Origin of the sequence: Amycolatopsis sp. ATCC 39116, assembly GCF_000231075.2 — a bacterium.
Lineage (GTDB): Bacteria > Actinomycetota > Actinomycetes > Mycobacteriales > Pseudonocardiaceae > Amycolatopsis_E > Amycolatopsis_E tucumanensis.
Genome location: NZ_AFWY03000002.1, coordinates 340,059 through 426,242, shown reverse-complemented (window position 1 = coordinate 426,242; position 86,184 = coordinate 340,059). Strand labels below are relative to the sequence as shown.

The following is an 86,184-nucleotide window of genomic DNA, read 5'->3' as shown; positions in this document are numbered from 1 at the left end:
GTGGCGGCAGGCGGCACGCGGTAACGGCAGCACCGTTGGCGGCGCGGTGGGGCGGCAGCAGCGCCGGTGTGACCGGGCGGCTCCCCCGCGGTCAGTCGTCGTTCTGCAGGTGTGCGCTGATCGGCACCACCAGCGGCGTTCCGGAGACCGGGTCGGGCAGGACCTTCGCCGAGAGGCCGAAGATCTCGTCCAGCAGCGGCTCCGTCAGCACGGCCGACGGCGGCCCCTGCGCGATGATCCGCCCGTCGCGCATCGCGACCAGCGTGTCGGCGTAACGGGCGGCCAGGTTCAGATCGTGCAGGACCATCACGACCGTGGTGCCGCGGTCGCGGTGCAGGCGGTGCACCAGGTCCAGCACGTCGATCTGGTGGGCCAGGTCCAGGTAGGTGATCGGCTCGTCCAGCAGCAGCAATCCGGTCTCCTGCGCGAGCGTCATCGAGATCCACGCGCGCTGCCGCTGGCCGCCGGACAGTTCGTCGACCACGCGGTCCTCCAGCACGTCCATCCCGGTCAAGCGCAACGCCGTGGAGATCGCCTCGTCGTCCGACGTCGACCACTGCCGGTACCAGCGCTGGTGCGGGTGCCGCCCGCGCGCCACCAGGTCGCCGACCGTCAGGCCCTCGGGCGCGACCGGCGACTGCGGCAGCAGCCCGACCACCTTGGCGACCTCGCGCGTCGGCAGCTTGTCGATCCGCTCGCCGTCCAGCAGGACCGCGCCCTCCCGCGGCGCCAGCAACCGCGCCAGCGCCCGCAGCAGGGTCGACTTGCCGCACCCGTTCGGGCCGATGATCGCGGTGATCGTGCCGTCCAGGACGTCCAGGTCCAGGCCGTCGACCACCAGCCGCTCGCCGTACCCCAGCTTCAGGCCCTCGGCCCGCAGTCGTGACGTCATGCTCGTGCCTCCCGGCGGCTCCGGACGAACAGGAAGATCAGGTAGGGCGCGCCGAGGATCGCGGTCAGCACCCCGACCGGCAGGTCCGGCAGCAGCAACCGGGTCAGCAAGTCCGCCCCCACGGTCAGCAGCGCGCCCAGCACCATCGACCCGAACAGCGGCGGCTGCGCAGTCTTCGCCAGCCGCACCGCGATCTGCGGCGTCGCCAGCGCGACGAACGTGATCGGCCCGGCCGCGGCGGTCGCGATCGCGGCCAGCGCGGCCGCCAGCAACAGCAGCGCACCACGGGCGCCGTCGACCCGGATGCCCAGCCCGCGCGCGGTGTCGTCGCCGAACTGCAAGCCTCCGACGGTGCGCCCGCAGATCAGGGTGATCGGCACCAGCACGGCCAGCGCGATCGCGACCGGGCCGACCGAATCCCACCCGACGTCGGCGAGGTTGCCGACCAGCCACGTCGTCGCGCGCGCCGCGTCGTTCACGTCGCCGGCGGCCAGCAGCCAGTTCACGATGTTGTAGCTGATCGCCCACAACCCGATCCCGATCAGCACCATGCGGTAGCCGTCGATGCCGCGCCGCCACGACAACGCGTACAGCAGCACGCCCGCCAGCAGCCCGCCGATCAGCCCGGCGACCGGCACGCCGAGCGCGCTCACCATGCCGCTGACCTGGCCGCGGTACCCGCCCGCGACGATCGCGGTCACCGCGCCGACCCCGGCGCCCCACGTGATGCCCAGGATGTCCGGGCTGGCCAGCGGGTTCCGCGCGACCGACTGGAACAACGCGCCGGACAGCCCGAGCGCGGCGCCGACCAGCACACCGGCGAGCGTGCGCGGCAGGCGCAGGTCGAAGATGATCCCGCGCTCCCGCCGGGTCCCGCCGCCGAGCAGGGTCTCCAGCACGTTCCAGATCCCGATGTGGGAACTGCCCATCCCGATGTTGATCGCGGCGACGAGCACCAGCAGCACCGCCGCGATGACGACGACCGCGACCAGCCGCGGCTTGACCGTCCACGCCACCGGCCCGGCGGCCAGCACCTTGCGAGTCATACCTTGCTCAGCCCCCGCCGCCGCACCAGCACGATGAACACGGGCGCCCCGATGATCGCGAGCAGGATGCCCACCTCGAAGTTGTCGCCGGTCAGCACCCGCCCGAGGACGTCGGCCGTCAGCAGCAGCACCGCGCCGAGCAGCCCGGCCACCGGCACCAGCCAGCGGTAGTCCGGGCCGGTGATCGCGCGGGCCAGGTGCGGCACGACGAGCCCGAGGAACGCGATCGGCCCGCACGCGGCGACCGCCGAACCGGTCAGCAGCGTGATCGCGGCGACGCCGAGCACCCGGGTACGCAGCACGCGCTGGCCGAGCGCGGTCGCGACGTCCTCCCCCAGCGCCAGCGTGTTCAGGCCGGGCGTGTTCATCAGCGCGAGCAGCAGACCGGCCACCAGGAACGGCGCGATCTGACCGGTGATCGCGAAGTCTCGCCCGGCGATCGACCCGATCCGCCAGAAGCGGTAGATCTCCATGCCGCGCTCGTCACCGAGGATGATCGCCGACACCAGCCCGTGCAGCAGCGCGCTCACCGCGGCGCCGGCGAGCGCGAGCGTCACCGGGGTCGCGCCCTTGCCGCCGACCGCGCCGAGCAGGAACACCGCGACGCTGGCCAGCAGCGCGCCGGCGAACCCGAACCAGATGAACCCGTAGAGGCCGTCGATCCCGAGCACCACGACGGCGAACACCACAGCCAGCGCCGCGCCGTGCGTGACGCCGAGCAGACCGGGGTCGGCGAGCGGGTTGCGCGTGTGACCCTGCATGAGCGCGCCCGCGACACCGATCGCGAGCCCGACGAGCAGGCCGAGCACGGTCCGCGGCAACCGCAGCGACCGGACGATGATGTCCGATTCGGACCCGGACGGCTGGGTGAGCGCCGTCCACACCTCACCGAGCGGGATCGACTTCGTACCCAGCGCGACGCTCGCCGCGCAGATGAGGACCAGCAGGACGGCGAGCCCGCCGATACCGGCGAGACGACGCTGCCTCCGCGTCCGTGGCCGGGCTGTCGCCACCACCGTCACTGATGTCGCCTATCCAACTCGAGCTTCCAAACGGGACAAACCGCATCCTATGCTCCGCGTTAGGCAAGGCTAACCGAAAGAGAGATCACGATGACGAGACCGTGGCGAGCAGCACTGGCGCTGGCCGTGACCGCGAGCCTGACCCTCACCGCGTGCGGGGGCGGCGGCGACGAGGCCACGCAGGAGAGCGGGGCCGGCCAGGCCGGGTTCCCGCGCACCATCCAGCACGCGATGGGCTCGACCGTGCTCGAGACGCAGCCGAAGACGGTCGCCGCGCTCGACACCAGCTACGTGGACGCCGCGCTCGCGCTGGAAGCCCAGGTCGTGGCGTACACGAAGTACCGCAACTTCGACCAGCTGCCCGAGTACCTCGGCGAGGACCGCCGCTTCGGCGAGGGCGCCAAGGTGATCGGCCCGCTGGAGACCCCGGACGTCGAGCAGCTCTACGACATCAAGCCGGACGTGATCGTGTCGGCGAAGGTGCGGCACGAGAAGTACTACGAGCAGTTCACCGGGGTCGCCCCGACGGTCTTCTCCACGACCACCGGCGCGATCTGGAAGGACAACATCCGGCTGCTCGCGCAGGTCCTCGGCAAGGAGCCGCTGGCCGAGCAGAAGATCGGCGCGTACGAGCAGCGGGCGCAGCGGATCGGCCAGGAGATCGCCGCGAAGCTCGGCCGCGCGCCGACGGTGTCGATCGTGCGGTTCGTCGAGGGCGAGCCGACCGTGCGCCTCTACAGCAGCGCGTCCTACCCCGGCATCGTCATGGCCGACGCCAAGCTGTCCCGCCCCGCCGGGCAGCCGGACGCGAGCGACAAGATCTCGGTGAACCTCAGCCAGGAGGACATCGCGAAGCTGGACGCGGACGTCATCTTCGTGTCGTCGTACCAGGACGAGACGAAGACGGCGGAGGACCCGAAGGCGAAGTTCCAGGCCAACCCGCTGTGGGCCACGCTGAAGGGCAAGATCGTCGACGTCTCCGACACCACGTGGTTCAGCGCCGTGAGCCTGCAGGGCGCCTCGGCGATGCTGACGGACCTGGCGAACCAGTTCGGCGTCACGCCGTGACCCGCGCGGGGCCGCGTCCGATGTGGTCGCGGCCCCGCGGCTCTACGGTGTACCCATGATTTTCATCACCGCGAAGTTCCGGATCCTGCCCCAGCACGCCGACGACTGGCCCGACATCGCGCGGGACTTCACGCTCGCCACCCGCGCCGAGCCGGGGTGCCTGTGGTTCGACTGGTCGCGCAGCGTCGAGGACCCCAACGAGTACGTGCTGGTGGAAGCCTTCCGCGACGGCGACGCGGGTGCCGCGCACGTCCAGTCCGACCACTTCAAGGAAGCGCAGCGGACGCTGCCGCCGCACCTGGCGGAGACCCCGCGGATCGTCAACTTCGAGGTGCCGCAGGAGGACTGGTCCGAGCTTGGCGAGATGGCCGTGCAGCGCTGACCGCTCCGGCTGGCGGCGCCTTGGGTGCGTCTCCGAGGCGCAACCGGAGCGTCCAGCCTGCCACCGACCAGGACGACCCAGTTCTCCGCCGCGATCCGCGGCACGTCGCCCGGAACCGCAGTCCCGCCCGGGAACTCCGCCAGCGCGGGCTCGAAGCGCTCGACACCGGCCGCACGACCCCTGCCGTGGGGGCCCGCGCAGGTCAGGCCGCGGCCAGCGAGTTCATCGTCGCAGGGGGTACCGACAAAATCGGGCGCTCGCGCGCTAGGCGCGCAGGCCGTCGACGATGATCTTCGCCAGTGGGCGGCCCTGCGGGGCCTGGCGCTGGATCGCGAGGTAGCCCGCGAGCAGCGCGGTCAGGTCGCCGGGTTCGACGTCCGCCCGGACCGCGCCCGCGGCCTGGGCGCGGCGCAGCAGGTCGGCGAACGCGGCGCGGAACTCAGCGCGTTCGTCCGACGCGGCCTTGAACGGCAGCCCGGTGCTCGCCTCCAGCGCGTCGCACAGGGCCTTGTTCAGCAGCGCCTGCTCGGCCACCACGTCGAAGAACTCGAAGAACGCCGCGCCGGGGTCGGCCGCGTCGAGCCGTTCCCGCGCCTGCCCGGCCAGCCATGCGATCCGGTCCAGCACGACGGCCTCGAACAGCAGTTCCTTGCTGGGGAAGTGCCGGTACACCGTGCCGGCGCCGACCCCCGCCCGCCGGGCGATCTCGTCCAGCGGCACCGACGGGCCCTCGTCCGCGAACGCCTCGTGCGCCGCCGCCAGGACACGGGCGCGGTTGCGGCGCGCGTCGGCGCGCAGTCCGGTGCGGCTCGCGGGGGTCGTCATCGTGTCCGATTCTAGCCGCCTGCGGTCACGGTCGGTTCCGCGAACAGCCCGACCAGACCCGGCCACGCGCCGGGCACCAGCAACACCGCCAGCACCGTGAACACCGGCACGACCAGGAACTTCTCCACGCCCTTGCCGGTGCGGAACCGCAGGAACGACGGCGGCCGCAGCTCGTACCAGGTCTCCCCGGCGATCGGCACCGGGAACAGGAACGGGCAGCCGGACTCGGTGAGCGCGTCGCCGAGGCAGTGCACGAAACAGCCGACCGCCACCGCGATCCCCAGCCAGCCGGTGAGCTGCGACAACTCCGCGGCGGCGCTGGCCGTCAGCGCCCACCACACGACCCCGCCGCCGGCGACCAGCAGCAGCCAATCCCCCAGCGCGTCCGCGGCGAGGAGCAGCGCGAACAACACCACCCCGGCCACGACGTACCAGCCGCCGGCCCGGGTGCCGTACGTCGTCGCGGCGCCGAGGCCGATCGCGAACAGCAGCGTGTGCGACAGGTGCCGGTGGCTGCCCCGGCCCCGCTCGTCGCGCGGGCCCTTCGTGACCTTGTACAGCGCCGCCGAGGTGTGCCGGAGCAGCCAGCACACCAGGCCGGTGATCGGCCCGAGCAGCTTCGAGGCGCGGGCGTGGGGGTGGTCGAGGTCCGGCAGCAGCGCGAACCCCGCGGTCGTCGCGGCGAATGCCAGCGCCTGGTGCACGGAGCCGGCGCCGATGGCCGGGGCGAGCGCGAGACCGGCGCACCAGCCGGTGAGCGCGTGGGTGGAGCCCATCATGGAGAAGATCTTGGCAAGATGGACACCGACCGACGCGAAGGGACGCGCATGACCTGGACCACCGAGGCGCCCAGCGACGAGCTGCGGGCGTTCTGGGCCGAGCGGCACCTGTGCATGCTCACGACCCTGCGTCCGGACGGGAGGCCGCACGTCGTGCCGGTCGGGGTCACCGTGGACCAGGACTTCACCACGGCGCGGGTGATCTGCCGCGGCGGCAGCGTCAAGGCGCGCAACGTCCGGCTCGGGCAGCCCGCGCGTGTCGTGGTGAGCCAGGTGGACGGTCGCCGCTGGTCGAGTTTGGAGGGATCGGCGGTGGTCCGCGAGGATCCGGAGTCGGTGGCGGACGCGGAAAACCGTTATGCCGTGCGGTACCACCGGCACCCGAAGCCGAACCCGGAGCGGGTGGTGATCGAGATCAGCCTCGACCGCAGGCTCGGCATGAGGTAAAGCACACCGTTGGCGGGTTGCGGACAAACGGGAAGATGAGGCAGTAATTCAGAGTGCGGACCGCGAAGACCCTCAAGATCGACAGTCCGTTCGCGGGCGGCACGACGTGGGACGTCGTCGACCGGACCGTGATCGGCGCGCTGGCGCCGTCGATGATCAGCACCCTGCGCCGGGGGTCCGAGGACTTCCTGTGGTTCGCCGAGCGCCGCATCGCCGGCCACCAGCTTGGCCGCCCCGGCCGCTGGGACCACCCGGTGGAGCGGGAGCTGCTCGGGTGGCGCTCGCGGCTGGCGTTCGAGCTGGACCCGCCGGTCGTGATCCCCGAGATCGACCTCAAGCTGTCGCACTGGGTCCGCAACACGCACGAGGAGTTCCTGCGGCGGCTGCCGGAGACGGGCGGGATGGTGCAGCTGGAGAGCGTCCGGGACGTGGACGCGTGGCTGCACACCCTCATCGACCACTACAAGGCCGTGAAGGCCGCCGGTGAGGAGCAGCTGGACCCGGACGCGCGCGCGACGCTGATGGCGTGGTTCCGGAACACGTTCTTCAAGATCCGCCGCGCGGCGGACCGCGTCGGGCTGAGCAGGGTGCGGGTCTGATCTGGGGCGGCTGGGCGCGTCGCCGTGTCAGGCGGCGGGTCCAGGGATCAAGGGAGTCCTCGCCGGACGGGCAGGCTCCGGGATGACAGAAAAGCCCCTCGGCCCAGCTCGGGTTTGGTTCAAGCTGCTTGGCTCAGCCGATCGGCTGCCACCAGGGGTCGACCGGCTTCGGGGCGTCCACGTCGATCCGCTCGCCTGGGCGCGGCACCGCCAGCGCCACGTCGTGGGCCTTCGCTTCCCGCCAGACCCGCTCCGCCGGCTCGGCCCAGCCGTGCATCGCCAGGCGGAACGTGCCCCAGTGCACCGGGATCAGCAGCCCGCCGCGGACGTCGAGGTGCGCGGCGACCCCCTCCTCGGGCGTCATGTGGATGTCCGGCCACGCCGGGTGGTACGCGCCGATCTGCACGATCGCGGCGTCGAACGGCCCGTACTTCTCGCCGATCGTGCGGTAGCCGTCGAAGTAGCCGGAGTCCGCCGTGTAGAACACCTTCCGCCCGGAACGCGCCACGATCCACGACGCCCACAACGTGTTGTTCCGCGTGAAGGCCCGCCCGGAGAAGTGCTGGGCCGCCGACGCGGTCACGTCCACCCCGCCGACCGAGACCGTCTCGTCCCAGTCCAGCTCGATGATCCGCTCCGCGGGAATCCGCCACCGCCGCAGGTGCGCGCCCACTCCGAGCGGCACCACGAACGGCGCGCTCTGCGTCTTCGCCAGCCGCACCACCGTCGGCCGGTCCAGGTGGTCGTAGTGGTCGTGCGACACGATGATCACGTCCAGCTCCGGCAGCTCGGACAGCTGGTGCGGCGGCCGGTGCATGCGCTTCGGGCCGACGAACCGGGACGGCGACACCCGCTCGCCCCACACCGGGTCCACCAGAACCTTCCGGCCGTCGATCTCGATCAGCGACGACGCGTGGCCGTACCAGGTGATGTGCAGCCCCTCATCGGCGGGCGCGGCAGGCCGCACCAGCGGCACCGGGCCGGTCGGCTTGCGTTGCTGCTTGCCGAACACCATCTCGCCGACCAGGTCGCGTGCCCTGGCCGGCTGCACGAGCGGCGGCGCGAGGTTGCGGAACCGGCCGTCGTGGAACTGCGGGGAGCGCCGCATGCGCTCGGGGTCGGGCCGCCCGCCGAACGCGACCGGGATCTCCCACAGGGCCGCCACCGCCGTGCCGAGCAGCGCGGGCAGGGCCCACCGCAACGTCTTCGCCATGTCCGGACAACTACGGACGGTCCCCGGATGTTCCCAGCGGCGCGAGCGGCCCGGACGGGTCGGCGGGCGACAGGCAACTGCTCAGCGGCGCGGTCAGCGAGCACAGCGCCGGCCCCTGGACCAGGCGGTACGACGGCCCGACGCCTCCGCGCGCGATCACGTCCCGGTACGCCGCGACGCCGTCGGTCGGCCTGCGGGTCAGCGCCGGATCGCCGAGTGCGTCCACTTCGTACAGTCCGAAGCGCGGCCGGTAGCTGCCCCACTCGTAGTTGTCGGTGATGCTCCAGTGGTTGTAGCCGATGACGTCCATGCCGTCGGCCTTCGCGCGCTGCACCCAGAACAGCGTGTCCTGGATCGACGCGGCGCGGGTGTAGCCGTCCTCGCGCGGGTTCCCGTTGTCCGTGGGCAGGCCGTTCTCCACGATGTAGAGCGGCAGGTCGGGGTAGCGCTCGTGGTAGTAGCGCAGCGCGTAGTAGATGCCCTCCGGCTGCGGCTTCACCTTCCAGAACTGCTCGAACGCCGCGTAGATCGCCGTCAGGTTCGTCAGGCTGATGCCGTAGTAGTAGTCCAGCCCGACGAAGTCGACCTTGTCCTTGATCCGGTCCATCACGACCAGGTCGGTGAGCGGGTTGAAGCCGGCGTAGAAGGCCTGGTTGCTGGTCACCTGGGCGCCCGGATCGAGCCGGTGGATCTCGTCGTAGGCGCGGCGGTGCGCCTGCACCACGTTGGTCTGCCAGGCGGGCACCTGGAACGGGTTGACGGCGCCGATCCGCAGCTCCTGGGTGAGGAACGCGACCGGCTCGTTGAACGTCACCCACAGCACGTCGTCGTAGCGCTCCGCGATGCGCGTGGTGAAGGCGAGGAAGTCGTCGACGGTCTTGGCGCTGGTGAACCCGCCCTGGTCGGCCACCCACCCCGGATACACCCAGTGGCTCAGCGTGATCATCGGGGTCATGCCCGCGGCGCGGATGTGCCGGACCACGTCGTCGTAGTAGGCCAGCTCGGCCTCGTCCCACACGCCGGGCGCGGGCTGCACGCGAGCCCATTCGACGCTGAACCGGAAGGTGTTGACGCCGAGGTCCTGGGCCAGCCGGATGTCCTCGGCGTAGCGGTGCCGGAAGTCGGTGGCGTTGGCGTACGGGTCGACGCCGCCCTTGGCCACGTAGCGCGACCAGTTGCTGTCCGGAGCGCCGCCTTCGGACTGGAAGCCCGCGGTGGCGACTCCCCAGTAGAACCGGTTCTCGGCGGATGCCGGCGTCACGGGGACCATCGCAACACAGAACAGGACGACGAGCGCTATCCGGGCCAGACGCGACATGTGAAAGAAATTTACGTTTTCGGCGCGGGGCCGTCAACGATCAACCGGCCCTGGTCTCCTTGACCAGCCACTCGAGGTACTCCGCGCTGCCGCCCTCGATGGGCGTCGCGATGATCTCCGGCACCTCGTAGTTGTGCTGCTCCTTGATCAGCTCGACCAGCGGCGCCACCCGGTCCGCCGCGGTCTTGATCTCCACCCGCCACTCGGGATCGGCGTGCACCTCGCCGTCCCACCGGTAGACGCTCAGGATGGGTCCGACGATCTGGGCGCACGCGCCAAGCCGCGCCTCGACGGCCTGCGCCGCCAGCTCCCGGGCCGTGGCCTCGCTGTCGGTGGTGGACGACACGATCACGTGTTCGCGCATGTGCCCGATTAGAGCACTGCGCCGGGCTCAGACCCAGCCCGCCTGCTGGTCCTCACGCTGCTCGTCGGCGTCGGCGCTCGCCTTGTGGGTCAGCGCGGCGACGGCCTGCTCCATCTCCGTGCGCACCTGGTTGCCGTCGGTGCGCCGGGTGTGCACGGTCATCGCGATCTCGCACTGCGCCGGGCCGCGCTCGATCACCCGCAACTCACCGCAATCGTCGCCGTCGCTCTCCGTGCCCCACGCCAGTTGTCTGCTCGCCGCGTCCGCGCGCAACCAGCCTTCGGCCAGGTCCTGCGGCAGGAACCGGGGCAGGTTGGGTGCGTCGGAGATGAACGCGAACGCCTCGTCGGCGGGCAGGTCGGCGGTCGCGGTGTAGTTGAACGTCTCCATGAGATCGGAGATAGCCGTGTGGCGCAGGGCTAAACGGGGTACCTAGGCCCTTATGCGACTCGGCGTGCTGGACATCGGATCGAACTCCGCGCAGCTCCAGATCGTGGATGCCCACCCGGGCGCCCCGCCATTGCCGGCGCTGGCTGTGAAAGAGCCCACACGCCTCGCCGAGCAGATCGACGAGAGCGGGGCGATCGCGGAGGAGGGCGTCTGCCGGGCGGTGGACGCGGTCGAGTCCGCCCTCGCCGCGGCCCGCCTGCACCGCGTCGAGCAGTTGTTCCTGTTCGCGACCTCGGCGATCCGGGACGCGGCGAACCGGGACGAGATCATCAACCGGATCGAGGAGCGCACCGGCGTGCGGCCGCAGTTCCTCACCGGCGAGGACGAGGCCCGGCTGACCTACGCCGCCGCGCACCGCTGGTACGGCTGGTCCGCCGGCCGCCTGCTGCTGCTCGACATCGGCGGCGGCTCGCTGGAGATCGCCCTCGGCCGCGACGCCGAACCGCAGCTCACGCTGTCCCTGCCGCTCGGGGCGGGCAGGCTGACGCGGATGTTCCTGCCGGACGACCCGCCGTCGGTCAAACAGGTCAAGGCGATGCGGCGGCACGTGCGGGACATGCTGCGCGAGGTCGCCGACCGGCTGAGGTGGGAGGGCGTGCCGGCCCGCGCCGTCGCCACGTCGAAGACGTTCAAGCAGCTCGCCCGGCTGGCCGGGGCGCCGCCGCAGCGGCGCGGCCCGTTCGTGCGGCGCACCCTCACCGTCGACGCGCTCAACGCGTGGATCCCCCGGCTGGCCGAGATGAAGACGTCCGAACGGGCTCGCCTGCGCGGGGTGTCCGCGCCGCGCGCGCGGCAGATCCTGGCCGGCGCGATCGTCGCCAAGGCGACCATGGACACCCTCGACATCCGCAAGGTCGACGTGTGCCCGTGGGCGTTGCGCGAGGGGATCATGCTGCACCACCTGCAGACCCTGCAGGTCTACGACGGCCTGCCGCTGCAGGCGATCAGCACCGCCGTGCCCGAGGTGTCGGGCCGGGGCGGCCCGGGTAAGTCACTGGTGGGACTGAGCCGAGGAGCGTGAGGAGTCTTCCATGTCGGAAACGGTCGGTGACCACCTGTTGAAGCGTCTGCGGGAGTGGGGCGTCGAGCAGGTCTTCGCCTACCCTGGCGACGGGATCAACGGGATCGTCGCCGCGTTCGGCAAGGCGGACAACGAACCTCGCTTCGTCCAGGCCCGTCACGAGGAGATGGCCGCGTTCGAGGCGGTGGGGTACGCCAAGTTCAGCGGGCACGTCGGGGTGTGCATGGCGACCTCGGGGCCGGGAGCCATCCACCTCCTCAACGGGTTGTACGACGCCAAGCTCGACCACGTGCCGGTGGTCGCGATCGTCGGGCAGACCGCGCGCAGCGCGATGGGCGGCTCCTACCAGCAGGAAGTGGACCTGCAGCCGCTGTTCAAGGACGTGGCCAGCGAGTACCTGGTCGAGGTCAACGTCGCCGAGCAGCTGCCGAACGCTCTCGACCGCGCCATCCGGACCGCACTGGCCAAGCGCGCGCCGACGGCCGTGATCATCCCGAACGACCTGCAGGAAGAGCCGTACTCGCCGCCGAAGCACGCGTTCAAGCACGTGCCGTCCAGCCCGCCCGGCTTCCCGCACCCCGTGGTCATCCCGCCCGAGGACGAGCTGGGGCGCGCGGCGGACATCCTCAACGAAGGCGAGAAGGTCGCGATCCTGATCGGGCAGGGCGCGCGCAACGCCGCCGCCGAGGTCCGCGAGATCGCCGAGCTGACCGGCGCCGGGGTCGCGAAGGCGTTGCTGGGCAAGGACGTCCTGCCCGACGACCTGCCGTACGTGACCGGCTCGATCGGGCTGCTCGGCACGCGGCCGAGCTACGAGATGATGCGGGACTGCGACACGCTGCTGATCGTCGGATCGAACTTCCCGTACAGCCAGTTCCTGCCCGAGTACGGCAAGGCGCGCGCGATCCAGATCGACATCGACGGCAGCATGATCGGCATGCGTTACCCGACCGAGGTGAACCTGGTCGGCGAGGCGAAGGGCACGCTGCGGGCACTGCTGCCGATGGTGCGGCGCAAGGAGGACCGCGCCTGGCGGGACGAGATCGAGAAGAACGTCGCGTCCTGGTGGGAGACCGTCGAGCAGCAGGCGATGGTCGAGGCGGACCCGGTCAACCCGATGCGGGTCGTGCACGAGCTGTCGCAGCGGATCCCGGAGGACGCGATCGTCACCGCGGATTCGGGCTCGTCGACCAACTGGTACGCCCGGAACCTGCGGATGCGCGGCCGGATGCGCGGCACGCTGTCCGGCACGCTGGCGACGATGGGGCCGGGCGTGCCATACGCGATCGGCGCGAAGTTCGCCTGCCCGGACCGGCCGGTGATCGCGCTCGAAGGCGACGGCGCGATGCAAATGAACGGCATGGCCGAGCTGCTCACGATCCAGCGCTACCACCACCTGTGGGCCGACCCGCGGCTGGTGGTGTGCGTGTTCCACAACAACGACCTGAACCAGGTCACGTGGGAGCTGCGGGCGATGGGCGGCGCGCCGAAGTTCGAGGAGTCGCAGTCGCTGCCGGAGTTCTCCTACGCCGAGTTCGCCCGGTCGCTCGGCTTCGAGGCGGTCGCGGTGGATTCGCCGGACCAGCTTGGCCCGGCGTGGGACCGGGTGCTGTCCGCGGACCGGCCCGCGCTGCTGGACGTGCGCTGCGACCCGGAGGTGCCGCCGATCCCGCCGCACGCCACGTTCGAGCAGATCAAGAGCACGACGGAAGCGATGCTCAAGGGCGACCGCGACGCGTGGCACATCCTGGTCGAGGGCCTCAAGACCAAGGCCCAGGAGCTGCTGCCGAACCGCTAGTCGGTGTCCTTGAGCCAGCTGCGGATCTCGTCGCTGTGCTCGCCGAGCTTCGGCGGCGGCTGGCGGTAGGCCGGCGGCGTCTTCGTCAGCCCGATCGGGTTGCGCACCACGTCCAGACCGCCCAGCGGCACGCGCGGCGCGAGCCCGAGCCGGTCGGCGAGCTGGAACGCCTCGGCGAGGTCGTTGACCGGCCCGCACGGCACCCCGAGGGGCGTGAGCAGCTCGAACCACTCGTCCGCCGGTCGCGTGCGCAGCCGGGCGCCGAGGAGCTCGGCCAGCTCGGCCACGTGCGCGACCCGCTGGGCGTTGGTGATGAACCGCTCGTCGGTCGCCAGTTCCGGCACCCCGAGCGCTTCGGTGAGCGCCGCGAACTGGCGGTCGTTGCCGACGGCGATGACGATCGGCCGGTCGGCGGCCTGGAACACCTCGTACGGCGCGACCGACGGGTGCCGGTTGCCGAGAATGCCCGGCACGACATCGGCCATCACGTGGTTCGCGCTCTGGTTGACCATGCTCGACAGCAGCGAGCCGAGCAGGCTGACCTCGATCAGCTGCCCCTCGCCGGTCGCATCCCGGTGGCGCAGCGCGGACAGGATGCCGACGGCCGCGTGCAGCCCGGTCAGGACGTCCACCAGCGCGACGCCCACCTTGGTCGGCTCGCCCGGTGCGGGGCCGGTGACGCTCATCAGCCCGCCGACGGCCTGCAGCAGCAGGTCGTAGCCCGGCAGCGCCGCGCCCGCGCCGCTGCCGAAGCCGGAAATCGAGCAGTACACCAGGCCCGGGTTGTCCGCCGCGAGGTCCTCGTAGCCCAGGCCGTAACGGGCCATCGTGCCCGGGCGGAAGTTCTCGACCACCACGTCGGCGCGGTCCGCCAGCGCCTTCGCCGCGGCCAGGTCGCCCGGGTCGGCGAGGTCGAGGGTGATCGAGCGCTTGTTGCGGTTGACCGACCGGAAGTAGACGGCCTCCCCGTCGGCGTGCGGCGGGCCCCACGCGCGGGTGTCGTCGCCCGCGACGGGACGCTCGACCTTGATCACCTCGGCACCGAGGTCGGCGAGCAGCATGGTCGCGTACGGCGCGGCGAGCACCCGGCTGAAGTCGGCGATGACGACGCCGGACAGCGCCCCGGTTCGATCGGTCACACCGTCCCTTCTACCTCATCGCGGCCAGCTTCCGGACCACGTACCGCGCGTCGCGGCCGACGCCGCGCAGGCTCGCGGACACCAGCGTGCTCTGCCACTCCAGCCCGACGTACCCGAGGCCGGGCACCGACGTGGACACCCCGCGCCGGTGCTTCGGCATGCCGCGCTCGTCCAGCGCGCCGAGGCCGCCGAGGTAGGGCATGTCCGGCCGGTACCCGGTGGCGAGCAGGAGCGTGTCGACGGGTTCGCGGCGGCCGTCGGACCACACGACGTGGTTGCCGTCGAGCCGGGTGAACATCGGGCGGCGGTCCGGCCGCCCGGCGCGGATCAGCCCGCGGTAGTGGCCGGTGTCGATCACCGGCACGGTCGGCGGCTCGCCCTTGATGCGGCGCGGCAGGTACGCGACGCCGGTGACCGAGAACCAGAACTGCAGGTCCTTGCCCAGCGGTCGTTGCGGCGCGTACCGCACCGGCTTGCGGGTCGCGAGCGTCACCGACGACACCTCGGCCAGCTCCGCGGCGATCTGCACGCCCGAGTTGCCCGCGCCGACCACGACGATCCGCTGCCCGGCGAACGCGCTCGGCTCGCGGTAGTCCGCCGCGTGGATCACCTTGCCCGCGAAGGAATCCAGCCCGGGCAACGCCGGCGTGTGGGGCTTGCCGAACCACCCGCTGGCGGCCACGACGACCGGCGCCTCGAACTCCTCCCCGGCCCGCACGACGAAGTTCCCGTTGCGGCGCACGGATTCCACGCGGTGCCCGGTGCGGATGTCCACGTCCAGGCCGGCGGCGTAGTCGCGCAGGTAGGCGACCACCTCGTCGCGCACCGGGTAGTGCCGCGGATCGCCGGGAAAACGCTTGCCCGGCAAGGAACTGTAGCCCGCGGGCGAGAACAGCGTGAGGCTGTCGTAGTAGCGCGGCCAGGAGCCGACCGGCTCCGCAGCCGCCTCCAGCACCACCGGCTTCAGCCCGGCCTCCCGCAGCGCATTGGCCGCGGCGAGCCCGGACTGGCCGCCACCGATCACGATCGCGTCGGGCATCACGCCTCCCCAGGTCCGAAACCGCTACGGTAGTCGGCTCACGGGGAGGCGCGAAGTTGTTAGTTCCCTACGAGAACGCGCGCAGACGCAGCGAGTTGCTCACCACGAACACCGAGCTCAGCGCCATCGCGGCCCCGGCGATCATCGGGTTGAGCAGGCCGAGCGCGGCCAGCGGGAGCGCCGCCACGTTGTAGGCGAACGCCCAGAACAGGTTGCTCTTGATGGTGCCGAGCGTGCGGCGCGCGAGCCGGATCGCGTCGACCGCCGCGCCCAGATCCCCACGCACCAGGGTCAGGTCGCTCGCCTCGATCGCGACGTCGGTGCCGGTGCCCATCGCCAGGCCGAGGTCGGCCTGCGCGAGCGCGGCCGCGTCGTTGACGCCGTCGCCGACCATCGCGACCCGGTTCCCCTTGTCCTGCAGGCGTTTCACCGCGTCGACCTTGTCGGCGGGCAGCACCTCGGCGATCACCTCGGTGATGCCGACCTCGCGGGCCACCGCCTTCGCGACGGTCTCGTTGTCCCCGGTGAGCAGGACCGGCCGCAGCCCCAGCGCCGTGAGCCGGCGCACCGCTTCGGCGGACGTGGGCTTGACCGTGTCGGCCACCACCAGCAGGCCGCGCACCCGGTCGTCCCAGCCCGCCGCGACGACCGTGCGGCCCAGCTCCTCCGCCTCGGTCTTGGCCCGCGCGAGCGCGTCCGGCAGGTGCAGGCCCCAGTCGGCGAGCAGCGCGGCGCGCCCGACCACGACCGCGCGGCCGTCGACCACACCCTGCACGCCGAGGCCCTCGACGTTGCGGAACTCCTCGACGGGCGCGTGCTCGTCCACGGCCGCGGCGATGGCCTTGGCGACCGGGTGCTCGGACGCGTGCTCCAGCGAGCCGGCCATCCGCAGCAGCTCGTCGCGGTCCTCGCCGTCGGCGACCCGCACGTCGACCAGCGACATGCGGCCGGTGGTGACCGTGCCGGTCTTGTCCAGCACGACCGTGTCGATCCGGCGGGTCGACTCCAGCGCCTCCGGGCCCTTGATGAGGATCCCGAGCTGCGCGCCCCGGCCGGTGCCGACCAGCAGTGCGGTCGGCGTGGCGAGCCCGAGCGCGCACGGGCAGGCGATGATCAGCACCGCGACCGCCGCGGTGAAGGCCGAGGTGGTGGGCTCGCCGAGCGCGAGCCAGGTGACCAGGGTGCCCAGCGCGAGCACCAGCACGATCGGCACGAAGATCCCGGACACGCGGTCGGCCAGGCGCTGGACCTGCGCCTTCCCGGTCTGCGCCTCCTCGACGAGCTTCGCCATCTGCGCGAGCTGCGTGTCCGAGCCGACGCGGGTGGCGCGCACGACGAGCCGCCCGCCCGCGTTGACGGTGGCGCCGACGACCGCGTCGCCCCGACCGACCTCGACCGGCACCGACTCGCCGGTCAGCATGCTCACGTCGACCGCCGACGAGCCCTCCTCGACCTCGCCGTCGGTGGCGATCTTCTCGCCCGGCCGGACCACGAACCGGTCCCCCACGACCAGCTGCGACGCCGGGATCCGCACCTCGGCGCCGTCCCGCAGCACCGCGACGTCCTTGGCCCCCAGCTCGAGCAGCGCACGCAGGGCGGCGCCGGCGCGGCGCTTCGCACGGGCCTCGAAGTAGCGCCCGGCCAGGATGAACGTGGTCACCGCCGTGGCGACCTCGAGGTAGATGCGGCTTTCGCTGCTGCGCTCGATGGTGAGCTCAAACGGGTGCCGCAGCCCGATCTCGCCGGCGTCGGTGAACACCAGCGCGTACACCGACCACAGGTAGGCCGCGAGGGTGCCGACCGAGATCAGCGTGTCCATCGTCGCGGCGCGGTGCTTGAGGTTCGTCCACGCCGCCACGTGGAACGGCAGGCCGGCGCCGAACACCACCGGCGTCGCCAGCGCGAGGGAGATCCACTGCCAGTAGTCGACCTGCCAGGCCGGGACCATCGCCAGCACGACCACCGGCAGCGACAGGACCGCCGCCGCGAGCACGCGGTCCCGCAGGCCGGTGACGTGGTCTTCCTCGTCCTCGGCCGGTTGCGGCAGCGTGGCCGAGTACCCGGCGGCCACGACCGTGTCGACCAGCTTCTGCGGGTCCACGCCCGACGGGAAGCTGACCTTCGCCTTCTCGGTGGCGTAGTTGACCGTGGCGGTGACCCCGTCGAGCTTGTTCAGCTTGCGCTCGATCCGGTTCGCGCACGAGGCGCAGGTCATGCCGCCGATGGCCAGTTCGACCTCGGCGCGCTCGGGGGCGGCGGTCATCGCGTCACCGGGAGGCGAGCTCGTACCCGGCCTCGTCGATGGCAGCGCGGATCGCGTCATCGCTCAGCTCGGCGGCGCTCACGACGGTGACCGAACCGGTCGGCAGATCGACCTTGACGTCCTGGACGCCCTCGATCTTCGTGACCTCCTCGGTGACGGAGGCGACGCAGTGCTGGCAGGTCATCCCGGTGACGGTGTAGACGGTCTCAGTCATGTTCCGGACTATACCCCCTACCCGTACCGGGCGTAACCCAGCGTTCCTCGATGCGGCCGAAGCGCCACACCGACCAGGCGACTACCCAGGTCAGGACGAACAAACCCACGATCACGAACCCCGCGTGGTCGAGGTTTATTTCGGCGATCCAGGCCAGCAGGCCGCTCGTGATCCCCGCCTGGTCGACGAGCACGGAGATCAGCTCGATCACGCCGATGACCAGGGCGACCACGACGGAGAGGGCGGTCACGGTGATGTTGTAGAAGATCTTGCGCACCGGCCGCGCGAAGGCCCAGCCGTAGGCGTAGTTCATGAAGTAGCCGTCGGCGGCGTCGAACAGGGTCATGCCTGCCGCGAACAGGATCGGCAGCACGAGGACGGCGTACCAGGGCAGGGCGAACGCCGCCGCGCCGCCGGCCAGGACCAGCAGGCCGACCTCAGTGGCGGTGTCGAACCCGAGGCCGAACAGTACCCCTACCGGGTAGATGTGCCACGGTTTGCGCACGGCGGCGGTGGCCTTGCCGAGGATGCGGTTGAGCAGGCCGCGGCTGGCGAGCTTCGCTTCGAGTTCGGCCTCGTCGAACTGCCCGCGGCGCATGTCGCGGGCGACGCGGAGGATGCCGACCAGCACGACCAGGTTGATGACGCCGAGCAGGCACAGGAACGTGCCGGACACGGACAGGCCGATCACGCCGGTGACGTCGTGCAGCGTGGAGGAGTCGTCCTCGACCTCCCCGGCGAGCGCGCGCACGCCGAGTGACAAGAGCAGGCACAACCCGAACACGATCGTGGAATGCCCGAGGGAGAACCAGAAACCGACGGTGAGCGGCCGCTGCCCGTCGGCGATGAGCTTGCGGGTGGTGTTGTCGATCGCCGCGATGTGGTCGGCGTCGAACGCGTGCCGCATGCCGAGGGTGAAGGCCGTGACGCCGAGACCGACGCCGAACACCCCGGACGCGCCGATCTCGAAGTGCTGCGGCACGACCAGCAGGAGCAGGACCCCCCAACCGGCGAGGTTGAGCGCGAGGATGACGCCGACCATGCCCGCCACCGACATCCGTTCCCGCCTGCCGAGCGGAGTCCGATCACTCACGGGATAACCTCCATCACCTGTTCAGGTAAACAGATGAACAGACGGCCCCATCGGACGCAAGGGTGCGGATACGGGGAGCGGGTATGATGGCGGGAGTTTTTCGAGAGCGGAGGCGGACATGGCGAGCTACAGCGGAGACAAGGACGCCTACCTCAAGCGACTGCGCCGGATCGAGGGCCAGATCCGCGGGCTGCAGCGGATGGTCGAAGAGGACAAGTACTGCATCGACATCCTGACGCAGGTCTCCGCCGCGACGAAGGCGCTGCAGTCGTTCTCGCTCGAACTGCTCGACGAGCATCTGTCGAGCTGCGTGGTGGACGCGGCCCGCGCCGGCGGCCGGGAAGCGGAAGTCAAGGTCCGCGAAGCGAGCGACGCCATCGCACGCCTCGTGAAGTCCTGACCTGGCTTTTCGCCTCACGCCTCGAAGTCCGGGCAACCTCGCACTCACCAGCACCCACAGCGCCGCCGCACCGAGCTCATCCCACGAATTTGCGGCCACGGCCATCGCCACCCAGCCGCCCGATCCGCGCGCGTGACAGCACCGGCGCAAGCGGGCACCCACCCCGGCCGCCGCACCCCTGAGACCTTCAGCCACCGCGCCGGCCAGCGGCCGACCGCCCGTCAGTCCAGCAACGCCGCCGCAATCGCCTTCGCCCTCAGGGCCGGCTCCGCGCCGCGCCCGCAAAGCGCCACCACCATCGCCCGCACCGCGGAACTCGACTTCGCCCCACCCGAGCCGACCCCTGCAACCCTCAGCCCCCACGCCGGCCCGCGGCCCACCGCCCGTCACCCAACAACGCCGCCGCAATCGCCTTCACCTGCAGGGCCGGCTCCGCGCCGCGCCCGCAAAGCGCCACCACCACCGCCCACATCGCGGAGTCTCGACTTCACCCCAGCCGACCCCTGCGCCCTCAGCCACCGCGCCAGCCAACGCCGCACCACCCGTCAGCCCAGCAACGCCGCCGCAATCGCCTTCGCCCTCAGGGCCGGCTCCGCGCCGCGCTCGCGTAGCGCCGTGACCAGCGCGCCGTCCACCAGCAGCATCAGCTGCTTCGCGAGCGTCGCGCTCGAGGCGTACCCGGCCTTCTCCAGCAGCCCGGCCAGGTACTCCGTCACCGCCCCCTTGTGGGCCCGCGCCAGCCGGTACACCGCCGCGTCCGCGTCGCCCACCTCGGCCATCGCGTTGATGAACGCGCAGCCCCGGTAGTCCGCCCGCGCGAACCGCTCGGCGAGGAAGTCGAACACCGCCAGCGGGTGGTCGCCGCGCGCGGCGACGCCCTCCGCCAGCGCCTGCCGCCACTGCTGGTCGCGCTCGGTCAGGACCGTCTCGACCAGGTCGTCCTTGCTCGCGAAGTGCCGGTAGAACGACGCGCGCCCGACGCCGGACACCTCCAGCAGCCGCTCGACCCCCACCGCGCGGATGCCCTCCGCGTAGAACAGGTCCTCGGCGCTCTGCACGAGACGTTCACGGGCTCGGGTCGGCATGACTCCACGGTATCGGATCTTGACCAGAAACGGAACCGATCAGTACCGTTCAAACGGAACCGATCAGTACCGTTCAAACGGAACCGATCAGTATCATTTGAGGAGCCATGGTCACCACCACCCACCGCCTGCCCGCCCGGATCGGCGTCCTGACGATCGCGACGTTCGCGGTCGGCACGGACGCCTTCGTCGTCAACGGCGTCCTGCCCGAACTGGCCCGCTCGCTGGACGTCAGCGTCGGCGAGGCCGGCCAGCTCGTGTCCGTCTTCGCGATCGCCTACGCCGTGCTGTCCCCGGTGCTCGCCGCCGCGACCGGGAACTGGCCGCGGCGCACCGTCCTGCTGGCCGCGCTCGGCGTCTTCGTGCTGGGCAACGCCGTCACCGCCCTCGCGCCGGACTACGGCCTCGCCCTGGCGTCGCGGGTGATCGCCGCGGCCGGTGCCGCCGCCATCACGCCGACCGCTTCCACCGCCGCGGCCGCCCTGGCGTCACCGGAACGGCGTGGCCGCGCGATGTCGCTGGTCACGCTGGGCCTGGTGTCGTCGACCGCGTTGGGCGTGCCGATCGGGACGCTGCTCGGCTCGGTGGCGAGCTGGCGCCAGACGATGTGGCTGGTCGCCGCGCTCGGCCTGGTGGCCGCGGCGGGCGTCGCGCTCTGGCTGCCGCCGGTGCCGAACCCGCCTGCCACCACCCTGCGGGCGCGCCTGGCTCCGCTGCGGGACCGGACGGTGCTGCTGATCCTGACCGCCACGGTGGCCATGTTCGTCGGGATCTACCTGGTCACGATCTACCTCAGCGTGATCGTCGAACAGGCCACCGCGGGCGACGGCGTCCGCCTCACCGTCCTGCTGTTCGCCGCCGGGGTTGCCGGCACGGTCAGCAACGTGGTGACCGGCGGGTGGACCGACCGCGTCGGCCCGATGCGGGTCATCACCGCCGCGATGGCGCTGGGCGCGCTCGACTTCGCGCTCATGCCGTGGACGGCGGCGACGTTCGCCGGCGCGTTGATCGCCGTCGTCGCCTACGGGCTGGCCTCGTGGTCGGTGATGGTGCCGCAGCAGCACCAGCTGATCGCCGCCGCGCCCACGACGCCGTCGCTGGTGGTTTCGCTGAACGCGTCGGCGATCTACCTCGCGGTGTCCCTGGCCGGGGTGCTGGGCGCCGCCGCACTCGAGGTGATGCGTGGCGCTTTCCTGCCGTGGCTCGCGGCGCTCTTCCTCCTCGCCGGGCTGGCCGCCGCGTGGGCGGCGGAGAAGTTTAAACGTTGAACAGCAGGCAAACCTCCTCCACATGAGCGCGACCACCACACTGCCGAACGTGGCGCGCGGACACCTGGACACCCTGGACGAGACGCTGGGCGCGCTCCGTCGGCAGACCGGGCGCCTCACGCGATGGGGCCGCGTGCTCGCCGAGCGGTTGAGCGAGGGCGGCCGGCTGCTCGCCGCGGGCAACGGCGGGTCCGCGGCCGAGGCCAGGCAACTGACCGCGGACCTGCTGGGCCGCTACCACGACGACCACCCGCCGTTCTCCGCGATCGCCTTGCACGCCGACGCCTCCAGCCTCATCGCGGTGGGCGACGAGTACGAGTACGACCACGCCGAGGTCTTCGCGCGGCAGGTGCGCGCGCACGCCCGGCCGCGCGACATCCTCCTGCTGCTGTCGGCGAACGGCCGCAGCCGCAACCTGACGCGCGCGGCCGAGGAGGGTGTGCGGGCGGGGGCGAACGTGTGGGCGCTGACCGGGCCGAGCCCGAACCCGCTGGCGAACGTCGTCGAAGACGCCCTGTGCCTGCCCGGCACGGCGGCCACCGTGCAGGAAGCCCACCTCGTGGCGGTCCACATCCTGTGCGCGGAGGTGGAAACCGCACTGTCCACAGGGGACGCCGGGCGGAGGGCCTCCTGAGGCGCCGGGACGAAGCGCCCCGAATTGTCAGACCCCACCCCTATCGTCCACCCCATGCCCACCCACCCCACCCCCGGCGGCAGGCCGCGGGAGAAGTCAACCCGGAGCAGGCAGCGGATCGTTGCCGTAGAGCCGTCTGCTCTCGATCGACCCGTCGCGCCGCTGGATCCTGAGCACGCTCGGGCGGTCGGCGCGCGCCAGCTTCGCGGCCGCGCGCACCGCGTCCCGCTTGCGTTCGTGGTGCGACAGCACCGCCTCGCCCCGCTTCACATCCCAGCTGCCCAGCATCGGCGAGACCCAGTACACCGTCCGCGACATGATCCCTCTCCCTCCTCGGGTGTTGCACTGGAGCAACACTGTCCCTATAGTACATCACCGTTGCACCTCCGCAACGGTTCGGCAAAACTGCGACGGAACGGAAAGCGGAGGTGTGCCACATGGGCGGACGGCTGGACACGGGGAGGCTCTATGCGGCCCTCGACGCGGAGCGCGAGTCACGCGGCTTGTCGTGGCGGCAGCTCGCGGCCGAGGCCGGGGTGAGCGCGTCCCTGGTCAGCCGGATGGGCAACGGTCACCGGCCGGACCTGGACGGGTTCATCGCGCTCGTCCAGTGGCTCGGGATGCCCGCCGAGACGTTCATGGTGTGGCCGGAGGGCCAGCCCGACGGGCGCCGCCGGCCCTCGCTCGAAGCGCAGCTCGCGCCGCTGCTCCGGGCCGAGGAAGAACTCAGCGAGTCCGACCAGCAGCACCTGCTGGACGTGGTCGGCCTGACGATGCGACACATCCGCGCCAAGAACAAGGAGTCGAAATGACCCTCCGCCGTGGTTTCAAGAAGGAGGCCAGGGAACTCGCCCTCGAGGTGCGGGCCGAGCTGGGCACCGAGGTCTTCGCCCCGCTGGACCCGTGGGCGCTGGCCGAGCTGTACGGGATCGAGGTGTTCGACCTGCGCAGCCCGTTCCTGCCGGCGGAGTCGGTGCGGCACCTGACGGAAGAACGTCCGCACGTGTTCTCCGCGGCGCTGGTCCCGCTCGACCCGAGCGGCGCCGTGATCATCGAGAACCACGTGCACCCCATGCGCCGCAGGCGATCCACGATCGCTCACGAGATGGCGCACGTGCTCCTGGAGCACCCGTTCGGTCCAACGCTGACCGACGAGAACGGCTGCCGCTCGGCCGTGGCGGGCATCGAGGAGGAGGCCGCCGAACTGTCCGGCGAGCTCCTCATCCCCACCGACGCCGCGCGGATCGCGGCGTTCAAGGGCTGGTCGGATCACTCGGTGGCCAACCACTTCCGGGTCAGCGTCGCGATGGCCACGTGGCGCATGAACATGAGCGGCGCCCGCCGGATCGCCGCGCGAACGCGGTTCAAAGCCGAAGTCCGGTACGCCACACCCGCCTGAGCGGTTGTCCACAAAGCGATCCACAGGTGGACGGATCTGTGGACAACTCGACTGTCCATTGCGGACTGATGGGAGACGCCTAACACACGACGCGACGAAACGGGTTAACCACAGGGGAAGAACTCGTGGATCCTTACGCGCGAACCGGTGTCGTCAGGCGGCCTGGTCGGTTTCCTCACCGAACAGCTCGGCCACCGCGCGTGCCCGCAGGCGTTCGAGCCGCGTCGCCTGACTGCGCCCGTTCGCGATCAGCTCGTCGAGCTGGTCGGCGTCCAGCCGCGGGTCGACGGCGGCGCGGGCACGCAGGGTGCGCCAGGCCGCGACCTTGCCCTCGACGCCGAGCCGGAGCCCCTCGAGTTCGACGACGCGGCTGAGCGGCGAACGGTTCAGCAGGCGGCCGTTGAACTTGAGCCTGCCCGCCTTCTCCAGGAGCCACCCGGCCCAGTGGCCGGTGGGGCGGGAGGGTTCGCCGAGAGCGCGCATCATGTCGACGAGGGCGTCGCGGTCCTCGGCCATCTCCTCGGCGAGGCGATCGAGCTTGCCGTTGCCCGCCCAGTCGGCCTCGGCACGGGCGAAGCGCCTGGCCAGCTCCACCCCGGCCGTCACCACGGCCACATGGTCGTTCAGGTAAATCCCGAGCAACGTGCGACGCATACTGGGGAGTACCCCACGAACGAGGGGCTCAATCCAGGTCACCCCCCACCGCCGACGCGCTGTGGCTTCTGCTTCCGCCGGCCGGCCCAGGGTCAGACCACACCCTCCGCCCGCAGTCGCTCCACGGCGGCCTCGTCGTGGCCGAGTTCCTGGAGGATCGCGGAGGTGTGCGCGCCCACCTCGGGCACCGGCCCCATCCGCGGCTCGAACCCGCCCATGATCACCGGCGGGAGCAGCGCCTCCACCGTCCCGCCGGGGATCGGCACCGTGCGCCACCGGTCGCGCTCGGCGAGCACCGGGTGCGCCAGGAACTCGTGCACCGAGTTCACCCCCGCGTTCGCCACGCCGATGTCGTCCAGGAGGGCCATGATCTTGTCGCTGTCCAGCTCGCGGAACCGCGCCGCCACGATCTCGTTCAGCTCGTCCCGGTGCGCCACCCGTGCGGAACCGGTCGCGAACCGCGGGTCGTCGACCAGCTCGGGCCGCTGCAGGAACCGCGAGCACAACGCGACCCACTCCGGCTCGTTCTGGATCGAGAACAGCACGTCCTTGCCGTCGGCCGCGGTGTACGCCCCGTAGGGCGCGATCGTCGCGTGCTGGGTGCCCACCCGCGGCGGCTGCGTGCCGCCGTAGCGCGTGTAGTAGGCCGGCTGTCCCATCCACTCGGACAGCGCGTCGAACAACGACACCTCCACCGGCTCCGCCCGGCCGGTCGTGGCCCGCGTGAACAGGGCCGTCAGGATGCCCGAGTAGGCGTACATGCCGCCCGCGATGTCCGCGACCGACACCCCCGCCCGCGCCGCGCCCTCCGGCGTCCCGGTCAGCGACACCAGGCCGGTCTGGCACTGGACGAGCAGGTCGTAGGCCTTCCGCTCCGCCCACGGCCCGTCCGTGCCGTACCCGCTGATCGTGCACGGGATCAACGACGGGTACCGCTGCGCGAGCGTCGCCGGGTCCAGCTCCAGGCGGGCCGCCGCGCCGGGCGCGAGGTTCTGCACGAACACGTCCGCGCCGGCGAGCAGGCCGGCCAGGACCTCCCGGCCACGGGGGTCCTTGAGGTTGAGGGTCAGCGACTCCTTGGACCGGTTGAGCCAGACGAAGTAGCTGGACTGGCCGTGCACGGTCGTGTCGTAGCGCCGCGCGAAATCGCCGCCACCGGGACGTTCCACCTTGATCACCCGGGCACCCAGATCGGCGAGCTGGCGCGTCGCGAACGGCGCCGCGACGGCCTGCTCCAGGCTGACGACGGTGATCCCGGCGAGCGGCAGGTTCACAGCGCGCCCAGCTTGCCGTCCCCGTCCGGCAGCGGGGTCAGCAGCCGCACGTCCATCGGCTTCGCGAGCAGCCCGTCGAGGGCCGCGCCCAGTTCGGCGAGGGCCGCGCCCTTGCCGTGGGCGCCGAGCGCCGGGCCGGACGCCCACTTCTCCACCATCACGAACGTCGTCGGCGACTTCGCGTCGCGGTGCAGCGCGTAGCGTTCGCAGCCCGGCTCGGAGTGCACCGCCCGCACCGCGGTCCGCAGCGCCTCCTCGACCTGGGCCTCCTTGCCTTCCGCGGCCTCGATGGTCGCGATCACGACGACAGCGTCCGTCTGGTTCATGCCGCCATACCACCGGATGCGGGCCGCGACCGCAAGGTCACGGACGCCATTCGGGCTCGATCACGAGCTCGGTCGGATGCGTGTTCGGCGGCGCGTCCAGCACGGATCGCACCGCGTCCGCGATCGACGCCGGGTCGAGGTACCGCTCGGGCTCGTAGGGCCCGCCCTCCATCCGGCGGACCGTCTGCTGCATCGGCGTCGCGACGCGTCCCGGGTAGATGCTCGTGACGCGGACCCCGTTCGGGAGCTCCTCGCGGCGCAGCGCCTCGGCGAACACCCGCAGCGCCGTCTTGCTGGCGGCGTAGGCGGACCGGTGGGCGGGTGAGCCGAGGACGGCCGTCGAGTTCACCAGGATCACCCGTCCCCGCGCGGCTCGCAGCGCGGGCAGCAGCCGCCGGGTCGTCCCGATGACGCCGAACAGGTTCACGGCGAACAGCTCACGCCACACGTCGAGATCGGTGTCCGCGACCGAACCCAGTTGGAAAACACCCGCACAATGCACGACCACGTCGACCGACGACAATTCCGGACAATTATCGGAAATGTCCGGATCGGCCGCGAGGTCGACGGTCCAGCAATGCGCGTCCGGTAACGTTCCGGCCAATTCCTTCAACGCGGTCTCGTCCCGCCCGGCGACCCAAACGGTGTACCGGTCGGCCAGGGCGGCGGCCACTTCCGCACCGATCCCGCCGGTAGCGCCGACCACGACGGCAGTTCCACGAACGTTCATCGATCGACACGATAAACGGCACGCGACACAAAAGAACAGGGTCCGTCGACTCTGGACGGACCCTGTTTCCGGACAATTCAGCCTTGACGGGCGTTCACCCGGGGGTTGTTCTTGTTGATGACGAACGAACGCCCCCGGCGCCGGACCACGATCGAGCCCGGCTGGCGCTTGAGCGACCTGAGCGAATTCCTGCTCTTCATACCCGCTCCTTCCTCGCACACCGGTCAACGTTCCCAGGGCTCGCGGCATTCCGCGGGGTGCAGCGGTGTGCCGGCCACCGCGCAGTGCACCTTCACCGGGCTGACCGGCGCCGGCTTCGGGCGGCCGGGCACGAACGCGAACGCGATCAACGCGCCCGCGACGAGCAGTCCGGCGCACACCAGCATCGCCGTGCGGTAGGCGGGCGCGAGCGCCGCGGGATCGGTCAGGCTGCCCGTGCCGATGCCCGCGACCAGCGGCAGCACCGCGACCGCGAGCAGCCCGGCGGTGCGGGCGATCGCGTTGTTCGCGCCACTTGCCACCCCCGCGTAGCGGTCGTCGAGCGCGCCGAGCGCGGTCGCGGTCAGCGGCGCGACCGTCAGCGACAAGCCGAGCCCGAGCACCACGACCGCGGGCAGCACCTCGGTCAGGTACGACGGGCTCGCCGAGATCCGGGACAGCAGCACGAGCGCCACCGCGCACACGACCGGCCCTGCGGTCATCGGCAGCCGCGGCCCGGTCCGCTGCCCGAGCGCCCCGGCGCGCGCCGACAGCACGAGCATCAGCGCGGTCACCGGCAGCATCGCCGAACCTGCCGCGACCGGCGAGTACCCACCGACGACCTGCAGGTTCAGCACGACCAGGAAGAACACGCCGCCCAGCGCGGCGTACACCGCGAACGTCACCAGGTTCGCCGCGGTGAACGCCCGCGACGCGAACACGCCGAGCGGCAGCATCGGGTGCCGCGACCGCCGCTCGGTCAGCACGAACGCCGCGATCCCGGCGACCCCCACGCCGAGCGCCGCCAGCACCGTCGGCGAGCCCGCGCCGAGCGCCGGCCACGCCGTGAAGCCGTAGCTCAGCCCGGCCAGCCCGAGCGCGCCCATCGCCGCGCCGGTGAAGTCCAGCTGCCGCGCGGCCTCCGGGTTGCGGGTCTCCGGGACGTGCCGGAGCGCGACCAGCACGACTATCGCCGCGAGCGGCACGTTGATCAGGAACACCAGCCGCCAGCTCGCCACCTCGACCAGCCACCCGCCGAGGAACGGTCCGAGCGCCCCGGCGATCCCGCCGAGCCCGGACCACGCGCCGATCGCCTTCGCGCGGTCGTCGGGGTGGAACGAGGCCTCCAGGATCGCCAGCGACCCGGGCGTGAGCAGGGCGCCGCCGACGCCCTGCAGCACGCGGGCGGCGACCAGCGTCCAGATGTCCGGCGCGAGCCCGCAGAGCAGCGACGCGATCGCGAACCACGCCACGCCGAGCACGAAGATCCGCCGCCGCCCGAAGCGGTCGCCGAGGGAGCCGCCGAGCAGGATCAGCGCGGCGAGGCTGAGCGTGTAGCCGTTGATCGTCCACTGCAGACCGGCCGTGCTCGCCTCGAGGTCGCTGCCGATCTTGGGCAGCGCGATGTTCACGACCGTGGCGTCCAGGAAGGTGACACCGGACCCGAGAACGGTGGCGAACAGGACCCAGCGCCCGGCGGCCTGGCCGTACCGGAGCGAGGTTTCCGCCGTAGTCACGAGGAACGATCGTGGTTGGCGGTGGCGGCGGGCGCAAGTTTCCCCGCGGACACCGCGTGGCAGGCGCCGAATCCGTCCGCGCGCGCGACGATCCGGCCGCCGGCCACGCGCACCGCCACCTCGGTCGCGTCACTGACCGCCGGGACGCCCGCCGCCGCGGCCAGCTCGCCCCGCTCGTCGCACACGACCCGCAGGCGCGGCCACGCGGCCTCGGGGAACGCCTGCCGCAGGCACGCGGCGACCTCGGTCATCACCAGGCGCGCGAGCGGCCCCAGCTCGGCCGGTTCCCCGGTGACCGCCACGAGCGTGACATCCAGCCCCGCCCGGACGGCTTCCTCCACGACGGCGAGCCGGTGCAGGCCGAGTACCGCGACGACGCCGTCGGACGGGAGCCGGACCGGCTCGCCGCGCACCAGGTCGACGGCCTCGCCGGGCGACCACGGCTCGTCGGCGGGGCGCGGCTGCGGGGACACCTGCGGCGGGGCCCACCAGTCGTTGAACGGCAGGTCGGCGAGCTGTTCGCAGGTGCTGATCACGTCGAACGGCTCGACGAACCCGGGCGCCGCGACGGTGAGCTGACGCGCGCCGTGCAGCGACGTCAGCACCGCCCGCGCCCGGCGCACGTACCGCGCGGGCGGCGCGCCCGGCGGGGACTCCGGCGGGTCGAGCCGTTCCACCGCCAGCGCGAGCAGCAGCGCGCCGAGTTCCATGAGCTGCGCGTACGGCAGCCGCACCCGCTCGTCGGCCATCACCTCGGCGGGCAGGTCGCGGGCCAGGCCGGCGTCCCGCACGATCCAGTCGCGGGCGAACGAGCCGACCGCGGACCGGGCGTCGGTGCCGGGCCTGCTGTGCGGGGACGGCTCCGCGCGGGCCGCGAGGTCGGCCAGGACCGCGAAGTACAGGGCCCGCTTGCCGGGGAAGTTCGAGTAGACCGCGCCGCGCGTGAGCTCCGCCCGCTCGGCGATGACGTCCACCTTGGCCTCCCGGAACCCCCGCTCCGCGAACTCCTCCCGCGCCGCGACCAGCACTTTCGCGCGGTTGCGCTCCTGCGTCTCCGCCCTGGTCAGCCGCGCCACGAAGCCTCCTCGTTGCCATCCGGACGAAGACCAAGATATCGTGCCCATTCAGATGATGTGAACATCTGAATTCAACATCTGGAGCGCGAGTGATTCCCGAGATCTCCCTGACCGATCCCGAAGTGCTGACCGACCCGTTCACCGCCTACGGCCGCGCGCGGGAGCAGTCGCCGCTGGCCCGCGTCGGCGCGCCCGGCTTCGGCCCGGTGTGGGCCGCGACCCGCCACGAGACCGCGCGAGCGGTCCTGTCCGATCCCCGCTTCGAGCTGACCTCGAACAGCTACCAGCGCCCGGACGTGCCCGAACACTGCCGCGCGTACATGCGCACGATGTCCGAAGTGGAGGGTCCGGAGCACGCCCGGCTGCGCCGCCTGGTGTCCCCCGCGTTCTCCGCGCGCCGCGCGCTGGACTTCCGGCCACGCGTCGAACCGCTCGTCGGACGGCTGCTCGACGACCTGCCCGCGGAGGCCGACCTGCTGCGGGACTTCGCGCGTCCGCTGCCGATGGACGTGATCTGCGAGCTGGTCGGCATCCCCGGCGAGGACCGCCCGCAGTGGCGCGAGTACGGCATGGCGGTCGCGAGCGGCCACGGCCCGGCGTTCGCCGCCGCGATCCCCGGGGTCATGGCCGGCGCGCAGGCCGCCATCGCCCGTCGCCGGGAGGAGCCGGGTGACGACGTGCTCGCCGACCTGATCCGGGCCGAGGACCGGCTCAGCGACACCGAGATGGTCACGCTCGTGTGGCACCTGGTGCTGGCCGGGCAGACGCCGTCGAACCTCGTCGCGAACGCCGTGGCCGCCCTGCTGGAGCACCCGGACCAGCTCGCCGCGCTGCGTGCCGACCCGGGACTGATGCCGCGCGCGGTGGACGAGTTGATCCGCTGGTGCGGGCCGACGCTGATGACGATCCCGCGGTACGCGCGCGAGGACGTCGAACTGGAGGGCGTGCTGATCCGCGAGGGCGAGGCGATCGTCGCGGCGGTCGCGGCGGCCAACCGGGATCCGCGCGCCTTCGAGGATCCGGACCGCTTCGACGTGACCCGGCCCGGCGGCGGGCACCTCGGCTTCGGGCACGGCCCGCACTTCTGCCTCGGCGCCGCGCTGGCCCGGGTGCAGACCGAGGTGGCGCTGACCGCGCTGCTCGCCCGGGAGTTCGAACCGGTGAAGGTCGAGCGCATGCCGGACCCGGGGACCTGGCGGCTGTCGAGCCTCGTCGTCCGGTTTGGTTGACGTGTCATCATCCGCTGGTTACCTTGGGAGGCATGGAACTCGGCATCTACAGCTTCGGTGACCGCCCGGCCGACCCGGTCACCGGCGAACAGCTGTCCGTCTCGGCGGCGCTGGCGAACACGCTGGAGCGGATGAAGCTGGCCGACGAGCTCGGCTTGGGGTTCTACGGCCTCGGCGAGCACCACCTCGACTCGTACGCGATCTCCAACCCGGCCACGGTGCTGGCGGCCGCGGCGAGCGTGACCTCGAAGATCACGTTGTCGACCGCCGTGTCCGTGCTGAGCACCGAGGACCCGGTGCGGCTCTACCAGCAGTTCACGACGCTCGACCAGCTCAGCGGCGGCCGGGCCGAGCTGCTGGTGGGGCGCGGGTCGTTCATCGAGTCGTTCCCGCTGTACGGCGCGGACCTGGAGGACTACGACGCGCTGTTCGAGGAGAAGCTCGACCTGTTGCTGGCGCTGGACCGCGAGGACCCGGTGACGTGGTCGGGCAAGTTCCGCGCGCCGCTGCGGGGTGCGCGGGTGCTGCCGCGGCCGTACGGCGAGCACCTGCGCATCTCGGTCGGCACCGGAGGCAACCAGGACTCCTCGATCCGCGCCGGCGCGCTCGGGCTGCCCGTCGTGTACGCGATCATCGGCGGCCGCCCGGAGCGGTTCGCGCCGCTGGTGGAGCTGTACCGCCGAGCGAGCGAGGTGTCCGGCAACGACCCGGCGACACAGCACGTGACGATGAGCGCGATCGGGCTGGTGGCGCGGAAGTCGCAGGACGCGAAGGACACGTTCTACCCGTACTGGCTGGAAACGATGAAGTACGGCGCGCGGGCCCGCGGCTGGGCGGTCCCGACCCGCGCCGAGTACGACGCGTACACCGCCGGGGCATCGTCGCTGTTCACCGGCAGCCCGAACGAGGTCGCGGACCGCCTGATCACGGTCGGGAAGCTCGTCGGAGCGGACCGGTACGCCATGCAGATGGACTGGTCGGGGGTGCCGCAGAAGCACGTGATGACGGCGATCGAACTGCTGGGCACCGAGGTGCTGCCCCAGGTACAGGCGGAGTTCGGCCCTACCGAGTGAATTGAAACTGAGGTATCGTCTGCCGGAACGCGGTCACCGACGCCCCGCGCCAGGAGGACGAGACTCGTGACTTCGGCCAGCTCCCGCACGCCACTGGTGGACGCCGTCCGGACGGACCTGCCGAGCCTGCTGCGCAAGCACGCCGCCGCGCAGCCGGAGCAGGTGTTCGTGGAGTCCTTCGACGGCACTACCTGGACCTACCGGGAGGTGTGGGACAAGGCGGCCGCGGTCGCCGGCTGGCTGTCCGCGGCCGGCTGCGGCAAGGGCGATCGCGTCGTGTGCGTCACCGGGAACCGGCCCGAGATCCTCGCGGTGCTGTTCGGCGCCAACCTGATCGGCGCCATCTTCGTGCCGCTCAACCCGGAGCTGAAGGGGCAGTTCCTGGGCCACCAGCTGGCGAACTCGGAGCCGTCCGTGGTGTTCGTCCAGGCCGACCTGCTGGAGACGGTGCGGGACGCGGGACTGCCCGGTTCGGTCCGCGAAGTCGTGGTCTTCGGCGAGCCGCGGTGGGACGAGGTCGTGGCGTACGCCCCGATCGCCGAGCCCGCCGAGCTGGCGCCGTCGGACATCTCCACGATCCTCTACACGTCCGGCACGACCGGGCCGGCGAAGGGCGTGCTCCTCCCGCACGCGCACTGCGTGCTCTTCGGCGCCGGGATCGCGACGCACCTTCGGATGACCCCGGCGGACAAGGAGTACGTCGCCCTGCCACTCTTCCACGCTAACGGCCTGTTCATGCAGGTCGGCGCGGTGCTGTTCGCGGGCGCCCAGTTCTACCTGGCGAAGCGGTTCAGCGCGTCGGGGTGGCTCCCGGACGTCCGCCGCACCGGCGCGACGATCACCCACCTGCTCGGCGTGATGGCCGATTTCGTGCTGCACCAGCCGCCTTCGGACGCCGACCTGGACCACGGGCTGCGGGCTGTGCTGTCGATCCCGGTCTCCGACGAGGGCGCCCCGGAATTCGAACGGCGCTTCGGCGTCGAGGTGCTCCACGGATTCGGCATGACCGAGTGCAACATGGTGGCGTACTCGACCTCGGGCCGGAACTCCGGCAAGGCACTGGACGCGTTCGAGCTGGCCATCGCCGATGCGGAGACGGGGCAGCTGCTCCCGGCAGGCACCGTCGGCGAGATAGTCGTGCGCCCCCGGATTCCCGGCGCGTTCATGGCCGGGTACTTCAAGATGCCGGACAAGACCGTCGAGGCCTGGCGTGACCTGTGGTTCCACACCGGGGACGCCGGTTTCCTGGACGAGCAGTCGCGGCTGCACTTCGTCGACCGCATCAAGGACTGCATCCGCCGCCGCGGCGAGAACATCTCGTCGTACGAGGTCGAGCAGGCCGTGTTGCATTACCCGGGGATCGCGGAGTGCGCCGCGGTGGGCGTGAAGACCGACGACGCCGGCGGCGAGGACGAGGTCATGATCTGCGTCGTGCCGGACCCCGGAGCGGAGATCGACCCGTCCGCGCTGACGGAGTTCTGCCGCGAGCGCATGCCGAAACACATGGTTCCCGGCTTCGTCAAGGTGATGACCGAGTTGCCGAAGACCGCGACGGGCAAGCTGCAGAAGGCCCCGCTGCGCGCATCCACGAACGGCGCGGCAGACGTGCGGCGGCGGCACGCGGCTCAGCCCAGGATCTCCGCCTAAAGTATCCGGGGACGGCAACGGCGGGCCCGGCGCGCTGGTCGCGTTCGTCGAGCAGAAGCGGATGACCTTCCGCGAGCAGGTCACCCTCTACGCGGACGAGAGCAAGCAGCACGTGCTCGCCGCGTTCCGCGCCCGCAAGGTGATCGACCTGGCGAGCGGTTACGACGTGACGACCGGCGACGGGCAGCCGATCGGCGTGTTCGGCAAGCAGTTCGGCAAGTCGCTGCTGCGGTCGACGTGGCGGCTGGAGCAGCCGGGTCTGCCGCCGGTGGAGATCAGCGAGCGCAGCATGGCCCTGGCGCTGTTCCGCCGTGTCTGGGACTTCCTCCCGTGGGTCGGCGACATCCCGTTCCCGTGGAAGTACCACTTCGACTTCGTCCGCGACGGCCAGCTCGTCGGCAGCTTCGAAAAGAAGACCCGGTTCCGGGACCACTACCTGGTGCGCGTCGCCGACCCGTCGCTGGACCGCCGGCTGGTGCTCGCGCAGGCCGTGGCCCTGGACGCGCTCCAGTCCCGCTGACGGCCTAGGCCGCCGGGCCGTAGTCGAGGATCTTCACCGACGTCCCGCTCTTGCGGCTCGTCACGGCGATGTCCACCCACGTCGAGTTGTTGGCGCGGTTGCTTTCCACGAACAGGCCCTGGGCGTCGGCGGTGGCGATGAGCCGGTACTGGCCGTTGGCGAGGCCGGTGATGTCGATGTACTGGTCGGGCAGCGTCCACGGGTACCGGTCGCCCCAGCCGACGGACAGGCCCATCGACACCGTCAGCGAGTCGAGGTGCCCGCAGGTCTCCGGCGAGTACACAGAGGACTGCGGTGCGCCCGGCAACGTGAGGCGGTAGGCGTCGGTGTCGAAGAAGCAGAAGCCGCCCTTCGACGAGGTGCCGACCTTGCTGCCGTTGTCGAGCCGCACGAGCTGGTAGCTCTCCAGGTCCCGCACGTGCCAGTGGCCGTGGCCGTCCCCGCCGTACACCAGGCTCGCCGGGACGCCGACCGAAACGCGGGAGCCGTCCGACTGCGGAACCCGTTGGGAGACCACGAAGGACGACGCCTCGGACGCCCGGTCCGCGACGAGCCCGAACGGCCCGCGCCCGACGTTGACGATCGTCGCCGAGAAGCGGAGCTGCCGTTGCCCCGAGGCGGTCGTGGCGATCTTGAGGTCACTGATGCGCGCCATGCCGAGGTCGGGCTGCAACGGCTCCGCGGCGGACGCGATGCCGGGGACCTGGGTGAGGAGCGCGGCCGCCAGGACGGCCGGCGCGAGACGACGGATCACGGGCACCTCCGGCGAGGGCGGGCCGGGCACGCTCCGTGTGATCGCGCCCGGCCGCTGACGGTGTTCACTTGGGTCGGGGAACTTCTTGTCGTCGACGGAGAAGCACAGGTGGCTCAGGCCGTAGGGCTTGCCGCTGTTCGGGTTGAGCGGGGCGGTGAGGCCGGTGTCCGACGTGACCGGCGGGTCGTAGTGGTACCAGTTCGCGTTCGGGCCGCCCTTGACGATCACGTCGCTCACCACAGCGTCACCGACGGTGTAGAAGCTGAACGACGATCCACTCACGACGATCCGAACCGGACCGTAGGTGCCACTGACGACGGGGTCGATCTTGATGCCACCGTCGCAGGACGGGTTGCCACTGATGAAGACCGGGGTGACCGAGGCAGCGGACGCGGTGGCCGAGCCGAGCACACCGGCCACGGCGAACATCAGGCCGACCACGAGCAATCAGAAGACTTTCGTCACGGCTCCTCCTCGAGCGGCGCGACAACGGTGCTGGTTGGTCGCGGCCGCCCAGCCCCAGTTGCACCCGAAGAGGAGGAATCCCCCACTGGGGTCATACCACCCAGCGCCGGTCGCGTCCTCGAACCACCCTGAACAGCACGAAGCCCCTCTGTTGCCAGAGGGGCTTCGTGGTCTTGCTGTCTCAACCAGACGCGCGCCCGAAGGGATTCGAACCCCTAACCTTCTGATGTCGTTTCCGTGATCACCGACTCCTGCCGTCGTGTGTCAACAAGTGCCTTGACCTGCATCGATGCGCTCAAGCCGAGTGCCGGCAGTCATCGTTGACACCCGTCGTTTGTCATCGATTCTTGGCGATTAGTTGGCAACCCCGGCGTCCCTGCGCAGGGAGCGTCACGCCCTCGCTTGAGGGTAGAGTCGAGCCGCCTGGACGATGATCGACTTGGGGGGCAGCGGTGACTCTGGGGGATCTGACTGATCCTGAGGCGGTGGTTCGCGCCGTCCAGCACTACGACGAGCTCGGCTCAGACCGGTTCCTCAGCGCGTACGGCTTCAATCCGGCGCGAGACTACCTGCTCGAGATTGACGGCAAGCACTACGACTCGAAGGCGATCGCCGGCGTAGCTCACGGCTTCCAGCATCCTGAACGAGGTCCCCTCTTAGCCGGCAGCTTCAACGGCGGCGCCGAGGGCGCAGCTCGACGCTTAGAGAGGCTCGGCTTCACCATCGTCACAGCGGCGCAGCTCAATCCCCCGAAGATCGGCGAGGAGCACCCCAACCGGACCGCTATTCAGGCTACCTACGGTGGTAACGGAGTCGCCGGCATCGTTCGCTTCCCCGGTGAAGACATCATCAACGCCTTCTCCGACGAAGAAGGCCCCTATGCCGACGAGCCACCCGACCCCATCGCGCCGTTCGAGTACCGCGGCGACGGCCGGCGAGGCCATCAAACCCTCACAAGGGGCAATAAGATGCTCGACACCGCCCGACAGGAGCGTCGCGCCGTACGGTTCTGGTACCGCCCCACGGGTGGCAAGTTCAGCTTCGTCACCTGGGTCGCCGTATTGGATCGCGCACAGAGCTGGGCTCTGGATGACGACAAGGAACAGCGACTCGAGTACGCATTCCTCGTCGCTGCCGTCCCAGATTCAGACCCCACGACTTGGCCGGAACACGTCATCGCCCGTCTGAACGACCGGCCGATCACTGACACTCCACCTCCGCCAGTGCCCGTTAGCACGGACGCTGACACACCCACTCGCGCACGCAGCTACCGGGACTACATCGACGACCTCGGGGAAACCCACAGCTCGAGCGCCGCTCAGTCACAGCCCAAGAAGCGAGAGCGGAACAACTACCAGCGGAGCCGGCAGGCCCGAGACGCGGTGCTTGTTCGCGCAGCCAACCAGTGCGAGAACGATCGGTGTACCGGCATGCCGGCAGACACCACTCCGGCCGGAACCGCGATCCTCGAGGTCGACCACGTCGACGATCTCGCGCTCGGCGGCCCCGACCATCCCCGTCACATGATCGCGCTGTGCCCCAATTGCCATGCAACAAAAACTCGCGGGAAGAACCGAGCAGCCTTACGACGTCACCTTCGCGCACGAGCTGCTGCCTTGCACCGCACTGCCCTCGTCGAGCTCAGCTCGTAGACCAGCGTCACATGTGCGGTGGACATGCGGTGCCGCCAACGGCGAACGGAAGGCGGCTGTAGGACGCGCGCGCATCGTTGCAGGTGGTCACGTGCAGTTTTGTGACGGCAGTCGGAGTTGCAGCCCTCGCACGGAGATCATCGACCGCGTACTCTCATCCTGCAAACTGTCGGTAGGAGCGTGCATGCTTGAGCAGTGGCGGGCAGACCAGCTACTCCGTGTAGCGAAGGTCTACAGCCTGTCATCGCCGATCAACCTGGCCCAGGGAGCAGACGATGACTACCCAGTCGAGAGTGATGACGGTAGCGAGCACTTCCTCCTGGACATCTGGCGGCCGAAAAGGAACGTACGCAAGGCGCGCTTCCAGCTTAGGTACAGGCGCGACATCGTGTTAGCAAGACTTTGCACGTCCGTGCCCCATACCAATCCGGACGGCCTTCAGCTGGGTTTCCCCCACATGCACCGGTACAGAGAAAGCGACGGTGACAAGTGGGCCGAGAAGGTCGACGGAACAACCGACTTGACCTCGGCGCTTGATTACTTCTGCAAGGCTGTCAATCTGCCCGCTCCAGACCTTCAAGGAGGACTAGCATGAACGGCAATGCAGACCTGCTTGTTGAGTCTTACTACTCGTGGATCAGGAACCATATTTCAGGCGAAACTCTCAATGACACTGTTTCAGAGCTGACTACACCTTTTCTGGACAGACATAACGACCACATTCAGGTCTATGCCGAGAGGCAGTCGCCAGACCTTTTCTTGCTCACTGACGACGGGTACATCGTCGCCGAACTCAAATCTAGCGGAGTCGATAGCCGTGGCGTCCGACGCCGAGAGTTGCTTCACCAGCTGATATCTGGATATGGCGTGTCAATTGAAGGCGGGGAGCTGCAGACAACCGCGACTCCTCACGATCTCGGGCAGCGCCTTCACAATCTCGTACAAGCCATGTTGAGTGTCGACGACATGTTCGTCCTTGCTCAACCGACAGTTCAAAGCCTGTTCATTGAAGATGTAGCGAAGTTCTTAGACGATCGCGACATCCGCTATACACCGCACGCGAAGTTCGCAGGAAAAAGCGGGTTGGATCACCTGATGGACTTCGTCATCCCTAAGTCTAGACGAGCTCCAGAACGAATCGTTCAGGTCGTTAATAGCCCGCGCAGAGATCGCGTTGAAAACCTACTCTTTGCAATAAACGATACACGAGACACACGTGGCCCAGAAACGCAGTTTTACGCACTAATCAACGATACTAAAAGAGGAGTAGCGGCGGACATCGTCGAAGCCTTTACTCGGTACTCAGTCACGGCTCGCCCCTGGTCGCATCGCGATGAGATCGTTGAGGAACTTGCCGCCTAGAGTTCGTCAAGGCCACTGCGAGGACGCAGTCCCCGCCGCCGTCGAACTCGTACCCAAGGCGACCACACGGCAGCGCCTAACGGCAAGTTAGGTTGTGGCGATAGAAGAGGTATGACGTTTTCCTCAGCGTACTTCCACCGTGTAGCATCCTCACCATCGCTGCGCCACAGCAGATGAGGCTCACCACAATCATGCAGGTCGGCCCTTCGGAAATCGGCGACTTGTACTTCAGCGACGTTCACGGGGACTGGGCCGTTTCGTTCAGAGGTGGGCCGACGAGGCCTGACGCTCACGAACTACAGTCGGCGACTGCGCCCGGCGTAGTTGAAATACCTGGTTCTCGGCCAGAGCCAGCCGACGACTGCGGCGCCAGCTAACCACAGATTTATACTGGACGTTTATCGGGTGATTCATCTGATCATCCGCCATGACCTGCGCGATTCACGGCGGCAGATGCCTGGCACTCTAATCAGCTGACGTACGTTTGATCAATTGACGGGGGTAAGTGTGGGCTGGGGCCGGACCTCAAGGCGCATCAACCAGAGGCGACCCGAGATCTCGTCGAGCGCGGCCAAACTCCAGTGCGAACTTATCAGGCTATTGGTTTGTACGCCATGATGGCGACGCCTGGCCCTGGCTCGATCGAGTCACATGTCCTCGACAACAAGCCACGGAACGTCGAGAGTTCCGGGTGGAGATCGACGGTAAGCACTACCGCTCGCAACCTATCGCCGACGTAGCGCACGGGTCTCGACATCGTGAGAGACTTGATCTCACAGCAGGCGAAGGGGCGACAGCCACTCTTGCATGTCCGCCCATTTACGGCAGAATGACATCTAAGATCATCAGCCTGAGAGGTAGACACGTGCAGGGTAGTACACCACAACATTACACAATCGCAGACTTTCTCAAATGGCATGACGACCAAGAGCTTGAGCTCAATCCCAAGTTCCAACGTGGACCAGTGTGGGCCACGCCGGCACGCTCCTATCTTATTGAGTCAATCCTGCGAGGATATCCTATCCCGAAATTGTTGCTCCGAACTTCCGTTGACCGGGACAGTCGACGCACTATTCGAGATGTCGTTGACGGGCAGCAACGGCTGCGCACCATTATCGACTTCGCCAACAATAAGCTGGTCCTCGGACAAAAAGCCGGCGACTATAAAGGCATGAGGTATTCCGACCTTGAAGACGAAGAAAAAGACGCTTTCTTGGCTTACAAATTGACATGCGAGCAGCTAATAAATGCAAGCGACGAGGATGTCCTGGAAGTATTCCTACGGATTAACTCCTACACGGTTCCAGTTAACGCCGCAGAATTGCGCAATGCGCGATTTGACACTCCCTTCAGCAGTTTGGTGAAGGAAACCGTACGACAGCTGGGGCCAGTGTGGGCACTGGGCGTTTTGAGCAACCGAGAACGTGTACGAATGGTTGACCAATCTCTCGTCGCGGAGATCTATGGTTTCTTCTTGGACGGGATGCAGGATGGCGACGAAAATCGCATAACTCGTTTGTATGAGAACACTTTGAAGCTAAAAGATGACGAGCTTCCAGACCGAGAAGAGATGGTTGACGTCACACTTGAAGCTGCCAAGCTCCTGGCAGAATTCGAGAGGGAGCCAATTGTAGCTCGCCCCCACTTTCTTATCATCGTAGCGTGCGTCATGTACGCACGTGATTTGCTCCCTCCAGGTCGACTACTGCTGGACAACGTTCCCACACGTGACGAGATGCTGACTAATGTTGAAGTGGCCGTAGATCGACTTCGTGAAATAAACTCAGCGCTGTCAGCAGACCCGGAAGACTTGCCCGCTCGTTTCGCTCCCTTGATCGAGGCCAAAACTTCGACCCAGCGTATGCGCAGTCGACAAATAAGGTTTGAATATTTTAGTCAAGCAATGGCCGGGTATGAGATTGTCAATCGCTGATGAGTACGCCTGCATTCAACCTGGATCAGGCGAGCGCGGACTTTAAGGCGGAAGTCGCGGAGATCGAATACGACTTCATGAGCTCAACGAACTGCAATCACGTTAAACAGTACGCAATGCAATATGCTCCTCACGTCGACGGCTGCGTGGTTTCACTATGGGACGCTTGGAATAGATTCCTCCGCGAACTAGTCATGCTGAGCGCTCGTGGCGTGTCTACAGGGTCATCTGGCAGGAGGTACGCCCCAAAAGTACACTTGTCAGAATCGCAGGTATTGAATTTCTTGAGAAGAAGCAAGCTGAAGCTGAAGCTGATTGACGGCGAGCCGAACTGGTATAACGTTAACCATCTCACGACTGTAATTAATGCTCTCGGACTGAGCAATTCTGCTCAGATAGTCGCGGCCGTCGGGGCAACAAGTGTTCACCTTGGCAGCACTGGAAGTATTGCGAGCCCAGTCGAGGAGATCCGCCTGATCCGCAATTTCATAGCACATAAAACCAAGCCGAACTTGGCGAAGGTTCAAGTCCTGGTGGGAAAGAATCCTGGAAACCATCTACACCAGTATCTCTGGGCGAAAACATCAGGTGGAGTCGAGCGATTCTCGCTGTGGGTTACAGCTTTGAGCGCCTTGGCAGAGGCGGCGTGTTTTTGAACGTCTGAGCCACAAGCACCAGCCGCTTGGTGGTCATCCCGTCGCCTGATGGCGTCTCGATCACGCCGAGTTGGGGCCGCAACCTTCGTGCCTAACCGCCGGCCGAACTTGCCAACCTTGCGGCCCCAGCGCGGCGTGATAGCCATCAGATCAGGCGACGGGATGACCACCAAGCGCCCACCCTGCCAGCGCAACCTGGCCTGCAATCCCCGGTCATCCCGGAGCCTGCCTGCCCGGCGAGGGCATCTTTTCTCTTGCGGCGGCTGCGGGGCCGCCCGGCCTCCGTCGAACCGCCACGCGGGACCGGCGCCAGCCGCACGCCCGCGTCTGGCGGTTCGACAGGATGAGGGCCGGATCAGCGGCCCCGCAGGGGCCGCCTTGAACAAGTAAGGAAACTCTGAACACGGCAATTACGCTCGGCTGGGCAGTTGGTCGGCTAGCAAACGGCATTCGATGTCCTGCGGACCGCGTCCGAGCGAATCTAGGTTGAAGTGTTGCGTCCCGCCGCACTCAACCAGGCGAGACAGTCTCGGCACTGGTTGAGCTGACCGCCAAACGCCGGCCTCTCCGGCGGAATGTACGTGATCTCTGCGTCACACACAGCGAAATCAGTGATCGGGTCGACAGCGTGTGCTGGCCCGACCCCCAGCTGATTCACGTGCTTCAGCGTCTTGAACCCGCCTCTCGCCGGTTTGCCGTCCCGAACACTGCCGTAACCCAGGATGTACTCCATGTTGCTCGGTCGGCGCAGCGCTGTTGATCGTTACTGAGGTAGTCCGCGGAAACAGTGGTCCCGTCTCGGCTTTGATCAGCCTTACCCCGGATGAGTGACGAAGGTGCCGCGGCCGAAGACCACAGTCACCAGCCCTTCATCTCGTAGGGCCTTGATGGCCCTGGCGGCCGTCGCCTTCGCTACGCCGTAGATCTCGGCCAGCTCCGGTCCGCCGGGGAGCTTCGCGCCCGCTGGTAGAGCGCCGCTTTCGATGTCATGGCGGATGTCGTTCGCGATCTGCGCCCAGACGTACTCCGGCCCGTGGTGGTCGATCCGGCCGGAACGGTCTCCCCATGACATGCCGTAACGCTATGCACCAGCAAGAGCCTGCATACTCATAGCGGTACCTGTGGGTTCCTATAGGTGCCTAGGGCGCGCTACTCTCGATCCAGTCGCGGCCGGTCGTTCTCGGTCGCGGATTGACGGAGACGAGATCCACGGGGGACCTATGACCTTCTATGAGGAGCTGGAGCCAGACAAGCCGGGCATGCTCTACGAGAAGATGGCCGACCACCTCGCCCGACGCATCAAGCGCGGGGACCTGCCGCCGGACACGCGGCTGCCTGCGGAACGCCGGCTCGCACAGGAGTACGGCGTCTCGTTGGGCACAGCTCGCCACGCTACCGAGCTGCTCCGTTCCAAGGGGCTGGTGATCACGGTGCCATGCAAGGGGACCTACGTGGCTGGGGTCGGGCGATCTTCGGAACCGTCCGCGGCTCGGTCAACTCTTCTCGCTTTCCGCCCGTAACCTGGACCCGGATCACACGACGGGAGGCTTGATGACGGACACCGCGCCAGCGTTCACCGCCGACTCCACTCGCACCGTGCTCGACACTGCTTGTCGTGACGCAGGCCTGGACCCCAAGGGCGCAACGCTGATGCGACTGGGTGAGAACGCCCTCTACAAGCTCGCCTCAGCCCCCATCGTGGTGCGGATCGCGCGGACCATGGACTACTGGCCGAACGTTGAAAAGGAGGTCGCGGTAGCACGCTGGCTCGCCGACCAGGGGTTCGCCTCAGGTCGACTGTCGAGGCCGGCCGATCAACCGCGCGCGGCAGGGGGCCACCCGGTCACGTTCTGGGAGTTCATCCCCGGCGAGGTCGCAATGCCGGACGACGTCGCGCTTCTTGGCCGCGAGCTGCGGGAACTTCACCGGCTGCCGTCTCCTACGACGTTCACGCTGCCACGCACAGACATCCTCGCTCGGATCCGGCCGCGAGTGGCGTCCTCACCCGTCTCGGACGACGACAAACAGTTGCTGCTGGAGCGCTGTGAGGAGCTGGAAAACGAGGTTTCGCGGCTGAGCTTCCCGCTGGACGAGTGCGCAATCCACGGCGACGCTCATATCAAGAACCTGATGATCACCGATTCGGGGCCGCTGCTCATCGACTTCGAGAACTTCTCCTGGGGACAGCCGGAGTGGGATCTTTCGATGACCGCGACTGAGTACGTCACCGCTGGGTGGTGGACGGACAAGCAGTACAACGACTTCGCCCGTTCCTACGGCTACGACATCCGGGCCTGGGAAGGCTTCCCGACGCTCCGAGCAACCCACGAGATCAAGATGACGACGTGGATCATGCAGAACGTCGACCATTCGCCGGAGATCAAGGCGGAGTTCGACACGCGCATGCGCACTATTCGCACCGGTGAGGCGAACGCTCGCTGGCGGCCGTTCTGAACCCGGTCACGCCGCGACCGGCGGGATGGCAAGCTTCGGGTAGCGCGACCGCAACAGGCTGGTGAAGTTCTGCGACAGCTCCCGGTCGGCCTTGAGCTCGTGGAGCGCCTTGCAGAAGTCAGTGAGGTAACGCAAGTACCGCATGGACTGCAGGCCGTCCGCCAGCTCGACCGCCTCAGTCGCAAGCGCTACGGCCTCGTGCGGTTCCCCGTTGGCGAGTGAGCCTGCCGCGGAAACCATCTGGATGAACGCACGAGTCCGCGGCGGTGTGAGGACCGGGTCGATGGCCTGAGCAGTGAAGAGTTTCGTCCTGTTGCCATCGCCAAGGTCCATGAAGCAGTGGGACGCTTCCCCTGCCAGCTCCAGCGCGTCGAAGTAGTTGATCCATTCTGGTTCAACGGACGGATCTCGGGTCTCGAAGGCTTGCTCGGCACGGTGCAGCGCGGTAGCCGTCCCGCGCTTGTCGCCAAGACTCGCGAGCGCTCGCGCCTCCATTGCCAAGAACATCGAGGAGACCGTGCTTGTCGCTCGGCCAAGCGTCGCGGTCTGGGCCGCTCTGGCGAAACTGACAGCATCGTTGAACCGACCGAGGTAGTTCGCCTGATGGGACAGACTCGACAGCATCCGCGCCCCAAGCATGTGGTCGTCGGCCTCGCGCGCGAGCTTGAGTCCCTGGGTGAAGTACCGCATGGCGACCCCGTGTCGTCCGGCGTCGTAGGCGCTCCAGCCGAGCAACTGTGCGACCTCTGCTGCGGCACTGAAGATCTCGCGTCGAACCGGCTCTGGGTGGTGCTTGCGAAGCAGCGGCACAACCTGGTCTCGGAAGAACTGGATGAGCATGCGCCGGGTGTGGCCACCGCCGAACTGGAAGTCCATGTCCATCAGGTGCGCCGTCGTCCGGCGGATGCGCTCGGCGGCCGTGGCGCCCCTCAGGGGTCCGTCATCCTCGGGCGTGAGTACGACGGGTGCAGAGAACATGTACCCGGTGATGATCTGCGGAGCGACGTCCTCGCGCCACGTCGCGTTGACGACTCGCCGACGGTCGCCGAGATCGGCGTCGGTGAGCTGGTGCAGGAGGTTGACGGCTTGGCCTGGTTCGGCTTGGTACGCCAACCCCTCGGTGACAAGGGCGTCGTCCTCGGGCGCGTCCGCCTCCCCCAGCCCGATGTCCTCCAGGCTGACGGGCCGACCGAGTCTCGCCGACAGCACCTGCGCGATGACGCGAGGCTTGGGGTCCCTCGGCACCATGCCGTCAAGCCACTTGCGGACGTCGTTGTGGTCGGCGCGCAGTGGCTCCTTCCAGGCGGCTGTCGCCTCGACGATGCGGCGGGCGAGCCCCTTGTTGCTCATGCCCGCTTCCTGCATCACTGCTGCTAGACGCCTGTTTGGCTCCTTCTTTCCTGCCGCCATCGTCACCTCCCTGCGACCAGTGAAGCACAAAGAGTTGCGCCTGGACGCACCCTCGCGCATCTCTCTGCGCTCAAGTGCTCCCCCATTTGCTCCCGTACTCCCCCTGTGCTCACTGCCGTGCTCCCGGCCTCCGCGGGTTTCATTTGAGCCATGAACAACACGGGTTGGACAGAACCGGGTCAGACGGGAGATGCAGCCGATATGGCGGCACCGCGAGAGCAGCGGGGTGCATCCGGCGCGCCCCACGGGTTATCCGAAGCTCAACTCCGGCGGATCGCCAGTCGCCTCCGGGCGCTGACTGCTGAACTCGACGAGGTGCGTCAGCGGGTCGTGCGACTGGAAGTCGCGGAGCGCCGAGCGAGCCTCAGCCGGACTGCTCTTCCAGCCGCTCAAGACGCTGAGCCAGGTCGGCGACAGTCGCGTTCAGAGCGTCGATCTGCCGGTGGATGGCAGCGAGGGGATCGTCGTGCGACTCGCCGGGCTGGGTCACGAAGTAGCCGAGGCCGGCAGTGACTTCGGCGTAGCCATCCTCGGCGAGCTGAGTCAGGGCCTTCTGAGCCGTCATCGGCGACACGCCGCGATCGCGAGCGAGTGCGCGTACTGAGGGAAGCTTCTCGCCCGGTTTCAACTCGCCAGCATCGATCTTGGCCGCGATAGAGGCAGCCACTGCCTGGTAGGGGTGCCCTGTCACCTGCTGCGGCTGCTTCATGAACCAACTGTACCGAGACGCCATATAACGCGCTAGTTCACCCGAACGGACCATAGCACTGTCCTAGCACTGTGCTACCCTAGTCCTAGTACGACATATAACGTCACAAGACAGGAGTGGATAGATGAGGAACATCCCCGTCAACCTCGGCGGCTACCGGCTCCGGATCGCCGAGGCCCCGACGATGAAGACACGGAAGGACAAGGACGGCCGCGAGGAGGTCGTCACCGTGGACGGCGTGACCCGCTATGTCGTGTCGCTGTTCGCGAAGTCGGACGGCACGAAGGGCGAAGAGATCCGGGTGACCCTGGAGACCGACCCCGGCGAGGGGTTCGAGGAGGGTCAGCTGGTCGAGCTGATCGACGCCCGGGTGTCGCCGTACTCCTTCCGCAACGACCGGGGCGAGACGGTTTCGGGCATGGCGTTCGCCGCCATGGGTCTCAAGCCCGCCGCCTGATCGGACCGCGTGTCCGGGTAGCCCTTCCTATTCCTGGTTAGCCGCCCGTTCGAGTCGGGCAAGGGCACTTATCTGCTGTTTGAGAATTACACAGTGGGCCGATCCATGCCAAAATTCGCGCCTTTTGTGGTGGCGCGCCTTGACTCCCGGGATCTACTCCGGGGGTCTTGGGGTTCTACCACAACACTGATTGGGGTACCGAAAATGCGTAACCGAGACTGGATTGACGGTGATTACTGGCACAGCGACGGCGAGTGCCCGGGCGGGCTGTCCACCTTCGACCCCAACGGACCGCAGCGGAATGCCTGAGGGGAGGAAGGTCATGAGCTTGGAGGTCGATGCGGACCGGATCACGAGCACGGTGACCGAGCATCACGCGGTCAACGGGCCGGAAGGCTGGCTGGTCACCTGGCTCCCCGGGCGAAAGTTCGATCGGAACGCGGCAATTACCGCGATGCTGCTGGTTGAGATCTACGTGATTGACCCGCCGCCGAAGAATCCGATGTGGAAACTCGCGGAAAATTGGGAACGGGAGATCTCCGTAAATCGCCAGCACGACTGGCACGGGTAACAACGCAAGGAGGGGAAGAAAGTTGGTAAGCGAGATTCAAAACATCATCGCAGCGGCGACCGCGGCCTACGAGAAGTTCGCGGCAAGTCGACCGGACCAGGAAACGCGGGTGACGGTAGGTAACGCGGTGCGATTCCTCGTGGCTGACCTGACCTCGGCAGCGGAGTATGCGGCAGGAAAGGGGAACTGATGCAGATCGACGCGATCAACCGGCGCGCTCGGGAACGGTACGGCAGCTTCGTGGTCGCGATGGACCTGGTGCTGGAAGCGCTGGAGGACCTGACCGGCCTGATCGAGAAGGTCGACGACAAGCACGCTGGGTCGGGTTGGACCGTCGCTACTCAGGACGAACTCAAGGGCTACCGCACTCAAGCCACCGATGAGCCGGAGCGCCTCCGGACGGCGGCCACGAAGTACGAGACCGAGCTGGTCTCGCGCGATTGGAGGGTCTGAGCAATGGCAGGGCATCAGGTGGACCGGGCGCTGGATGCGGTGGACGCCGCGATGCGGCAGCTCCGGCAGGCGATCAAGGGCATTCCGGTGCGACGGGAGGGCTTCAAGGGCCACCACGACCGCATGGCCAAAGCCGTCGCCAAGCTGACCGTCTCGCTCTCCGACTCCCGCTCCGCGATCAAGGACTGACCGAACAGCAACCGCCGCAGGACCGGCCTGACCACCTCGACACGGGTGGCCGGGCCGGTCCTTTCGTTTCTCGGAAGGAACATCATGGCTTCGGAATTCTCCAAGCGCACCAAGGGCGCAGAGGTCAAGGCCGCCGCCTGGCTCGGCCGGCACCCCGGCAGCATCCTTACCCCCGCTGCCGTCACCACTGCGGGGCTCGAACTGGGCTGGACCGCCACAGGCGGCATCCTCGGCGGCACCGCGGCGGGTCTGTGTGCGTGGTATCGCGCGCATCCGGACAGCTTCGACCGGTTCGCCGCACCCCGGATGCGGGCGTGGCGTCGCCGGTGGATCACTTATCTGGGGCCGCGCTGGCGCAACGCCCTGATCGCCTGCGACCTGTTCACCACCAACCGCAAGACCGGTGAACTTCACGTGCCCCGGCTGGTTCGCATTCGCTCCTACTCCCCGAGCGTGGACACCCTCTACGTCAAGCTCCACCCCGGGCAGCATCTCCGGCAGTTCGAGGCCAAGCTTCCCGAGTTGACCGAGGCGCTCAAGGTCGAGCGGATCGCGATCGAGCGGGTCAAGCCCCGGGTGATCGCGCTGGTGGTGGAGCGGTCGGAGCCGTTCACCGAGGTCATCGAGGCCCCGGAGATGGTCTACGACTCCGACGCGATCGAGCTGACCAACCTCTACGTCGGCGAGACCGAGTACGGCGGCGACTGGCGGTTGTCCGCGCTGGGGCAGCACCTGTTCGTGGCGGGCGCGACCGGCGCGGGCAAGAACTCGGTGGTCAACGCCCTACTCCGCGGGCTGGCACCGCTGATCCGGGACGGCGCGGTCAGGCTGTGGATCTGCGACCCCAAGCAGATGGAGTTCGCCAAGCTCGCCGGCATCGCGTACCGCTACGCCTGCGAGGAGGGCGACTGCGCGGAGCTGGTCGAGGAGTACGTGGCCGACATGCAGGCCACCCAACGCGGCCTGGCCGAGCAGGGCAAGCGCAAGATCACGCCCTCCTCGGTCACGCCACTGAACGTGCTGATCCTCGACGAGATGGGCGCACTGCTCGCCTACGGCGACGCCTCCGCCGCCCGCGGCCTGAAACGGCAACTCGCCCTTGTCGGCTCTCAGGGCCGTGCAACCGGGCACTCGATGGTCGGACTGGTGCAGGAACCCACTAAGGACACCGTGCCGGTGCGGGACTTGTTCACCACCCGAGTGTGCCTGCGGGTCACGTCCGCGGCACACGTGGACATGGTGCTCGGCGAGAACGCCCGCCTTCGCGGTGCGCTGGCCGATGAGATTGCGAACGCCCCGGAAACGTCGGGGATCGGCTACGTCATCCGGCAGCGCTCCCGCGTCCCCATGCGCGTGCGCGCTGCCTACGTCGACGACCGCGAGCTGGACGAGCTGGTCGAGTTCGTGCGGGCCGGATGGCGCGGTGCTGAGCTGCGGGTGGTGGCCTGATGCTGACCCTGCGGTTCGTGTGGTCCTGGACCAAAATGACCGGCCTCGCCTTCCTCGCCCTGCTGATCGAGCGGGCGGTGATCCACAGCTTCTGGGGCTTCGCCCTCGCTGCCGCCGCCACGCTCGTGACCTGGGCCGTGATCACGGTCGGGCTGTACCGGGAGTGGCGGGCACACGGCACCGGCTACCGGCACGAGGTCAACGAATGGCTTACCGGTCGACCGGACGGGAGGCCGTGATGGAGGACGAGTTCGGGCTGTTCAGCGCTCCCGCTGCTGGCACGCCTGCTCCCTCCCGGCAGTGTCCGCCACCGCGGCCGCGTAAGCGCTCGAAGGCGGTCATCAGCCCGGCGTTGGCTCAGGACGTGCTGGCGGAGGTGCAGGACGGCCGGTATGGGCTGCTGGACGACTCCGACCGGGTCGTGCTGTTCGAGGACACCGACCGGGTGCGCATCGCCACTGACGAAGACACCGTGCACGCGCTCATGCAGGGCCGCTACGTCGAACGTTGTCCCGCCCGCGACACGGTCTCCTGCCTGCACGGTGTCGTCCGGCGTCCGGTGTCCCCGCTGCGGCTCACGCGGCAGGGACGGAACCTGCTCTCCGCTGGTCCGCGCTCAAACCCTACTGACGGAAGGAGAAATCCGTGTCCAAGGTGGACACCCCGCGGGGAACCGGCACTCGGTTGATGGAGGTGGTGCAAGTGCTGGTCACCGTGGTGCTGGGCGGAATTGGCGCGGCCGCCGGGTTCACCCACACCCACGACTGGGCCGTCCACCACGGACAAACCGGCTGGCTCGCCTGGGCCGACGCCGTGGTCATCGAGGGCATCGCCATCGTCGCCGGGTTCGAGGTCCGCCGTGACCACCAACGCGGCAACACCCGGTTCCTCACCTTCCCGATGGTCGTCCTGGTGGCCGGGTTCGGGATTCAGATGACCGCCCAGGTCGCCCTGGCCGAACCGACCCCTGGCGGCTGGCTGCTCGCCGCGATGCCCGCTCTGGGCTTCCTCGTGGTGGTCAAGCTCCTCATGCGTCGCGCACCCGCCGACAACGCGCCTGAGCCCCCGGCGGCACCCGCACCAGCCAAACCCGCGGAAGCGGTTCCGTCCTCGACACCTGCACCGGTGCGGGGATCAACGCTGGCGAAACTGCCGGCCGGAGTCCGCGACACCGTCACTCGCACCACCGAGACCGCCCACGCCGCGGGACGCCCCGTCACCGCCGACGAGCTGTCCACGGCGGTGAGGCTGCCCGACGCGATGCTCACCGCCCTGCTCGACGAGCTGAACACCCGCGTCAACCACCACCCCGTCCCCACGTGACCAGGGGCCTCCGGGGGCGCGCTGTTTGGCCCCCGAAAGCCACAAGATCACTACCCCGCCCGCTCGGCGCTAACCGCGCCACGCACCACGAAGGGCGGGCCACCGGCACCAACCGCCCCGCTGGCCCGCCCTTTCTCGCGTCTGCACAACCTCTGGAGGCTGCCCATGCCCCATGCATCCCTCAACCTTGACCTCGCCGCCCGCATCCAGCAGCGGCTCACCGCCCCCGACTACCGGCGCTGGCGGGCACGGGTCGAGGCCACCGGCGGATGCCTCAAACCCGTCCACCTCTCCGGCTACCGCAAGGTCATCGACCGCGCCACCGGCACCATCCTCGACCGGCACGCCGGGACGATCTACGCCCCCTGCGGCAACCGCCGCGCCTCGGTCTGCCCCGCCTGCTCCGACCGCTACGCCGGAGACGCCTTCCAGCTCATCCGCGCCGGAGTCGCCGGAGGCAAGACCATCCCGGCCGACGTGGCTGACAAGCCGCGCCTGTTCGTCACCCTGACCGCTCCCAGTTTCGGCGCGGTGCACACCCGGCCGACGACCCGGCACGGCAGGTCGCGGCCGTGCTCGTGCGGCACCTTCCACCACCCCGACGACCCGCGCCTGGGCACCGCGATCGATCCGGACGCCTACGACTACCGCGGCGCGGTGCTCTGGCAGGGCCACGCCGGGGAACTGTGGCACCGCTTCACCATCCGGCTGCGCCGCGAACTTGCCACCGCGGCCGGCCTCCGGGCCAAGGACTTCCCTCGGCACGCCCGGCTGTCCTACGCCAAGGTCGCCGAATACCAGCGCCGCGGGCTCGTCCACTTCCACGCTGTCATCCGCCTCGACGGCCCCGAGGGACCGCACGACCCGGCCCCGAACTGGGCCGACACCGACCTGCTCGACCACGCCGTCCGCGCTGCCGCCCAGACCGCGCAGGTCACCAAGACCCTCGACCTCGGCGGCCGAACCGAAGAACACACCTTCACCTGGGGCCAGCAACTCGACGTCCGGGTGATCCACCGGCCCGGTGAGGTCGAGGACGGGCACGGCAACCTCAGCGATCAGGCGCTGGCCGGCTACATCGCCAAATACGCCACCAAGGGCACCTCCACCAGCGAAACCCCCGACCGGCGGGTGCACTCCGAACGCCACATCGAGCACTTGAACGTGCACCCGCACCACAAACGCATGATCCGAGCAGCCTGGCAGCTTGGCGGTAACGACGACCTCGCGTTCCTGCGCCGCTGGGCACACATGCTCGGCTTCCGCGGCCACTTCCTGACCAAGAGCCAGCGCTACTCGCTCACCTTCACCCAGCTCCGCGGCGACCGCCGCACCTTCCAGCACCACGCGGCGCTGGAAGCCCTCGGCGTCGAGCCCGGCTCCGTGGTCGTGGTCAACCACTGGAACTACACCGGCAACGGCCACGCCGACGACGCCGAACGCGAACTCGCCGAAGCCATCTACCAGCGCAAACGCAACAACCGTGCGACCAAAAAGGAGGACCAGCCATGACCCGCAAACTGCTGTCCATCGAGGACTTGTCCGACTACCTCGGCATCCCCAAAGGCACCCTCTACCAGTGGCGCAGCAAGGGCTACGGCCCGGACGGCATCCGCATGGGCAAGTACGTCCGCTACCGCCAGGAGGATGTGGACGCCTGGATCGAGCAGCAGGGAGCCGCGTGATGGGCCGCCTGCCTCTATCCCCGGGCAGTCATGGGGAAATCAAGGTCAAGCAGGTGGGCAAGTCGTGGGAAGGTCGCTGCCGCTACCGCCACGAGGACGGCACCTACTCAGACGTCCGGCGTCGCGCCGGGACGAAGGAGAAGGCCAAGCAAGCAGTCCGCGATGCGATGAAGGACTTCGTGTCGCACGCTCCGGGGGCCGACCTGACCGCGTTCAGCCGGTTCTCTGAGGCCGCCGCACAATGGCTCGACGAGTACCGGAAGGACGCGGAAAACGGCATCTACGCTCTCACGTCCGTGGACACGTACAGTGATCATCTGCGCAATCACGTGCTCCCGCGACTGGGCAACCTCCGGTTGTTCGAGGTCAAGACTCCGGTGATCAACGCGTTGTGTCAGGCCAAGCTCAAGGCTCACAGCTTGAGCCTCGCCAAGCACACCAAGGCAGTGATCAGCAACGTCATGACCTTCGCCGTGCAGGCGGGCGCGATCGAGCGGAACCCGACCCGGGAGATTGCTCCGCTGACCGAGCGCAGGGCCAAGACCAAGAAGTCGAAGTCACGCGCCCTCAGCGGTGACGAGCTGGTGGACTTCCTAGCAAAGCTCGACGCCGACGAGGAAGCACGAAAGGCGGACCTCCCGGACCTCGTACGCGGCTTCATCGCTACCGGTGAGCGTCGGGGTGAGATGCTGGCGGCCGACTGGCCGGACTTCGATGAAGAGGAGCGCGTGCTCCATGTCACGGGCGGTCTCGTCCAAGTTCGGGGCAAGGGCACACTGCGAAACGACGGCAAGACCGAGAATGCGGTGCGCCCGATCCCGCTGCCTGAGTGGTACGTCACCATGTTGATCGACCGTCGAGCACGGCTAGGCGTGCCGAACCCAACTGGGCCGATCTACCCGAACAGCCGGGGCGGCTACCTCAACTTCCAGAACCTGACCAACAGGCACTGGCTGCCGTTCCGGCGACGCGCGGGCTACGAGTGGGTGACCTTCAAGACCCTGCGGAAGACGGTCGCCACGCTCCTCGATGAAGCGGGTCTGACGGCTCGCCAGATTGCCGACCTCTTGGGGCACGCTCACCCGTCCATGACGATGAACGTGTACATGGGGCGCGGCCAGAAGTCGCGAGCTACGGCCGACGCCCTCGGTGCACTGCCCCTGGGGAAAACTGGCGATTGATTGGCGACCTGCCTTCCAGCCACCCCCAGGCGGGTCCTGCCCGGAACAGCAAGAAACCCCCTGTCACCAGGGGGTTTCTTGGTCTTGCCGTCTCAACCAGACGCGCGCCCGAAGGGATTCGAACCCCTAACCTTCTGATCCGTAGTCAGATGCTCTATCCGTTGAGCTACGGGCGCTTGTTCAGTTTTCACTCTAGCACTCGGGGTCCGAGTGCCTTGCGGAGGCTCCGGGATTTGAACCCGGGAGGGGGGGTTACCCCCAACCGCATTAGCAGTGCGGCGCCATAGACCAGACTAGGCGAAGCCTCCCGGATCACGACCACTGCTGAGATAGCGTACACAGCCCCTCGAAGCCGCGGCAAAGGACCCCCTCATCTCCGCAACAACCGCCGCAACCTGGGGGAACGTCCGGCCAAGCCCTCGGCCTCGAAGACGGCCACCCCGACCCGTGGCAGCTCGCGCACGCCCGGGTACACCAGGTACCTGGGCACCCACGCCGGCTGGAACTTGGCGTTGAACCGGTACAGCGACTCGATCTGCACCCAGTGTGACATCCATCCCAGGACCTTCGCCGAGGCGCGCGCCACCGGGCCCGCCCCGATCCGCCTGCCCTGCTCCATCAGCTTCCGGAACGCGGCGAAGTTCAGCGAGACGTACCTCACACCGTGATCCTTCGCGGCCAGCAGCAGCTCCGAGATCATCAGCTCGTTGATGCCGTTGTCCGCGGTGCGATCACGGCGCATCACGTCCAGCGACAGCCCGTCGTCGCCCCACGGGACGAACTGCAGCAGCCCCCGCACGACGCCGTCCTGCTCGGCGGTCACCAGCACCGAGCCGGGATCGCCCATGCGGCCCAGCGCCATCGAGAACCCGCGCTCGGTGTCGCTCCCGCGCCACTTCGCCGCCAGCGCCTCCAGCTCGGCCAGCTCGCCCTCGGCCAGCTCCTCCGACCGCCGCACGCGCACCGCGTACCCGGCCCGCTTCGTCTTCGCCACCGCCTGGCGCACCCCGCGCATCACGCGGCCCTCGAGCGTGAACGTGGCCGCGTCGACGACCGCCTCGTCGCCGATCTCCAGCACGTCCAGGTCGTACCGGGCCCACGCGGTCGCGCCCAGCTCGGAGCACCCCATCGCCGCCGGGACCCAGCCGTGCCGGCGGCAGACCGCCAGGAACTCCTCGATCGCGCCCGGCCAGGCCTCGTTGTCTCCCAGCGGATCGGCCGACGCGATCGCCGCGCCGGCGATCACCCGGTACGTCACGGCCGCCTTCCCGGTCCTGGAGAACACCACGAACTTGTCGTCGCGCAGCGCGAAGTACCCGAGCGAGTCGCGGGCGCCGTGCTTGTCCAGCAGCGCCTTCAACCTGGCCTTCTCGTCCTCGCTCAGGTGCGGCGCCGGCTCGGCCGAGCGCAGCAGGAAGTACGCGGCGAGCAGCACCGCGCCCAGCCCGAACAGCAGCCCGACCGTGGCGGTCAGGTCGTCCATCCACTCGACGTGGAACTCGGCCGGGCCGCTGACCCCGAACAGCGCCAGCGCCGCCTCGGCCATCCGGTCCGGGAACGACAGCGGCGCCATGAACCGGGACGGCGCGACCGACAGCAGCGCGACGTTGATCACAAACCCGGCCACCAGCAGCTGCAGGAACACGCGCAGCGCGACCCACTTCCCGGTCACCGGGTCGGGCAGCGCGACGAAGTGCCGCCGGTTCAGCACCAGCGTCACGGCCAGCGCGACCGCCACCACCCCGGCGCCGAACACGTGCTGCATCCCCAGGTGCGACACCGCCAGCACGACGCTGGCGGCCAGCGCGAGCTGCCAGGCCCGGCGCTTGCGCCGCTTCAGCCCGGACGCGAGCATGATCAGCAGCACCCCGACGGCCAGCACGACGGCGGCCGCGGCCGTCGTCGCCTCCTGGGGCAGCCCGAGCCACACCGCGACGTGCCCGCGCATGCCGCGCCGCCCGGCGGGCAGGACGACCGAGATCACCGCCAACAGCCCGACCAGCCTGGTCACCCAGGTGATCGCCACGACCGATGCCGCGCCCGTGACGCGCCAGACGGCCGGCCGCTCCCCGGTCAACGTCCTCCCGGACACCCCTGCCCCCTAACTCCCCCTGGCCATGTCGACGAACGGTTCGAGCGCCCCCGGGTTGGCGAGCGCGTCCCGGCTGACCGCCCGTTCCGGCGCCACCCCGGTCAGGATCTTCTTGACCGGCACCTCGCACTTCTTACCGTTGAGCGTCCGCGGCACCTCCGCCACCTCGATGAATCGATCGGGTACGTGTCGCGGCGAGAGGCCGCGCCGCAACTGGGCGCGCAGCTCCGGCTCGACCGCGGCAAGATCCGCCCCGGGCGCCATCACGACGAAACACAGCAGCTCACCGTCGGTATTCCCGGCTCGCGTGGTGTCGATGACGAGCGAGTCGGCGATCTCGTCGAAGCCCTCGACGATGCGGTAGAACTCGGCGGTGCCCATCCGGACGCCGCCGCGGTTGAGCGTGGAGTCGCTGCGGCCGTAGATCACCGCCGACCCGCGCGGCGTGATCCGGATCCAGTCGCCGTGCCGCCACACGCCCGGGTACATGTCGAAGTAGGCCTCGCGCAGTCGCGACCCGTCCTCGTCGTTCCAGAAGAACACCGGCATCGACGGCATCGGCTTGGTCACCACGAGCTCGCCGACCTCGTCGACCACCTCGCGGCCGTCCTCGTCGAACGCCGTCACCGCGGCTCCGAGCGCCCGGCAGGACAGCTCGCCGAGCCACACCGGCACGTCCGGGGCGGCCGCGACGAACGCTGCGCACAGGTCGGTGCCGCCGGACACCGAGCAGATCTGCACCGACCGGCCGACCTCGTCGGCGATCCAGCGGAAGCCGTCGTCGGACAGCGGCGCGCCGGTCGATCCGAGCGCCCGCAACGCGGACAGGTCGAACGAAGCCGCCGGGCGGATCTTCGCCTTGAGACAGCTCTGGACGAACGGCGCGGACGTGCCGAAGTACGTGATCCGCTCCTCGGCCGCCAGCCGCCACAGCGTGTTCAGGTCGGGGTGCCCTGGGCTGCCGTCGAACATCACGATCGTCGAGCGCGCGAGCAGCCCGGCGATCAGGAAGTTCCACATCATCCAGCCGGTGGTGGTGAACCAGAAGAACTTCTCGTCCGGCCCGAGGTCCATCTGCAGCACCGTCGCCTTGAGGTGCTCCAGCACGATCCCGCCGTGCCCCTGCACGATGCCCTTCGGCAGGCCGGTGGTGCCGGACGAGTACAGCACCCACAGCGGGTGGTCGAACGGCACCGGCTCGTAGGCCATCTCCGCGCCGGCGTGCCGGGCGAGCAGCTCGTCCCAGGCGAGCGCGCCGTCGACCGTGCCGCCGCCGGCGTAGTCCACCAGCACGGTCGCCGTCAGCGACGGGATCCGCGTCCGCAGCTCCTCGACCGTCGACCGGACGTCGAAGGACCGTCCGTTGTAGACGTATCCGTTGATCGCGACCAGGACCTTCGGCTCGATCTGGGTGAACCGGTCGCTGATCGCGCGGACGCCGAAGTCCGGCGAGCAGGACGACCAGATCGCGCCGAGGCTCGCGGTGGCGAGGAACGCGACGAGCGTCTGCGGGCAGTTCGGCGCGAGCGCGACGACGCGGTCGCCGCGGCCGACGCCGAGCTCGACCAGCGCTGCCCGCATCGCGGCCACCTGCTCGCGCAGCTCGCCGTAACTCAACCGGGCGGACAGCCCGTCCTCGCGGCGGAAGATCACCGCGAGGTCGTCGTCGGCGCCGGTCAGGGCGTGCTCGGTGTAGTTGAGGGTGCCGCCGGGGAACCACTGCGCGCCCGGCATGCGCGTGTCGCCGAGGACCGCGCTCGGCTCGGCGTGCCAGCGGATGCCGAGGAACTCCGCCGCCGCGCCCCAGAACTCCGCGGGCCGGTCGACGGAGAACCGCCACAACTCGTCGTAGTCGTCGAGGGACACGTCGCGCTCCGCACGCAGCCAGTCGCGGAACGCCTGGATCCTGCTCGCGGCGACCCGCTCCGGGTCCGGCCGCCACAACACTTCCGGGGTGTCAGCAACATCGGTGGTCACCCCGGGAGCGTATTAGCGCAAGTGGGCGTCGAACCAGCTCAAAGTCCGCTGCCAGGCCTCGACGGCGGCCTTCGGGTCGGCGTCGAACCGGTGGTTGGCGCCCGGGTAGCGGACCACGTTCGTGGCCACCCGGGCTTCGGCGGCGGCCTCGCGGAGCTTCTCGACCTCGGCGGCGCCCAGCTCGTCGCCGGCGTCGCCGTACAGGCCGAGCCACGGGCTGACCAGCTCGCGCGCGATGTCGACCAGCCCCGGCTTCTCGGCGACGCGGTGCCCGCCGACGCTGACCGCCGCGCCCAGCTTCCGGTTGGCGGCGACCAGCAGCGCGGCCGTGCCGCCCAGGTCGAAGCCGACGACGCCGAGGAGGTCGGCCTGCACGCCGCGCTCGACCAGCCAGGCCAGCGCAATGTCGGTGGCGGCCAGGACGCTGTCCGGCGTCGGCGCGTCCTCGATGTGCGGCGCGGCGGCCAGCCAGCCCTCCGCGGCCAGGCTCGAGATCAGCAACCGCACCCCGTCGGTGATCCCGCCGACCTCGTGCAGCACCACGAGCCCACCGCGGACGACGTTCTCGGGTTCGGCGTAGGTCAGCTCGATCGCCCGGCCGTCGGTCCGCTCGTAGTGCGAGGTGTGCGTCTGCGTCATCGCACTACTCAACCATCCCCGGGTGAACGGGAGTCAACACCGATCGCGATCAAGTGTTCGGGATAACGTGGCAGCAGCGCGTTCGACCCGAAGGAGTGCCCGCCATGTCCGTGCGTACCCGTCCCGATCTCGGCTCGCTGCCCGCCTACGTCGCCGGGCGGACGGTGCCGGGCGCGATCAAGCTCGCCAGCAACGAGGTCCCGGGCGGCCCCCTGCCGAGCGTGCGCACCGCGATCGCCGACGCCGCCGCGGACGTGCACCGCTACCCGGACATGGGCGTGACCGCGCTGGCGAACCGGCTGGCGCGCAAGTACGACTTCCCGGTGGAGCGCGTCGCGGTCGGCTGCGGTTCGGTCGCGCTGTGCCAGCAGCTCACGCAGGCCCTGTGCGCGCCCGGTGACGAGGTCGTGTTCGCGTGGCGCTCGTTCGAGGCGTACCCGATCGTCACGCAGATCGCGGGCGCGACCTCGGTGAAGGTGCCGCTGGACGCCACGCACACGCACGACCTGGACGCGATGCTCGCCGCCATCACGCCGAACACGAAGCTGGTCTTCGTCTGCAACCCGAACAACCCGACGGGCACCGCGAACCGCCACGAGGAACTGGTCCGCTTCCTCGACCAGGTGCCGCCGCACGTGGTCGTCGCGCTGGACGAGGCCTACCGCGAGTTCGTCACCGACCAGGACGTGCCGGACGGCATGGAGTTCGCGCGCACCCGCGACAACGTGGTGGTGCTGCGGACCTTCTCCAAGGCCTACGGCCTGGCCGGGCTGCGGGTCGGCTACCTGGTCGGCCCGGCCGAGCTGGCCGAGGTGGTGCGCAAGGTCTACATCCCGTTCAGCGTGAACTCGCTGGCGCAGATCGCCGCGCTGGCCTCGCTCGACGCCGAGGACGAGATGCGTGAGCGGTGCGCGGCGATCGTCACCGAGCGGCAGCGCGTCGCCGACGAACTGCTCGCCCTCGGCTACGAGGTGCCCGAGACGCACGCCAACTTCGTGTGGCTGCCGCTGGGCGACCGCGCGCTCGAGTTCGCCGAGCACTCGCTGGCGAACAAGGTGGTCGTGCGGGCGTTCGCGGGCGACGGCGTGCGCGTCACGATCAGCACCCGCGAGGAGAACGACGCGTTCCTGCAGGCGGCGCGCGGCTTCAGCCGTTGACCACCAGCTGCACGATCGCGGCGATGCCGACCACGACGATCACGCCGCGCAGCACCGGCGCGGGCAGCCGGCGCCCGATCTTGGCGCCGAGCTGCCCGCCGAGGGTGGACCCGACGGCGAGCAGCGCCACCACCGGCCAGCTGACCGGGGCAATGAACGCGTAGACGATCCCGGCGACCACGTTGACCACGGCGGCGAGGACGTTCTTGATCCCGTTGAGCCGCTGCAGCGGGTCGGTGAGCAGCATGCCCATGAACGCCATCAACATGACGCCCTGCGCCGCGGTGAAGTACCCGCCGTAGATGCCGACCAGGAAGATCAGGAACAACACGAGCCCGCCCCGTGAGCCGCCGCCCTTGCCGGCCTCGCGGCGGCGCGCCACCCACACGGACACCCGCGGCTGGATGATCACCAGCACCACGGCGAGCCCGACCAGCACCGGCACGACCGTCTCGAACGCGTTGGGCGGCAGGGAAAGCAGCAGCACCGTGCCGCACACCGCGCCGATCGCCGACGGCACCGCGTACCGGGCCACCCGCCTGCCCTGGCCGGTCAGCTCGTGCCGGTAGCCGATCGCGCCGCTGATCGTGCCCGGCGCGAGCCCGATCGCGTTCGACGTCGTCGCGGTCACCGGCGAGTAGCCGAGCGCGACCAGCACCGGGAACGTGACGAGCGTGCCGGACCCGACGACCGTGTTGATCGTGCCCGCCCACACCCCGGCCAGGAACACGACCAGCGCCTCCCACCACTGCATGGCCCCATCAAACCCTGGCGTTTCACGGCACCGACCGACGGGTAAGAAGCGGGCATGGACACGACGACCTTGCGCCCGCTGGTGACCGCGTCCGGTCCGTTCACGTCCGTCTACTTCGAGGACTCGCACGACACGGCCGACGCCGAGAAACAGCTCGAGCTGAAGTGGCGTGAGCTGAAGGACGCGCTGACCGCCCAGCACGCCCCGGACGGCGCGGTGGGCGCGCTGGAGAGCGCGATCCTGGACGGCCCGCGCGCGACCGGCCGCAGCGGCCGCGCGCTGCTGGCCGCCGGCGAACGGGTCGTGGTCGACGAGCACCTGCCGAGCCCGCCCGCGAGCACCATCGCCAGGGTGTCCGACCTGCCCTACCTACTGCCGCTGGCGCGGTACGGCGAGCTGGCGCTGCCGCACGTGGTCGCCGAGGTCGACCAGGTGAGCGCGACCGTCAAGGCCTTCGACGAGCACGGTCACGAGATGGCCGCGGAGGAGGTCAGCGGCCAGGACCACCCGGTGCACCACACCCGCGGCGGCGGTGAGGCGCACCACCGCATGCAGCACCGCACCGAAGAGGTGAAGCGCCACAACGTCGCCGACATCGCCGGTGTGATCGCCCGTCTGGCCGAGCAGGCGAACGCGCAGCTGATCGTGGTGGCAGGCGAGGTGCAGGGCCGCAAGGCCGTGATAGACGAGCTGCCCGAGGCCGCCAAGTCGATCGCGCGCGAGGCCACGCACTCCGACGTCGCCGACGAGCTGGCCGAAGCGGTCCGGCAGAGCCGCCTCAACGACGTCGTCCAGCAGTTCCGCGACGCGCTGAACCAGCCGGACGGCCTTGCGGTGCAAGGGCTCGAGGCGGTGACGGCCGCGCTGCGCGAGGCCAATGTGGAGACTCTGCTCGTCGGGGATCCTGGCGAGGACGTGGTGTGCACGGGGCCGGCCCCGGCGCAGATCGCGCTGGGTGAGGAAGAACTCAAGGCCTACGGCGCCACGGAGATCCACCGGTGCCGGGCCGACGAGGCGGTCCCCGCCGCGGCGATCGCCGTGGACGCGGACCTGGTGCACGTCGACGAGGAGCTCGTCGAGGGGTTCGGCGCGATCTTGCGCCATCGATGAGGAGTACAGCCATAACAGCAGCTACGGAATGCTTCCAGACGGTAACCGGACCGAGCGAACTTCCCTCGTTCGAGGCATGATGGTTCCGAAGCAACACTCGAACGACGGTGAGGTGAACGTGACGGACTGGGAGCCACCGTCCTTGCGCGCGCAGAACGAGATCGAACTCTGGCTCGGTGCCGACCTGGCACACCTGCCGATCGTCCGGTCGGTGGTGGCGACGCTCGCCACCCGCGCCGACTTCGACCTGGACTCGATCGCCGATCTGCGGCTCGCAGTGGACGAAGCGTGCTCGACGCTGATCACCCGGGCGCTGCCGGGCTCCACCATGCGCTGCCGGTTCGCCGTCCAGGACGACGAACTGCGGTTCCAGGGCACGGTGCTGTCGGACAGCGACAGCGCGCCGAGCACGAAGTCGTTCGGCTGGCGGGTCCTGAGCACGCTCACGGACTCCGTCGACGCGCATGTGAAGTCGAACGGCCAGGGCCACCAGGTGGACATCGAACTCGCCAAGCGACGGGTCGCCGTCGACGTCCCAGGGGCAGGCGCGTGACCGGTTCCCGGACGGAGCCGACCAAACCCACCGCGTCGAACGAATACGGTCACCTGGCGCCGCTGTTCGACGAGCTGGCGGAACTGTCGGCCGATGACCCCCGCCGCGCCGCCCTGCGCGACGAGCTCGTGACGGGGCACCTGCCCCTGGCCGAGCACATCGCGCAGCGGTTCTCCGGGCGCGGGGTGGCGAAGGAGGACCTGGTCCAGGTCGCCACCGTCGGGTTGATCAACGCCGTGGACCGGTTCGACGCGAGCCGCGGCTCGGACTTCCTGTCCTTCGCCGTGCCCACGGTGATGGGTGAGGTGCGGCGCCACTTCCGGGACACCGGCTGGCTGGTGCGGGTGCCGCGCCGGCTCAAGGAGCTGCACCTGTCGATCTCCAGCGCGAGCACCGAGCTCGCGCAGCGGCTGGGCCGCGCGCCGACGCCGAGCGAGATCGCGAGCCACCTCGGCGTGAGCCAGGACGAGGTCTACGAGGGCCTGGAAGCGGGCAACGCCTACCACTCGATGTCGCTGGACGAGGTGCTGTCCGGCGACACCGAGAACCTCGCGCTCGGCGACACGCTGGGCGAGGAGGACGCCGGGCTGGAGGGCGTCGAGAACCACGAGGCGCTGCTGCCGCTGATCCAGGAGCTGCCCGAGCGCGAGCGCAAGATCCTCGGCCTGCGGTTCGTGCACAACATGACGCAGACCCAGATCGCGGAGCGGATCGGTGTTTCGCAGATGCACGTGTCGCGGCTGCTCGCGCGAACGCTGCAACGGCTGCGCGACGGGCTCACCGAGCAGGACGGAGAGCTGTGACCAGCGGTTTTGCGGAGCGCTTCGCAGGGTAACCGCCGATCATGGCTGATCCCGGGTGGCGCGCGCCGATGCTGGCGACGCTGACCCAGCAGCCGTTCTCCAGGGAGAACTGGCTGTTCGAGCGCAAGCTCGACGGGGTCCGCGCCATCTGCTCGCGCGACGGCGGCCCGCCCGTGCTGTGGTCGCGCAACCACAACGACATCAGCGCCGGGTATCCGGAACTCGGGGAGGCGCTCGCCGGATCGGGCGCCTCCTCCTTCGTCGCCGACGGCGAGATCGTCGCGTTCGACGGCCACCAGACCAGCTTCGCCCGGCTGCAGCAGCGCATCCACCTGACCGACCGGCGGCGCATCGAGGCCACCGGCGTCGCGGTGTACCTGTACCTGTTCGACCTGCTGGCCTTCGACGGCCACGACACCACCGGGCTGCCGCTACGGCAGCGGAAGCAGTTGCTGCGCAAGGCTTTCGACTGGGGCGGGGTGTTGCGGTACGCCACGCACCGCAACACCACCGGCGAGGAGTACTTCGCCCACGCGTGCGCGCGTGGCTGGGAGGGCGTGATCGCCAAGCGGGCGGACGCGCCGTACCGGTCCGGGCGGACGACCGACTGGCTGAAGTTCAAGTGCGTCAAGGAGCAGGAGTTCGTCGTCGGCGGGTTCAGTGCGCCGGGCGGGGCGCGGACCGGGTTCGGCGCGTTGCTGGTCGGCTACTACGACCGCGGCCGGTTGCGGTACGCGGGGAAGGTCGGCGCCGGCTACAGCGAGGCCACGCTGCGTGAGCTGACCGGCACGCTGACGGGGCTGGAGCGCCGCCGGTCGCCGTTCGACGAGCCGGTGCCCGAGCGCGGGCCGCGCTGGGTCGAGCCGGAGGTGGTCGTCCAGGTGCGGTTTTCGGAGTGGACCGGCGACGGCAAGCTGCGGCATCCTCGGTTCACGGGCGTGCGTGTCGACAAGTCGGCTACCGAAGTGGTCCGGGAGGCGTGATGGCGCGAGCGATCTGGAGCGGTGCGATCAACTTCGGCCTGGTGACGGTGCCGGTCGAGCTGTACTCCGCGACCGAGGACCACACCGTGCACTTCCGGCAGTTCGAGCGCGGCACGTCGGACCGGATCCGGTACAAGCGCGTGAACGAGCGGACCGGCGAGGAGGTGGCCTACGAGGACATCGTGAAGGGCTACGACCTCGGCGACGGCGACTACGTGCTGGTCGAGCAGGAGGAGCTGGACCAGATCGCGCCAGGCCGGTCCCGGTCCATCGACATCGAGTCGTTCGTCGACCTCGGCGAGATCGACCCGCTGTACTTCCAGAAGAGCTATTGGCTGGCGCCGACGAAGGAGGAGTTCGGGCGCGCGTACGGGCTGCTCATGCAGGCCATGGCGGAGACCAACAAGGCCGGCATCGCACGCTTCGTGATGCGCGGCAAGGAGCACATCGCCGCGGTCCGCGCCGGCGACGGTGTGCTGGTGCTGGACACGCTGCTGTTCGCCGAGGACGTGCGGAACCCGGCGAAGGAGCTGAAGAAGCTGCCGGAGAAGGCGGAGCCGCGGGGCCGGGAACTGGAGATGGCGGTCGCGCTGGTGGACTCCATGGCGGACGACTGGCGTCCCGACGACTACCACGACCAGTACAACGAGCGCGTCCTGAAGCTGATCGACGACAAGAAGGCCGGGCGCACGGTGACGGTCGAGGACGAGCCCGGCGAGCCGACCAAGGTGGTCGACCTGTTCGAAGCGCTGTCCCGCAGCGTCGAGCGGCGCAAGGGCGCCGGCGGGAAGTCGGAGAAGGCCGCTTCGAGCGCCCCGAAGAAGTCCCGCAAGGCCGCGGAGCCGGACCTGTCCGAGCTGAGCAAGGCGGAGCTGGACAAGATGGCACGGGAGCTCGACATCAAGGGCCGATCGAAACTCAACCGCGCCGAGCTGGAGAAGGCCATCCGGGAGGCGCGACCGGCCCGTTCGCGCAAACGCGCTTCCTGACCCGGGCGGGCTCCTCCGTCCGCAAGGCGTGTCCAGCGCCCGACGCGCCGCGGCGCCGCCGCTGTCCCCGAACACTCTCTCCCGCTTCCGTCGCGAACGCCCCGGCGTCGCCCGAAACCGAGCCCGATCGCCACTGCACGCCGGCTCTCAACCCCAGGTTCTCACCGCACTCCCACTGCTTCCTCCTGTCACACCCCGAGCCTTGTCCACCGAACCCGCCGCGCGGGCAGGCCCGCCACTCACCGCGACAACGCGCCCTACCCCCGCCGCTGGCAATACGATCACTCCGTGCCGAAGTTCGCCCAGCTCGCGAAGTTCCGCGTGGTGCTGCGCACCGGGCTGGGGTTCGTCGTCCTCGGCGTCGGGTCGAGCGTGTGCGGCGCGGCGGCCGTCTGGCTGCTGTTGTTCCTCCAGGGCATCCCCGCCGACATGGGCGACCGCAGCTGGATCCTGCTCACCTGCGCGGGCGCGTACGTCCTGCTCTCGGTGCTCGTCGGCTCGGCGTGGTCGGCGATCCTGCACCGCCGCACCGCCGTCTGGTTCGCCCAGGGCCGCCGCCCGACGCCGCCGGAAGCCCGCCGCGCGCTCCGCCTGCCCCGCGACCTCGCGCTGGTCAGCGGCACCCTCTGGCTCGGCGGCACGATCATCCTCGGCACCCTCACCAGCATCCTGGGCTCCGCGCTCGACGCCCTCGGCGTCACCCTCGCCGTCGGGCTCGGCGGGCTGCTCACCGTCGGCCTGATGTACCTGGCCGCGGAGTGGGTCGCGCGGCCGATCCTGATCCTCGCGCTGGAAGTGAGCCCGCCGCGCAACGCGGTGTCGGTCAGCGTCCTGTCCCGGCTCGCGATCACGTGGGCCGTGGCGAGCGGGGTTCCGCTGCTCGGCGTGCTGATCGTCGCTGCGCCGCCGAACATCGGCAGAGCCGACGAGACCTCCAGCCTGATCATGCTGTCGATCGTCGGGCTGGTCAGCGGCGCGATCGGCACCGCGCTCCTCGCTCGGGCAGTCGCCGCGCCGTTGCGCCGGTTGCGGATGGCGGTCGGCCTCGTCACCCGCGGCCGCAAGGACGTTTCGGTGCGCGTCGACGACGCCAGTGAGATCGGCTCGCTCCAGGTGTCGGTGAACAGCATGGTCGCCGGGCTGCGCGAGCAGGACCGGCTGCGGGACCTGTTCGGCAGGCACGTGGGCATCGACGTCGCCCGGCACGCACTGGAGCACGGCGTGTCGCTGAGCGGTGACGTGCGGGAGGTCGCCGCGTTGTTCGTCGACGTCGTGGACTCGACTGCCCTGGCCTACCGGCTGCCGCCCGAGGAGATCGTGCGCAAGCTGAACCGGTTGTTCGACAGCGTGGTCTCGGCGGTCGACGCGCGCGGCGGGCTGGTCAACAAGTTCCAGGGCGACGCCGCGTTGTGCGTCTTCGGGGCGCCCACCCGGCTGGCCGACCCGGCGACCGCGGCGATGTCCGCGGCGCGCGCCATCCGGGACGCGGTTCGCGAGGAAGGCGAGCTGGATCTGGGCATCGGCGTCGCGTGGGGACCGGTGTTCGCGGGGCAACTGGGCAGCCGCAGCCGGCTCGAGTACACGGTCATCGGCGACGCGGTGAACGAAGCGGCACGCCTGACCGAGCACGCGAAGCACGTGCCCGGCCGCATCCTCGCCAGCGACACCCTCTGGTCGCAGGCCGCGTCGGGCGAGCAAACCCGGTGGTCCCGCCACGAGACGGTTCAGCTGCGCGGGCGGGACACGCCCACGAAGACCTGGACGAACTAGGCCTCGCCGCCCGGCTTGACGTCGGGCCAGGTCAGCAGGGTCGAACCCCAAGTCAGCCCGGCGCCGAACGCGGTCAGCAGCACCCGGTGGCCGGGCTGGAGCTCGCCGTCGTCGCAGGCGTCGGCCAGCGCGAGCGGGATCGAGGCGGCGCTGGTGTTGCCGACGCGCTCGATGTTCGCCACCACCCGGTCGTTCGGCATGCCCAGCTGTTTGGCGGTGGCCTGCAGGATTCGGATGTTCGCCTGGTGGCCGACGAACCGGTCGACGTCGCCGACGCCGAGCCCGGACCGCTCCAGCACGGCACGAGCGGATTCGGCCATGCGCGCACAGGCGTGCCGGAACACTGCGGTGCCCTGCATGGTCAGGTAGTGGTCGTGCGGGTTGGCCGACTGGCGCTGCTTCGCGCCACCGGCCGGGACGATCAGCAGGTCCGCGTTCTCGCCCTCGCTGTGCAGGTCGAACGCGCCGAGCGCGCCCGGCTCGTCGGCGGTCCCGGCACGCAGCACGACGGCGCCCGCGCCGTCACCGAAGATCGGGACGGTGGTGCGGTCGGCCGGGTCGCAGTAGCGGCTGAACGCGTCCGCGCCGACGACGAGCACGCGGCCCGCGACGCCGCTGGCGATCATGCCCGCGGCCGTGGCCAGCGCGTAGATGAAGCCGCTGCAGACGGCGTTGACGTCGAAGGCGGCGACCCCGCTGAGCCCGAGCCCCGAGGCGACCTGCGGTGCGCTGGCCGGGCAGAGGTAGTCGGGCGTCGCCGTCGCGAGCACCACCGCGTCGATCGCGTCGGACCCGGCGCTGCGCAAGGCGTTGCGTCCCGCGGCGATCGCCATGTCCACAGTGGACACGTCGGGGTCGGCGATGCGGCGCTCGCCGATGCCGGTGCGCGCGCGAATCCATTCGTCGGAGGTGTTCAGGTGCTGGGCGAGGTCGTCGTTGTCCACCACCCGCGGCGGCAGCCAGGCTCCCAGCCCGGCAAGGACCGCGTGGTGTCCGTCATGCATGGAACCACTTGTAGGGGCTACCCCTGGGTAGACCGGTGAGTTGTGTTCCAGGTCACAAAACGCGGCCACGAAAGGACTACGCGGACCGGAACTGTCACCGATAGGTTCTAGGGTTCGGCCATGCCGGACACGCTGGGGCAGCGCGCGCTGAACCGGGCTCTGCTCGCCCGTCAGCTGCTGTTGCGCAGGACGAAGCTCACACCGCTGGAAGCCGTCCGGGTGTTCGGGGTGCCGAACGGGGTGTTCCCCGGAACGGTCCTGGTCGACGGGCTGGTGCGCGGCAGCTGGCGGATCACGCGGTCGCAAGCTGGGGCGGCGCTGGAGATCGAGCCGTACGGGCGTGTCTCCAAAAAGGACCGGGAGGCGCTGGAGAGCGCGGGGGCGCGGCTGGTGCGTTTCGCTGTCGGCGAAGATGCCTGCGACATCCGCTTCGCACCCCTTGCGTGAGCCGCGTCGCACACCCGGTTTTGGTTACGATGCGGTGGTGCCCGCCGTTGACCTGGACAAACTCGACTACGAGATTTTGCGACGCCTGCAGGACGACTCGCGGACGATCGCCGAGACGATCGGCGCCGAGGTGGGCCTGTCGGCTGCCGCGGTGCAGCGCCGCATCAAGCGGTTGCGGCACGCCGGCGTGATCTCGCGCGAGGTCGCGGTGATCGATCCGCCGTCGGTCGGGGTCCACATGACGTTCATCGTGATGGTGGAGATGGAGCGCGAGCGGCTGGAGGTGCTGGACGCGTTCCGGAAGCAGGTGCTGGCTGATTCCGCTGTGCAACAGTGCTACTACGTTACGGGGTCGGCGGACTTCATCCTGGTGGTGCAGTGCCGGGACATGGGGGAGTTCGAGGCGTTCACGCGGCGGATGTTCTTCGACAACGGCGAGGTGCGGCACTTCACGACGAGCGTCGCGATGGACCGCGTCAAGGTGGGCCTGACCGTTCCCCTGAACGGCGGCTGATCACGACGGTCCCGCGTGTTACAGGTTCGAAGATTTTGCAACCGATCGCGTGAAAGTCGCCCGCGACGCATCATTTTCGGGCTCCGCTTACATCTCATCGCTGTCCGACCCGTTCGCGCCGGGAGCGCGAACAAGACCGCGAGAGGTGGCACGTGAACACCGATACCGTCACCCAGAGCCAGTTCGTGTCACTCAACGGCTCCAGTGCTCCAGTCCTGTCTCGACTGTCGTACGTCGCGAGCGAGCCGTTCGCCGTGAACATCGCCTTCCGGACGGAGCGTGGCCGTTGGGTGGAGTGGACCTTCGCCCGGGAGCTGCTCGTCACGGGCCTGCGCGAGCCCTCCGGCATCGGCGACGTGCGAGTCCGCCCCGACCTGTCGACCGACGAGGGCATCCTCATCCTGGAGATCGAGTCCCCCGACGGCTACGCGCTGGTCGAAATCGAGCGCGAGGACGTCGAGCGCTTCCTGGACGCCGCTACGGAACTCGTCCCGCTGGGCACGGAGAGCGACCGCTTCGACGTGGACGCCTTCATCGACGAGATCACGAACGTCTGACCCTGGCACCGCACCCTCGCGGCGCCGGGGTCGCCCCCGGCTGACTCCAGGCACGAGGCTGACTCACCCCGCGCCACCCCCAGCGCTCGACTGGCCCGCGCGGTCAGCTCAGCCGGTGTGACACCCGACGGCTCGACACGTCGCCAAGCCGACACCCGACACCGCCGACGCATTGGCACCTCGACGTCTCGACAAGCCGACGTGTCGACAGTCCGCCAGCTCGACCCGTCGGCAAGCCGGCACCTCAGCTACTCGGCGGCTGGGCGTTTTCGACACAACGGCTCCCCGCACGCCGACACCTCGCCACCACAGCAGGGCGTCGGCTCGGCACCACAGCAGGGCACCGGCTCGGACCACAGCAGGCCGACACCTCGGCATCAGAGCGGGACGCCGCCTCGGCACCAGAGCGGGACGCCGCCTGGGCCCCCTGCACGTCGACACAGCGGCTCCCCGCACTTTGACACAACCCGGCACCTCAGCAGGTCGCCGCCTCGGAACCGCAGCGTGGCGCCGCCTCGGCTCCCCTCCACGTCGTCGCCTCGACACCCTGCGTCGCCTCGACACCCTGCAGTCGGCGACTCAGCAACTCAGCACCCTGGCGCGTCACCGACTCGACATCTCGGCACGTCGGTGCTCCGGCCGACCTGATTCCGCCACCAGCCCGCCTACGGGGAACAGCCGCCTCAAGCCTGCGCAGCCAATCCTGGCCCCGGCCCACCTGCCCATCGGGTCAGCGCCCAGTACCCGCCCGGCAGCTTCGCCGACGATTCCTCGGCCGGCACCGACCGAGAGCGTCAGCGACCGAGCGGCCCGAAGGACCGCGGAGACCGGTCCTGCTCCTCGTCAAAGTCACCGCGCGGGTCGATCTGGTTCCACGTCCAGACCTCGAACAGCTGCTTGATCTGCTCGTCGAGCGTCTGGCCGAGCGGCTTGCCCTGCTCCGTGGTCTCCTCGACCGGACCGGTACGGGCCTCGCCGCGGTCGGCGGCCGTTTTCTTGGTTGCGGTCGGCTTCTTCTGCACCGGCGCAGAGGTCTTGGCCGCCGGCGGCGCCACTGGCGGTGCGGTGGTCACCGGCACCTGGGGAACGGAACTCGTGTTCGGAGCCGGTTGCACCGGCTGATTGACACCCACGTTCGGCACGACCCCAGCGGCCACCGCAGGTGCAGTCTCCGCATCCTGGCCGGCGCCGAAGGCGCCACCCGCGATCCAGCCCACACCCACGAGGACAACAGCCGCAGCTGCGACCAGCAGGTTGCGACGGACCTGCCGGAGCAACCGCCGCTTCTCCACGGCGCCGGGCAGATCAACCACCACCGGGGCGAGGGCGAGCTCGCCGGACACCGGCGGGAAGTCGGCAACCGTGGGCTCGTCGTCTTCGACGGGCTTGGGCGCGCTCGCCGCAACGATTCCCGTACGGTCCGCCAGTTGCACGCTCCACACGAGGTCATCCGACCTGTCACGCAGGATCGTGCGCGCCATCAACACCCTCCATCGGCACGGCGTGGACTGTCCCCACTACTTCGCCGCTCGCCGGGCGTCACTCGACCACCTCACAGAACCAGCTGCGGCTCGGGAAAAGCTACCAGCGCGATGAGTTCATCGATGCCGAGAGACTCTCACTTTCCCTGATCATGGAGAAAGATAACTCCATCGGGTGATGATCAAGTGCACAATCCTGCGGTCCGTAGTCACCGCCCTCTCCTGCTCGCTCGACCTGTCGTTACCTTCTGACCATTCACCTCCCCTCAGCGCTGGTTTCCCACGCCCAAGCGGCGATCGCGACCCGATTACACAGGCCCAGCTTCCGCTGGATGCTCCTCAAGTGCGTTTTCACCGTCCCTGCCGTGATTCTCAGAGCCTCGGCGATCTCCAGGTTCGTCTTCGCCTCCGCGACGAGACGCGCTATCTCCCATTCCCGGTCGGTCAACACCGCCGGCCGGCGACCACCGACGGCCGGTAGGGACATCTGCCGGAAGAGGCGCATGGTCATCTGTGGACTGATCAGCATGTCGCCCGACACGGCAGCGCGAACACCTTCAACCAGCAACCCAGGCCCGGACCGCTTCAACAGGAACCCGCAAGCACCGTTCTGGAGCGCAACTCGCGCGTACTCGTCGAGTTCGAACGTCGTGATCACGATGACCCGTAGTGGATCCGCCACCTTCGGTCCAGCAAGCTCCTGGGTCACCGACAACCCGTCGCGTCCCGGCATCCGGACGTCGACCAGCACCACGTCCGGCCTCAACTCACGAGCCCGTTGCACGGCCGATTCCCCATCAGCCACCTCGCCGACCACCTCGAGATCGTCCTCAGCCTCGAAGATCTGGCGCAGAGTGCGTCGGACCACCTCCTGATCGTCTGCGATGAGAATCCGGGTCATCGTCACGAGACCACCGGGATCACCACGTGAACGGCCCAGCCCGCCTGCCCCACCGGACCCGCCCACGCTGTCCCGCCGAGCGCGACGACTCGTTCTGCCAAGCCGCGCAAGCCCGACCCACCGGCGCGAGCCCGCTTGAGCAATCCCTGCCTTCGCACACCGTCGTTGACCACTCGGACGAGCAGGTGCGCACCGTTGCGGCGTACCGCCACCGACACCTGACGCGCCTCTGGAGCATGGCGCCGTACGTTTGTGAGAGCTTCCAGCACGACGCGGCGGATCGTGCCCGCGATCTCAGGCCGCGCTTCCTCCGCTCGCTCATCCAACTCCAGCCGCACCCGGATGGGTCCGAGCGCCTCGAATCGTTGCACCAGGGCTGGCAGGTCCGGGAGCCAGCGTGACCGCTCGACGTCGGCCATTCCGGGCGCGTTCTCGCCATGTCGAAGCCAGCACAGCGCCTTGTCAATCGAGTCGAGCACGCGAACGCCGGCCTCTTCGATGCGCTCCAGCGCACGATGCGCATCGCCCGGGGCACGGCCGGGAAGCCGCGCAGCCTGAGCCTCCAGCACCAGCCCGGTCACCTCGTGCCCCAGCCAGTCGTGCAAGTCGCTCGCCAGTTGCATGCGCTGCTCGCGGCGGGCGGCGCGAACGGACGCCTCGCGCTTCTGGTCGAGAGACCTCAGGTACAGACCAACCGCCACAGCACATGCTGCCAACAACGCCCAGCCGAAGCACCACTCGCTTGCCAAACCAGTCGGCGGAGACGCACGCGAACCGGCCGTGAGCCGCAGTGGCGCCAGAACCACCGCAATCATGAGCAACCCGGCGGAGAACGGCGCACCCCGCCCCTTCGCCTGTCGGACCACCTGCACGAGGACGCACAGCAGGAAAGCGGTCTCCAACAGCAGCCACGAAGCGAGGCTCTGATCCGCCGCTTCGCCGTCGCAGAACGTCGCCATCAGCGAGCTCACGGCTGCAACCCCGGACGCCGCAGCAATGACCGTGGGCCTGCGGGTGCGTTGCACCGCGATGCCCAGCGCGGCAAGGAGAACCACCAGCGAAGACGCGGTGGTGAGCACAGTGCCGACGGGCATCGCCACGAGCACCGTGCACACCGCCCCGAGAACTGGGACAGGCCAGCCCAGTTCTGCCTTGATCCTTCGGCCGACGCCGGTCGTGGTGCTCATGTCTTCTCCCCGTTCGGAAGTGGCGGTGATAGGAGAATGCACGAACTGGTTCGCGAGCACCATCTACCAAAAGACAGATATTGCCAGGATCGCCAGAACGATTAGATCGATTGGGTTAGCGACTGAATTCGATTCTGGTGTACTGTCGAAGACACCGCAGGTCACGCGAACCACCAGATCTGCTGCGGTGCAACCAAAATCGAGGACAAGGAGCTTCCATGCGCTACACCCTGCCCACCATCTCCAGCTACACCTCGCGTGTGCGCGAGATGACCGGTGGTCGATTCACGACAATGCCAGGTGGTTCACCCGCGAAACGCTCGATTTCGACCAGCACGTGCTGCCCCGTGCACCCTTGGGACAGTCGTGACGACGGGACGTCCGCGGTGAGCACGTTGGGGTTGCCGTGCACGCACAGGGATCCCGCCGGATCGAACCAGGCGCCGGTCGGCAGCTGTGCCACGCCAGGGCGAAGATCGGTGCAGAGCACGGCTCCAGCCAGACAAGCGCCGCGGTCGTTGAATATGCGGACCACGTCTCCGTCGCTGATTCCCCGCGGACCCGCGTCGTCCGGGTGCAGGCGGACGGCCTCCCGGCCGGCGACCTTCGCCGCTTGGCTGACCGCACCGCCGTCGAGCTGACCGTGCAGCCGGGTGTGGGGCTGATTGGCAATGAGGACCAACGGGAAACGACCGGCCCGCTCACCGCCGGACCACTCGACGGGCTCCAGCCAGGCTGGACGACCAGGACAGTCGTCGTAACCGAACGAAGCCACTTTCTCGGAGACGATCTCGATCCGGCCGCTCGGGGTCGCGAGCCGGTTGGCTATGGGGTCGGCCCGGAAGTCGGCCCAGAGCGTCCGGTCGGTCTCCGTGTTCGGCAACCGGAAGCCGCCCTCTTCCCAGAATTCCTCGAAGGACGGCACGAAGATTTCCTTGCCGGCCAGGCGCTGCCGCCAGGTGCCGTAGAGGTGCTCAAGCCACTCGCGCGCCGTGCGGCCCTCGGTGAACCGCTCCTCGATCCCCAGCCGGGCAGCCAGTCCGGCGAGGATCGCGTAGTCGTCCCTGGCCTGGCCGCGGGGTTCGGCGATCCGGTGCATCGCGACGAGGTGGGTGTCACGGCGGCCGGAGCCGAAGTCTTCACGCTCCAGTGCTGTCGTGGTAGGCAGAACGATGTCGGCGTGCCGTGCGGTGGCGGTCCAGAAGGGTTCGTGCACGACGACGGTGTCAGGACGGGCGAACGCTTTTCGTAGGCGGTTCAGGTCCTGGTGGTGGTGGAAGGGGTTGCCACCGGCCCAGTACACGAGACGGATGTCCGGATAGGTGCGTTCGGTGCCGTCGTACTGGTAGGGGGTGCCGGGATTGAGGAGCATGTCCGCGATCCGGGCAACCGGGATGAACTGCTTGACCGGGTTGATCCCCTGGGACAGGTAGGGCACCTGGAAGTTCGGGCCGATGTCGCCGCTGTCTCCCATGGAGCCGTATCCGTGCCCGAAGCCGCCCCCGGGCAGCCCGATCTGGCCGAGCATGGCGGCGAGGGCAATGGCGGCCCACACGGGTTGCTCACCGTGCTCGATGCGCTGGAGGCTCCAGGTGACGGTGATGAAGGTGCGGTGGGTGGCCATGCGCTTGGCGAGGTCGACGATGTCCGCGCCCGAGATGCCGGTCAGGGCACTGGCCCAGGCGGCATCCTTGACAGTTCCGTCGTCGGCGCCGAAGAGGTAGCGCTCGAACGCGTCGTAGCCGGTGCAATAGCGGTCGAGGAAGTGGCGGTCGTGCAACCCTTCCGCGGCGAGGGTGTGCGCGAGCGCGAGCATGAGTGCGGTGTCCGTCGCGGGGCGGATGGGATACCACCGCGCGGCCAGCCGCTGGGGGAGATCAGCGCGGAGTGGGCTGATCAGGGCGACCTCGACGTCGCGGTCGGCGAGCTGGGCGAGGAACCCGGGTGTGTGGTGCCGGGTGACTCCGCCGGGTGTGACGAAGACGTTCTTCTCGGGGACTCCGCCGAACGCCACGAGTAGTTCGGTGTTCGCCACGATCGTCGGCCAGCTCGAACCATTGCGGAGGACATCGTTGGCGGTGCCGACGATGTGCGGCAGCACCACCGAGCTGGTGCCGTTGCTGTAGGTGTTGCGAGAGGAGGTGAAACCACCGAAGGCGTTGAGGAACCGGTGCAACTGGCTCTGGGCGTGGTGAAAGCGGCCGGCGCTCGCCCAGCCGTAGGAGCCGCCGTAGATCGCCTCGTTCCCGTGGTCGGCCCGGACCCGTCGGAGCTCGGCAGAGAGCAGATCAAGGGCCTCGTCCCAGCTGACCTCGACGAAGTCCTCGTGACCGCGTTTCGGATCCGGCCCCGGCCCGCGCTCCAACCACCCCCGTCGGATTGCCGGCGCCGCGATCCGGTTGGGGTCCGTCAGGGCGCTCGGCAGGTTGCCGAGTAACGGTGACGGCGCCGGGTCTTCTGGGTGCGCGGCGACCTGAAGGTGCCCGTTTTCGTCTAGTCCGGCTGAGAAGGCTCCCCAGTGCGAGGTGCTCGGCCGCAAGCGCATACGTCTACAACTACCAGGAAGGAAGGTGCGCGACCGTGTGGTGAGAAGTGAGTGTGGACATGTCCGGGCACGCGCTGCCCGGGCTGGGCTCCCTGCGTGAAGCAACCGACCCGGGCAGCACGTGGTCGCTTCGCTACGGGTTCGGGCCGGTCGCCGCGGGACGGTCGGGCTGGTTCGACCACTGCGACCACGAACCGGGGTACAAGGCCGCGTCGATGCCGGCGATCGCGAGGGCCGCGATCTCGTGAGCCGCCGTCACACCAGAGCCGCAGTACACCCCGACCGGGCCTTCGGCTGCGCCGAGCTCGCGGAAGCGGGCGGCGAGCTGCTCGGGCGAGCGGAACCGACCCTCGGTGGTGAGGTTCTCGCCGGTCGGCGCGCTGATGGCACCGGGGACGTGGCCGGCGCGCGGGTCGATCGGCTCCTGCTCGCCCCGGTAGCGCTCACCGGCGCGGGCGTCGAACAGCGTGCCCTTACCAGGCAGCGCGGCTGCTTCGTCGATGGTGAGGACGGGCAGGTGACCGGGTTTGAGGAGGATGTCGCCCGGCTCAGGGTTCCGGCCGAAACCGGTTTCCAGAGGCCGGTCGCCCCACGCGGCGAGTCCGCCGTCGAGGAGCCGGACGTCCGCGACGCCCGCCCAGCGGAGCAGCCACCAGGCGCGTGCGGCGGCCAGGTTCCCGCTGTTGTCGTAGACGACGACGGACGAGCCCTCGCGGATACCCCAGCGGCGGGCGGCGGCTTGGAGCGCGTCGAGGTCTGGCAGGGGGTGGCGTCCCTCTGCGGGGGACGGCGGCGCGGCCAGTTCGGTGTCGAGGTCCACGTACACCGCGCCCGGCAGGTGGCCGTCGAGGTAGTGGCGGTGCCCGTTCGGGTCGCCCAGTGCCCAGCGCACGTCCAGCAGGACGGGTGGGGCGGACGAGTCGAGCTGCCGCTGGAGTTCGTCGGCGGTGATCAGGACCGGTGGCCGCGGCAGGTCGAGTTCCGCCGGGTCGGCCGAACCCGGCGCTTCGCCACGCGAGGCGGCCAGCGCGAGGCGGCGCTGCACCGCGGCGTTGAACGGTGTTGGGACGCCGTGCAACCGTCCGAGCAGGACGATCTCGCCGTTGAGGTAATCGCCTTCGACGGATCCGGCGCCTCGGGCCAGGCTCTGGCGGGTGGAGCTGCCGGCGCGTGGACGTCCAGGGATCTCGGCCGCGTCCGCGGCTGAGGCGTCTATTTCGGACGCTTCGCGTAGATCGACCGGTTCGATCCCTGCGGCGGCCAGCACTCGACGTCCCTCGGCTCGCAGGTCCCGGCTCAACGACGCGGTGCGCTCGTCGTGCCCGAAGAGCGCGTCGACGGCGTTGCCGAGGTTGGCGAGGAGCTTGCCGGCCTTCCAGCGCAGCAGGTCCGGCACGAGCTGGACGCCGAAGCCGGCTGTGCGCAGGTCGGCCGCGATCGCGCTGAGGCGCGGGTCGTCACCGGACGGGAACTGCCCCAGCCACAGGATGCCCGGCAGTTCAGCGCCCTGGGCGCTCACCTCACCCGGGTCGATGTAGGACACCGGCATCCACAGCGACGCGCCGAACACGGTGGCGAAACGACGCAGTGCCGCGCGCTCGTTCTCGAGGCCGTTCTGCAGCATCACGACCGGCAGGTCGGCGGCGAGGCCGGAGCCGGCCGGGCGCCACGACCACTCTTGGAGGACCGACTCGGTGTCCTGGGTCTTGGTGGCCACGACGAGGACGTCCGACGAGGTCAGTTCGACGTCGGCGGCGCTCCCGGCGACGGGTACCCGCACGAGCTGCTCGCCGGTGGGCCGGAAGTACCGCAGCCCCTGTTCGCGGATCTTGGCGCCGTGCTCGCCGCGCGCGATGAGCACGACCGGAAGGCCGGCGAGTTGCAGCTGAGCGGCGACGGTCGAGCCGACCGCGCCCGCTCCGATGATGACGTAGCGCATGGGGCCATCGTGCCCGAGCGGCGGGCTGAGGGTCTCGGCGCTTCCGCGGGTTGGGACTCGCACCGAGGACGCGCCTGGAGGCCGGGCACTGCTCAACGGGCCTGGGCGTGGCCGGGAAGCGTTGGCCCTGAGACGCGGACGCGAGGCGCCGGGGACGAGACGGCCGGCGCCAGGCGCTCGACGCGAGACTGGCGGACGTGGAGCGCCAGGTGGGGGCGTTGGGCCGCGAGGCGCTGGTCACATCGCGACCCGCACAGGGCGTGGGACACCGGCCATGGGGGCGCGAGGCGGTGGGTACGAGGCTCCGGGCGGCGGGTGTTGGGGTGGGCGCGAGGCGCTCGGGTGAACTGCGCGGGGCGCGGGGTGCGGGGCGCGGACGTGGGGTCGGGTGCCCAACGCAGGGAGCGGGCACGGACGCCGGACGGGGAGGCACAGGCAGAAGCAGACGCAGACGCTGAGACGGAGGTACCGGCACAGGCGGAGACGGGCCTGCGGCCGTGGCCGGTGGCTGGGGCCGGTGGCCGGTGGCCGGTCGCCTGGGGCCGGTGGCCGGTGGCCGGTCGCCTGGGGCAGAAGCAGGGGCTGGTGCTGGTGCTGGGGCTGGGGCTGGGCCGGTGGCAGGGGCAGGGGCAGGGGCTGGTGGCAGGGGCAGGGGCAGGGGCAGGGGCAGGGGCTGGTGGCAGGGGCAGAGGCTGGGGTGCGGCCGGTGGCTGGTGGCCGGTGGCCGGTGGCCGGTGACTGGGGCCGGGGCCGGGGCCGGGGCCGGGGCCGGGCCGGGGCCGGGGCCGGGGCCGAACCAAATCACCTGAGGCAACGCCCCACCACTCATCCGAGTGAAGTTCGTCCCCTCAAACCTGGTGCAACAAGATCGTGACCTGTCGCGCTCAACCACCACCCCGCGGACCACGTCTATCCGCTTGTAGACGCCGAATCGAAAAGCTGGGGGAATCGAGTGACCGTCAAGAAGATGGTGCTGGCCGCGGCGGCCGTGGCAGCCGCGTTGGTGCTCGGCGCTTGTGGGGGCGCTTCTGAGCAGGCCGCCGTGCAGCAGGTCGCCGCGACCACCGCCGTGACCAGCGCTGCCCCCACCACCAGCGCGCCGCCCGTGACCACCACCTCGGCTGCGCCCGCGTCGAGCACCAGCAGCTCCGCGCCCGCGCCGTCGAGCAGCTCGAAGACCTCCACCTCGAAGAAGACCACCAGCACGACGACCAAGGCCAAGGCCGCCCCGGCGGGGGTGCCCTGCTCGGCCACCGTCGACGCGTGCGTGGACCTCTCCGCGAAGAAGGCGTGGCTCCTCAGCGGCGGCGAAGTCGTCTACGGCCCGGTCCAGATCATGCCCGGCTCAGCCAGCGACCCGACCCCCGTCGGCACCTTCCGCGTCTCCGCGAAGGTCAAGGACTACCACAGCCGCGAGTTCGACGCCCCCATGCCGTACTCGGTCTTCTTCCAGCCCGGCATCGCCTTCCACCAGGGCAGCCTGTCCAAGTACTCGCACGGCTGCATCCACCTGTCGCCGAGTGCGTCGCAGAAGTTCTTTGGCACCCTGGCTTCCGGGGACACCGTGCAGGTCGTCCGCTAGGACGCCACCTGCACGATCTCCCGCAGCTCGGCCAGCAGCTCACCGCGGCTACCTGCGCCCAGGCGCTGGCGCATCCGCGCCATGTGGTGCTCGACCGTCTTCGCCGAGATGAACAGCCGGTCACCGATCTGCTTGTACGTCAGCCCGGCGACCACGAGCTCCGCGACCTGCCGCTCCCGCTCGCTCAGCCGCACCCCGCCCGTGTGCTCCACCGCCTCCCGGCCCGGCCGGCCCTGGAGCACACGGGCACAGTCCAGCAGGGTCACCATCGCCTTCCGGTCGGACGTCCGGATCGCCGCCTGCCCGGCCAGCCGCGCGCCGTCCCAGCACAGGCCCACCCCGTGCAGGTCACGCGCCGCCGTCTCGACCGCCACGGCGTCGACCTCGCCGCCCAGCACCTCCAGCCAGCACTGCGCCGCACGGGCGATCGTCGCGAAGTACGGGCCCGCCGACGCCGCCTCCGACAGCGCCGCGGCGTGCGCGGCGGCCTCCTCCGGCTGCTCCGCGATCACCGCCGCGTGCAGGCCGCTCCAGTGCAACGCGCTCGCCCACAACGGCGGATTCCCCAGCCCGGCCAGCAACTCCCGCGCCTGCCGCAGGTGCGGCGCCAGCCGGTCCCGCTCCCCCAGCCGCGCCGCAGCCACCTCGAACTCCCCGAACGGCAGGAACGTGAACAGGTCGACCGGGTGCCGGACCACCGCCTCGCGCGCCTGGATCCAGATCCGCCGCAACCCGGCCAGATCACTCGACCGGCGCGCCAGCCCGACCCGCAACCCGACCGCGAACAACCAGTCCCGCGGCGACAACTGCTCCCCCGCCGACCGCAACTGCGCCGTCGCGCCCTCCTCGTCGCCACGCAGCATCGCGATCCACGCCAGCAGCAACCGGTGCCGCGGCACCAGCACACCCGACGACACCGCCCGCTCCAGCAACGGCTCGGCGATCGCCGCCTCACCCGAGTGCAACGCGACCAGCGCGCCCAGCGCCGCCGGGCTGTCCGGCAGCAGCACCCGGTCCGACACCGGCTCCAGCATCTCCGCCGAACGGATCAAAGTGGACAGTGCCACCGTCGGCTGGTCCGTCACCGACTCCAGCACACCACGAGCCGCCGACGACACCGCGCCCGCGAGCAGCGTCGGCGGACCGTCCACAGCGGACTTGCCGAGCAGCTTCTCCGCCTCCGCCAGCCGGCCGGACCCGGTCAGGCCGATCACCGCGAAGCAGCGCGCCGCAGCCGTGTCGGACCACTGGAACAGCTCCGCGCTGCGCGCCAGCTGGCCCCGGTGCGCCAGCGCCGCGCCCGCGACCTGCGCCCCCTCGGCCCGGTCCACTGCATCGTCCGCGGCGATCACCTGGTCGGCCAGCTGCAGCGCCGTGTCGAAGTCCCCGGTCCGCGCGACCGCCTCGGCCCAGCGCGTGCCCACCGCCGCCGTCGGCCGCCCGGCCCGCACCGCCGCCTCGTACAACCGGGCGGCCAGCGCCGGATCGCCGGCCGCCTCGGCCGCGGCCACCTCGAACGCCGTCGCGACGTCCGCCCCGGTCACGCCCGTCCCGATCAACGGCCGGACCAGGCTCAGCACCGGCCCGCTGCGGTCGAGCTGCCGCCGGATCAGCCGCAGCCGCAAGGCGATCCGCCGGTCCGCGGGCACCAGCTCCCGCAGGGCCCGCGCGGCGACCGGCAGCAACCGGCCGTCCGGCCCGAGGTACCCGGTCGCGCGCACCGCTTCGACCGTCGACGCCGGCAGCTTCAACGCGGCGAGCAGGTCCGGATCGGCCCCGGCCTCGACCGCGAGCAGGTAGCACAGCGAATCCTCGCCGGCCTGGTCCAGCTCGTGCCGGAACGCCGCGACCAGCTCACCGTCACCACCGGCCAGCAGGCGCACGAACCCCGGCACGCCGCCGGTTTGCGCCAGCACCGCGTCGACCGCCAGCGGCCGCCCGGCCCTGGCCAGGAACGTCTCCGTGCGCAGCCGGTCGAACGGCCGCAGCACCAGCTGTCCCGTCAGACGGCCGAGCACCTGGTTGAGCGCGGAGGGCCGCGGGTGCGGACGGGCCGCGATGACCAGGCCGGCCGACTCGTCGTCGAGCTGCCGGGCCACTTCGGACAGTTCGGCGTCGGTGAGCAGGTGGGCGTCGTCGACCAGCCGCACGCCGGGCGCGCCGGCGAGGTGGTCGAGCACGGCGGTCTTGCCGTAGCCGCCAGGGGCCACGATCGCGAGGCGGACCGGCGCGAGCTGACCGGATTTGATCGCCGCGCAGACCCGCTCGGTGGGTTCGTCCAGCAGGATCACTCGTCGTCCTCGCTTCGGGAGCCGCCGCGGCGGGAGGGCGCGAACCGGCGACGGGGCGGTTCGAGCGGGGTCAGTACGACGGGCGGCCGCGGCGGAACGGGTTCGTCGTCGTACACGTCTTCGGGTTCCAGGTCGGGGAAGCCGGTCACCTTGGGTACGAGCGCGGTCGACTCGACCGCCGCGCCTTCCACGAGCCGCGCGACCAGCGCCGCCCCACGCGCGACCGCGGACGCCGGCTCGGGCTCGGCGACCACCCGGCCGCCGGTCAGCCCAGCGACCACTTCGGCCAGCAGCGGGACCGCCGCCGTGCCGCCGACCAGCAGCACGGCGCTCAGCCGTTCGTACCGGCGCAGCGGTTCGAGCGTCGCGAGCAGGCCCGGCCGCGCCAGCCGGTCGAACTCCGCACGCGTCACCCGGACCGGCCCGATCTCGGTCTCGGGCAACGCCGACAGCCGCTCCTTCGCCTCCGCGCACACCAGCCGCAACGCCGACGGCGCGACGTCGCCGCAGCGCTCACGGACGTGCTCGAACAGCAGGTCGTCGAGCGTCTTCCCGGCCGTCGGCTCGGCCGGTTCGGCGTGCGTGACCAGCTCGAACGTCGTGGCTCCGCGGCGCAGCACTGCGAGGTCGGCGTGCTCACCGCCGATCCGGCACACGCCGACGAGCGTCTGCGGATCGATCCGCTCACGCGCGAGGTGCCCCTCCGCGGCGGCGACCGGCGTCGGCAACAGCATCGCGGGCGGCAAGCCGGCCGCGGCCAGCGCGTCCAGCAGCAGCTTGCGCCGGTAGGTGCCCCAGGACGGCGGGTGGGTGATCGCGATGCGCTCGGCAGGCTCGCCCTCGTCGGCGGCGACCTGGTCCACGACCCACCCCGCGACGGCGGCCGTGAGCGCCTCGGCCGTGTACAGCTCGTCACCGAGGAGGAACGGAACGTCGTCGCCGACCCGGCGCAGGAAACCACGCGCCACCCGGTCGGGTTCCACGACCGACCGCCGCACCGCCTCCGCGCCGACCGACACCGTCGCGTCCGGAGCGACGTGCACGACCGACTCGACGCCAGGCACGACCACCGGCTCCGACCAGCGTTCGCCCACGTCACGGCACACGGCAGCGGCGATGCCGGTGCTGCCGATGTCGATGCCGAGAACGTGACGCATAGGGGTTGAATCCTCACTCACGGGGTCGCCCCTTCGTACCAAAGTCGCCCGTTGGGGTCACATCCCCTAATCCCCTAACCGGTGGCCCCCATGGCCTCGCCGAAGGTTGCGGACCGATCCCCGATGCCTCGGTAACGGAACGGTCACTAGGTTCTGCCAAGGCGTCCTGCGGTGCACCCTGGACGCCTTGTCCGTTTTCACCCCCCGAGATCCGCGGAGATATTCCTTGTCTCTCCCCGCCCAGAACCTGCACGAGTTCGTGCTCACCCTGCTGAACGACGAGGCTGCCCGGTCGGCGTTCGCCGCCGACCCGACCAGCGCGCTCGCCGCCGCCGGCTTGAGCGACGTCACGCCGCAGGACATCCAGGAAGTCGCCCCGCTGGTCGCCGACTACGCGCCCGCGCCGCTGGCCGACGCCCTGTCCGCGCTGCCGCTCGACGCCGACGTGACCGACCTGCAGGGCGCCATCGCCCAGCTGCAGGCCGTCGCGGACGCGGCCGACGCGCTGCCGGTCGAGGCTCCCGAGCTGCCCCTGGACGTCCCGGCCCGCGCCGACCTGCCCGTCGACACCTCGGCCCTGCCGCTCGACACCTCGGCCCTGCCGCTCGACACCTCGGCCCTGCCGCTCGACACGTCGGCCCTGCCGCTCGGTGGCGAGCTGCTGGGCGACCTGCCGGTGGAGCTGCCCGCGCTGGGCGACCTGCCGCTGGACGTCCCCGCCGTCGACGGCCTGCCGCTCGACGTCCCGGTCCGCCAGGACCTGCCGGTCAACGCGCTGCCGGTGGACCAGCTGCCGCTGGACGCGCTGCCCACGGACAGCCTGCCCACCGACGCGCTGCCGGTCGAGCTGCCCGAGCTGGGTGACATCCCCGTCGAGCTGCCCGAGCTGAGCGACCTGCCGCTGCAGCCGCCCGCCGTCGACGGCCTCCCGCTGGACGCGCGCAACGACCTGCCGACCGAGGCGCTCACCGGCGCGGCCCCCGAGCTCGGCGAGCTGCCGGTCGGGCTGCCCGAGGTCGAGGGCCTGCAGGGCTCGCTGCCCGGGCTCCCGGTCCAGCTGCCCGCCCTGGGTGAGCTGCCCTCGCTGCCGACCGTGGGCGCCGAGCGCGCCGACGTGCCGAGCGAGCTGACCGCCCTGCCGGTCGACGGGAGCGGCCTGCCCCTCGACACCAGCGCGCTGCCCCTCGACGCCGGTTCCCTGCCGGTGGGCACCGAGGACGTCGCCGCCCTCGGCGAGGCCGTCGGCCTGACCGAGCTGCCGGAGACCGGCGACCTGCCCGTCGACTTCGACACGCTGGGCTCGCTGCCGGTGGCCGCCCCGTCGCTGGGCGACAAGCCGTTCACCGCTCCCGACCTGGACATCCCGGCCGTCGGCCGCGTCGACACCGCCAGCGCGGGCTCCGAGGACGGCTACGCCACCACCGTGTCCTACGAGGGTGAGCTGGCCGAGGGCGCCGCCGCGGCCGCCGCCGCCAAGGAGGGCGCCGGTGTCGCCGGCACCGCGGGCACCCCGGCGGGCGCCTTCATCGGCAGCGCCGCCGGCAGCACCGAGGGCTTCACCGGCGGCTTCGCCGTCGAGAACAACGAGGGTGAGCTGCAGGGCGGCCTGACCGCCGGTGAGGACGCCGTCCTCGCGGGCGCCCGCACCGACTCGGCCCTGGGCACCTACACCCTCGGCGTGGACGGCACCCCCGCCGACGTCCCGAGCTTCGACGAGGCCGGCGACCTGGCCGGTTCGCTCGACTCGGACGTCCTCGGCCGCGCCGAGCCGGCCGCCGGCACGATCGCCGACTACATCTCGATCGGCGGTGACCTGGTCGGCGGCGGTGTCGCGCAGAACTCGGCCACCCTCGGCGAGTACCTGACGCTGGGTGGCGCGCAGGCCGGTGACCTGGTCACCAACGCCGGCGCCCAGGCGGGCACCGCGATCTCCGACGGTGGCCACCAGGCCGCGGACCTCGCCGCCGACCTGCCCGCCGCCCCCGGCGTGCCGGCCGTGCTGCCCGCCGCCGTCCCGGCCGAGATCCCGGCCGAGGCGCCCGGCGACCTGCCGGTCCACTTCGGCGCCGAGCTGCCGCAGGGCCTGCCGCACCTGCCGGTCGCGAACCCGCTGCCGGAGGTCACCAACCACGTCGAGCACGCGCTGACCACGGACCCGGTCAAGGAGGTCGTGTCCGTGACCGACAGCCCGCTGGTCGACACGCTCGGCCCGCTCAACCACGCGCCGCTGCCCGAGGCCGCCGACCTCGACAACCTGCACGGCGACCTGCCCCTGGGGCACTGACCGGTAGCCGCAACGGCGCGGCTACCACTCACCGATGAAGCGGCGGGGTTCGTCTCAGAACGGACCCCGCCGCTTCACGTTTTGGTCACGACACGGCACACTCCTCCGCGTGCTCGCACCACCCTGGCTCGACGTACTGGACGACACCGCCCACGTCTGCGCCACCCAACGGCGCCCGGACCTGGCCGATCGCATCCGCAGACGCAGAGCCCAGCTGCTCGACGAGAAGCTGCGGGTCGTCGTGATCGGGGAGACCGGCCAGGGCAAGAGCCAGCTGGTGAACGCGCTGGTCAACGCCCCGGTGTGCGCGGTCGGCGAGGACGCCACGACCACGGTCCCGGCCGTCGTGACGCACGCCGAGACGCCGACGGCGGCCGTCGTCACGGCCGGCCCGCGGGCCATCGAAGGCCCGGCGCGGCAGCCGGTGCCGGTGGAGTCGGTGACCGGCCAGGCCAATCGGGAAGCGGTCGCTGTGAGCGGTCCACCGGTCGTCCGGGCCGAGGTGGGCCTGCCCCGCGCGCTGCTCGCCGGCGGGCTGGCGCTGGTCGACACCCCGCCGCGGGCGGCGATGGAGACCGTCGACTCCGCGGACGCGGTGCTGATGGCCACCGACGCGACGAGCGAGCTGTCGGCGTCGGAGATCCAGCTGCTCGAGCAGGTCGTCCGGCTGTGCCCGACGGTGCTCGTGGTGCTCACCAAGATCGACCTGGTGCCCGGGTGGCGGACGGTCGCGCAGCGCAACCGCAACCGGCTCGACCAGCGCGGGCTGATGGCGTCGCTGATCCCGGTGTCCGCCGCGCTGCGGCTGGCCGCGGCCCGCACCGGCGACCAGGCGCTGAACGCCGAGTCCGGGTTCGGCGAGCTGGTCAAGTGCCTGCACCAGGACCTGCCAGGGCAGGCGGACCTGCTGGCCCGGCGCTCGGTCGCCGCCCTGAGCACGACCACCGTCGAGGCGCTGCAGAACGAACTGACCGAGGAGTTCGCCGCGACGCAGCAGCCGGACAACGGCGACGCGGTCGCGCGGTGGCACGCCGCCGGGCGGCGCCTGGAGAAGCTGCAGCGGGACGCGAACCGCTGGCAGACGCTGCTGTCCGACGAGGTGTCCGACCTGATCTCGGACGTCGAGTTCGACCTGCGTGACCGGACGCGCAAGATCCTGGTCGAGGTCGACGAGTACTTCGAAACCGCCGACCCGGCGAAGACGTGGCCCGAGTTCGAGGAGTGGCTGCGGGAGAACCTGACCACGGTCGCGGAGACGAACTCGGAGTGGCTGCTCGACCGGTTCGAGTGGATCGCCCGCAAGATCGCGCGGCAGGTCGCGCCGCACCGCGAGGACGCGCTGCCCGACTCGCTGCCGCGCGAGGTGCCCGGTGACGCGGTCGGGGACCTGCGGATGCCGCGGGTCGAGCGGTTCAGCGTGGGGCAGAAGCTGTTCGTCGGGATGCGCGGGTCGTACAGCGGTCTGCTGATGTTCGGCCTCGCGACCACGATCGCGGGCCTGCCGCTGATCAACCCGATCTCGCTCGGCGCGGGCGCCGCCTTCGGCGCGAAGAGCGTCTTCGAGGAGCGCGGCAACCGGCTCAAGCGGCGCCAGCACGCCGCGAAGACCGCCGCGCATCGGTACGTCGACGACTTCTTCCTGCGCTACGGCAAGCACAGCAAGGACACCGCGCGACAGATCCACCGCGCGCTGCGTGACCGGCTCAACGGCGTGGCCGACGAGCTGCGTGGCGAGATCAGCGCGACCGCGAAGACGTTCAAGCAGGCCATCGACGACGACACGACCCGCCGCACGGTCCGGGCGAACGAGATCCGGCGGATGATGGAGGAGCTGAACGTGCTGCGCCGCCGCGCCCAGGCCCTGGCCACCCCGGCGCAGCTGCCCACCCAGCGGGGGATCACGGCGTGAGCCTGGCCGCGAGGACGCACGCGGTCCTGCAGGAGGCCCTCGACGTCTACCAGGACAGCCCGCGGGCGACGAGCTGGCTGCAGCGCCAGCTCACCCGGTTCGACGACCCGCTGCGGCTGGCGGTCGTGGGCCCGCGTGGATCGGGCCGGTCGACGCTGCTCGCCGCGCTGGCCGGGGAGCAGCCGCAGGGCGAGATGACCTGGTTTCGCACCTCGCCGGGTCGGTCGCAGGACGAGCTGATGCTGATGGACACCCCGGCGATCGACGGCGGCGCGGCGCCCAGCACGATCGAGGGGATCTGCATGGACGCCGACGCGGTCCTCTACCTCGTGCGGCGCCCGTCCGGAGCCGATCTGTCCTTCCTGCACACGCTGCAGGACCACCCGGTCGCGCGGGCGGCGGCCGTCAACGCGCTGATCGTGTTGTCGCGGGCGGACGAACTCGGTGGCGGACGGGTGGACGCCGTCATTTCGGCACGGCAGGTCGCGCGCCGGTACCGGGTCGCGCCGGAGGTCGCCGGGCTGTGCCAGGACGTCGTGCCGGTGGCCGGGCTGCTCGCCGCGGCGGCGCGCACCCTGACCGAGCCGGAGTTCGCGGTGCTGCGCGCGCTCGCAGCCGTGCCGCGGGAGGAGCTGGAACCGCGGTTGCTGTCGGCGGACCGCTTCGCGGCGGCGGAGTTCCCGGCGCCGGTGGCCGCGTCCGACCGCGCCACGCTGCTCGCGCGGTTCGGGATCTTCGGCGTGCGGCTGGCGTTGACGTTGATCCGCCGCGGTGCCGACACGTTGCCGGCGTTGGCTGGTCAGCTCGTGCCGCGCAGCGGCCTGGCCGACCTGCGTGAGGCGATCGACGGGTAC

86 protein-coding genes and 2 tRNA genes (1 of these 88 cut by a window edge) are annotated in these 86,184 nt (G+C 69.9%); 47 read left to right on the top strand and 41 right to left on the bottom strand.

Annotated elements, in window-relative coordinates; genetic code table 11:
• Window positions 1–91 precede the first annotated feature (91 nt).
• From AMY39116_RS0304730 to AMY39116_RS0304720, 3 genes are read right to left on the bottom strand one after another with little or no spacing between them, the layout of a single operon-like run.
• Complete coding sequence (locus AMY39116_RS0304730; protein WP_020416553.1) at window positions 92–892, bottom strand: ABC transporter ATP-binding protein; 801 nt, start codon at window positions 890–892, stop codon at window positions 92–94.
• Entirely contained in the window at window positions 889–1,938 is a 1,050-nt protein-coding gene (locus AMY39116_RS0304725) for an iron chelate uptake ABC transporter family permease subunit (RefSeq protein WP_020416552.1), read from the bottom strand. The genes AMY39116_RS0304730 and AMY39116_RS0304725 overlap by 4 nt, the downstream gene beginning before the upstream one ends.
• Window positions 1,935–2,960: an iron ABC transporter permease gene (locus AMY39116_RS0304720; protein ID WP_020416551.1), complete on the bottom strand. Its 1,026-nt coding sequence runs from the start codon at window positions 2,958–2,960 to the stop codon at window positions 1,935–1,937. Before AMY39116_RS0304720 ends, AMY39116_RS0304725 begins: the two co-directional genes overlap by 4 nt.
• A 90-nt stretch (window positions 2,961–3,050) precedes the next feature.
• On the opposite strand from AMY39116_RS0304720, the gene AMY39116_RS0304715 reads away from it, so the two are divergent.
• Together AMY39116_RS0304715 and AMY39116_RS0304710 are read left to right on the top strand one after the other, a co-directional pair.
• Window positions 3,051–4,028, top strand: a complete 978-nt coding sequence (locus AMY39116_RS0304715) for an iron-siderophore ABC transporter substrate-binding protein (protein WP_235716056.1) — start codon at window positions 3,051–3,053, stop codon at window positions 4,026–4,028.
• Window positions 4,029–4,083: 55 nt separating this feature from the next.
• Window positions 4,084–4,410 carry a putative quinol monooxygenase gene (locus AMY39116_RS0304710; RefSeq protein ID WP_020416549.1) on the top strand — a complete coding sequence of 109 codons (327 nt, stop codon included), beginning with the start codon at window positions 4,084–4,086 and terminating at the stop codon, window positions 4,408–4,410.
• A gap of 264 nt (window positions 4,411–4,674) precedes the next feature.
• Here AMY39116_RS0304710 and AMY39116_RS0304705 read toward each other — a convergent pair whose 3' ends face one another.
• Together AMY39116_RS0304705 and AMY39116_RS0304700 are read right to left on the bottom strand one after the other, a co-directional pair.
• Window positions 4,675–5,235 (bottom strand): TetR/AcrR family transcriptional regulator, encoded by a 561-nt coding sequence (locus tag AMY39116_RS0304705; RefSeq protein WP_020416548.1) that lies wholly within the window; start codon window positions 5,233–5,235, stop codon window positions 4,675–4,677.
• Window positions 5,236–5,246: 11 nt separating this feature from the next.
• A complete protein-coding gene (locus AMY39116_RS0304700; protein WP_027935637.1) occupies window positions 5,247–6,014 on the bottom strand; it encodes a metal-dependent hydrolase in 768 nt (255 codons plus the stop codon).
• 18 nt (window positions 6,015–6,032) lie between these two features.
• Between AMY39116_RS0304700 and AMY39116_RS0304695 the strand changes: the two genes are divergently transcribed.
• Window positions 6,033–6,461: a TIGR03618 family F420-dependent PPOX class oxidoreductase gene (locus AMY39116_RS0304695; RefSeq protein WP_020416546.1), complete on the top strand. Its 429-nt coding sequence runs from the start codon at window positions 6,033–6,035 to the stop codon at window positions 6,459–6,461.
• Between the two features lie 53 nt (window positions 6,462–6,514).
• Window positions 6,515–7,060, top strand: coding sequence for a hypothetical protein (locus AMY39116_RS0304690; protein WP_020416545.1), 546 nt, complete (start codon window positions 6,515–6,517; stop codon window positions 7,058–7,060).
• A 133-nt stretch (window positions 7,061–7,193) separates the two neighbouring features.
• Here AMY39116_RS0304690 and AMY39116_RS0304685 read toward each other — a convergent pair whose 3' ends face one another.
• The 4 genes from AMY39116_RS0304685 to AMY39116_RS0304670 form a co-directional block, all read right to left on the bottom strand.
• Complete coding sequence (locus tag AMY39116_RS0304685; protein WP_020416544.1) at window positions 7,194–8,273, bottom strand: MBL fold metallo-hydrolase; 1,080 nt, start codon at window positions 8,271–8,273, stop codon at window positions 7,194–7,196.
• A 10-nt stretch (window positions 8,274–8,283) separates the two neighbouring features.
• Complete coding sequence (locus AMY39116_RS0304680; protein ID WP_020416543.1) at window positions 8,284–9,543, bottom strand: glycoside hydrolase family 1 protein; 1,260 nt, start codon at window positions 9,541–9,543, stop codon at window positions 8,284–8,286.
• Window positions 9,544–9,631: 88 nt separating this feature from the next.
• Window positions 9,632–9,955, bottom strand: coding sequence for a divalent-cation tolerance protein CutA (gene cutA, locus AMY39116_RS0304675; protein ID WP_020416542.1), 324 nt, complete (start codon window positions 9,953–9,955; stop codon window positions 9,632–9,634).
• A gap of 27 nt (window positions 9,956–9,982) precedes the next feature.
• Window positions 9,983–10,345: a hypothetical protein gene (locus tag AMY39116_RS0304670; RefSeq protein ID WP_020416541.1), complete on the bottom strand. Its 363-nt coding sequence runs from the start codon at window positions 10,343–10,345 to the stop codon at window positions 9,983–9,985.
• Window positions 10,346–10,397: 52 nt separating this feature from the next.
• Between AMY39116_RS0304670 and AMY39116_RS0304665 the strand changes: the two genes are divergently transcribed.
• On the top strand, window positions 10,398–11,426 hold the full coding sequence (locus AMY39116_RS0304665; RefSeq protein WP_020416540.1) for a Ppx/GppA phosphatase family protein: 1,029 nt from the start codon (window positions 10,398–10,400) through the stop codon (window positions 11,424–11,426).
• A 10-nt stretch (window positions 11,427–11,436) separates the two neighbouring features.
• On the top strand, window positions 11,437–13,224 hold the full coding sequence (locus tag AMY39116_RS0304660; RefSeq protein ID WP_020416539.1) for a thiamine pyrophosphate-requiring protein: 1,788 nt from the start codon (window positions 11,437–11,439) through the stop codon (window positions 13,222–13,224).
• Here AMY39116_RS0304660 and AMY39116_RS0304655 read toward each other — a convergent pair.
• The 5 genes from AMY39116_RS0304655 to AMY39116_RS42210 form a co-directional block, all read right to left on the bottom strand.
• Window positions 13,221–14,363 (bottom strand): CaiB/BaiF CoA-transferase family protein, encoded by a 1,143-nt coding sequence (locus AMY39116_RS0304655; protein ID WP_020416538.1) that lies wholly within the window; start codon window positions 14,361–14,363, stop codon window positions 13,221–13,223. The two genes, AMY39116_RS0304660 and AMY39116_RS0304655, sit on opposite strands and share 4 nt — an antisense overlap.
• A 10-nt stretch (window positions 14,364–14,373) precedes the next feature.
• Window positions 14,374–15,402, bottom strand: a complete 1,029-nt coding sequence (locus tag AMY39116_RS0304650) for an NAD(P)/FAD-dependent oxidoreductase (RefSeq protein WP_020416537.1) — start codon at window positions 15,400–15,402, stop codon at window positions 14,374–14,376.
• A 67-nt stretch (window positions 15,403–15,469) separates the two neighbouring features.
• Window positions 15,470–17,665 carry a cation-translocating P-type ATPase gene (locus AMY39116_RS0304645; RefSeq protein ID WP_020416536.1) on the bottom strand — a complete coding sequence of 732 codons (2,196 nt, stop codon included), beginning with the start codon at window positions 17,663–17,665 and terminating at the stop codon, window positions 15,470–15,472.
• Window positions 17,666–17,669: 4 nt separating this feature from the next.
• On the bottom strand, window positions 17,670–17,879 hold the full coding sequence (locus AMY39116_RS0304640) for a heavy-metal-associated domain-containing protein (RefSeq protein WP_017986270.1): 210 nt from the start codon (window positions 17,877–17,879) through the stop codon (window positions 17,670–17,672).
• On the bottom strand, window positions 17,872–18,936 hold the full coding sequence (locus AMY39116_RS42210; protein ID WP_020416535.1) for a HoxN/HupN/NixA family nickel/cobalt transporter: 1,065 nt from the start codon (window positions 18,934–18,936) through the stop codon (window positions 17,872–17,874). The genes AMY39116_RS0304640 and AMY39116_RS42210 overlap by 8 nt, the downstream gene beginning before the upstream one ends.
• Window positions 18,937–19,090: 154 nt before the next feature.
• On the opposite strand from AMY39116_RS42210, the gene AMY39116_RS0304630 reads away from it, so the two are divergent.
• Entirely contained in the window at window positions 19,091–19,372 is a 282-nt protein-coding gene (locus AMY39116_RS0304630; protein ID WP_017986268.1) for a metal-sensitive transcriptional regulator, read from the top strand.
• A 545-nt stretch (window positions 19,373–19,917) separates the two neighbouring features.
• On the opposite strand, the gene AMY39116_RS0304615 is transcribed toward AMY39116_RS0304630, so the two are convergent.
• A complete protein-coding gene (locus tag AMY39116_RS0304615; protein ID WP_027935635.1) occupies window positions 19,918–20,457 on the bottom strand; it encodes a TetR/AcrR family transcriptional regulator in 540 nt (179 codons plus the stop codon).
• Between the two features lie 107 nt (window positions 20,458–20,564).
• Here AMY39116_RS0304615 and AMY39116_RS42205 point away from each other — a divergent pair, with 107 nt between their 5' ends.
• Window positions 20,565–21,725, top strand: coding sequence for an MFS transporter (locus AMY39116_RS42205; protein WP_020416532.1), 1,161 nt, complete (start codon window positions 20,565–20,567; stop codon window positions 21,723–21,725).
• Window positions 21,726–21,747: 22 nt separating this feature from the next.
• The gene (locus AMY39116_RS0304605; RefSeq protein WP_020416531.1) at window positions 21,748–22,359 is read left to right on the top strand and encodes an SIS domain-containing protein; all 612 of its coding nucleotides are present in this window, start codon (window positions 21,748–21,750) and stop codon (window positions 22,357–22,359) included.
• A gap of 96 nt (window positions 22,360–22,455) precedes the next feature.
• Here AMY39116_RS0304605 and AMY39116_RS0304600 read toward each other — a convergent pair whose 3' ends face one another.
• Window positions 22,456–22,677 carry a DUF2188 domain-containing protein gene (locus AMY39116_RS0304600; RefSeq protein WP_020416530.1) on the bottom strand — a complete coding sequence of 74 codons (222 nt, stop codon included), beginning with the start codon at window positions 22,675–22,677 and terminating at the stop codon, window positions 22,456–22,458.
• Between the two features lie 119 nt (window positions 22,678–22,796).
• Between AMY39116_RS0304600 and AMY39116_RS0304595 the strand changes: the two genes are divergently transcribed.
• Together AMY39116_RS0304595 and AMY39116_RS0304590 are read left to right on the top strand one after the other, a co-directional pair.
• Window positions 22,797–23,171 carry a helix-turn-helix domain-containing protein gene (locus AMY39116_RS0304595; RefSeq protein ID WP_017986264.1) on the top strand — a complete coding sequence of 125 codons (375 nt, stop codon included), beginning with the start codon at window positions 22,797–22,799 and terminating at the stop codon, window positions 23,169–23,171.
• Window positions 23,168–23,758 (top strand): ImmA/IrrE family metallo-endopeptidase, encoded by a 591-nt coding sequence (locus AMY39116_RS0304590; protein ID WP_020416529.1) that lies wholly within the window; start codon window positions 23,168–23,170, stop codon window positions 23,756–23,758. Before AMY39116_RS0304595 ends, AMY39116_RS0304590 begins: the two co-directional genes overlap by 4 nt.
• A gap of 153 nt (window positions 23,759–23,911) precedes the next feature.
• Here AMY39116_RS0304590 and AMY39116_RS0304585 read toward each other — a convergent pair whose 3' ends face one another.
• From AMY39116_RS0304585 to AMY39116_RS0304555, 7 genes are all read right to left on the bottom strand, one after another.
• Entirely contained in the window at window positions 23,912–24,412 is a 501-nt protein-coding gene (locus AMY39116_RS0304585; protein ID WP_027935634.1) for a hypothetical protein, read from the bottom strand.
• 92 nt (window positions 24,413–24,504) lie between these two features.
• On the bottom strand, window positions 24,505–25,686 hold the full coding sequence (locus AMY39116_RS0304580) for a CaiB/BaiF CoA-transferase family protein (RefSeq protein WP_020416527.1): 1,182 nt from the start codon (window positions 25,684–25,686) through the stop codon (window positions 24,505–24,507).
• Window positions 25,683–26,012: a putative quinol monooxygenase gene (locus AMY39116_RS0304575; protein ID WP_020416526.1), complete on the bottom strand. Its 330-nt coding sequence runs from the start codon at window positions 26,010–26,012 to the stop codon at window positions 25,683–25,685. The genes AMY39116_RS0304580 and AMY39116_RS0304575 overlap by 4 nt, the downstream gene beginning before the upstream one ends.
• Window positions 26,013–26,049: 37 nt before the next feature.
• On the bottom strand, window positions 26,050–26,742 hold the full coding sequence (locus AMY39116_RS0304570; protein ID WP_027935633.1) for an SDR family oxidoreductase: 693 nt from the start codon (window positions 26,740–26,742) through the stop codon (window positions 26,050–26,052).
• Window positions 26,743–26,819: 77 nt separating this feature from the next.
• Entirely contained in the window at window positions 26,820–26,942 is a 123-nt protein-coding gene (locus tag AMY39116_RS0304565; RefSeq protein WP_020416524.1) for a ribosomal protein bL36, read from the bottom strand.
• A 24-nt stretch (window positions 26,943–26,966) separates the two neighbouring features.
• Window positions 26,967–28,457 carry a DHA2 family efflux MFS transporter permease subunit gene (locus tag AMY39116_RS0304560; RefSeq protein WP_020416523.1) on the bottom strand — a complete coding sequence of 497 codons (1,491 nt, stop codon included), beginning with the start codon at window positions 28,455–28,457 and terminating at the stop codon, window positions 26,967–26,969.
• Window positions 28,454–29,533, bottom strand: a complete 1,080-nt coding sequence (locus AMY39116_RS0304555; RefSeq protein ID WP_020416522.1) for a TetR/AcrR family transcriptional regulator — start codon at window positions 29,531–29,533, stop codon at window positions 28,454–28,456. Before AMY39116_RS0304555 ends, AMY39116_RS0304560 begins: the two co-directional genes overlap by 4 nt.
• 89 nt (window positions 29,534–29,622) lie before the next feature.
• Between AMY39116_RS0304555 and AMY39116_RS0304550 the strand changes: the two genes are divergently transcribed.
• From AMY39116_RS0304550 to AMY39116_RS0304535, 4 genes are all read left to right on the top strand, one after another.
• Complete coding sequence (locus tag AMY39116_RS0304550; RefSeq protein WP_020416521.1) at window positions 29,623–30,762, top strand: cytochrome P450; 1,140 nt, start codon at window positions 29,623–29,625, stop codon at window positions 30,760–30,762.
• A gap of 32 nt (window positions 30,763–30,794) precedes the next feature.
• Complete coding sequence (locus AMY39116_RS0304545; protein WP_020416520.1) at window positions 30,795–31,835, top strand: LLM class flavin-dependent oxidoreductase; 1,041 nt, start codon at window positions 30,795–30,797, stop codon at window positions 31,833–31,835.
• 66 nt (window positions 31,836–31,901) lie between these two features.
• Window positions 31,902–33,482 (top strand): AMP-binding protein, encoded by a 1,581-nt coding sequence (locus AMY39116_RS42200; RefSeq protein ID WP_084506012.1) that lies wholly within the window; start codon window positions 31,902–31,904, stop codon window positions 33,480–33,482.
• Window positions 33,483–33,543: 61 nt separating this feature from the next.
• Complete coding sequence (locus AMY39116_RS0304535; RefSeq protein ID WP_020416518.1) at window positions 33,544–34,002, top strand: hypothetical protein; 459 nt, start codon at window positions 33,544–33,546, stop codon at window positions 34,000–34,002.
• A 4-nt stretch (window positions 34,003–34,006) separates the two neighbouring features.
• Here the strand turns inward: AMY39116_RS0304535 and AMY39116_RS47335 are convergent, their stop codons facing one another.
• Complete coding sequence (locus AMY39116_RS47335) at window positions 34,007–35,197, bottom strand: lysyl oxidase family protein (RefSeq protein WP_235716059.1); 1,191 nt, start codon at window positions 35,195–35,197, stop codon at window positions 34,007–34,009.
• 509 nt (window positions 35,198–35,706) lie between these two features.
• On the opposite strand from AMY39116_RS47335, the gene AMY39116_RS42195 reads away from it, so the two are divergent.
• From AMY39116_RS42195 to AMY39116_RS45950, 5 genes are all read left to right on the top strand, one after another.
• The gene (locus tag AMY39116_RS42195) at window positions 35,707–36,873 is read left to right on the top strand and encodes an HNH endonuclease (RefSeq protein WP_157358402.1); all 1,167 of its coding nucleotides are present in this window, start codon (window positions 35,707–35,709) and stop codon (window positions 36,871–36,873) included.
• 184 nt (window positions 36,874–37,057) lie between these two features.
• The gene (locus AMY39116_RS45955; protein ID WP_157358401.1) at window positions 37,058–37,468 is read left to right on the top strand and encodes a hypothetical protein; all 411 of its coding nucleotides are present in this window, start codon (window positions 37,058–37,060) and stop codon (window positions 37,466–37,468) included.
• Entirely contained in the window at window positions 37,465–38,235 is a 771-nt protein-coding gene (locus AMY39116_RS45220) for a DUF1829 domain-containing protein (RefSeq protein ID WP_084506011.1), read from the top strand. Before AMY39116_RS45955 ends, AMY39116_RS45220 begins: the two co-directional genes overlap by 4 nt.
• 865 nt (window positions 38,236–39,100) lie before the next feature.
• Complete coding sequence (locus tag AMY39116_RS45215) at window positions 39,101–40,168, top strand: DUF262 domain-containing protein (RefSeq protein ID WP_162146026.1); 1,068 nt, start codon at window positions 39,101–39,103, stop codon at window positions 40,166–40,168.
• A complete protein-coding gene (locus AMY39116_RS45950) occupies window positions 40,168–40,824 on the top strand; it encodes a hypothetical protein (RefSeq protein ID WP_157358399.1) in 657 nt (218 codons plus the stop codon). The genes AMY39116_RS45215 and AMY39116_RS45950 overlap by 1 nt, the downstream gene beginning before the upstream one ends.
• An 814-nt stretch (window positions 40,825–41,638) precedes the next feature.
• On the opposite strand, the gene AMY39116_RS0304515 is transcribed toward AMY39116_RS45950, so the two are convergent.
• The gene (locus AMY39116_RS0304515) at window positions 41,639–41,896 is read right to left on the bottom strand and encodes a winged helix-turn-helix domain-containing protein (RefSeq protein WP_020416515.1); all 258 of its coding nucleotides are present in this window, start codon (window positions 41,894–41,896) and stop codon (window positions 41,639–41,641) included.
• Between the two features lie 148 nt (window positions 41,897–42,044).
• Between AMY39116_RS0304515 and AMY39116_RS42190 the strand changes: the two genes are divergently transcribed.
• Together AMY39116_RS42190 and AMY39116_RS0304505 are read left to right on the top strand one after the other, a co-directional pair.
• Window positions 42,045–42,344 carry a winged helix-turn-helix domain-containing protein gene (locus AMY39116_RS42190; RefSeq protein ID WP_020416514.1) on the top strand — a complete coding sequence of 100 codons (300 nt, stop codon included), beginning with the start codon at window positions 42,045–42,047 and terminating at the stop codon, window positions 42,342–42,344.
• Between the two features lie 31 nt (window positions 42,345–42,375).
• Entirely contained in the window at window positions 42,376–43,278 is a 903-nt protein-coding gene (locus AMY39116_RS0304505) for an aminoglycoside phosphotransferase family protein (RefSeq protein ID WP_020416513.1), read from the top strand.
• 6 nt (window positions 43,279–43,284) lie between these two features.
• Here AMY39116_RS0304505 and AMY39116_RS42185 read toward each other — a convergent pair whose 3' ends face one another.
• Together AMY39116_RS42185 and AMY39116_RS0304495 are read right to left on the bottom strand one after the other, a co-directional pair.
• Entirely contained in the window at window positions 43,285–44,688 is a 1,404-nt protein-coding gene (locus tag AMY39116_RS42185) for a hypothetical protein (protein ID WP_157358397.1), read from the bottom strand.
• A gap of 364 nt (window positions 44,689–45,052) precedes the next feature.
• Window positions 45,053–45,397 (bottom strand): GntR family transcriptional regulator, encoded by a 345-nt coding sequence (locus tag AMY39116_RS0304495; protein ID WP_027935631.1) that lies wholly within the window; start codon window positions 45,395–45,397, stop codon window positions 45,053–45,055.
• Window positions 45,398–45,521: 124 nt separating this feature from the next.
• Here AMY39116_RS0304495 and AMY39116_RS0304490 point away from each other — a divergent pair, with 124 nt between their 5' ends.
• The 11 genes from AMY39116_RS0304490 (at window position 45,522) to AMY39116_RS0304445 (ending at window position 52,705) form a co-directional block, all read left to right on the top strand.
• The gene (locus tag AMY39116_RS0304490; RefSeq protein WP_020416510.1) at window positions 45,522–45,854 is read left to right on the top strand and encodes a hypothetical protein; all 333 of its coding nucleotides are present in this window, start codon (window positions 45,522–45,524) and stop codon (window positions 45,852–45,854) included.
• Window positions 45,855–46,176: 322 nt separating this feature from the next.
• Complete coding sequence (locus tag AMY39116_RS0304485) at window positions 46,177–46,425, top strand: hypothetical protein (RefSeq protein ID WP_020416509.1); 249 nt, start codon at window positions 46,177–46,179, stop codon at window positions 46,423–46,425.
• A gap of 189 nt (window positions 46,426–46,614) precedes the next feature.
• Complete coding sequence (locus AMY39116_RS0304480) at window positions 46,615–46,878, top strand: hypothetical protein (RefSeq protein ID WP_020416508.1); 264 nt, start codon at window positions 46,615–46,617, stop codon at window positions 46,876–46,878.
• A gap of 3 nt (window positions 46,879–46,881) precedes the next feature.
• Window positions 46,882–47,067, top strand: a complete 186-nt coding sequence (locus AMY39116_RS0304475; protein WP_027932935.1) for a hypothetical protein — start codon at window positions 46,882–46,884, stop codon at window positions 47,065–47,067.
• An 84-nt stretch (window positions 47,068–47,151) separates the two neighbouring features.
• Window positions 47,152–48,516, top strand: a complete 1,365-nt coding sequence (locus AMY39116_RS0304470; RefSeq protein WP_020416506.1) for an FtsK/SpoIIIE domain-containing protein — start codon at window positions 47,152–47,154, stop codon at window positions 48,514–48,516.
• The gene (locus AMY39116_RS0304465; RefSeq protein WP_020416505.1) at window positions 48,516–48,755 is read left to right on the top strand and encodes a hypothetical protein; all 240 of its coding nucleotides are present in this window, start codon (window positions 48,516–48,518) and stop codon (window positions 48,753–48,755) included. The genes AMY39116_RS0304470 and AMY39116_RS0304465 overlap by 1 nt, the downstream gene beginning before the upstream one ends.
• Entirely contained in the window at window positions 48,722–49,204 is a 483-nt protein-coding gene (locus AMY39116_RS46555) for a hypothetical protein (RefSeq protein WP_162146025.1), read from the top strand. Before AMY39116_RS0304465 ends, AMY39116_RS46555 begins: the two co-directional genes overlap by 34 nt.
• Window positions 49,162–49,839, top strand: coding sequence for a DUF2637 domain-containing protein (locus tag AMY39116_RS0304460; protein ID WP_020416504.1), 678 nt, complete (start codon window positions 49,162–49,164; stop codon window positions 49,837–49,839). Before AMY39116_RS46555 ends, AMY39116_RS0304460 begins: the two co-directional genes overlap by 43 nt.
• A 165-nt stretch (window positions 49,840–50,004) precedes the next feature.
• A complete protein-coding gene (locus tag AMY39116_RS0304455; protein ID WP_020416503.1) occupies window positions 50,005–51,351 on the top strand; it encodes a replication initiator in 1,347 nt (448 codons plus the stop codon).
• Window positions 51,348–51,524, top strand: coding sequence for an AlpA family transcriptional regulator (locus AMY39116_RS0304450; RefSeq protein WP_020416502.1), 177 nt, complete (start codon window positions 51,348–51,350; stop codon window positions 51,522–51,524). The genes AMY39116_RS0304455 and AMY39116_RS0304450 overlap by 4 nt, the downstream gene beginning before the upstream one ends.
• Complete coding sequence (locus AMY39116_RS0304445) at window positions 51,524–52,705, top strand: site-specific integrase (RefSeq protein WP_039791203.1); 1,182 nt, start codon at window positions 51,524–51,526, stop codon at window positions 52,703–52,705. Before AMY39116_RS0304450 ends, AMY39116_RS0304445 begins: the two co-directional genes overlap by 1 nt.
• Window positions 52,706–52,808: 103 nt before the next feature.
• On the opposite strand, the gene AMY39116_RS0304440 is transcribed toward AMY39116_RS0304445, so the two are convergent.
• The 5 genes from AMY39116_RS0304440 to AMY39116_RS0304420 form a co-directional block, all read right to left on the bottom strand.
• A tRNA-Arg gene (locus AMY39116_RS0304440) sits at window positions 52,809–52,881 on the bottom strand.
• A 42-nt stretch (window positions 52,882–52,923) separates the two neighbouring features.
• Window positions 52,924–53,013 (bottom strand) — tRNA-Ser (locus tag AMY39116_RS0304435).
• A gap of 62 nt (window positions 53,014–53,075) precedes the next feature.
• The gene (locus tag AMY39116_RS0304430; protein ID WP_020416500.1) at window positions 53,076–54,782 is read right to left on the bottom strand and encodes a phosphatidylglycerol lysyltransferase domain-containing protein; all 1,707 of its coding nucleotides are present in this window, start codon (window positions 54,780–54,782) and stop codon (window positions 53,076–53,078) included.
• A 24-nt stretch (window positions 54,783–54,806) separates the two neighbouring features.
• Window positions 54,807–56,774 (bottom strand): acetoacetate--CoA ligase, encoded by a 1,968-nt coding sequence (locus AMY39116_RS0304425; protein WP_027935630.1) that lies wholly within the window; start codon window positions 56,772–56,774, stop codon window positions 54,807–54,809.
• Between the two features lie 12 nt (window positions 56,775–56,786).
• Window positions 56,787–57,413: a dienelactone hydrolase family protein gene (locus AMY39116_RS0304420; RefSeq protein WP_020416498.1), complete on the bottom strand. Its 627-nt coding sequence runs from the start codon at window positions 57,411–57,413 to the stop codon at window positions 56,787–56,789.
• A 104-nt stretch (window positions 57,414–57,517) separates the two neighbouring features.
• Between AMY39116_RS0304420 and hisC the strand changes: the two genes are divergently transcribed.
• Window positions 57,518–58,570, top strand: a complete 1,053-nt coding sequence (gene hisC / locus AMY39116_RS0304415; RefSeq protein WP_020416497.1) for a histidinol-phosphate transaminase — start codon at window positions 57,518–57,520, stop codon at window positions 58,568–58,570.
• Here the strand turns inward: hisC and AMY39116_RS0304410 are convergent.
• Entirely contained in the window at window positions 58,560–59,324 is a 765-nt protein-coding gene (locus AMY39116_RS0304410; protein WP_020416496.1) for a sulfite exporter TauE/SafE family protein, read from the bottom strand. The two genes, hisC and AMY39116_RS0304410, sit on opposite strands and share 11 nt — an antisense overlap.
• Before the next feature lie 54 nt (window positions 59,325–59,378).
• Here AMY39116_RS0304410 and AMY39116_RS0304405 point away from each other — a divergent pair, with 54 nt between their 5' ends.
• The 6 genes from AMY39116_RS0304405 (at window position 59,379) to AMY39116_RS0304380 (ending at window position 65,532) form a co-directional block, all read left to right on the top strand.
• On the top strand, window positions 59,379–60,434 hold the full coding sequence (locus tag AMY39116_RS0304405) for a Vms1/Ankzf1 family peptidyl-tRNA hydrolase (RefSeq protein WP_020416495.1): 1,056 nt from the start codon (window positions 59,379–59,381) through the stop codon (window positions 60,432–60,434).
• Window positions 60,435–60,552: 118 nt separating this feature from the next.
• Window positions 60,553–60,987 (top strand): ATP-binding protein, encoded by a 435-nt coding sequence (locus AMY39116_RS0304400; RefSeq protein ID WP_027935629.1) that lies wholly within the window; start codon window positions 60,553–60,555, stop codon window positions 60,985–60,987.
• Window positions 60,984–61,790, top strand: a complete 807-nt coding sequence (locus AMY39116_RS0304395; protein WP_020416493.1) for a SigB/SigF/SigG family RNA polymerase sigma factor — start codon at window positions 60,984–60,986, stop codon at window positions 61,788–61,790. Before AMY39116_RS0304400 ends, AMY39116_RS0304395 begins: the two co-directional genes overlap by 4 nt.
• A 41-nt stretch (window positions 61,791–61,831) precedes the next feature.
• Window positions 61,832–62,773, top strand: a complete 942-nt coding sequence (gene ligD, locus AMY39116_RS0304390; protein WP_027935628.1) for a non-homologous end-joining DNA ligase — start codon at window positions 61,832–61,834, stop codon at window positions 62,771–62,773.
• A complete protein-coding gene (locus AMY39116_RS0304385; protein ID WP_020416491.1) occupies window positions 62,773–63,762 on the top strand; it encodes a Ku protein in 990 nt (329 codons plus the stop codon). Before ligD ends, AMY39116_RS0304385 begins: the two co-directional genes overlap by 1 nt.
• Before the next feature lie 288 nt (window positions 63,763–64,050).
• The gene (locus AMY39116_RS0304380) at window positions 64,051–65,532 is read left to right on the top strand and encodes an adenylate/guanylate cyclase domain-containing protein (RefSeq protein ID WP_020416490.1); all 1,482 of its coding nucleotides are present in this window, start codon (window positions 64,051–64,053) and stop codon (window positions 65,530–65,532) included.
• Here the strand turns inward: AMY39116_RS0304380 and AMY39116_RS0304375 are convergent.
• Window positions 65,529–66,536 carry a beta-ketoacyl-ACP synthase III gene (locus AMY39116_RS0304375; RefSeq protein ID WP_084506009.1) on the bottom strand — a complete coding sequence of 336 codons (1,008 nt, stop codon included), beginning with the start codon at window positions 66,534–66,536 and terminating at the stop codon, window positions 65,529–65,531. The two genes, AMY39116_RS0304380 and AMY39116_RS0304375, sit on opposite strands and share 4 nt — an antisense overlap.
• Window positions 66,537–66,656: 120 nt before the next feature.
• Here AMY39116_RS0304375 and AMY39116_RS0304370 point away from each other — a divergent pair, with 120 nt between their 5' ends.
• From AMY39116_RS0304370 to AMY39116_RS0304360, 3 genes are all read left to right on the top strand, one after another.
• Entirely contained in the window at window positions 66,657–66,983 is a 327-nt protein-coding gene (locus AMY39116_RS0304370) for a DNA glycosylase AlkZ-like family protein (protein WP_020416488.1), read from the top strand.
• 37 nt (window positions 66,984–67,020) lie between these two features.
• The gene (locus tag AMY39116_RS0304365) at window positions 67,021–67,497 is read left to right on the top strand and encodes an Lrp/AsnC family transcriptional regulator (RefSeq protein WP_027935626.1); all 477 of its coding nucleotides are present in this window, start codon (window positions 67,021–67,023) and stop codon (window positions 67,495–67,497) included.
• A 152-nt stretch (window positions 67,498–67,649) separates the two neighbouring features.
• A complete protein-coding gene (locus AMY39116_RS0304360) occupies window positions 67,650–68,054 on the top strand; it encodes an SsgA family sporulation/cell division regulator (RefSeq protein WP_020416486.1) in 405 nt (134 codons plus the stop codon).
• 794 nt (window positions 68,055–68,848) lie between these two features.
• On the opposite strand, the gene AMY39116_RS44595 is transcribed toward AMY39116_RS0304360, so the two are convergent.
• The 5 genes from AMY39116_RS44595 to AMY39116_RS48035 all read right to left on the bottom strand — a co-directional run bounded on the left by AMY39116_RS44595 (window position 68,849) and on the right by AMY39116_RS48035 (window position 76,107).
• Window positions 68,849–69,535: a hypothetical protein gene (locus AMY39116_RS44595; RefSeq protein ID WP_020416485.1), complete on the bottom strand. Its 687-nt coding sequence runs from the start codon at window positions 69,533–69,535 to the stop codon at window positions 68,849–68,851.
• 256 nt (window positions 69,536–69,791) lie between these two features.
• Complete coding sequence (locus tag AMY39116_RS0304350) at window positions 69,792–70,436, bottom strand: response regulator transcription factor (RefSeq protein ID WP_039791201.1); 645 nt, start codon at window positions 70,434–70,436, stop codon at window positions 69,792–69,794.
• Between the two features lie 2 nt (window positions 70,437–70,438).
• The gene (locus AMY39116_RS0304345; protein ID WP_235716055.1) at window positions 70,439–71,686 is read right to left on the bottom strand and encodes a sensor histidine kinase; all 1,248 of its coding nucleotides are present in this window, start codon (window positions 71,684–71,686) and stop codon (window positions 70,439–70,441) included.
• Window positions 71,687–71,870: 184 nt separating this feature from the next.
• Window positions 71,871–74,168 carry a molybdopterin-dependent oxidoreductase gene (locus AMY39116_RS0304340; RefSeq protein WP_027935625.1) on the bottom strand — a complete coding sequence of 766 codons (2,298 nt, stop codon included), beginning with the start codon at window positions 74,166–74,168 and terminating at the stop codon, window positions 71,871–71,873.
• A gap of 133 nt (window positions 74,169–74,301) precedes the next feature.
• Window positions 74,302–76,107, bottom strand: coding sequence for a rhodanese-like domain-containing protein (locus AMY39116_RS48035; RefSeq protein WP_020416481.1), 1,806 nt, complete (start codon window positions 76,105–76,107; stop codon window positions 74,302–74,304).
• A gap of 952 nt (window positions 76,108–77,059) precedes the next feature.
• Here AMY39116_RS48035 and AMY39116_RS45945 point away from each other — a divergent pair.
• Window positions 77,060–77,689, top strand: coding sequence for a L,D-transpeptidase (locus tag AMY39116_RS45945; protein ID WP_027935624.1), 630 nt, complete (start codon window positions 77,060–77,062; stop codon window positions 77,687–77,689).
• On the opposite strand, the gene AMY39116_RS0304325 is transcribed toward AMY39116_RS45945, so the two are convergent.
• On the bottom strand, window positions 77,686–79,980 hold the full coding sequence (locus tag AMY39116_RS0304325) for a helix-turn-helix transcriptional regulator (protein WP_020416478.1): 2,295 nt from the start codon (window positions 79,978–79,980) through the stop codon (window positions 77,686–77,688). The two genes, AMY39116_RS45945 and AMY39116_RS0304325, sit on opposite strands and share 4 nt — an antisense overlap.
• Window positions 79,977–81,137, bottom strand: a complete 1,161-nt coding sequence (locus AMY39116_RS0304320) for an Hsp70 family protein (RefSeq protein ID WP_020416477.1) — start codon at window positions 81,135–81,137, stop codon at window positions 79,977–79,979. The genes AMY39116_RS0304325 and AMY39116_RS0304320 overlap by 4 nt, the downstream gene beginning before the upstream one ends.
• 226 nt (window positions 81,138–81,363) lie before the next feature.
• Here AMY39116_RS0304320 and AMY39116_RS0304315 point away from each other — a divergent pair, with 226 nt between their 5' ends.
• From AMY39116_RS0304315 to AMY39116_RS0304305, 3 genes are all read left to right on the top strand, one after another.
• Window positions 81,364–83,421, top strand: a complete 2,058-nt coding sequence (locus AMY39116_RS0304315; protein ID WP_020416476.1) for an IniB N-terminal domain-containing protein — start codon at window positions 81,364–81,366, stop codon at window positions 83,419–83,421.
• Between the two features lie 109 nt (window positions 83,422–83,530).
• Window positions 83,531–85,330, top strand: a complete 1,800-nt coding sequence (locus AMY39116_RS0304310; protein WP_020416475.1) for a dynamin family protein — start codon at window positions 83,531–83,533, stop codon at window positions 85,328–85,330.
• Window positions 85,327–86,184, top strand: partial view of a hypothetical protein gene (locus AMY39116_RS0304305; RefSeq protein ID WP_020416474.1) — the 5' portion only. It continues 390 nt past the right edge of the window; 858 of the gene's 1,248 nt are visible here — the first part of the coding sequence; its start codon is at window positions 85,327–85,329; its stop codon lies off the right edge, out of view. The genes AMY39116_RS0304310 and AMY39116_RS0304305 overlap by 4 nt, the downstream gene beginning before the upstream one ends.

Bases quoted from the DNA above. Each gene is read 5' to 3' on its own strand.
- AMY39116_RS45950 (WP_157358399.1), top strand. From the start codon at position 40,168: ATGAGTACGCCTGCATTCAACCTGGATCAGGCGAGCGCGGACTTTAAG.
- AMY39116_RS0304375 (WP_084506009.1), bottom strand. From the start codon at position 66,536: ATGCATGACGGACACCACGCGGTCCTTGCCGGGCTGGGAGCCTGGCTG.
- AMY39116_RS0304645 (WP_020416536.1), bottom strand. From the start codon at position 17,665: ATGACCGCCGCCCCCGAGCGCGCCGAGGTCGAACTGGCCATCGGCGGC.
- AMY39116_RS45220 (WP_084506011.1), top strand. From the start codon at position 37,465: ATGAACGGCAATGCAGACCTGCTTGTTGAGTCTTACTACTCGTGGATC.
- AMY39116_RS42205 (WP_020416532.1), top strand. From the start codon at position 20,565: ATGGTCACCACCACCCACCGCCTGCCCGCCCGGATCGGCGTCCTGACG.
- AMY39116_RS0304630 (WP_017986268.1), top strand. From the start codon at position 19,091: ATGGCGAGCTACAGCGGAGACAAGGACGCCTACCTCAAGCGACTGCGC.
- AMY39116_RS0304495 (WP_027935631.1), bottom strand. From the start codon at position 45,397: ATGAAGCAGCCGCAGCAGGTGACAGGGCACCCCTACCAGGCAGTGGCT.
- AMY39116_RS42210 (WP_020416535.1), bottom strand. From the start codon at position 18,936: ATGTCGGTGGCGGGCATGGTCGGCGTCATCCTCGCGCTCAACCTCGCC.
- ligD (WP_027935628.1), top strand. From the start codon at position 61,832: ATGGCTGATCCCGGGTGGCGCGCGCCGATGCTGGCGACGCTGACCCAG.
- AMY39116_RS0304410 (WP_020416496.1), bottom strand. From the start codon at position 59,324: ATGCAGTGGTGGGAGGCGCTGGTCGTGTTCCTGGCCGGGGTGTGGGCG.
- AMY39116_RS0304605 (WP_020416531.1), top strand. From the start codon at position 21,748: ATGAGCGCGACCACCACACTGCCGAACGTGGCGCGCGGACACCTGGAC.
- AMY39116_RS0304485 (WP_020416509.1), top strand. From the start codon at position 46,177: ATGAGCTTGGAGGTCGATGCGGACCGGATCACGAGCACGGTGACCGAG.
- hisC (WP_020416497.1), top strand. From the start codon at position 57,518: ATGTCCGTGCGTACCCGTCCCGATCTCGGCTCGCTGCCCGCCTACGTC.
- AMY39116_RS0304590 (WP_020416529.1), top strand. From the start codon at position 23,168: ATGACCCTCCGCCGTGGTTTCAAGAAGGAGGCCAGGGAACTCGCCCTC.
- AMY39116_RS0304640 (WP_017986270.1), bottom strand. From the start codon at position 17,879: ATGACTGAGACCGTCTACACCGTCACCGGGATGACCTGCCAGCACTGC.
- AMY39116_RS0304660 (WP_020416539.1), top strand. From the start codon at position 11,437: ATGTCGGAAACGGTCGGTGACCACCTGTTGAAGCGTCTGCGGGAGTGG.
- AMY39116_RS0304725 (WP_020416552.1), bottom strand. From the start codon at position 1,938: ATGACTCGCAAGGTGCTGGCCGCCGGGCCGGTGGCGTGGACGGTCAAG.
- AMY39116_RS0304600 (WP_020416530.1), bottom strand. From the start codon at position 22,677: ATGTCGCGGACGGTGTACTGGGTCTCGCCGATGCTGGGCAGCTGGGAT.
- AMY39116_RS0304705 (WP_020416548.1), bottom strand. From the start codon at position 5,235: ATGACGACCCCCGCGAGCCGCACCGGACTGCGCGCCGACGCGCGCCGC.
- AMY39116_RS42185 (WP_157358397.1), bottom strand. From the start codon at position 44,688: ATGGCGGCAGGAAAGAAGGAGCCAAACAGGCGTCTAGCAGCAGTGATG.
- AMY39116_RS0304455 (WP_020416503.1), top strand. From the start codon at position 50,005: ATGCCCCATGCATCCCTCAACCTTGACCTCGCCGCCCGCATCCAGCAG.
- AMY39116_RS0304595 (WP_017986264.1), top strand. From the start codon at position 22,797: ATGGGCGGACGGCTGGACACGGGGAGGCTCTATGCGGCCCTCGACGCG.
- AMY39116_RS0304665 (WP_020416540.1), top strand. From the start codon at position 10,398: ATGCGACTCGGCGTGCTGGACATCGGATCGAACTCCGCGCAGCTCCAG.
- AMY39116_RS48035 (WP_020416481.1), bottom strand. From the start codon at position 76,107: ATGCGCTACGTCATCATCGGAGCGGGCGCGGTCGGCTCGACCGTCGCC.
- AMY39116_RS0304480 (WP_020416508.1), top strand. From the start codon at position 46,615: ATGCAGATCGACGCGATCAACCGGCGCGCTCGGGAACGGTACGGCAGC.
- AMY39116_RS0304475 (WP_027932935.1), top strand. From the start codon at position 46,882: ATGGCAGGGCATCAGGTGGACCGGGCGCTGGATGCGGTGGACGCCGCG.
- AMY39116_RS0304420 (WP_020416498.1), bottom strand. From the start codon at position 57,413: ATGACGCAGACGCACACCTCGCACTACGAGCGGACCGACGGCCGGGCG.
- AMY39116_RS0304680 (WP_020416543.1), bottom strand. From the start codon at position 9,543: ATGGTCCCCGTGACGCCGGCATCCGCCGAGAACCGGTTCTACTGGGGA.
- AMY39116_RS0304385 (WP_020416491.1), top strand. From the start codon at position 62,773: ATGGCGCGAGCGATCTGGAGCGGTGCGATCAACTTCGGCCTGGTGACG.
- AMY39116_RS0304650 (WP_020416537.1), bottom strand. From the start codon at position 15,402: ATGCCCGACGCGATCGTGATCGGTGGCGGCCAGTCCGGGCTCGCCGCG.
- AMY39116_RS0304405 (WP_020416495.1), top strand. From the start codon at position 59,379: ATGGACACGACGACCTTGCGCCCGCTGGTGACCGCGTCCGGTCCGTTC.
- AMY39116_RS0304585 (WP_027935634.1), bottom strand. From the start codon at position 24,412: ATGCGTCGCACGTTGCTCGGGATTTACCTGAACGACCATGTGGCCGTG.
- AMY39116_RS0304710 (WP_020416549.1), top strand. From the start codon at position 4,084: ATGATTTTCATCACCGCGAAGTTCCGGATCCTGCCCCAGCACGCCGAC.
- AMY39116_RS44595 (WP_020416485.1), bottom strand. From the start codon at position 69,535: ATGGCGCGCACGATCCTGCGTGACAGGTCGGATGACCTCGTGTGGAGC.
- AMY39116_RS0304715 (WP_235716056.1), top strand. From the start codon at position 3,051: ATGACGAGACCGTGGCGAGCAGCACTGGCGCTGGCCGTGACCGCGAGC.
- AMY39116_RS0304575 (WP_020416526.1), bottom strand. From the start codon at position 26,012: ATGAACCAGACGGACGCTGTCGTCGTGATCGCGACCATCGAGGCCGCG.
- AMY39116_RS0304445 (WP_039791203.1), top strand. From the start codon at position 51,524: ATGGGCCGCCTGCCTCTATCCCCGGGCAGTCATGGGGAAATCAAGGTC.
- AMY39116_RS0304700 (WP_027935637.1), bottom strand. From the start codon at position 6,014: ATGATGGGCTCCACCCACGCGCTCACCGGCTGGTGCGCCGGTCTCGCG.
- AMY39116_RS42190 (WP_020416514.1), top strand. From the start codon at position 42,045: ATGACCTTCTATGAGGAGCTGGAGCCAGACAAGCCGGGCATGCTCTAC.
- AMY39116_RS0304350 (WP_039791201.1), bottom strand. From the start codon at position 70,436: ATGACCCGGATTCTCATCGCAGACGATCAGGAGGTGGTCCGACGCACT.
- AMY39116_RS0304565 (WP_020416524.1), bottom strand. From the start codon at position 26,942: ATGAAGAGCAGGAATTCGCTCAGGTCGCTCAAGCGCCAGCCGGGCTCG.
- AMY39116_RS0304670 (WP_020416541.1), bottom strand. From the start codon at position 10,345: ATGGAGACGTTCAACTACACCGCGACCGCCGACCTGCCCGCCGACGAG.
- AMY39116_RS0304345 (WP_235716055.1), bottom strand. From the start codon at position 71,686: ATGGTGCTCGCGAACCAGTTCGTGCATTCTCCTATCACCGCCACTTCC.
- AMY39116_RS0304465 (WP_020416505.1), top strand. From the start codon at position 48,516: ATGCTGACCCTGCGGTTCGTGTGGTCCTGGACCAAAATGACCGGCCTC.
- AMY39116_RS0304340 (WP_027935625.1), bottom strand. From the start codon at position 74,168: ATGCGCTTGCGGCCGAGCACCTCGCACTGGGGAGCCTTCTCAGCCGGA.
- AMY39116_RS0304570 (WP_027935633.1), bottom strand. From the start codon at position 26,742: ATGAACGTTCGTGGAACTGCCGTCGTGGTCGGCGCTACCGGCGGGATC.
- AMY39116_RS0304470 (WP_020416506.1), top strand. From the start codon at position 47,152: ATGGCTTCGGAATTCTCCAAGCGCACCAAGGGCGCAGAGGTCAAGGCC.
- AMY39116_RS0304615 (WP_027935635.1), bottom strand. From the start codon at position 20,457: ATGCCGACCCGAGCCCGTGAACGTCTCGTGCAGAGCGCCGAGGACCTG.
- AMY39116_RS0304695 (WP_020416546.1), top strand. From the start codon at position 6,033: ATGGACACCGACCGACGCGAAGGGACGCGCATGACCTGGACCACCGAG.
- AMY39116_RS0304490 (WP_020416510.1), top strand. From the start codon at position 45,522: ATGAGGAACATCCCCGTCAACCTCGGCGGCTACCGGCTCCGGATCGCC.
- AMY39116_RS45955 (WP_157358401.1), top strand. From the start codon at position 37,058: ATGCTTGAGCAGTGGCGGGCAGACCAGCTACTCCGTGTAGCGAAGGTC.
- AMY39116_RS0304505 (WP_020416513.1), top strand. From the start codon at position 42,376: ATGACGGACACCGCGCCAGCGTTCACCGCCGACTCCACTCGCACCGTG.
- AMY39116_RS0304685 (WP_020416544.1), bottom strand. From the start codon at position 8,273: ATGGCGAAGACGTTGCGGTGGGCCCTGCCCGCGCTGCTCGGCACGGCG.
- AMY39116_RS46555 (WP_162146025.1), top strand. From the start codon at position 48,722: ATGGCTTACCGGTCGACCGGACGGGAGGCCGTGATGGAGGACGAGTTC.
- AMY39116_RS0304370 (WP_020416488.1), top strand. From the start codon at position 66,657: ATGCCGGACACGCTGGGGCAGCGCGCGCTGAACCGGGCTCTGCTCGCC.
- AMY39116_RS0304545 (WP_020416520.1), top strand. From the start codon at position 30,795: ATGGAACTCGGCATCTACAGCTTCGGTGACCGCCCGGCCGACCCGGTC.
- AMY39116_RS0304320 (WP_020416477.1), bottom strand. From the start codon at position 81,137: ATGCGTCACGTTCTCGGCATCGACATCGGCAGCACCGGCATCGCCGCT.
- AMY39116_RS0304730 (WP_020416553.1), bottom strand. From the start codon at position 892: ATGACGTCACGACTGCGGGCCGAGGGCCTGAAGCTGGGGTACGGCGAG.
- AMY39116_RS0304535 (WP_020416518.1), top strand. From the start codon at position 33,544: ATGACCTTCCGCGAGCAGGTCACCCTCTACGCGGACGAGAGCAAGCAG.
- AMY39116_RS0304515 (WP_020416515.1), bottom strand. From the start codon at position 41,896: ATGTCATGGGGAGACCGTTCCGGCCGGATCGACCACCACGGGCCGGAG.
- cutA (WP_020416542.1), bottom strand. From the start codon at position 9,955: ATGCGCGAACACGTGATCGTGTCGTCCACCACCGACAGCGAGGCCACG.
- AMY39116_RS0304450 (WP_020416502.1), top strand. From the start codon at position 51,348: ATGACCCGCAAACTGCTGTCCATCGAGGACTTGTCCGACTACCTCGGC.